At 50.2% G+C, this 114170-nt stretch carries 112 protein-coding genes and 1 tRNA gene (2 of these 113 cut by a window edge); 61 read left to right on the plus strand and 52 right to left on the minus strand.

Translation table 11 applies throughout. From position 1 onward, the window contains the following. A protein-coding gene (locus AC5FXQ_RS14250; protein WP_493603099.1) for a helix-turn-helix transcriptional regulator crosses the window boundary here: on the plus strand, positions 1-210 show its 3' end. The gene continues 945 nt to the left of window position 1, outside the view; only the last 210 of its 1155 coding nucleotides appear in the window; its start codon lies off the left edge, out of view; its stop codon occupies positions 208-210. A 90-nt stretch (positions 211-300) separates the two neighbouring features. Continuing rightward, positions 301-1476: an acyltransferase family protein gene (locus AC5FXQ_RS14255; protein ID WP_493603100.1), complete on the plus strand. Its 1176-nt coding sequence runs from the start codon at positions 301-303 to the stop codon at positions 1474-1476. 48 nt (positions 1477-1524) lie between these two features. On the opposite strand, the gene AC5FXQ_RS14260 is transcribed toward AC5FXQ_RS14255, so the two are convergent. After that, complete coding sequence (locus AC5FXQ_RS14260; protein WP_493603101.1) at positions 1525-1920, minus strand: VOC family protein; 396 nt, start codon at positions 1918-1920, stop codon at positions 1525-1527. Between the two features lie 125 nt (positions 1921-2045). On the opposite strand from AC5FXQ_RS14260, the gene AC5FXQ_RS14265 reads away from it, so the two are divergent. Further along, positions 2046-2885: a hypothetical protein gene (locus AC5FXQ_RS14265; protein ID WP_493603102.1), complete on the plus strand. Its 840-nt coding sequence runs from the start codon at positions 2046-2048 to the stop codon at positions 2883-2885. A gap of 61 nt (positions 2886-2946) precedes the next feature. Here the strand turns inward: AC5FXQ_RS14265 and lgt are convergent, their stop codons facing one another. The 5 genes from lgt to AC5FXQ_RS14290 form a co-directional block, all read right to left on the minus strand. Next, positions 2947-3789: a prolipoprotein diacylglyceryl transferase gene (gene lgt, locus AC5FXQ_RS14270; RefSeq protein ID WP_493603103.1), complete on the minus strand. Its 843-nt coding sequence runs from the start codon at positions 3787-3789 to the stop codon at positions 2947-2949. A gap of 172 nt (positions 3790-3961) precedes the next feature. Then, complete coding sequence (nadE, locus tag AC5FXQ_RS14275; RefSeq protein WP_493603104.1) at positions 3962-5842, minus strand: NAD(+) synthase; 1881 nt, start codon at positions 5840-5842, stop codon at positions 3962-3964. A 181-nt stretch (positions 5843-6023) separates the two neighbouring features. Then, positions 6024-6701, minus strand: coding sequence for a ribonuclease III (gene rnc, locus AC5FXQ_RS14280; protein WP_493603105.1), 678 nt, complete (start codon positions 6699-6701; stop codon positions 6024-6026). A gap of 66 nt (positions 6702-6767) precedes the next feature. After that, complete coding sequence (fabF, locus tag AC5FXQ_RS14285) at positions 6768-8021, minus strand: beta-ketoacyl-ACP synthase II (protein ID WP_493603106.1); 1254 nt, start codon at positions 8019-8021, stop codon at positions 6768-6770. Between the two features lie 62 nt (positions 8022-8083). Then, positions 8084-8320, minus strand: a complete 237-nt coding sequence (locus AC5FXQ_RS14290; protein ID WP_007659745.1) for an acyl carrier protein — start codon at positions 8318-8320, stop codon at positions 8084-8086. A gap of 159 nt (positions 8321-8479) precedes the next feature. Between AC5FXQ_RS14290 and AC5FXQ_RS14295 the strand changes: the two genes are divergently transcribed. Genes AC5FXQ_RS14295 through AC5FXQ_RS14305 form a run of 3 tightly spaced genes read left to right on the plus strand, consistent with a single transcriptional unit; the run spans position 8480 to position 10479 of the window. Continuing rightward, positions 8480-8911, plus strand: coding sequence for an IPExxxVDY family protein (locus AC5FXQ_RS14295; protein ID WP_196114498.1), 432 nt, complete (start codon positions 8480-8482; stop codon positions 8909-8911). Positions 8912-8914: 3 nt separating this feature from the next. Beyond that, the gene (pyk, locus tag AC5FXQ_RS14300) at positions 8915-10342 is read left to right on the plus strand and encodes a pyruvate kinase (RefSeq protein WP_493603107.1); all 1428 of its coding nucleotides are present in this window, start codon (positions 8915-8917) and stop codon (positions 10340-10342) included. Between the two features lie 8 nt (positions 10343-10350). Beyond that, positions 10351-10479 carry a hypothetical protein gene (locus AC5FXQ_RS14305; protein WP_493603108.1) on the plus strand — a complete coding sequence of 43 codons (129 nt, stop codon included), beginning with the start codon at positions 10351-10353 and terminating at the stop codon, positions 10477-10479. A gap of 226 nt (positions 10480-10705) precedes the next feature. On the opposite strand, the gene rpsT is transcribed toward AC5FXQ_RS14305, so the two are convergent. After that, positions 10706-10966, minus strand: a complete 261-nt coding sequence (gene rpsT / locus AC5FXQ_RS14310) for a 30S ribosomal protein S20 (RefSeq protein WP_007659742.1) — start codon at positions 10964-10966, stop codon at positions 10706-10708. Between the two features lie 194 nt (positions 10967-11160). On the opposite strand from rpsT, the gene AC5FXQ_RS14315 reads away from it, so the two are divergent. The 3 genes from AC5FXQ_RS14315 to AC5FXQ_RS14325 all read left to right on the plus strand — a co-directional run bounded on the left by AC5FXQ_RS14315 (position 11161) and on the right by AC5FXQ_RS14325 (position 14093). Continuing rightward, a complete protein-coding gene (locus tag AC5FXQ_RS14315; RefSeq protein WP_493603109.1) occupies positions 11161-12264 on the plus strand; it encodes a cytochrome-c peroxidase in 1104 nt (367 codons plus the stop codon). Positions 12265-12314: 50 nt separating this feature from the next. Beyond that, on the plus strand, positions 12315-13016 hold the full coding sequence (locus AC5FXQ_RS14320) for an MbnP family protein (protein ID WP_493603110.1): 702 nt from the start codon (positions 12315-12317) through the stop codon (positions 13014-13016). 87 nt (positions 13017-13103) lie between these two features. Next, the gene (locus AC5FXQ_RS14325) at positions 13104-14093 is read left to right on the plus strand and encodes a cytochrome-c peroxidase (protein ID WP_493603111.1); all 990 of its coding nucleotides are present in this window, start codon (positions 13104-13106) and stop codon (positions 14091-14093) included. Between the two features lie 66 nt (positions 14094-14159). Here the strand turns inward: AC5FXQ_RS14325 and AC5FXQ_RS14330 are convergent, their stop codons facing one another. Beyond that, positions 14160-14537 carry a hypothetical protein gene (locus tag AC5FXQ_RS14330; protein WP_493603112.1) on the minus strand — a complete coding sequence of 126 codons (378 nt, stop codon included), beginning with the start codon at positions 14535-14537 and terminating at the stop codon, positions 14160-14162. Positions 14538-14690: 153 nt separating this feature from the next. Further along, entirely contained in the window at positions 14691-15059 is a 369-nt protein-coding gene (locus AC5FXQ_RS14335) for a hypothetical protein (protein ID WP_493603113.1), read from the minus strand. Positions 15060-15184: 125 nt separating this feature from the next. Here AC5FXQ_RS14335 and AC5FXQ_RS14340 point away from each other — a divergent pair, with 125 nt between their 5' ends. After that, entirely contained in the window at positions 15185-16138 is a 954-nt protein-coding gene (locus AC5FXQ_RS14340; protein ID WP_493603114.1) for a YheT family hydrolase, read from the plus strand. Positions 16139-16150: 12 nt separating this feature from the next. Here AC5FXQ_RS14340 and AC5FXQ_RS14345 read toward each other — a convergent pair whose 3' ends face one another. The 5 genes from AC5FXQ_RS14345 to AC5FXQ_RS14365 all read right to left on the minus strand — a co-directional run bounded on the left by AC5FXQ_RS14345 (position 16151) and on the right by AC5FXQ_RS14365 (position 19580). Beyond that, positions 16151-16699 carry a DUF4269 domain-containing protein gene (locus AC5FXQ_RS14345; RefSeq protein WP_493603115.1) on the minus strand — a complete coding sequence of 183 codons (549 nt, stop codon included), beginning with the start codon at positions 16697-16699 and terminating at the stop codon, positions 16151-16153. Between the two features lie 8 nt (positions 16700-16707). Continuing rightward, positions 16708-17340: a 16S rRNA (guanine(527)-N(7))-methyltransferase RsmG gene (rsmG, locus tag AC5FXQ_RS14350; protein ID WP_493603116.1), complete on the minus strand. Its 633-nt coding sequence runs from the start codon at positions 17338-17340 to the stop codon at positions 16708-16710. A 78-nt stretch (positions 17341-17418) separates the two neighbouring features. Continuing rightward, complete coding sequence (locus AC5FXQ_RS14355; RefSeq protein WP_493603117.1) at positions 17419-17697, minus strand: hypothetical protein; 279 nt, start codon at positions 17695-17697, stop codon at positions 17419-17421. A gap of 180 nt (positions 17698-17877) precedes the next feature. Continuing rightward, complete coding sequence (locus AC5FXQ_RS14360) at positions 17878-18486, minus strand: RNA polymerase sigma factor (protein ID WP_007659731.1); 609 nt, start codon at positions 18484-18486, stop codon at positions 17878-17880. Continuing rightward, entirely contained in the window at positions 18477-19580 is a 1104-nt protein-coding gene (locus AC5FXQ_RS14365) for a glycosyltransferase (protein WP_493603118.1), read from the minus strand. The genes AC5FXQ_RS14360 and AC5FXQ_RS14365 overlap by 10 nt, the downstream gene beginning before the upstream one ends. Positions 19581-19855: 275 nt before the next feature. Here AC5FXQ_RS14365 and tgt point away from each other — a divergent pair, with 275 nt between their 5' ends. From tgt to AC5FXQ_RS14380, 3 genes are read left to right on the plus strand one after another with little or no spacing between them, the layout of a single operon-like run. After that, positions 19856-20986, plus strand: coding sequence for a tRNA guanosine(34) transglycosylase Tgt (gene tgt / locus AC5FXQ_RS14370; RefSeq protein ID WP_493603119.1), 1131 nt, complete (start codon positions 19856-19858; stop codon positions 20984-20986). Between the two features lie 13 nt (positions 20987-20999). Beyond that, positions 21000-22076, plus strand: coding sequence for an LptF/LptG family permease (locus AC5FXQ_RS14375; protein ID WP_493603120.1), 1077 nt, complete (start codon positions 21000-21002; stop codon positions 22074-22076). After that, positions 22076-23017, plus strand: a complete 942-nt coding sequence (locus AC5FXQ_RS14380; RefSeq protein WP_493603121.1) for a DMT family transporter — start codon at positions 22076-22078, stop codon at positions 23015-23017. Before AC5FXQ_RS14375 ends, AC5FXQ_RS14380 begins: the two co-directional genes overlap by 1 nt. Here the strand turns inward: AC5FXQ_RS14380 and ispE are convergent. Further along, complete coding sequence (gene ispE / locus AC5FXQ_RS14385; RefSeq protein ID WP_493603316.1) at positions 22973-23779, minus strand: 4-(cytidine 5'-diphospho)-2-C-methyl-D-erythritol kinase; 807 nt, start codon at positions 23777-23779, stop codon at positions 22973-22975. The genes AC5FXQ_RS14380 and ispE overlap by 45 nt on opposite strands. Before the next feature lie 119 nt (positions 23780-23898). Next, positions 23899-25032 (minus strand): trans-sulfuration enzyme family protein, encoded by a 1134-nt coding sequence (locus AC5FXQ_RS14390; RefSeq protein ID WP_493603122.1) that lies wholly within the window; start codon positions 25030-25032, stop codon positions 23899-23901. A 270-nt stretch (positions 25033-25302) separates the two neighbouring features. Here AC5FXQ_RS14390 and AC5FXQ_RS14395 point away from each other — a divergent pair, with 270 nt between their 5' ends. The 5 genes from AC5FXQ_RS14395 to AC5FXQ_RS14415 all read left to right on the plus strand — a co-directional run bounded on the left by AC5FXQ_RS14395 (position 25303) and on the right by AC5FXQ_RS14415 (position 31052). Continuing rightward, on the plus strand, positions 25303-27192 hold the full coding sequence (locus AC5FXQ_RS14395) for a glycoside hydrolase family 13 protein (protein WP_493603123.1): 1890 nt from the start codon (positions 25303-25305) through the stop codon (positions 27190-27192). Positions 27193-27222: 30 nt separating this feature from the next. Then, a complete protein-coding gene (locus tag AC5FXQ_RS14400; protein ID WP_493603124.1) occupies positions 27223-28290 on the plus strand; it encodes a 2Fe-2S iron-sulfur cluster-binding protein in 1068 nt (355 codons plus the stop codon). 208 nt (positions 28291-28498) lie between these two features. Further along, on the plus strand, positions 28499-28846 hold the full coding sequence (locus AC5FXQ_RS14405; RefSeq protein ID WP_493603125.1) for a hypothetical protein: 348 nt from the start codon (positions 28499-28501) through the stop codon (positions 28844-28846). Between the two features lie 25 nt (positions 28847-28871). Beyond that, positions 28872-30479: a serine hydrolase gene (locus AC5FXQ_RS14410; RefSeq protein WP_493603126.1), complete on the plus strand. Its 1608-nt coding sequence runs from the start codon at positions 28872-28874 to the stop codon at positions 30477-30479. Between the two features lie 30 nt (positions 30480-30509). Next, complete coding sequence (locus tag AC5FXQ_RS14415; protein WP_493603127.1) at positions 30510-31052, plus strand: hypothetical protein; 543 nt, start codon at positions 30510-30512, stop codon at positions 31050-31052. A 99-nt stretch (positions 31053-31151) separates the two neighbouring features. Here AC5FXQ_RS14415 and atpC read toward each other — a convergent pair whose 3' ends face one another. From atpC to AC5FXQ_RS14430, 3 genes are all read right to left on the minus strand, one after another. After that, entirely contained in the window at positions 31152-31397 is a 246-nt protein-coding gene (gene atpC, locus AC5FXQ_RS14420; RefSeq protein WP_493603128.1) for an ATP synthase F1 subunit epsilon, read from the minus strand. Positions 31398-31489: 92 nt separating this feature from the next. Beyond that, a complete protein-coding gene (atpD, locus tag AC5FXQ_RS14425) occupies positions 31490-32995 on the minus strand; it encodes a F0F1 ATP synthase subunit beta (RefSeq protein ID WP_493603129.1) in 1506 nt (501 codons plus the stop codon). A gap of 266 nt (positions 32996-33261) precedes the next feature. Continuing rightward, a complete protein-coding gene (locus AC5FXQ_RS14430) occupies positions 33262-33714 on the minus strand; it encodes a hypothetical protein (protein WP_493603130.1) in 453 nt (150 codons plus the stop codon). Positions 33715-33899: 185 nt separating this feature from the next. Between AC5FXQ_RS14430 and AC5FXQ_RS14435 the strand changes: the two genes are divergently transcribed. After that, positions 33900-36410, plus strand: coding sequence for a S9 family peptidase (locus tag AC5FXQ_RS14435; protein WP_493603131.1), 2511 nt, complete (start codon positions 33900-33902; stop codon positions 36408-36410). Between the two features lie 316 nt (positions 36411-36726). Here AC5FXQ_RS14435 and AC5FXQ_RS14440 read toward each other — a convergent pair whose 3' ends face one another. Continuing rightward, positions 36727-36963: a hypothetical protein gene (locus tag AC5FXQ_RS14440; protein WP_493603132.1), complete on the minus strand. Its 237-nt coding sequence runs from the start codon at positions 36961-36963 to the stop codon at positions 36727-36729. Positions 36964-37533: 570 nt separating this feature from the next. On the opposite strand from AC5FXQ_RS14440, the gene AC5FXQ_RS14445 reads away from it, so the two are divergent. The 5 genes from AC5FXQ_RS14445 (at position 37534) to AC5FXQ_RS14465 (ending at position 41691) form a co-directional block, all read left to right on the plus strand. Then, positions 37534-37606: transfer RNA gene (locus tag AC5FXQ_RS14445), tRNA-Gln, on the plus strand. Between the two features lie 161 nt (positions 37607-37767). Further along, on the plus strand, positions 37768-38697 hold the full coding sequence (locus tag AC5FXQ_RS14450; protein ID WP_493603133.1) for a ribose-phosphate pyrophosphokinase: 930 nt from the start codon (positions 37768-37770) through the stop codon (positions 38695-38697). Between the two features lie 208 nt (positions 38698-38905). Beyond that, a complete protein-coding gene (locus AC5FXQ_RS14455; protein WP_493603134.1) occupies positions 38906-39493 on the plus strand; it encodes a 50S ribosomal protein L25/general stress protein Ctc in 588 nt (195 codons plus the stop codon). 283 nt (positions 39494-39776) lie between these two features. Next, positions 39777-40340: an aminoacyl-tRNA hydrolase gene (gene pth / locus AC5FXQ_RS14460; RefSeq protein ID WP_493603317.1), complete on the plus strand. Its 564-nt coding sequence runs from the start codon at positions 39777-39779 to the stop codon at positions 40338-40340. 76 nt (positions 40341-40416) lie between these two features. Beyond that, positions 40417-41691: an MFS transporter gene (locus AC5FXQ_RS14465; RefSeq protein ID WP_493603135.1), complete on the plus strand. Its 1275-nt coding sequence runs from the start codon at positions 40417-40419 to the stop codon at positions 41689-41691. A 79-nt stretch (positions 41692-41770) separates the two neighbouring features. Here AC5FXQ_RS14465 and metG read toward each other — a convergent pair whose 3' ends face one another. Then, entirely contained in the window at positions 41771-43810 is a 2040-nt protein-coding gene (gene metG / locus AC5FXQ_RS14470) for a methionine--tRNA ligase (protein WP_493603136.1), read from the minus strand. Between the two features lie 162 nt (positions 43811-43972). Here metG and AC5FXQ_RS14475 point away from each other — a divergent pair, with 162 nt between their 5' ends. Then, positions 43973-44239 (plus strand): hypothetical protein, encoded by a 267-nt coding sequence (locus AC5FXQ_RS14475; protein ID WP_493603137.1) that lies wholly within the window; start codon positions 43973-43975, stop codon positions 44237-44239. A gap of 43 nt (positions 44240-44282) precedes the next feature. Here the strand turns inward: AC5FXQ_RS14475 and AC5FXQ_RS14480 are convergent, their stop codons facing one another. The 3 genes from AC5FXQ_RS14480 to msrB form a co-directional block, all read right to left on the minus strand. Further along, on the minus strand, positions 44283-44615 hold the full coding sequence (locus tag AC5FXQ_RS14480) for a hypothetical protein (protein WP_493603138.1): 333 nt from the start codon (positions 44613-44615) through the stop codon (positions 44283-44285). Between the two features lie 90 nt (positions 44616-44705). Continuing rightward, complete coding sequence (locus AC5FXQ_RS14485; protein WP_493603139.1) at positions 44706-44969, minus strand: hypothetical protein; 264 nt, start codon at positions 44967-44969, stop codon at positions 44706-44708. Positions 44970-45049: 80 nt separating this feature from the next. Continuing rightward, positions 45050-45598, minus strand: coding sequence for a peptide-methionine (R)-S-oxide reductase MsrB (msrB, locus tag AC5FXQ_RS14490; RefSeq protein WP_493603140.1), 549 nt, complete (start codon positions 45596-45598; stop codon positions 45050-45052). A gap of 213 nt (positions 45599-45811) precedes the next feature. Here msrB and typA point away from each other — a divergent pair, with 213 nt between their 5' ends. From typA to AC5FXQ_RS14515, 5 genes are all read left to right on the plus strand, one after another. Then, positions 45812-47623, plus strand: coding sequence for a translational GTPase TypA (typA, locus tag AC5FXQ_RS14495; protein WP_493603141.1), 1812 nt, complete (start codon positions 45812-45814; stop codon positions 47621-47623). A gap of 180 nt (positions 47624-47803) precedes the next feature. Then, complete coding sequence (locus AC5FXQ_RS14500; RefSeq protein WP_493603142.1) at positions 47804-48475, plus strand: hypothetical protein; 672 nt, start codon at positions 47804-47806, stop codon at positions 48473-48475. Positions 48476-48726: 251 nt separating this feature from the next. Beyond that, a complete protein-coding gene (locus AC5FXQ_RS14505) occupies positions 48727-49515 on the plus strand; it encodes a DUF4349 domain-containing protein (RefSeq protein WP_493603143.1) in 789 nt (262 codons plus the stop codon). Positions 49516-49628: 113 nt separating this feature from the next. Continuing rightward, on the plus strand, positions 49629-51230 hold the full coding sequence (locus AC5FXQ_RS14510) for a hypothetical protein (RefSeq protein ID WP_493603144.1): 1602 nt from the start codon (positions 49629-49631) through the stop codon (positions 51228-51230). A 39-nt stretch (positions 51231-51269) separates the two neighbouring features. Next, positions 51270-52898, plus strand: a complete 1629-nt coding sequence (locus AC5FXQ_RS14515) for a hypothetical protein (protein WP_493603145.1) — start codon at positions 51270-51272, stop codon at positions 52896-52898. 65 nt (positions 52899-52963) lie between these two features. Here AC5FXQ_RS14515 and AC5FXQ_RS14520 read toward each other — a convergent pair whose 3' ends face one another. The 5 genes from AC5FXQ_RS14520 to AC5FXQ_RS14540 form a co-directional block, all read right to left on the minus strand. Further along, the gene (locus AC5FXQ_RS14520) at positions 52964-53224 is read right to left on the minus strand and encodes a hypothetical protein (protein ID WP_493603146.1); all 261 of its coding nucleotides are present in this window, start codon (positions 53222-53224) and stop codon (positions 52964-52966) included. Between the two features lie 97 nt (positions 53225-53321). Next, entirely contained in the window at positions 53322-54074 is a 753-nt protein-coding gene (locus tag AC5FXQ_RS14525) for an SDR family NAD(P)-dependent oxidoreductase (RefSeq protein ID WP_493603147.1), read from the minus strand. 1 nt (position 54075) lies between these two features. Then, the gene (gene porT, locus AC5FXQ_RS14530; protein ID WP_493603148.1) at positions 54076-54831 is read right to left on the minus strand and encodes a type IX secretion/gliding motility protein PorT/SprT; all 756 of its coding nucleotides are present in this window, start codon (positions 54829-54831) and stop codon (positions 54076-54078) included. Next, positions 54780-55502: a bifunctional demethylmenaquinone methyltransferase/2-methoxy-6-polyprenyl-1,4-benzoquinol methylase UbiE gene (ubiE, locus tag AC5FXQ_RS14535; RefSeq protein WP_493603149.1), complete on the minus strand. Its 723-nt coding sequence runs from the start codon at positions 55500-55502 to the stop codon at positions 54780-54782. Before ubiE ends, porT begins: the two co-directional genes overlap by 52 nt. 139 nt (positions 55503-55641) lie before the next feature. Continuing rightward, the gene (locus AC5FXQ_RS14540; RefSeq protein WP_493603150.1) at positions 55642-57654 is read right to left on the minus strand and encodes an OmpA family protein; all 2013 of its coding nucleotides are present in this window, start codon (positions 57652-57654) and stop codon (positions 55642-55644) included. A gap of 511 nt (positions 57655-58165) precedes the next feature. Here AC5FXQ_RS14540 and yihA point away from each other — a divergent pair. The 4 genes from yihA (at position 58166) to AC5FXQ_RS14560 (ending at position 60123) form a co-directional block, all read left to right on the plus strand. Continuing rightward, positions 58166-58768, plus strand: a complete 603-nt coding sequence (gene yihA / locus AC5FXQ_RS14545; RefSeq protein ID WP_493603151.1) for a ribosome biogenesis GTP-binding protein YihA/YsxC — start codon at positions 58166-58168, stop codon at positions 58766-58768. Positions 58769-58841: 73 nt separating this feature from the next. After that, complete coding sequence (locus tag AC5FXQ_RS14550) at positions 58842-59240, plus strand: energy transducer TonB (protein ID WP_493603152.1); 399 nt, start codon at positions 58842-58844, stop codon at positions 59238-59240. Between the two features lie 22 nt (positions 59241-59262). Beyond that, positions 59263-59745, plus strand: a complete 483-nt coding sequence (locus AC5FXQ_RS14555; protein WP_493603153.1) for a DUF5606 family protein — start codon at positions 59263-59265, stop codon at positions 59743-59745. 69 nt (positions 59746-59814) lie between these two features. Further along, positions 59815-60123, plus strand: a complete 309-nt coding sequence (locus AC5FXQ_RS14560; protein WP_493603154.1) for a hypothetical protein — start codon at positions 59815-59817, stop codon at positions 60121-60123. Here the strand turns inward: AC5FXQ_RS14560 and fbp are convergent. Further along, positions 60120-61145 (minus strand): class 1 fructose-bisphosphatase, encoded by a 1026-nt coding sequence (fbp, locus tag AC5FXQ_RS14565; protein WP_493603155.1) that lies wholly within the window; start codon positions 61143-61145, stop codon positions 60120-60122. The genes AC5FXQ_RS14560 and fbp overlap by 4 nt on opposite strands. Before the next feature lie 92 nt (positions 61146-61237). Between fbp and AC5FXQ_RS14570 the strand changes: the two genes are divergently transcribed. The 4 genes from AC5FXQ_RS14570 (at position 61238) to AC5FXQ_RS14585 (ending at position 64875) form a co-directional block, all read left to right on the plus strand. Further along, positions 61238-62503: an aspartate kinase gene (locus tag AC5FXQ_RS14570; protein WP_493603156.1), complete on the plus strand. Its 1266-nt coding sequence runs from the start codon at positions 61238-61240 to the stop codon at positions 62501-62503. A 68-nt stretch (positions 62504-62571) separates the two neighbouring features. Further along, positions 62572-63345 (plus strand): enoyl-CoA hydratase-related protein, encoded by a 774-nt coding sequence (locus AC5FXQ_RS14575; protein WP_493603157.1) that lies wholly within the window; start codon positions 62572-62574, stop codon positions 63343-63345. A gap of 404 nt (positions 63346-63749) precedes the next feature. Next, on the plus strand, positions 63750-64214 hold the full coding sequence (locus tag AC5FXQ_RS14580; RefSeq protein ID WP_493603158.1) for a Fur family transcriptional regulator: 465 nt from the start codon (positions 63750-63752) through the stop codon (positions 64212-64214). Between the two features lie 31 nt (positions 64215-64245). After that, positions 64246-64875 carry a peroxiredoxin gene (locus AC5FXQ_RS14585; RefSeq protein ID WP_493603159.1) on the plus strand — a complete coding sequence of 210 codons (630 nt, stop codon included), beginning with the start codon at positions 64246-64248 and terminating at the stop codon, positions 64873-64875. 63 nt (positions 64876-64938) lie between these two features. On the opposite strand, the gene AC5FXQ_RS14590 is transcribed toward AC5FXQ_RS14585, so the two are convergent. Both AC5FXQ_RS14590 and AC5FXQ_RS14595 read right to left on the minus strand, forming a co-directional pair. Next, positions 64939-65562, minus strand: coding sequence for an HAD-IB family phosphatase (locus AC5FXQ_RS14590; protein WP_493603160.1), 624 nt, complete (start codon positions 65560-65562; stop codon positions 64939-64941). A gap of 166 nt (positions 65563-65728) precedes the next feature. Next, positions 65729-66637: a ClpXP adapter SpxH family protein gene (locus tag AC5FXQ_RS14595; RefSeq protein ID WP_493603161.1), complete on the minus strand. Its 909-nt coding sequence runs from the start codon at positions 66635-66637 to the stop codon at positions 65729-65731. Positions 66638-66759: 122 nt separating this feature from the next. On the opposite strand from AC5FXQ_RS14595, the gene AC5FXQ_RS14600 reads away from it, so the two are divergent. Further along, positions 66760-67074, plus strand: coding sequence for a winged helix-turn-helix transcriptional regulator (locus AC5FXQ_RS14600; protein WP_493603162.1), 315 nt, complete (start codon positions 66760-66762; stop codon positions 67072-67074). Positions 67075-67078: 4 nt separating this feature from the next. Here AC5FXQ_RS14600 and crcB read toward each other — a convergent pair whose 3' ends face one another. The 5 genes from crcB to AC5FXQ_RS14625 all read right to left on the minus strand — a co-directional run bounded on the left by crcB (position 67079) and on the right by AC5FXQ_RS14625 (position 69871). Then, positions 67079-67450 (minus strand): fluoride efflux transporter CrcB, encoded by a 372-nt coding sequence (gene crcB / locus AC5FXQ_RS14605; RefSeq protein WP_493603163.1) that lies wholly within the window; start codon positions 67448-67450, stop codon positions 67079-67081. A gap of 40 nt (positions 67451-67490) precedes the next feature. Then, on the minus strand, positions 67491-68117 hold the full coding sequence (locus AC5FXQ_RS14610) for a class I SAM-dependent methyltransferase (RefSeq protein WP_493603164.1): 627 nt from the start codon (positions 68115-68117) through the stop codon (positions 67491-67493). Beyond that, complete coding sequence (locus AC5FXQ_RS14615; RefSeq protein WP_493603165.1) at positions 68114-68596, minus strand: GNAT family N-acetyltransferase; 483 nt, start codon at positions 68594-68596, stop codon at positions 68114-68116. Before AC5FXQ_RS14615 ends, AC5FXQ_RS14610 begins: the two co-directional genes overlap by 4 nt. A 32-nt stretch (positions 68597-68628) precedes the next feature. Continuing rightward, a complete protein-coding gene (locus tag AC5FXQ_RS14620; RefSeq protein ID WP_493603166.1) occupies positions 68629-69267 on the minus strand; it encodes a trimeric intracellular cation channel family protein in 639 nt (212 codons plus the stop codon). Between the two features lie 127 nt (positions 69268-69394). Continuing rightward, positions 69395-69871, minus strand: coding sequence for a hypothetical protein (locus AC5FXQ_RS14625; protein WP_493603167.1), 477 nt, complete (start codon positions 69869-69871; stop codon positions 69395-69397). Between the two features lie 387 nt (positions 69872-70258). Between AC5FXQ_RS14625 and AC5FXQ_RS14630 the strand changes: the two genes are divergently transcribed. The 3 genes from AC5FXQ_RS14630 (at position 70259) to AC5FXQ_RS14640 (ending at position 73795) form a co-directional block, all read left to right on the plus strand. Then, complete coding sequence (locus tag AC5FXQ_RS14630) at positions 70259-71500, plus strand: 3-deoxy-D-manno-octulosonic acid transferase (RefSeq protein ID WP_493603168.1); 1242 nt, start codon at positions 70259-70261, stop codon at positions 71498-71500. A gap of 5 nt (positions 71501-71505) precedes the next feature. After that, entirely contained in the window at positions 71506-72429 is a 924-nt protein-coding gene (gene rsgA / locus AC5FXQ_RS14635) for a ribosome small subunit-dependent GTPase A (protein WP_493603169.1), read from the plus strand. A 664-nt stretch (positions 72430-73093) separates the two neighbouring features. After that, entirely contained in the window at positions 73094-73795 is a 702-nt protein-coding gene (locus AC5FXQ_RS14640) for an SDR family oxidoreductase (protein WP_493603170.1), read from the plus strand. Positions 73796-73797: 2 nt separating this feature from the next. Here the strand turns inward: AC5FXQ_RS14640 and AC5FXQ_RS14645 are convergent, their stop codons facing one another. Beyond that, entirely contained in the window at positions 73798-74427 is a 630-nt protein-coding gene (locus tag AC5FXQ_RS14645) for a fasciclin domain-containing protein (protein WP_493603171.1), read from the minus strand. Positions 74428-74621: 194 nt separating this feature from the next. On the opposite strand from AC5FXQ_RS14645, the gene AC5FXQ_RS14650 reads away from it, so the two are divergent. The 7 genes from AC5FXQ_RS14650 to AC5FXQ_RS14680 all read left to right on the plus strand — a co-directional run bounded on the left by AC5FXQ_RS14650 (position 74622) and on the right by AC5FXQ_RS14680 (position 81618). Next, complete coding sequence (locus tag AC5FXQ_RS14650) at positions 74622-75083, plus strand: peptidylprolyl isomerase (protein WP_493597738.1); 462 nt, start codon at positions 74622-74624, stop codon at positions 75081-75083. A 274-nt stretch (positions 75084-75357) separates the two neighbouring features. Further along, on the plus strand, positions 75358-76671 hold the full coding sequence (locus AC5FXQ_RS14655) for a dicarboxylate/amino acid:cation symporter (RefSeq protein ID WP_493603172.1): 1314 nt from the start codon (positions 75358-75360) through the stop codon (positions 76669-76671). A 66-nt stretch (positions 76672-76737) separates the two neighbouring features. Then, positions 76738-77529 (plus strand): 5-oxoprolinase subunit PxpB, encoded by a 792-nt coding sequence (gene pxpB, locus AC5FXQ_RS14660; protein WP_493603173.1) that lies wholly within the window; start codon positions 76738-76740, stop codon positions 77527-77529. Further along, positions 77519-78526, plus strand: a complete 1008-nt coding sequence (locus AC5FXQ_RS14665; protein WP_493603174.1) for a 5-oxoprolinase subunit C family protein — start codon at positions 77519-77521, stop codon at positions 78524-78526. Before pxpB ends, AC5FXQ_RS14665 begins: the two co-directional genes overlap by 11 nt. Next, positions 78523-79302: a 5-oxoprolinase subunit PxpA gene (gene pxpA / locus AC5FXQ_RS14670; protein WP_493603175.1), complete on the plus strand. Its 780-nt coding sequence runs from the start codon at positions 78523-78525 to the stop codon at positions 79300-79302. The genes AC5FXQ_RS14665 and pxpA overlap by 4 nt, the downstream gene beginning before the upstream one ends. Then, positions 79299-80489, plus strand: a complete 1191-nt coding sequence (locus AC5FXQ_RS14675) for an NRAMP family divalent metal transporter (protein WP_493603176.1) — start codon at positions 79299-79301, stop codon at positions 80487-80489. The genes pxpA and AC5FXQ_RS14675 overlap by 4 nt, the downstream gene beginning before the upstream one ends. A 37-nt stretch (positions 80490-80526) precedes the next feature. Then, the gene (locus tag AC5FXQ_RS14680; RefSeq protein WP_493603177.1) at positions 80527-81618 is read left to right on the plus strand and encodes a hypothetical protein; all 1092 of its coding nucleotides are present in this window, start codon (positions 80527-80529) and stop codon (positions 81616-81618) included. Between the two features lie 86 nt (positions 81619-81704). Here AC5FXQ_RS14680 and AC5FXQ_RS14685 read toward each other — a convergent pair whose 3' ends face one another. Then, positions 81705-83225 carry a sigma 54-interacting transcriptional regulator gene (locus tag AC5FXQ_RS14685; protein WP_493603178.1) on the minus strand — a complete coding sequence of 507 codons (1521 nt, stop codon included), beginning with the start codon at positions 83223-83225 and terminating at the stop codon, positions 81705-81707. Positions 83226-83361: 136 nt separating this feature from the next. After that, on the minus strand, positions 83362-84462 hold the full coding sequence (locus tag AC5FXQ_RS14690) for a vWA domain-containing protein (RefSeq protein WP_493603179.1): 1101 nt from the start codon (positions 84460-84462) through the stop codon (positions 83362-83364). A gap of 156 nt (positions 84463-84618) precedes the next feature. Here AC5FXQ_RS14690 and AC5FXQ_RS14695 point away from each other — a divergent pair, with 156 nt between their 5' ends. Beyond that, positions 84619-84900, plus strand: coding sequence for a DUF427 domain-containing protein (locus AC5FXQ_RS14695; RefSeq protein ID WP_493603180.1), 282 nt, complete (start codon positions 84619-84621; stop codon positions 84898-84900). A 76-nt stretch (positions 84901-84976) separates the two neighbouring features. On the opposite strand, the gene AC5FXQ_RS14700 is transcribed toward AC5FXQ_RS14695, so the two are convergent. The 4 genes from AC5FXQ_RS14700 to AC5FXQ_RS14715 all read right to left on the minus strand — a co-directional run bounded on the left by AC5FXQ_RS14700 (position 84977) and on the right by AC5FXQ_RS14715 (position 88713). Next, positions 84977-85954 (minus strand): acyl-ACP desaturase, encoded by a 978-nt coding sequence (locus AC5FXQ_RS14700; protein ID WP_493603181.1) that lies wholly within the window; start codon positions 85952-85954, stop codon positions 84977-84979. A gap of 250 nt (positions 85955-86204) precedes the next feature. Next, on the minus strand, positions 86205-87173 hold the full coding sequence (locus AC5FXQ_RS14705) for a glycosyltransferase family 2 protein (protein ID WP_493603182.1): 969 nt from the start codon (positions 87171-87173) through the stop codon (positions 86205-86207). Next, entirely contained in the window at positions 87166-88287 is a 1122-nt protein-coding gene (locus AC5FXQ_RS14710) for a DegT/DnrJ/EryC1/StrS family aminotransferase (protein ID WP_493603183.1), read from the minus strand. Before AC5FXQ_RS14710 ends, AC5FXQ_RS14705 begins: the two co-directional genes overlap by 8 nt. A 12-nt stretch (positions 88288-88299) precedes the next feature. Beyond that, complete coding sequence (locus AC5FXQ_RS14715) at positions 88300-88713, minus strand: sugar 3,4-ketoisomerase (RefSeq protein WP_493603184.1); 414 nt, start codon at positions 88711-88713, stop codon at positions 88300-88302. A 68-nt stretch (positions 88714-88781) separates the two neighbouring features. On the opposite strand from AC5FXQ_RS14715, the gene AC5FXQ_RS14720 reads away from it, so the two are divergent. Genes AC5FXQ_RS14720 through corA form a run of 3 tightly spaced genes read left to right on the plus strand, consistent with a single transcriptional unit; the run spans position 88782 to position 91551 of the window. Beyond that, complete coding sequence (locus tag AC5FXQ_RS14720; protein ID WP_493603185.1) at positions 88782-89759, plus strand: hypothetical protein; 978 nt, start codon at positions 88782-88784, stop codon at positions 89757-89759. A gap of 4 nt (positions 89760-89763) precedes the next feature. Then, a complete protein-coding gene (locus AC5FXQ_RS14725; RefSeq protein ID WP_493603186.1) occupies positions 89764-90366 on the plus strand; it encodes an IMPACT family protein in 603 nt (200 codons plus the stop codon). A gap of 57 nt (positions 90367-90423) precedes the next feature. Continuing rightward, positions 90424-91551, plus strand: a complete 1128-nt coding sequence (gene corA, locus AC5FXQ_RS14730; RefSeq protein WP_493603187.1) for a magnesium/cobalt transporter CorA — start codon at positions 90424-90426, stop codon at positions 91549-91551. On the opposite strand, the gene AC5FXQ_RS14735 is transcribed toward corA, so the two are convergent. Beyond that, positions 91548-94262, minus strand: coding sequence for a hypothetical protein (locus AC5FXQ_RS14735; protein WP_493603188.1), 2715 nt, complete (start codon positions 94260-94262; stop codon positions 91548-91550). The genes corA and AC5FXQ_RS14735 overlap by 4 nt on opposite strands. 174 nt (positions 94263-94436) lie before the next feature. Between AC5FXQ_RS14735 and AC5FXQ_RS14740 the strand changes: the two genes are divergently transcribed. Beyond that, a complete protein-coding gene (locus tag AC5FXQ_RS14740) occupies positions 94437-95309 on the plus strand; it encodes a universal stress protein (RefSeq protein WP_493603189.1) in 873 nt (290 codons plus the stop codon). A 1-nt stretch (position 95310) separates the two neighbouring features. Here the strand turns inward: AC5FXQ_RS14740 and AC5FXQ_RS14745 are convergent, their stop codons facing one another. Then, positions 95311-96210 carry an ATP-grasp domain-containing protein gene (locus AC5FXQ_RS14745; RefSeq protein WP_493603190.1) on the minus strand — a complete coding sequence of 300 codons (900 nt, stop codon included), beginning with the start codon at positions 96208-96210 and terminating at the stop codon, positions 95311-95313. Positions 96211-96347: 137 nt separating this feature from the next. Between AC5FXQ_RS14745 and AC5FXQ_RS14750 the strand changes: the two genes are divergently transcribed. From AC5FXQ_RS14750 to AC5FXQ_RS14760, 3 genes are all read left to right on the plus strand, one after another. Further along, positions 96348-96998 carry a hypothetical protein gene (locus AC5FXQ_RS14750; RefSeq protein ID WP_493603191.1) on the plus strand — a complete coding sequence of 217 codons (651 nt, stop codon included), beginning with the start codon at positions 96348-96350 and terminating at the stop codon, positions 96996-96998. 68 nt (positions 96999-97066) lie between these two features. Next, complete coding sequence (gene dtd, locus AC5FXQ_RS14755) at positions 97067-97519, plus strand: D-aminoacyl-tRNA deacylase (RefSeq protein WP_493603192.1); 453 nt, start codon at positions 97067-97069, stop codon at positions 97517-97519. 23 nt (positions 97520-97542) lie between these two features. Continuing rightward, complete coding sequence (locus tag AC5FXQ_RS14760; protein ID WP_007657023.1) at positions 97543-97869, plus strand: nucleotide pyrophosphohydrolase; 327 nt, start codon at positions 97543-97545, stop codon at positions 97867-97869. A 164-nt stretch (positions 97870-98033) separates the two neighbouring features. Here AC5FXQ_RS14760 and AC5FXQ_RS14765 read toward each other — a convergent pair whose 3' ends face one another. Continuing rightward, positions 98034-98762 carry a 2-phosphosulfolactate phosphatase gene (locus AC5FXQ_RS14765; protein WP_493603193.1) on the minus strand — a complete coding sequence of 243 codons (729 nt, stop codon included), beginning with the start codon at positions 98760-98762 and terminating at the stop codon, positions 98034-98036. 10 nt (positions 98763-98772) lie between these two features. Beyond that, entirely contained in the window at positions 98773-99861 is a 1089-nt protein-coding gene (gcvT, locus tag AC5FXQ_RS14770; protein ID WP_493603194.1) for a glycine cleavage system aminomethyltransferase GcvT, read from the minus strand. A gap of 406 nt (positions 99862-100267) precedes the next feature. On the opposite strand from gcvT, the gene AC5FXQ_RS14775 reads away from it, so the two are divergent. Both AC5FXQ_RS14775 and AC5FXQ_RS14780 read left to right on the plus strand, forming a co-directional pair. Next, positions 100268-101737: a sensor histidine kinase gene (locus tag AC5FXQ_RS14775; RefSeq protein WP_493603195.1), complete on the plus strand. Its 1470-nt coding sequence runs from the start codon at positions 100268-100270 to the stop codon at positions 101735-101737. Between the two features lie 46 nt (positions 101738-101783). Beyond that, positions 101784-102218, plus strand: coding sequence for a response regulator (locus tag AC5FXQ_RS14780; RefSeq protein ID WP_493603196.1), 435 nt, complete (start codon positions 101784-101786; stop codon positions 102216-102218). 6 nt (positions 102219-102224) lie between these two features. Here AC5FXQ_RS14780 and rnhB read toward each other — a convergent pair whose 3' ends face one another. The 3 genes from rnhB to AC5FXQ_RS14795 all read right to left on the minus strand — a co-directional run bounded on the left by rnhB (position 102225) and on the right by AC5FXQ_RS14795 (position 107667). After that, positions 102225-102839 (minus strand): ribonuclease HII, encoded by a 615-nt coding sequence (gene rnhB / locus AC5FXQ_RS14785; RefSeq protein ID WP_493603197.1) that lies wholly within the window; start codon positions 102837-102839, stop codon positions 102225-102227. 93 nt (positions 102840-102932) lie between these two features. Continuing rightward, positions 102933-104474, minus strand: coding sequence for a RagB/SusD family nutrient uptake outer membrane protein (locus AC5FXQ_RS14790; protein ID WP_493603198.1), 1542 nt, complete (start codon positions 104472-104474; stop codon positions 102933-102935). Between the two features lie 64 nt (positions 104475-104538). Then, the gene (locus tag AC5FXQ_RS14795; RefSeq protein ID WP_493603199.1) at positions 104539-107667 is read right to left on the minus strand and encodes a SusC/RagA family TonB-linked outer membrane protein; all 3129 of its coding nucleotides are present in this window, start codon (positions 107665-107667) and stop codon (positions 104539-104541) included. 1062 nt (positions 107668-108729) lie between these two features. Between AC5FXQ_RS14795 and AC5FXQ_RS14800 the strand changes: the two genes are divergently transcribed. After that, on the plus strand, positions 108730-111921 hold the full coding sequence (locus AC5FXQ_RS14800) for a SusC/RagA family TonB-linked outer membrane protein (RefSeq protein ID WP_493603200.1): 3192 nt from the start codon (positions 108730-108732) through the stop codon (positions 111919-111921). 20 nt (positions 111922-111941) lie between these two features. Beyond that, positions 111942-113384 carry a SusD/RagB family nutrient-binding outer membrane lipoprotein gene (locus AC5FXQ_RS14805; protein WP_493603201.1) on the plus strand — a complete coding sequence of 481 codons (1443 nt, stop codon included), beginning with the start codon at positions 111942-111944 and terminating at the stop codon, positions 113382-113384. Positions 113385-113475: 91 nt separating this feature from the next. Here AC5FXQ_RS14805 and prfB read toward each other — a convergent pair. After that, the gene (gene prfB / locus AC5FXQ_RS14810) for a peptide chain release factor 2 (RefSeq protein WP_493603202.1) occupies positions 113476-114170 on the minus strand (it continues 383 nt past the right edge of the window). Within the gene, positions 113476-114170 belong to an annotated coding region that runs on past the window's edge; the region does not span the whole gene.

The raw sequence follows: 114170 nt of genomic DNA on the forward strand, positions 1-114170 counted from the left end.
GGCAAGAGCTTTTTTGAGTACCTGGCTGAGCTACGCATACAGGAGGCCAAAACCATACTGGCTGACCCAACCCAACAGCACCTCAAGGTAGAGGAGGTGGCCGAGCAGGTGGGCTATATGTCGAAGTCAGCTTTTAGCAGCGTTTTCAAGAAATATACCGGCCAAACACCGGGGCAATACCGCAAAACGGCCGTTTCAGGCTCCGTTTGAGTACTTCCCTATAAGTTAGCACCTCGTACTTATCGGCAGATTCTTCAGGCCAGGTCTTCTTTGGCGATGTTTGTATCAAAACAAAACGCTATGGAAAATCAGATCAAAATCAGACGTTACGAGTTCGACTGGCTGCGGGTACTGGCCTTCTCGCTACTCATCTTTTACCACACCGGCATGTACTTTGTCAGTTGGGACTGGCACGTCAAAAACCCGGTGATCAGCAAGACGCTGGAAGTACCCATGCTCTTTATGAGCCAGTGGCGCATGTCGCTTATTTTTCTGGTGTCGGGAGTGGGCGTATACTTTGCCCTGGGATTCCGCAGTGCCGGTACTTTCGCCAAAGACAGGCTGAAGCGCATTCTGTTCCCTTTGGTCATCGGTATGCTGCTGGTAGTGCCGCCACAGGTATACTTTGAACGAGTGGTGCAGGGCACAGCTTCCAATTTCTTCAGCTTCTATCCCACTATCTTTGAATTTGAGCCCTACCCGGAGGGCAACTTCAGCTGGCACCATCTGTGGTACCTGACTTACATCTTCTGCTATAGCCTGCTGCTTTTGCCGCTACTCGTATACCTGCGCCGTGTCAACACACAGGTAGCCGGTATACAGAGCTGGGTGCTACTGGCAGTGCCGGCACTGTGGTTGAGTATAGGCGGTATCCTGCTAAACGAACGATTCCCGGCTACCAATGCCCTTGTGGATGATTGGGCCAATCATTTCCTCTATATCACGGTTTTCTTGATTGGCTTTGTGTTGATGAAGTTTCCCCAGTTGCAGGAAAAAGTAAGAAAACTGCGCTGGTTCAGCCTGGGCCTCGCCGCTTCAACTCTGTCAATCCTCTATACTTTTTACTGGTATAAAGATACCAATCTTGATGGTGTAGAATTGTCGCTATACTATGTGCTGAAGCAAAGCAACCGGTGGTTCTGGCTGATGGTCATACTGGGTTTTGCGATGCAGCACCTCAACGTGAAACATAAGTTTCTGGCACAAGCTAATGAGATGGTATACCCGTTCTATATACTGCACCAGACCGTCATTGTGGCATTAGGATATTACCTGCATCAAGCAGACTGGAGCATCGGCCTTAAGTTTGCCGTTATCAGCCTAAGCACCTTTATTATCTGCTTTCTGCTGATTAAGTACCTGATCATGCGGGTAAATTGGCTCCGGGTGCCCTTTGGTTTGAAGCCGGCTCGGAGACAGGAAAGGCATCCGTCTATCGAGAATATAAAGGAGAAGGAATCCCTTGTTAGCAATTAGAGTCCTGTAAGCAACATTCGGAGGACTATACAGTTGAGAAAGCAGTTGCTAATCTTTTCCCCACATCCCTTCCATCACCACTTCGAGCAGGTGTTGATCAGGGTCGCGGAAGTAGAATGAAAGGTAGCCGCGTCCCCAGTCGTACTCTTGCTCTATTGTTATACCTGCACCTTCAATCTTACTTTTCCAACTTTCATAATCTTCCCGGCTTACCTCGAAAGCCAGGTGCAACTGCCCTGAGCCAAAGTGTGGAGGCAATGTACCACCGAGCTTTGATGCCTTTGGCAGAAAGCAGAGCAATACCGACTCGCCAGCTCTGAAAAAGATATGTCGGTCTTTCACCTCTCCGATCACAGGTAATCCGAGCTTTCCGTTATAGAACTCTCGGCTACGATTCAGGTCGGCTACGTACAGACAGGTTTCTTTTATCTTTTTTATCTCCATTACTCCCCCCTTATCAACAATACTGTAGTGAAAAACGTGTATTTCCATCTTGTACGCAACCACAGAGCTTTTGCTTTCCGTTATACTAAAGCGCCTCTACTCTTTAAAAGAACCTGATGAAGCTCATGCTGAAAATACTTGCCTTTTTTATACCTATTATGGTAGCTCTGTTTTACTTTTTAGGGCGACCTGCCGACACAAATTCCACAGCTACTACCGGCAAACTGGTCAGGCTGGCTAAACTACCTTCTCCTATTAGTGAAAGCTCCGGTGTTGAATTTATACCTGAACGTAAGGCTTACATCACGCACAACGATGCAGGCAACAAACCGCACCTCTACGTGGTAGATCAGCAAGGCAAATTAGTGGAGACCATCAGACTGAAACTCCCCAATGTGGACTGGGAAGACCTGGCTCGTGACACCGAAGGAAATATCTACATAGCCGACACGGGTAATAACAATAACAAGCGAAAGGAACTGGCCATCTACAAGCTACAGCTCGACAAGCCTGACCAAATTGAGGCCATCCGCTTCACCTACGAGGACCAGAAAGATTTCCCGCCATCTAAAAAAGATATGAACTATGATGTGGAAGCCATCTTCTGGCAGGGTGGTAAGCTATACCTGGTGTCAAAAGACAGAGGTAGAAAACAGACAGCTAAGGTATACGAGCTCCCCGATAGCGGCGGGCAATACAAAGCCAGACTGCTGGGCAGTCACAAGCTTGGTGTACCTGTTACTGGTGCAGCCAGCAGCGCTGATGGCAGTATCGTGGCACTCGTGAGCGAAGGAGGACTGCATATTTTCCGCAACGTCAGCAATCCAGCGGATTTCTACAAAGGCGACTACCAGCGCGTGAGTATCAAGGAGGCTGGACAAACCGAAGCGGTGGCCTTTGAAAATGAAAATACCCTGGTCATTACCAGCGAAGATGGGGGCTTGTTCAGGTATAGCCTTAACTAAGAACTTACAAAAACGAAACGGCCAGCATCACTGCTGGCCGTTTCGGTATCGTGAATAAAACTTATTTCCGGGCTACTTCTCTTGCTGGCTTTCCGCCAGGCAAGGCAGGTTTCGGGTTACGCCATACTCTGAAAAGTATGAACAAGCCGATAATGATCAGTGGGATGCTCAACTGCTGTCCGATGTTTAGCGCCATCGTTGCCTCTTTTTCCACCTGCACTTCTTTCAGGAACTCTACCAGGAAGCGGAAAGTGAACAGGGCTGTTACGAAAATTCCGAACAGCAAACCTTTCGGCAGGGCCTCTTTGTATTTCTTCCAGAGCCAGTAGAGCAGCACAAACAGCAGGAACACGCTGAATGACTCGTAAAGCTGCGTAGGGTGGCGCGGTACATGCGAGTATTCGCTCTGACGCACAAAAATGAAGCCCCACGGCAGATCCGTCGGTCTGCCAAATATCTCAGAGTTCATCAAATTGCCGAGTCGAATAAGTGCGCCACCTAGCGCCACCACAATCACGATCCGGTCCAATACCCACATGTAATCGAAATTGTGCTTGCGGCTGAACAGCCACAGGGCCAGCAAAATGCCGATGGTTGCGCCATGACTGGCCAGTCCACCTTCCCAAATCTTAAGTATCTCGATCGGGTTGCTCAGGTAATACTCAGGTTGATAAAACAGGGTATGGCCCAGACGTGCGCCGACTACGGTACCAATGATCATATACAGGGTGATCACATCCACATCGCCTTCTGTGCGGCCCTCGGCTACATAGATTTTGGTCAGGATGCGTTGTCCGAACACAAAAGCCAGTGCGAACAAGAGTCCGTACCAGCGCACTTCAAAGGAGCCTATTGAAAAGATGGAAGGACTTACATCCCATGTGATATAGTTCAGAATGCTCATATACAAAGGTATGGTTCTGCCAAAGTTACAATAATTCGCAATGCTAAAAAACCAGCACCAGACAGGTACAGGGATATTTATCCACAGGTATAGCCCCAAAAGGAGAAGGCATCACCCCACCCCGGTTATCCAGGTATAAGATGATGCCTTGTATTGATATTGATGCCTGCCTCTATTTCAGGTTGCTAAGCTCTTCCCTGAAGCCACCGCTCAGGATCGGGTAACGCAGCCAGCTACGAGGATCCAGGTTATAGTCGTCGAGGTGGAAGCCTGGGGCGTAGCGTTCGCGCTTCCACTGGTTGCGTGACCACAAAGTATAGAACTTGTGCACATACTCCTTCAGTGATTTAACGGGAGCTACATTCTCCTTTTCCAGCTGATCGATTACCTGCTGTGGCGACAGACGGTCGTACCAGGCCAGGCGCTCGATCATGTTCAGGATCTCGTATGGCATCAGATCCTTCTCGTCCGTCTGGTTTTCAGAAGATGGGCGCAGTTCGGCTGTTGGCTGCAGGTTATTCACATAGTCCAGTCCGAGGTAGCCCAGCTCCTCCTGCATCCAGATCAGGAACTGGCGTATAAAGGCCTTGTCTATACCTGCGATCGGGGACAGGCCACCAGCTGTATCGCCATCCATTGTAGCGTAGCCCACGGCGGCTTCGCTTCTGTTAGAAGTGGCCAGCAGCAAGGCGTTCTTTACGTTGGTCAGCATCCAGATGGCAGGGGCGCGCACACGTGCCTGTATGTTCTGCAGGGTCACGTCATCCTTCTCCCAGGTCAGTTCCCGCTCCAGGGCTTTCTCTATTTTGGAGGTATAGCCGCGTACTTCATCATCAATGGTCCAGTCGTAAAACACTGCCCCGATCGACTCCGCCAGTTCCTTCGCAGAGGTATAGGTGGCATCAGAGGAATTGACGGTTCCCTGGTAGGCACAGGTAAGCATACGTCCTACCAGCTCTTTTACTACATGCTCCTGCGGCAGTGATTCAAAATACTCAGCATCCTCCAGCGAGAACATACGGGCTTTGGTTACAAACCCGGTCACCCCGAGGCTATCTACCCCACGGCGCACCATTTCGGCCACAGCCACAGCACAGCAAGACGAGTCAGCGCCCCCACTCAGCGACAGCACAAAACCCCGGCTGCGGCTCTTGCGCATGTAGTCGAACAGCGCCAGGCTCAAGGCGGCAATCAGTTCAGCATTTTCGTCGATGGGTGGCAGGTACTCGATCGTTTCAGTTATTTCCGGGTTAGGCCCAAAGCATACCTCTGCGCATTCCAGGTCCACGTCTTTGAAGCATAGCAGCTCGTTGCGGCGAATCAACTTACCGTTCTGAGCTATGAGCACTTCTCCGTCGAAAATCACGCGGCCCGACTCGTTACCAAGCAGGTTAGCGTACAAGTAAGCACACTGATATTTTTTGGAAGCCTCCACTACCAAGCGGTGGCGGAGGTCCGTTTTGCTCAAGGCAAAATGGCTCGCGCTTGGGTTCAGGATCAACTGCACCCCCTTTGGCATATGGCGCTCGGCAGGGCGGTTAGTTCGCCATGCATCTTCGCAGATTTCGAAGGCATATTTCACGCCTTTCTCTTCGTACACGATATCGCCAATCGGGTAGCGCTTTCCCTTCATTTCAAATTCTTCGACCACATTTGCCGGCCATGGCGTAAACCAGCGCGGCTCGTAGTGGATGCCATCTCGGGCCAGAAACTGCTTAGCCGTAAAGCCTATAATCTCTTTGTTTTTGATGACGCAGGCCGTGTTGAAAACATCCTGCCCGATGATCACATGCACACCCAGGCATACGGTCATGTCATCACACCACTCTTTTACCTGGAGCAGCTTGTCGAATGTTTCATCAGCAAACCAGGGATGCAGGAACATATCTTCACAGCCGTAGCCAGTAATGCAAAGCTCAGGCAGCAGCAGGATATCTACGTTTCGGGTGCTTGCTTCGATAATAGCTGATCGTATATTGAGGAGGTTGGCTTCCCAGTCGAGTGGGGTCTGATTAAGAGCAGCCCCAGCCAGTATCAGTCTAGTTTCTTCCATAGTGTGTTCTCTAACGCAACAATACGGAAGCAAGTTAAGCTTTGGCAGCCAAATAAAGAACCCTTATACCTCGAACAGGTACAGGCTGGCGCTTGCTGAAGCAAATCAGAAGTGGGAGTAGTTGAAAAAGGGGGAAATTGTACTGATTAGAAGCGCATACTCATGACTGCAGCAGATAGCCTCAGGTGATGTTGAGTACTTCCAGCGCCTTTTCGGCAGCGGCCTGGTCGGCCTTTTTCTTGGAAAGACCTACGCCAACAGCTACTGGTTTGTCATTCAGGTAGATCTCGCATGTAAACTCGGTTGTATTGCCCTGGTTTTTGCGATTGACGATCTCAAACCGGATATCGGCATTCTGGCTTTGCGCCCACTCGATGAGCTTACTCTTGAAGTTGGAAGTGGTGTTGACCAACTTGTGCAGGTCCACATGTGGCTTGATAAGTTTCCCCAGTATAAACTGACGGGTTGTGCTATACCCTTTGTCCAGGTATATGGCACCAACCAGGGCCTCCAGGGCATTTCCATGTACTGATTTATGTCGGGAGCTCTGTCCGCCCGTGGTATCTACCTTTACGAGCAGGTTCAGACCTATCTTAATGGCAATATGATTGAGTGACTCACGGTTAACGATCCGTGAGCGCATCTCTGTCATAAAGCCTTCATCTTCGTAAGGAAATTTCTTGAATAGCAGTTCTGCCACTACCGTTCCCAGTACCGCATCGCCCAAAAACTCCAGACGCTCATTCGTATCGTGCTTGCTGGCCAGGTTCTGGCGTGCAAAGGATGTGTGTGTGAGCGCCAGTTTGTACAGGCGTATATTATCCGGAGTGCTGCCAATAATCCCGGAGATGGCGCGCACTAACTCTCTATCCTTGGTAAATAGGCTGTGATAGAAGCGCCGTACCGGTTTTATAGGACCAAACACTTAGTCGATAAATTGACGGAATAAAACGGAAGTATTGTGTCCACCGAAGCCGAACGTATTGCTGAGCGCTACCCTCACTTCACGCTCCTGCGCTTTGTTAAAGGTAAAGTTCAGACGGTTGTCGAAGCTATCATCATCCGTAAAGTGGTTGATGGTAGGTGGCACCAGGCTGTTTTTGATCGACATGATAGCCGCAATTGCCTCAATAGCACCAGCCGCGCCCAACAGGTGGCCTGTCATGGACTTGGTAGAGCTGATATTGAGTTTGTAGGCGTGGTCACCAAACACAGTTTCAATGGCTTTCACCTCGCTGATGTCTCCAAGCGGGGTGGATGTACCATGCACGTTGATGTAGTCTACCTCCTCTGGTTTGATGTTGGCATCGCGCAGCACGTTCTTCATCACATTCAGTGCGCCCAATCCATCTGGGTGCGGAGCTGTAATGTGATACGCGTCTGCTGACATACCTCCACCGATCACCTCGGCATAGATCTTAGCGCCACGGGCTTTAGCGTGTTCATACTCTTCCAGTATAAGAGCGCCTGCACCTTCACCCAACACAAAGCCATCGCGGTCTTTGTCGAATGGACGGGAGGCGGTTTCCGGAGAGTCGTTGCGCTCTGAAAGGGCTTTCAGGGCGTTGAAGCCTCCTATACCTGCTTCGGTTACAGCAGCCTCTGAACCACCGGTTACCACCACATCTGCCATACCCAGACGGATATAGTTGAAAGAGTCAATGATAGCATTGGTAGCAGATGCACAGGCAGAAACCGTTACGAAGTTAGGTCCACGGAAGCCGTACTTAATGGAAATGTGGCCGGCACTGATGTCAGCGATCATCTTCGGGATGAAGAATGGGTTGAATCGCGGTGTACCGTCACCGTTGGCAAAGTTCACGCACTCCTCCTGGAAGGTACGCAGACCGCCAATACCAGATCCCCAGATCACACCTACGCGGTCGGGGTTGAAGTTCCCTTCCACCAGGTTCGCGTCCTGAACCGCCTCGTCAGCCACCACCATGGCGAACTGAGAGAACAGGTCCATTTTACGCGCTTCCTTACGGTCGAAGTAATTTTCAGGAACATATCCTTTTACTTCACAGGCAAACTGGGTCTTAAACTTACTCGCATCAAAGCGTGTAATAGGCGCAGCTCCACTCACACCATTGGCCAGTCCGTTCCAGTACTCTGCAACGTTGTTTCCAAGTGGGGTGAGTGCGCCAAGCCCTGTAACTACAACTCTCTTAAGCTCCATAAGCTGTTAGTAGAGGATAGATAGTAAAAATTACTTAATAGGATAAGGTAATCGGGGTTATATTACTTTGCGTGCTCTTCCAGGTAGCTGATAGCCTGACCTACAGTGGCGATGTTTTCAGCCTGGTCATCTGGAATAGATACGTTGAATTCTTTTTCGAATTCCATGATAAGCTCTACTGTATCCAATGAATCAGCGCCAAGGTCGTTTGTGAAGCTAGCCTCTGGAGTAACTTCTGACTCTTCAACACCAAGCTTATCGATGATGATAGCCTTTACTTTTTCTGCGATTTCTGACATTTTTTCTTATAGTTTATTAAAACACTGTGCAAAGAAATGTAATTAGGCAGACAATGTCAAAAAAAATTGTGGTATTCATAATGTGATAAAAGTTTTTGCCTTAAAGGTCGTTTTAGACTTTCATGTTTATAAATTTGCAATTACGCTGATTGTTAGCCCATGAAAACATTGCACCTGGACATCGAGTATGATTTCAGCTTCGCCCTTTTCGGCGTGGTGGCCTCATGCCGTGACTACAAGATGGCCTGGTCGCTTAATCGCCTTTTGGGCCTTAATCTCACCCGCCAGCCGGACTTATGCTACGAAATGCCGGACAGACACAAAATGTACATCTCTCATTTTGAGCATAATGACACCCACAGCACCGTGCGCCTTTTCCGTAACAAAGCACTGGGCACCCTTACCATTAAAAAGCCTTTTATGCTACCCGATGTGAAAGAGTACGACTATATTCTGCAAATATCGGGGGCGCTGCAGCACTACCTTCACCCCCAGGAGCTGCTAAGGAGGCTTCACAACCTCCCCATTATTCAGTACACGAAACAATTTGATCCACTTACACTTAAGTACAAGGAACACTTATTATTCTGATTTATGAAGATACTCTTCAACAAGACAAAAGTACTGGCCACTGTTGGCCCTGCCAGCAATACCTTTGAGCGCCTGTTGGCACTCGTGCAGGAAGGCGTAGATGCTTTCCGCCTTAACTTCTCGCACGGTGAGCATGAAGAACATTTACAGGTAATACAGCACATTCGCGAAATCAACCGCCGCTTCAACACCAACATCTGCATCGTACAGGACCTACAGGGCCCTAAGATCCGCATTGGCGAAGTGGAGAACGGTGGCGTAGAAATAAAGGAAGGGCAGCGCATCGTGCTACGCTGTGACGGCTCCATCAGTAACCATGAGCACCTTGGCACCAGCTACACCGCTCTGGCCAAAGACGTAAACCCTGGCGACACCATTCTGCTCGACGATGGTAAACTCGAGTTGAAAGTGATCACCACCGATAAAGACTGCCTGGTAGAAGCGGATGTAAAATACGGTGGCGTGGTAAAACCTCGCAAAGGCATTAACCTGCCGGACTCTTCTGTTTCAGCCCCTTCGCTGACCGAAAAAGACCTGCGCGACCTGCACTTCGGCCTCGACCACGATGTAGAGTGGGTTGCCCTATCGTTTGTGCGCCGCGTAGAAGATGTGCTGGAGATCAAGCGCATCATCAAGGAGCGTGGAAAGGATACCCGCGTGATTGCCAAAATCGAGAAGCCTGAAGCTATCAAGAACATTGACGAGATCATTGCCGAATCTGACGCCCTCATGGTAGCCCGTGGTGACCTTGGCGTGGAGACAGGCATGGAGCGTGTGCCCATGCTGCAGAAGATGATCGTGGAGAAGTGTAACAAGTCTGCCAAGCCGGTGATCATCGCCACCCAGATGATGGAAAGTATGATCGTGAACCCGAAGCCGACCCGTGCAGAGACCAACGACGTGGCCAATGCCGTGATTGACGGTGCCGACACCCTCATGCTGAGTGCTGAAACTGCCGTTGGTGCTTACCCGGTTGAGACGATCCGCTCCATGAACTTAACGATCAGTGAGGTGGAGCGTCAGGCTGAGATTTTCAACAAGTCCTACATCCTGAACCCACACTCTGAGACTTTTTACAATGACAGCCTGGTAGCCAATGCCTGCAACCTTGCCCGCGACACTAATGCCCGAGCCGTCATCGGTATGACCAAATCTGGTTACACAGCCTTCCAACTGGCCAAGTACCGCACCAGAGCCGACATTTTCATTTTCACAGAGAATGAGCGCCTGCTGAATACGCTTAACCTGGTATGGGGCGTTCGCGGCTTCTACTACGACAAGTTTGAGTCTACTGACGCTACTATTGAAGATATCAAGCAGATGCTCCTGAAGGCCGGTTACCTGAACAAAGGGGACGTGTTCATCAACACAGCAAGTATGCCGATATACGAGCAGAAGCGCACGAATATGATTAAGCTGAGTATTGCTTAATCTTCATAATGACTTGTTACAAAATCCTGGGATTGATCTATCAGTCTCAGGATTTTTTGTTTCTGGATGGGTGTATACCTGAAGCTGCTGTGGTTGCGGCAGGTATAGCGGGCCTGGAAATCTCGTTTGACTGGTAGGGCACACGGCTTCAATCATAGCAAAGCCCCTGACACAGCTACAGGTATAGCTTATTTTCCTATACCTTTGCCAAAGAAATGGACTTACCGATATACCCCTCGCTTATGAAGCTTATCAAAAAAGGTGTTTAGAAGCATGCTATTACCCCCAAACACCTTTTAATAGAAAACACAAAAAGCCTTACACGGAGGTGTAAGGCTTTGGAATTGGTATTCCAGTAAAAACCTAGGCTGCAGCCAGGCCGTTAACGAACTTAGCCAGTTTTGACTTGTTGTTAGCAGCTTTGTTTTTGTGGATAATGTTTTTCTTTGCCAGACGGTCAAGCATTGAAGAAACTGTCTTGTACAGTTCTTGCGCCTCGGCCTGGTCAGTAGTGCCTTTCAGCCTTTTGATGAAAGTACGAGTAGTTTTCGCCTGATATCTGTTACGAAGACGTTTCGCGTCGTTAGATCTGATTCTCTTTAATGCCGACTTGTGATTAGCCATGTTATTTTATACTAATTAAAATTTCGTTGCGTATCCTAAATGAGTTTGCAAAGATATAATCTTAGAAATTAAATTCCAAAACCTCCCTGCTATAAAAAAAGCCTGACCAGGTATTTATTGCAGGATCGGGAATATCTCAGCGCAAATACTTAAATTATGCTGTCGCAAAATTACACTTAATTCGCCTGAAAACCATGGCATCCCTGCGTTTCTTTCTGTTAATCGCCTTTCTGCCCCTCTTCTGTGCCTGCTCCAGCGACAAAGAAGAGGGGCAGACAGTGCCAACGCCCAACAAACCCAGCCCCTACGAACTGGCTATACCTGCTACACTGCCGAAAAATTTTGTTATACCTACCGATAACCCGATGACGGTGGAGGGCGTGGAGCTCGGGCGACATCTCTTCTACGAAGCCAAGCTGTCGCGCAACAACACGATCTCCTGTGGTAGCTGTCACCAGCAACAGTTGGCTTTTACAGATGGCAGAGCGCTTAGCATCGGAGTGAATGGGGCACAGGCAAAGCGGAGTTCTATGTCACTGGCCAATATGCTCTGGTTTAGCCAATTCAACTGGGATGGCAGCGCCACAACGCTGGAACAACAGGCCGTAAAACCGCTCGAAGATCCGCTGGAGATGCACCAGCCGCTGCCAGAGGCAGTCGCCAAGCTGCAGCAGACAGACCTATACCCTCCTCTGTTTGAGAAAGCTTTTGGTTCTTCTACCATTACGAAAGAGAACATTCTTAAAGCCCTGGCCCAATTCCAGCGTACGCTTATCTCGGGTAACTCCCGCTACGACCGCTACCTGCAGAACCAGGAGGTGTTCACACCTGACGAAGTAGAAGGGATGGCACTATTCATGACGCACCCTGACCCTAGCACTAACACACGGGGTGGTAACTGTGGCGACTGCCACGGCGGTGTGCTGCTGACAACCCGTACTTTCCATAACAACGGCCTGGATGCCCAGCCACTGGACAATGGTCTAGGAGACATCACAGGTAGAGCAAGTGACAAGGGCAGATTCAAGTCTCCATCGCTGCGCAACATTGCCCTGACGGCGCCATACATGCACGATGGCCGCTTCAAAACGCTGGAAGAAGTACTGGACCACTACAATGAGCATATTCGCTTTGACACACCAAACCTCGATCCGCTGATTCTGGAGGCATCCAACACTCCCAACGGCACCAGTCTGGGCCTGACGACTGAAGAAAAGCGAAAGATCCTCCTCTTCCTCCATACCTTGACTGATACCACCTTCATCAAGGACAAACGATTCTCGAACCCATTTAAATAAGTGCTATGACCATCCGCCTCAGATCTGCTTTCTTGTTTTTTATAACGCTATTGCTCCCTTTAGCCTTTAGCGCCTGCTCCGAGGATAAGGACAAAGAGCCTACCGCAGCCACTGTACAGGTTTATGTCCAACCCTTGGTGGATGGACGAACACTACAGCGCGACCAGACTTATCAAAGCCCTGCGGGTGACACCTATACTGTAGAAAAGTTTCGCTTCTACATCAGCAATGTGAAGCTGATCAATGAAAATGGGCAAATTGTCTACGTTGAACCTGACAGTTACCACCTGATCAGCATGGATGGCAAGCAGAGCTTTGCGCTCGAAAATGTGCCCCCCGTCACATGTTCCCGCATTGAGTTTTCCATTGGAGTAAACGAATCACGTAACCACTCCATCGACCAGTTCGGTGACCTGGACCCGAGCAACGACATGGTGTGGGACTGGAACACGGGGTATAAATTCCTGCTATTGGAAGGCTTGTATACGGGTGATACCAAGGAAGGCGGCCTGGTCTTTCATATTGGGGAAGACAAAAATTATACAGTCTTTGGCATGAATCTGGCGCAGCCCATGGACTTTACACAGGCGTCTGAAGGCAGCATTGTATTGCAGGCTGAAATAAACGAGCTATTCAGCAATCCGCACCTGATCGATTTTGATGAACTGAATACAGCCATGGGTGGTGAGAACGCCCTTAAAATAGTAGAGAACTACCGAAATGGCTTCATGAAAATAGCTTCCGGTGAATAGATGAAAAAGGTGGGATGGCTGTTATTGGCTTGCTTTATCACCGTGCTAACACTCTCAGGATGCAACTCCAATGAGACTGCCGAAGCTATGCCTCACTCATTAATACCTGAAGTGCCCACCAACCTGGCTACAGCTATACCTACGCCCTCCCACAATCCACTCACACCGGAAGGTATAGCACTTGGTCGCATGCTTTTTTACGACCCCGGCCTGTCTGCGAACGGGCAGGTATCCTGCGCCAGCTGCCACCAACAGGACAAAGCATTTACAGACGGTCAAACCCTTTCTGAGGCAGGGGTTACAGGTAAGCCGTTGCTCCGCCATGCCCCATCACTGGTCAACCTGGCCTGGATGGAGGGGCTGTTCTGGGACGGTGGTGCTAAGAACCTGGAAGCGGTCAGCATCGGGCCTCTCACCCACCCCGACGAAATGGGACAGGACCTGAAAGCGCTCCTGCTATACCTGCGCCAGCACAGCAAGTATCCCTTGCAATTCAAGAAAGCCTTCGGCACTGATTCTATTACCAGTCCGCTGATGCTGCGGGCACTGGCGCAGTTTCAGCGCACACTTATCTCTGCAAACTCCCGCTACGACAGGTATGTGCGCAAAGAACCTGGCGGCAAGCTTAATTCACTGGAGTTGCAGGGCATGGCCTTGTTCCGAGCACATTGCGGCAGTTGCCACGCCACCGACTTCTTTACTGACAACAGCTACCACAACAACGGACTTGACGGCGATTTTTCGGAAGATCATGAGCAACTGGCTTTTGGCAGAGGGCGCATCACGGGCTCTCCGCAAGACATAGGCAGGTATAAGACTCCAACACTCCGCAACGTTGCACTCACAGCTCCTTATATGCATGACGGGCGCTTTAATACGCTGCAGGAAGTGTTACAGCACTACAATTCAGGTGTTAAACCTTCCCCTACACTAGCTCCCCAACTGCAACAAAACAGCACCCCAGGTATAGCCCTTAGCCCCAAGGAACAGCAGCAGATCATTGCTTTCCTGCACACACTCACCGACTCAACTTTCATCAGCAGCAATACACATGGTAACCCCTGGAGCCAACAGTAAATGAAAAAAGCCTGAGTCCACAGCTCACGCTGCAGCCCCAGGCTTGCTCTTTAACCAAAAATCCGTTTAGTTATTTCTTCTTTCTACGTCTACATCCACTTCCACGTCACCAAGACGCTTCTGAACTTTGTCTTCGGTACGCTTCCAGCTGGCTTTTACTTCTTCCCACTCCCTCTTGGCTTCATCGTCCCAAGTTTCGCTTTTGGCGTCAAGCTCTGTTTCGCGTCTGTTATACTCTGTCTTCATCTCACGCCATTCTTCTTCTGAAGCTGTTTCTGCACGAGAAGACTGCTCATCTACCCACATTGCAAAATCGTTGTATTCGCGCTCGGCTTCTACTCCTGTCTCGTTCGCTTCCACCTGTGCTTCATCAATCTCGCTGTTCGTTTCTGTGTGGGTTTCAGTGTTACAGGCAAAGGTAAATGCACTAACTGTTAGTGCCATACCTAGTATTTTAAGATTCGACTTTATATTCATTTGATGATTATCGCTGTCTATAATGCTTTATACGCACTATACTGCGCACAGAATGGTAATATTCAAAGCAAAGCATATAAAGATATAGCAATCCTATATATAGCATGAGCAGAGCGTGAATTACTGCCCTTCATTTTCCTGCTGAGTATCAAATTCTGGCTCTACCTCTGAGGCTCTGAAACGCGTTTCGGATCGGCCAACTGTTTCCTGCCATTGGGTTTGTACCTTTTCCCATTCTGCCTTGGTTTGGTCATCCCAGTCGGCGCTACGCTTTTCTATCTCGGTGGCTCTGCGGTTGTACTCTGCTTCCATTTCGTTCCACTCTTCTTCAGTGGCCGTTTCGGCACGTCGGCTGTTCTCATCAACCCAAGCAGAAAATTCCTCTACCTCCCGATTGGCACTATGCCGTGTTTCGGAAGTACAAGCCATCATAAAGCCTGTTAGCAGGCAGGCCAGGAGCCATGTTTTTATAGCAGTATTAAACTTCATTGTCTTATGTTCTGTTGGTTTTATATAAAAGAGTACGTCAAAAGCAGACTGTCGATATAGCGCTAAATATAGAAAGGCTGTAATTTTAGCTTTTTCGTATATATTACAAAACACCCTTATACCTAATGCCAATTTTACCGTCACAGCACAAGCCTCCTTTTTACCTCTTCAACGGGCACATCCAGACAATTGTACCCAGTTTGTTCAGACAAGTAGAAGGCGTGTCTTACCACCGCGAACGGCTTATTACCCCCGATGATGATTTTATAGACGCAGACTGGTCGCGAGTAAAGTCCCGGTCGCTGGCCATACTTTCGCATGGCCTGGAGGGCGATTCCCACCGGCCTTATATCATGGGTATGGTGAAGGCCTTGAACGAACGTGGGGTAGATGCGCTGGCCTGGAACTACCGCAGCTGTAGTGGTGAGCCCAACAAACTCCTCCGCTCCTACCACCTGGGCGCCTCCGACGACCTTGACTTTGTGGTACGTCATGCTTTGGATAGAGGAAACTATGAAACTGTATACCTGATCGGCTTCAGCGCGGGCGGCAATATCAGCCTGAAGTACTTGGGTGAAGCCCCGGCACAGGTACCCTCTGAAGTGAAGCGGGCGTCGGTTTTCTCAGTGCCCATCGACCTCAAGAGCTCTGCGAAGCGCATTTCGAAGATCTATACCCAGCGCTTTTTAAAATCTCTGGGGCAGAAACTGGAGCAGAAAAAGGAAATGTACCCGGATGCCCTGGACCTCAGCAACTACAGCCTGTTCTGGTCTTTTCCGGAATTTGACGATAAGTACACGGCTCCGCTGCACGGCTTCGAAAGTGCGGAAGATTACTACAAGCGCTCCAGCAGCAAGCAGTTTCTGAAGAGCATACAGGTGCCGACACTCCTGGTAAATGCCCAAAACGATCCGTTCTTAACCAAATCCTGCTTTCCATTCGAGGAGGCGGACGAAAACCCATACCTATACCTGGAGACACCTGAAGGAGGGGGCCACGTAGGTTTCGCCGAGGATTTCAGGAATGATGTTTACTACTCAGAGGCCAGAGCTGTGAAATTCCTGTTGGATGGAGAATAACTGTCAGAATCTTTAAGGCCTGAAGTTTTCCTGCTCCAGTAACAGTAGCGCCTCATACGGGTCCCCTTCTAAGCCGAGCAATTTTGCAAAAGCAGGCTCTGTTTTATACCCTTGCCTCTTTAGCTGCACCACCTGCTGACGAAATGCCTCCCCATGCTGCAGCAGGAGCCTGTGCTCTATGAGCATGTGGCGATAAGCTGCCTGCTTCTGAGAAGGAACCTCCTGCCCGAAGAGCTCAATCTCAAAACGCTCCAATCTGAAATTTGCCACCACAGAGAGGAGTTTGCCTACTACTTTTTCTTTGATCGCAAAGGTAGGGAGAGTGCCAAACTGACGATTAATCGTTTCTATGAAGGCAGACTTGTCAGCCCAGCAACATACAATATCAAGGTCACTTTGCGTTGTGTCTATCCCGAGCGGGATGGTACCTGCCAATAGCGGATGAAAAGGCGCTAGCTTCTCCATCACTCTATACCTGCTTAATAGCCGGTAAGCCGCTTGCTGCCGCCTGTTACCATGCTGCAGGTAATTTAGGTTCGTAAAGTCTTTTACCTCTCTCAAATTTCAACCTACGGCATCGGCACAACCACCACTTTCTTCGTCTCAAAAAACTCTTCTGTGAAGTAATCTTTCAGGTCGTATACCTTCGTGATCAGGCCTGACTCAGCTATTTCTTCCTCCAGGTCGCCGCCCTTCAGGTAATAGATGCCTTTATCAGGTATAGCCTCTCTCTTAAAGCTGTTCATCACCCAGGGGTAAAAGTTTGCCAGGCGGGTAACGGCGCGACTCACTACAAAATCAAACTTCTCACGCACCTGCTCAGCGCGTGTATGGGTGGCGGTGACGTTGTGCAAGTGCAGTTCGCGGGCTATTTCCTGCACCACGTGTATCTTTTTCCCGATCGAGTCCACCAGGTGAAACTTCACCTCCGGGAACATCACAGCCAGTGGTAAGCCAGGCAGTCCGCCACCGGTACCTACATCCAGCACATGTGCGTGCGCCGGAAACTGAATTACCTTGGCTATACCCAGCGAGTGCAGGATGTGGTGCTCCCCAATATGCTCCATGTCTTTGCGCGAGATCACGTTGATCTTTTCATTCCACTCCCGGTACAGCTCCGCCATACGCTCATATTTCTCGAGCTGGTCTTCGGTAAGCTCCGGAAAATAACCTGACAAAAGTGTGCGGATGGAAATGGACATGGTTGAGTTTAAGAGTTTAGGAATTTGAGATTTTAAGAGTTTGAAAGCGGAGCGTTAGTAACATATCTCGTTCTCTTTCTAACTTGTCACAAAGTAAAGTAAACCTGCCACAACAGCTACTACTACCACTACGGTAAGGGCCATGAAGAGGTCGAAGAGCAAGACCAGGCCAGCGTTGCGGTACTGACCTTCGTACTTGCGGTGCAGCTCCTGCTCCGCCTCTCCCCGCCCCCTGTATCGCAGGTATAGATGAAGACGGCCCATTCGTTCCAGGATGGCTTCGCTCAGGTTGCGCATGGATGGTGTGTGTAAGGTATGGCTGTTATTACTGTAATGCCCTATTATAGCCAGAGGCATCACAAAAGTATGAAATAAGTCCGGAAAACAGCTAAAAATAGAGCCCCCGCCGCACAAAGCGACAGGGGCTCTAAAAACGTAATCAATATTTTATGATTGTTGATTGTCAATTGCTAATTGTTGGTTCACAGAACGATTTCTCGTTTTAAACAAACAATTTAACCATCAACAATTTAACAATTAAATCAAATGCTTCTTATTCTTTACCATGTCATACAGCAGTTCGCGGGCGCGGTGAAGCTGGGCTTTTACGGTGCCGAGCGGAGCGTTTAGTTCGGTGGCGATCTCTTCGTATGACAGTTCGTTGAAGTAGCGCAGTGTCACCAGGCGCTGGTATTTCTCTGGCAGCTTGGCTACCACGTACTGCATGATCTCGATTTTCTGGTTTTTGATCGCCTCTTCCTGTGGGTTGAGGTTCTTGTCTTTGAAGTCGATCGTGATCTCGTCGCCGTTGTCGATCTTGATGGCCGAGTCGATGCTCATCGTCTTGATGCGGTTCTTCCGGATAAAGTCGATGCAGTTGTTGGTGGCGATGCGGAATAGCCAGGTACTAAAGGCGTATTCCGGGTTAAACTTATGCAGGTTGCGAAAAGCTTTGGCAAAAGCCTCTATGGTCAGGTCCTCAGCATCGTCGGCGTTGCGAACCATTTTGAGTACCACGTGATATACCGGCTTCTTATAGATGCTCATCAACTCAGCATAAGCTTTCTCATCGTTTTCTTCAACAGCCGCCTGTATCAGTTTGAAATCGTGCTTCGCTTTTGCGGAGAATTGTTTGTTTACTTCCATCTGATTCGTTTGTTCAATACTACAGATACCCCAAGGAGCAGGTAACTAAAAAAATAGGCAATATCGAGCAGCGGCAACAACGGCAAAGACACATCTTCGTCTAATCTGCGAGCCACGCTTACATAGATCGGGAACACTATCAGATAGCGAGTCCCAACGAGCGCAGCCAATATAGTCAAATGGCTATTTAGAACAAGAAGAATAATTACTAGCGTGTAAAAAAGAATATTGGATGAAATAAAAGTTCCTATCCTTCCTTTGTCTGCCGCATTGTACTGCCTGCCGGCGGCCATGTGCCTTCTCTTTTGTATCAACCATTCCCGAAACGTCTTTTTGGGATAGCTGACTGTTTGCCCTTCCTTGCTGATAACAATGCTTGCTTTACTATTGTTGACGGCATCTCTGACAAAAAGATCATCGTCGCCGCCAGTAGTCTTGATATGAGATGCAAACCCCTTGTTCCTAAAGAAACATGTCTTAGTATACGATAAGTTTCGGCCGACGCCCATGTAAGCGTGTCCTTTGTTTGCATGAGACAGATACTGAATTGCGGTCAGTAAGGTTTCATATCGGATAAGATGATTGAGAAAACCGCCTATTTTTTTGTAGGGAGAGTAGCCGATCACCAGGTCAGCGCCTGTGCTGTAGCCGCTTTGCATTTTCTCGATCCAGTGCTCGCTGCAAGGGCGGCAGTCGGCGTCCGTGAACAGCATGTGTTCAAATTTGGCAGCACGTATACCCAGCGCCAGTGCGTATTTCTTCGGATTGAGGTACTCGGGTGTTTTTTTGATCGTGACCACTCTGAAGTTTGGGAATTGGCGCTCGAGTTCATACACGTAGAACTCCGTGTCGTCGTCGGAGCGGTCGTTTACCAGGATGATCTCAAACTCGGGGTACTGCTGGTCGAGCAGCATGGGCAGCAGTTCAAACAGATTGTCCTGCTCATTGTGAGCCGCCACGATCACCGACACGGGCCGCAGGGTGTCCGGCTCCGGGTCGCTGTACCTGCTCAGGGGCAGGAAGTAGAACAAAGCATAGTATAGCTGCACCAGCACGCAAAAAGCCAGCACTGCCAGGAGTATAAGTGTAATCAAATCGTATGAAATGTTGATTGTTGGATTGTTAAATTGTTGTGGGGCTCTACACCTCGAATCTTAAATGATGCCACACCACCTTTAACAATCAAAAATAGGTATAATTAAGCCATTTAGGAACATCTGTGCGATTTAATAATTGTTTATGTTTGTGGCCCTGCACTTCGTATCTTTGCAGATTATTTCGATAACCATTTAGCAAAAATCAGCAGCTCTTTGGCTGCTGCAACAGTTGGCTTGCTTCTTGTAGCATAGAGCGCTGACAATCACAGACCATGCAGTTTTCATTAGTAGCAAAAGATATACAGTCGAAAGCCCGTGCCGGGGTGGTGCAGACAGCACACGGCGCTATCGAAACCCCGATCTTCATGCCCGTAGGTACGGCAGGCACCGTGAAAGCGGTTCACCAGCGCGAACTGAAAGACGATATAAAGGCCGAGATTATTCTGGGTAACACCTACCACCTATACCTGCGTCCGGGCCTCAACATACTCGAACAGGCCGGTGGCCTGCACAAATTCAACGGCTGGGACCGCCCCATACTTACCGACAGCGGCGGCTACCAGGTATTCTCGCTGGCCGGCACACGCAAGATCAAGGAAGAGGGAGTTAAGTTCAAGTCACACATTGACGGTTCTGCGCTGGATTTCACACCAGAGAACGTGATGGACACGCAGCGCACTATCGGGGCCGACATCATCATGGCTTTTGACGAGTGTACGCCCTACCCTTGCGACTATACCTACGCCAAAAACTCGATGGAGCGCACGCACCGCTGGCTGCAACGCTGCGTCGACCGTTTCGACAGTACGGAACCGAAGTATGGTTATGACCAGACACTCTTCCCGATCGTGCAGGGCAGCACTTATAAGGACCTGCGGGTGCAGTCAGCCGAGACTATTGCCAGCTTTGGACGCGAAGGCAACGCCATTGGGGGCCTTTCGGTGGGCGAACCTGCTGAGATGATGTACGAGATGACCGAGATCGTGTGCGACATACTGCCAGCCGACAAGCCCCGTTACCTCATGGGTGTGGGCACGCCAGCTAATATCCTCGAAAACATTGCCCTGGGTGTAGATATGTTCGATTGCGTGCTGCCGACCCGCAACGCACGAAACGGCATGCTGTTCACGACACAGGGCATTATCAACATACGCAACCAGAAGTGGGCCACCGACCACAGCCCGATTGATGCGGAACTAGGCGGCTATGTAAGCACGTTCTACAGCAAGGCCTATCTTCGCCACCTGGTACACAGCGGCGAATACCTGGCCGGTCAGATCGCCAGCGTGCATAACCTGACGTTCTACCTCTGGCTGGTCAAGCAGGCCCGCCAGCACATCATCGCAGGCACTTTCCGCGACTGGAAAGATGTGATGGTGAAGAAACTAATGACAAGATTGTAACTGAAGCGCAGCATTGAAGCTAATTGACAAATACATCCTGAAGAAGTTCCTGACCACGTATGTGTTCACGGTGCTGATCATGGTCGCGGTGATTCTGGTGATTGACTTCACGGAGAAGAACGACGACTTCATCAAGCACAATGTGCCCATTTCAGAGATTATCTTCGACTACTACATTCACCTGATCCCGTTCTATGCGAACATGCTGAGCCCGATTACGGTGTTCATCGCGACGGTGTTTGTGACCTCCAAGATGGCGTCTCATACCGAGATTGTGGCCATTCTGAGCGGCGGTGTGAGCTTCAAGCGCTTCCTGGTGCCATACCTGATCGGTGCGACTATAATTGGAGCCTTGATTTTTGGTCTGATCGGCTGGGTGATTCCGAATTCGAACAAGGAGAGTGTAGCCTTTCAGGTGAAGTATGTGAAGAGTCCCTTTACTTATGACAGCCGCAACATTCACCTCAAAATAGCACCTGATACCTATGTGTACATGGAGAGCTACAACAACACAGCGCACGTGGGCTACAACTTTGCCATTGAGGAGATAAAAGGCACCAACCTGAGCAAGAAGCTGACGGCTAGCAGCGTACAGTGGAATCCAGAGAGTCAGAAGTGGCGCGTGGACCGCTATACCTTGCGCACCTTCGACGGCGAGAACGAGAGCATCTACCATGGCGGTGCCTTGGACACAACGCTCAATATGCTCCCTAAAGACTTTGAGAGTACCTATAAGCTGGAGCAAACTATGACGCTGCCGGAGCTGAATCGCTTCATAAATGAAAAGATCAACCGGGGTGCTGACGATATTGAAACCTACCTGATCGAGAAATACGAACGTTACAGCTATCCTTTTGCGATCATAATCCTGACTGTGATCGGGGTGATCGTGAGTGCCCGCAAGGCACGGGGAGGCGTAGGTATGCAGATCGCGCTTGGCTTTTTCCTGGCCTTTGTGTTCATTATTTTTGTGATCACGAGTCGCAGCCTGGCGCAGGTCGGCGACCTCGACCCAATGTATGCGGCCTGGGTGCCGAGTATCATATTCACAGGTATAGGGTTTCTTCTTTATCGTTATATTCCACGCTAATGCCGCGTCTCAAGGATTTTATCGAGCTCCATTTCATTGTATTGTTATGGGGCTTCACAGCCATACTAGGCAAACTGATCACGATCCCGGCAGTGGAGCTGGTGTTTCTCCGCACCCTGATCGCAGCACTGGCACTCGGCGCTATTATCTACCGGCGCAAGACCCAATTCTGGCTTGGTCGCAGCAATCTGTTCATCATCATGGGAGTCGGGCTGATGATCTCGGCGCACTGGATCCTGTTTTTCGCCTCTGCCCGCATCTCGTCGGTTTCGCTCTGCCTGGTAGGTATGGCCACCTGTAGCCTGTGGACTGCCCTGCTGGAACCTGCCTTTACGAGCAAAAAGCTCAAAGTTCACGAAATCCTGCTGGGACTCATCATCCTGATGGGCCTCTACATCATCTTCCAGGCCGAAACAGAATTTGACAACATGCTGGGAATAGGTATGGCGGTGGGCTCTGCGCTGCTGGGAGCGATCTTTACGATCATCAATGCCAGATTAGCCAAGAAGCACCCTTCCACGACCATCACAGCCTATGAAATGGCAGGTGCCTGTATCGGTACGGCGCTGTTCTTTCCTGTTTATGCTGACCTGTTCACGGAGACGGATACACTGAGTTTTGCCATGAACGGCATGGACTGGGTATACCTGTTGCTGTTGGCAGTGGTTTGTACGGTGTATGCCTATACCGCCTCAGTAAGGCTGATGCAGAAAATATCGGCCTATACCGTAAACCTGACTGTGAACATGGAGCCGATTTATGGCATTCTACTGGCGTGGATCATATTCAACGAGAATGAGCAGATGACATCCAACTTCTACATTGGAGCGGTCATCATCTTGCTGAGCGTCTTCATTCACCCGGTATTGGATACCTACAGCGAGCGTCGCAAAAAATTAAAGCAAGCCTTTCCAGAGAAGGTAGTGGCCGGGAAAGACTAGGTTGGCTGGCTCCTTTTTGAACAAGCCATACACTGCTGATCCGGAACCGGTCATGGAGGCATAGTCGGCGCCTGCACTGTAGAGCTGCTCTTTTATACCTGCCAGCTCCGGATAAAGAGGGAACAGCGCCACTTCAAAGTCGTTATGGAGCATTTCTTTCCATACCTGCACATCCTGCTTCAGGTACATCTCTATGCCGCAGCTCGGCTTTTTAGGTATAATGTTGCCATAGGCTTCGGCCGTCGTGATATGAATACCCGGGTATACCACCACGCAGGTATAGCCGTTCAGATCCAGCTCCACAGGCCTGAATACATCTCCCTTTTCGTAGGCAATAACGGGTTTGTTCCGGATAAAGAAAGCACAGTCGCTGCCGAGCTGACGGGCGTAATTTTCGAGCTGCTCTTCGCTCAGGTTGAGTTCGAACAGGGTGTTAAGTTGCTTCAGGGCAAAAGCCGCATCGGCTGAGCCGCCTCCCAGCCCCGCTCCCATCGGTATGACCTTGTGCAGGTGCATGTGCACAGGTGGCAGCTGGAAGTCCAGCTGCAACAGCTTGTAGGCCTTCAGACACAAGTTACTGTCCGGATTACCGGGCACGGGCAGGCCACTCATGGTAAAGGCCTCCGCATCAGAAGGCACAATCTCCAGGGCATCGCACCACCGCACCGGGTAAAAGCACGACTCCAGGTTATGAAATCCGTCTGGACGCTTCTCCGTCACCAGCAGTCCCAGGTTTATCTTTGCATTCGGAAAATCCAGCATAGGTATGGTCTTGATCATGTAAGGAGCCCGTCCCAGGATATACTTGTTCTTTCAGGCTCAGGTATACTTCCTCCCAGACTTTCTGACTCTTAAACTCCTAAATTCTTAAACTCCCAAACTCATTTCGTTTTCTCCAGCGCCTGCGCCAGATCGGCCAGCAGTTCTACTGTTTCTTCTATGCCTACCGACAGGCGGATCACTCCCAGCGTGATACCCAGTTTCTGTTGCTGATCCGGGCTTAGGCTGCGGTGAGAGGTGCGGAGCGGGTGTGAAATGGAGCTGCTTACACCTGCCAGCGATGGGGCAAACGGAATGTGCTGCAGCGCCTTCATAAAGCTATTAACCGTTTCCAGGTCATCTTCGAGGCGGAAAGAAAGCATACCTCCAAACATGCCGCACCCTTGCCCCTTAGACAGTTTGTGTTGCGGGTGCTGCGGCAGTCCTGGGTACCATACCTGCTTCACCTTAGGGTGGCGGCATAAGAACTCGGCTACTGCCATCGCATTAAAGCAGTGCTGCTTCATGCGTACATGCAACGTTTTCAGGCCACGGGCAGCCAACCAGCTCTCAAATGGGCTCAGGTTGAGGCCATACACCCGCATGATCTGCTTGCTGCGCTCCATGTCTTCTGCTTTGCCCGCCACTACTACACCCGCCGTCACGTCACTGTGTCCAGACAAGTATTTGGTCACACTGTGGATCACCATGTCAGCACCCAGGTGGAGCGGCTTGGTAATAACGGGTGTGGCAAAAGTATTGTCGATGAGCAGCTTTATACCTTTCCGCTTGGTTTCGGCTGAGAGGCGCTGTAGATCCACCACCTGTAGCAGTGGATTGCTCATGGTCTCTGCCAACAATAGCTTTGTATTCTCCTTTACATACCCGTCCAAGGTATAGAGCTCCTCACTCGGCACATAGCTCACCGCTATACCCATACGGGTAAGTTCCTGCGATAGCAAGGCTGCTGAACCACCGTAGATCTCCTCTGCACACAGTAGGTGGTCGCCTGACTGGCAATAGGTAAGCACCGCCGTCAGGATGGCCGACATACCCGAAGAGGTGGCCACAGCCCCTGCTCCTTCCTCCAGTTTGTTCACCTCCTCGGCAAGCTCGTCGGAGTTGGGGTTGCCGTAGCGGGTGTACATGTACTTCTGGTCCGGCTGCTCAAAGTATAGCTCCAGGTCGTTCAGGTCTTCAAACGTGAACACCGAAGTCTGGTAGATGGGTGTGGTTTTCGGGTGGATCTGTGCCATGGTCAGGTATAAATAAAACCGGCCTTTAAGTTAAGAAGTTAATTTCTATATATTGTGCAGGTATAGCATAAGTGCCCGTCAGAAAGCCCAAATACAAGCAATGTTGTACCTAAAACTTAAAACAACAGGTATAACCCTCCATGCAGCAAGGGGCCAGGCAAAAGTTAAAAGAATGGAAAACCATCTCCCTTCACCAACAATCGAGTTATATATAATTTAGTAACCCAATACTGGTTTATCCAAACCGATACAATTACAAAAACCATCGTCATGAAATCACGACTTTCAGGCAAGAGCAAACTTCTAAAACTGGGGCTGCTGCTTTTACTCCTAAGTCCGGCTTGTAAGCAGCCCGCTCAACAATCTACACCGACTGCTACTGCTCCAGCAACAGAAGGAACTGCTGAATTTGTACCGCAGTGGGCGAAAACAGTCGTTTGGTATCAGATTTTCCCGGAGCGCTTCCGGGACGGCGACAAAAGCAACAACCCAACCGTAGCCACTATCCTGGGGGCAGACCCCAAGGAACCGCCAAAAGCATGGCAGGTACACCCCTGGGGAAGCGATTGGTACCAGTTGCAGGCCTATGAGAAGCAGAACGGCGAACCTGAAATGTGGAAGCACCTGCTCCGGCGGCGCTACGGCGGCGACCTGCAAGGTATCATCGACAAACTGGATTACCTGCAGGACCTAGGCATCACGGCCATCTACCTGAATCCTGTTTTTCAGGCTCCCTCCCTGCACAAATACGATGGAGAGAGCTACCACCACATCGACCCAAACTTTGGTCCTGACCCTGAAGGTGACCGAAAACTGATTGCAACCGAAAACCCCTTGGATCCATCTACCTGGGTATGGACCAGCGCTGATGAACTGGCCCTAAAGCTGATCAAAGAGGCGCATAAGCGTGACATGAGAATCATCTTCGACGGGGTGTTTAACCACCTGGGCTACAATAGCTTTGCTTTTCAGGACGTGGTCAAGAATCAGCAGAACTCCCCTTACAAGGATTGGTTCATCATCAAATCCTGGGACGATCCTCAGAAAGGCACCACCTTCGACTACGAAGGCTGGTTTGGGGTGAAATCACTACCCGAGTTGCGGGAAGACAGTACAGGTATAGTAGAAGGCCCTCGGCAGTACATTTTTAACGCCACAGAACGCTGGATGAACCCCAAAGGAGAAGGTATAGAAAATGGCATTGATGGCTGGAGATTGGATGTAGCTTTTTGCGTGGGGCACCCTTTCTGGAAGAAGTGGCGAAAGCATGTCCGCTCCATTAATCCGAAAGCCTACATGACCGCTGAGATCGTGGATACGCCGGACAAAGTGAAGCCCTATATGCAGGGAGATGAGTTTGACGGAGAGATGAACTACAACTTTGCTTTTGCCTCGGCTGAGTTCTTCTTCAACCCGGACACCATGCGCATCTCGGCCACTGAATTTGACAATAAATTAAAGGCGCTGCGAGAGCTATACCCGCCCGGGGTAGCCTATGTTTCCCAAAACCTGTTCGGAAGTCATGACTCCAACAGAATCGGTTCCCATATCGTGAATCGCGGAGTTGGCAATTTCAGAGACTGGGGCAAGTACTTTAACACCTCTGTTGCACTGAACAACCCCAACTACTCCACCCGCAAGCCCAAGCCAGAGGACATTGAGCTGCAAAAGCTTTTTGTAATCATGCAGATGACCTATGTGGGCGCTCCCATGGTATATTACGGCGACGAGGTAGGCATGTGGGGTGGCAACGACCCCGACTCTCGAAAGCCCATGATCTGGCCAGATATACAGTATGAAGATGAAGTCTACAACGCCGATGGATCTACCCATGCCCCAGACAAAGTGGAGATTAATCAGTCTTTATTTGAACATTATAAAAAGCTGATCCATATAAGAAGGGACAACCCTGCGCTGCAGTCCGGTACTTACAAGACTTTGCTGTCCGATGATGAAAAAGATCTGTTGGTATTTGAGCGTACTCACGAAGGCGAAAATATCATCGTAGTTATCAATAATAGCTCCCAAAAAGCAGAGATCGCATTGCCGGAACTGACGGAAAAATGTTTTAAGGACCTGCTGAGTTCAAAGGAATTTAAACAAGGAGATAAAATAACGGTTGCTGGTAAATGGGGACTTATACTAGCAAACTGCCCTTAGAAGATTCCTCATTAACAGATACCACATCACATGCACAAACTGGTAACAGACATGACAACGCCCTACCATACCCTTACCATCACCGACATCAGGGAAGAAGTGCCCGGCGTGAAGATCTTTACCCTACAGTCAGCGGATAACCGGCCCCTGCCCTACAAAGCCGGCCAGTACCTGACGCTGGTGCACCACGGCCCACATGGTGAAGTGCGTCGGTCTTATTCCATCACCTCCTCCCCTGTGTTGCAGGAGCCGCTCCAGATTGGGGTGAAACGCATCGAGAATGGCTTGTTCTCGCGCATGCTGGTGGACAATGCCCGGGTTGGAGATAAGCTAATCACAACAGGAGCGGCAGGGCTGTTTACCTTACCGGATGAAGGCACAGACAATAAGCAGCTTTTCTTTCTGGCAGCCGGCAGTGGCATTACGCCCGTCTACTCGCTGCTCAAAACGCTGCTGCATGCTCGTCCGGATTTATCGGCCGTGCTGCTTTACAGCAATAGCTTTCCAGAGAGAGCTATGTTCTTAAAACCCCTGCAGCAGTTGACTACTGACTTCCCGGACAGGTTTCATGCGGAGTTTATCTTTAGCAATTCCCCTGATCTAAGCCGGGCACGACTGCATAAAGACCTGCTCCAGCGTTTCATAAGCTCACTTTCGAGGGCGCCTCATGATGAGCTGCTTTTCTACATCTGCGGACCTGACAACTACATGCGTCTGATGTCTTTTGCGCTGCGACAGTTCGGTATTCCGGAGAGCAACATCCGCAAAGAGATCTTCAACACCGACATCCGCAGACCCGCTAAACTGATGCCACCTGACACTGCTGCCCATAATGTCACGTTGCATATCGGCGGCGGCACGCACCAGATCATTTCACGCTACCCCAACAACATTATCCAGAGTGCCCGCCAGGCAGGTATAGCCATGCCCTACAGCTGCGAAACAGGAAAGTGCGGCAGTTGCCTGGCCAGGGTGCTGAAGGGCAAGGTATGGATGTCATACAACGAGGTGCTCACTGACCGAGATATCGAGAAAGGTATGACCCTCACTTGTGTAGGCTTTCCGGTAGGCGGAGATGTGGAGTTGGAGGTGTTGTAGCTCAACATTCCCTAGTCCTACAATATCTTCTAAAAAGTGTAGTTTGTTTTATAAATCGAATAAAGATTTAGCTATATTTAGACAGGCTTAGTCTGCTAGCCTCTCACCGCTTTTGATTCCGGGCTTGAAGCATCTTCAGGTATAGAAACCTGGCAAATAGGCATCACAGGCCAGTTTATTCTTAAAACAGTAACACTCAACTGCACAAATGATGAAAACAATCACCGCTATTGCCGGTCTGGTGCTCTTATCCTTATCAGCACAGGCACAGGATTTATACCGCCCACAGCTGCGCCTTAAACCGCTCAACAACAAACTGGAGCTAGATTACTTTGGTAAAGACTCCTCCACGAGCAAGCTTAATCCATTTGAAAAGCCAGGCAGCAGGTATAGCCTGTTTCCAAAGTCTCCTTCAAAAAACGCTGACACAGCAAAAGGCAATGAGCCAAAGTTCACCATGCCTATCCTGGTGCCTGACTCTACTATCCAGTTTCATATACTGGCCCTGAAACCCGACTCCACGGTAGCCTTCCCGATGCCTGTCAGAAAACCATAACCTCTTCAGCCGACTCTTGATGATCATGAAAAAATCTACTCCTATACTTCTTGTCTTTGCTCTCCTTTGGCTGAGCTCAGTGCTTCCCCTCCAAGCACAGTCCATCTCTTCGCAGGAAATCGACCAGGTGGTGGAGCGGGCGATGAACGCCTTTCAGGTGCCCGGTATAGCCGTGGCCGTGGTAAAGGATGGCAAAGTAGTGCACATGAAAGGCTACGGCGTAAACTCGATCAGCACCGGCGAAAAAACAAACGAGCATACCCTATTCGGTGTAGCATCCAACACCAAGGCCTTCACGGCGGCATCGCTGGGTTTGCTGGTTGAGGAAGGCAAGATCAAGTGGGACGACAAGGTGGTGAAGTACATACCTGAGTTCCGACTTTACAACGACTACGTAACGGAGGAGTTCACCATCCGGGACCTCCTCACCCACCGCAGTGGCTTGGGCCTGGGGGCCGGAGACCTGATGATGTTCCCCGATGGCAACGACTTCACGGTGAACGACCTGATCCGCAACATACAATACCTGAGACCGGTATCCGATTTCAGGTCAAAATATGACTATGACAACCTGCTTTACATCATAGCCGGTGAAGTAGTGGCTCGTGTAACAGGCAACAGTTGGTCAGAATTCACCGAAAAGCGCATATTGCAGCCGCTGGGTATGGCCCGCAGCGCAGCCAGCTACGACCGACTCCGCGACCTGAGCAATACTATCGAAGCCCACGCTGTGGTGGAGGGTAAACTGAAAATAATCGACCGCTACAACCTGCCCTTTGGTGCCGCAGCCGGAGGTATGTACACCAGCGTGCACGACCTGAGCAAGTGGCTAATCATGCTGATGAACGATGGCAGGTATGGCGACGACCTCAAGCAGCGACTGCTCACACAGAAGGTAATCCGGGAGCAGTGGACGCCGCAAACCATTATACCTTACCATGGCAAAAGTCCTTTTAACACCCACTTCCGCTCTTACGGCCTTGGCTGGTTCCTGAGTGATGTAAAAGGACACAAAGAAGTGAGCCACACAGGTGGCCTGCCAGGTATGGTAAGCCAGGTAACCATGCTGCCAGAGCTAAACTTGGGCATTATTGTACTCACTAACCAGCAAAATGGACAGGCCTTCCGCTCCATCACCAATACCATTAAGCAGGCTTACCTGGGCATGGAAGCACATGACTGGGTAGCGGAGCTGAAGCAGGAAGAGGACGTGTATATGGCAGAGGCCACGGCATACACCGACAAGATCTGGGGCGATGTGAATAAAGTGCTGAAAGAGAAGAAATCAAAAGTAACTTTTGACAACCATGTGGGCACTTTTGAAGATAAGTGGTTCGGCCATGTGGAAATCTACAAGCAGAAGAACAGGCTATACTTCAAATCACTCCGGTCGCCGAGGCTGCAGGGTGAAATGCTCTACTACAAAGACAATACTTTTGTCGTGAAATGGACCGACCGCAGCTTCGAGGCCGATGCCTTTTTGGTGTATGTGCCTGACAAGGAAGGCAGGCTCTCAGGCATTAACATGAAAGCCGTCTCTCCGCTCACCGACTTCAGCTATGACTTCCACGACCTGGACCTCAAAAGAGTACAGGTTGTGCCGCAAAGCTCGGCAGCTCCAATCAGAAAATAGGCTCAGCTATACCTCATACCTGCTATCATCATGACCGGAAGAAGCGTTTACCTGACCATCGGAGCTGCTTTCCTGCTTTGCTCCCATACCTATGCACAAGGGCAGGCTATCACTGAAGCCCCGGAAAGCTACCGGAAGAATGCCATACTTGCGACTGTTGGTACTGTTGGGCTGATGGGTGCTTACAACCTGCACTACGAGCGGATGCTCCTGTCCGGCAAGGAGGGTTCGCTTCAGGGTTTTTGGGCAAAAGTTGGTGTTGGAGGCTGGGGTGTCTGGTCATCAGGGGGACCGTACCAGTCGCTGATGCTTGGCACCATGACAGGTAAGAAAAATAGCCATTTTGAGCTTAATTTTGGGCTGGCCCGCATGGTCGACGTAAGCGCCTATGACAATGCAAAAGACATAAACGAATACCTTGGCGAGCCGCAGCCACCAAAATCAAACTACATCCATATCAGGGCTGTTGGCACAGCGGGTTACAGGTTCCAAAAGCCTACCAGCCGCTTCCTGTTCCGGTGTGGCGCCGGCTATCCAGAAACCTTATACCTTGGAATAGGTGCAGCTTTTTAATTAAGCAGACAGGATCTCTACTGCGCCACGAAGAAACTAAAAGCCCCTTCTGCTCTTGCCGAACAGAAGGGGCTTTTTAATGTTTTAGCGGGTGCTGTACTACTCGGTAGCTGACTCAGCCAACACGATGATCTTGTTGTTCAGCACTTCTACCACACCACCATCCACGGTATAGAACGTTTGTCCTTGTGCGGTAGTGATACGGATTCTGCCATTTTCGAGGGTGCTGATAAGGGGAGCGTGCGAGTCCAGTACTTCAAACGAACCGTTTGTGCCTGGAAACTGAGCAGCCTCTACCTCACCGGCAAAAACCTTCTTATCTGGTGTGATTATCTCTAAATACATCTTTATTAGTTGAGAGTTTAGAGTTAAGAGTTAAAAGTCACCGCTGGAAAACCAACTCTTAACTTTCAACTCTTAACTTTTAACTAAGAAGTCTATTTTGCTTCGGCCATCATCTTCTCACCTTTCGCTACGGCGTCTTCAATGGTACCAACCAGGTTGAAGGCCGCCTCAGGCAGGTGATCGTACTTACCGTCCATGATCTCGTTGAAGCCACGGATGGTGTCTTTGATGTCTACAAGCACACCAGCAAGACCAGTGAACTGCTCTGCTACGTGGAACGGCTGAGACAGGAAACGCTGCACACGGCGCGCTCTGTGTACAACCTGCTTATCTTCTTCAGAAAGTTCGTCCATACCCAAGATGGCGATGATGTCCTGAAGTTCTTTGTAGCGCTGCAGGATCTCTTTCACACGCTGCGCTGTACCGTAGTGGTCTTCGCCCAATACGTCGGCAGAAAGGATGCGTGAAGTAGAGTCCAGTGGATCCACCGCAGGGTAGATACCAAGCTCGGCAATCTTACGAGAAAGTACTGTAGTAGCGTCCAAGTGAGCAAACGTTGTTGCTGGAGCCGGGTCAGTCAAGTCATCCGCAGGTACGTAAACGGCCTGTACAGATGTAATGGAACCACGCTTAGTTGACGTGATACGCTCTTGCATGGCACCCATCTCCGTTGCCAGCGTTGGCTGGTAACCTACCGCTGACGGCATACGACCAAGAAGTGCCGATACCTCAGAACCCGCCTGCGTGAAGCGGAAGATGTTGTCGATAAAGAACAGGATGTCACGACCAGCGCCGGTACCGTCACCGTCACGGAAGTTTTCAGCGATAGTTAGACCAGACAGGGCCACACGTGCACGTGCCCCAGGAGGCTCGTTCATCTGACCGAACACCAGCGTTGCCTGCGATTTCTCCAGCTCGGCCATGTCCACTTTCGTCAGGTCCCATCCGCCAGCTTCCATCGAGTGCTTAAACTCTGCACCGTAACGGATAATGTCGGATTCCAGGAATTCACGAAGCAAGTCATTTCCTTCGCGGGTACGCTCACCTACACCGGCAAACACAGACAGGCCTGAGTAGGCCTTGGCAATGTTGTTTACCAGCTCCATGATCAATACCGTTTTACCTACACCGGCACCACCAAAAAGACCAATTTTACCACCTTTTACATAAGGGGCCAGCAGGTCGATTACTTTGATACCAGTATAAAGGATTTCAGAAGACGTTGCCAGTTCTTCGAAACGCGGCGCAGCGCGGTGAATTGGCAGACGCGTAGTAGTAGCAGGCTGAGGAATACCATCGATCGCTTCGCCAATTACGTTGAAAAGACGACCATTGATAGCATTGCCAGTAGGCATCGTGATTGGGCCGCCCAGGTCAGTTACCTGTGCACCACGGGTAAGGCCTTCGCTGGAGTCCATCGCAATGGTACGTACACGATCTTCGCCAAGGTGCTGCTGCACCTCTAGCACGATGCGTTGGCCGTTTTCTTTAATTACCTCAAGCGCATCGAGGATGTTTGGTAATTTTGCGTTTTCACCCGCAAAGCTAACGTCCACAACCGGACCGATAACCTGGGTAATTCTGCCAATATTCGCCATTTGACTTTTTATATTGATTAACTGTATAACGGAGTTATTTCAAGGCGCAAAACTAATGTATAAAAGGGACAATTCCACACAACACCCCAAAAAGTTTTAACTTACTCAAAATCAAAGTATAGCCCTCTTCTCTCGATCTTCCACAGGAAGGCACGGCTCTTGTATACAAAAAGGCACAGCCCTGCGCCAATCGCAGCACTATGCCTTCCGGGAACCATCGTATTAGTTACCTCTTCTTTACTCCAACAAAGCTCTTAATTAAAATTTCAATTGCGCTCTAACACCAGCTGTACCTCCTTTACCTGACCTAATTTGTCCTTTGTATTTGGCAGTGGGCTCACTCCCAGCAGCCTTACTTTATAAAGTGCAGCCCCCAGCCTGACTACTGCCTCATCTTCAGGTTGGCTTCCACCAGCACAGTTCCCCTGGCACAACGTGAGAGTTTCGCCTCTGTCATTTCCTATACCTATTATCAAGTTTACTTTCACGCTGCCATAAGTAATACAAACCACATCGCTCGGGCACCGGCTGTCACGCACGTCTTCTACTTTCAGCTTAACAATGGGTGCAGCATCAAATCCACTGTTGTTATACAGGGCCGACTGCCCCTCCCTGAGCCTGACCTCCTGCCCCAGGTATGCATTAATTGCACCTAGATCTTCTTTCGCACAGGAAAAAAGAAGATTAAGCAGCACAACGAAAATCAGGAAGCGTTTCATAACATGGTCCTATGGTTTAATTGGTTGATCCCAAAAAAAGCCAAAAGGTTGCATTCCAAATGCATTCAATCAGATACGATATTTTTCTGATAACATGATTTAAACCATCTTGCTTTCTGAATGTCTATACCTACCGAGCGGCTTATACCTGTTCACCTGATCTATTCAACCAAACTAACCTTTTCATGAAGAAAATTTACCTTCTCGCTATGCTGCTGATAGCGGGCATCAGTGTACAGGCACAGCCGTCTGGTACGCCGACCAAGGGGAATTACCAGCTTGCTTCCCGCTTCTCACCCAAAAAGCTGGAGAAACTTATTTTCACCACCAACCTCGACCCGCACTGGCTCAAAAACTCCGACCGCTTCTGGTACGAGTACGAAACCAGCAATGGCAAGAACTGGTACATCGTGGATCCGGCTACCAAATCTAAAAAGCAGCTCTTTGACAATGCCAAAGTAGCCTCTGCCGTGACCATGATCGTGCAGGACCCTTTTGATGCGCAGCACCTGCCTATCAAAAACCTGAAGTTCACTGAAGACGAGAAAAGCGTGCAGTTCGAGATCAAGAGCTCGATCGATCAGGTGAAGAAAGACCGCCTGGACAAAAAAGCCGCTGATTCACTCGAGAAAAAGACATTTTACTTCCGCTATAACCTGGCTACCGGTCAGGTAGTGGAGCTGAAAGACTTTGAAAAACCGAAGTCCAAGCCACGCTGGGCCTCTATCTCACCTGACCAGCAGGTAGTGATATTCGCCAAAGAGCACAACCTCTACTGGATGGACCGCGCCAACTACGAGAAGGCACTGAAGAACGAGAAAGACTCCACCATTGTAGAGCACCAGCTCACAAAGGATGGTGTAGAGTACTATACCTACGGCGACTCCCGTGGCGAAACGAACGTAGAGCGCGAGAAGAACAAGAAGAACCGCAAGCCAGCCTTCATCCTCTGGTCACCGGACTCCAGGCAATTTGCCATGATCCGCACCGACGAACGCAAGGTAAAGGACCTGTGGGTGCTGCACCACACCGCCAATGGTCGCCCAGCACTGGAAACTTACAAGTATCAGATGCCAGGCGAGAAAGAGGCTCCAAAAAGAGAGCTGCTGGTCTTTGACTTTGCCAACAAAACGCAGAAACGCATCAACACGGCAGCCTTCAAAGACCAGGAGCTGTCGCTGTGGTCGGCACCAGCCTTGCAGAAGCAGCGTGACGATGAGCACCGCCCTAACCTGTGGCACGGCACCAAAGACAAGCTATACTTCACCCGCACCAGCCGCGACCTGAAAAAGATCGACGTGTGTGAGCTGGACATCGCTTCGGGCAAAGTAACTCCTGTTATCGAAGAGCGCTTCAACACCTACATCGACATGAACCGCATTGGCCTGGTAAAGGGTGGCAACGAGATCATCCACTGGTCTGAGCGCGATGGCTGGGGCCACTTCTACCTGTACGACGGCAAAGGCAACCTGAAAAACCGTATCACAAGCGGCTCTTTCCATGCCGAGGATCTGGTAGGTATAGACGAGAAAAACCGCGTGCTTTACTTCACAGCCAATGGTCGTGAAGACGGCGAAGACCCATACCTGATGCACCTTTACCGCATCAACTTCGACGGCAGCGGCATGACGCTCCTAAACAAAGGCAATTTCGACAACAACATCAGCCTGAACGACAACAATACCTACTTTGTGAATACGGCATCGCGCGTGAACACCGTACCGGTATCAGCGCTGTATGACACAAAAGGCCGCAAGGTGATGGACCTGGAGAAAGCTGACCTGAGCCGCCTGATGACGACCGGCTATAAATTCCCGGAGCCGTTCATGGTGAAGGCTGACGATGGCATTACCGACATCTATGGTGTGATGTACAAGCCTTTCGACTTCGACTCTACCAAGACTTACCCGATCATCGCCTATGTATACCCGGGTCCGCAGACAGAGGCTGTAAACAAGTCATTCGGCCGCAGCATGGACCGCATTGATCGCCTGGCGCAACTCGGCTTTGTGGTAGTCACAGTAGGTAACCGTGGTGGTCACCCGGCCCGCTCTAAGTGGTACCACACCTTCGGCTACGGCAACCTGCGCGACTACGGCCTGGCCGACAAGAAAGCCGCCATTGAGCAGCTGGCAGACCGTCACCGCTTCATCGACATCGACCGTGTAGGTATAACAGGACACTCCGGTGGTGGCTTTATGTCTACTGCAGCTATGCTCGTATACCCTGACTTCTTCAAGGTAGCGGTATCGGGAGCCGGTAACCACGAAAACAACATCTACAACCGCTGGTGGAGTGAAAAACACCATGGCGTGAAAGAAGTGGTGACGCCAAAAGGTGACACTACCTTCGTGTATGCCATCGAGAAAAACCCGGACCTGGCTCAAAACCTGAAGGGACACCTGATGCTGGCAACCGGCGACGTAGACAATAACGTGCACCCGGCCGGCACCATCCGCATGGCCAATGCGCTGATCAAAGCCAACAAGCGTTTTGACTTTGTACTGCTACCAGGCCAGCGCCACGGCTTCGGCGATATGACCGAATATTTCTTCTGGATGATGGGCGATTACTTCACCAAGCACCTGCTCGGCGACTTTTCGCAGCCAGTGGACATCAAGGAGATTAACCGCGAGATTGAAAACGTGGGCAACAAGCGGCGAAATGGATTTGTCGCAGCCCCTGATGAAGAATAGCGTATAAAACCTCTAAACACAGAACAGCCGCAGTGAGATGATGCTCACTGCGGCTGTTTTGTTACCAGGCTATACCTGCGACAGGCATAGAGCTATACCTAATGCAAATGCAATTAAAAAGCCATCTCCGCTATGCGCGGCTTGCTGACAAACGGTGCATGGCGGAGATGGCCTGGTATTTTTAGAGTGTTTCTTAAATTTAAAGAATCTGAGCCCAGATGGCCCGGAATAAGCGGAAGGCTAAAAATTTAAACATAATTGTAAGCGTAATCTTATTTAATTGTTCTAAAGACAAACTCCTTATTCGTCAAAAGCACTACAAATGTTTCAGCATCTCGATCTGCTCGTCATTGAGCAGGATGTAGCGGTTGTTAAAAGGGTTGGCAAAGAACTTCTCAGCTATCACATATTCGCCCGTATCCAGTTTATGAATATTGTAACTAAAAAGGCTATTGGAACGCTCAATGATCAGTTCGGTACGGCTGAGGTCGAGTTCACGTCCGCAGGTAGTGGTAATGATGTCAGAATTGACCGTCATGGTAGATGAATACATAATTGGAAGATTTAGCAAGGTTCTTTACGCAGGACTTACCAGTTGGTGACACGCAAGGGCCATAAAATCAGTTATATTTATCCACATTGGCACCCGCCGATTTTAAGCTACACCTTAATTAGCTGCTTCAAATCACCGGAACACTTGCCGCATCTTCTGGACACTGCTTTATTTGCATCGCCCTGCATCTGCTATACCTAAAGGCCTAAGCTCCGGCAACGGGGCAGAAAAAAAATTCAGCCCCTGAAATTTTTTTCCTCTTGTGCGCAGGCTCTGCCTTGCAGCTCAGGTCCGGCCAAAGAAGCAGGTCAAACCTGGCAAAGGACCACAGAATAAGACTGTGAATTTCACTCAATTAAGCATGAAAACATCTCCTGATTGCTCCTGCTAAAGCGAACTTTCGGGTGGCAATAGCGTAGCCGAAAAGCACTAGAACAAGGCGCTAAAGCAGATTTTGGACTATAATTTTCAAAAAAATTTGAGGCAAATGTTTGCAGTTTAAAATAGCCTGCCTATCTTTGCATCACTGAACGACGAAGGGGCTTCCACCCTGAAATCTAGTAGGTAGCTTGTCCGATGGTGTAACTGGCAACACGTCTGATTTTGGTTCAGAAGAGTCCAGGTTCGAAACCTGGTCGGACAACTTAAAAAGGCAACCCACAGCGATGCGGGTTGCCTTTTTTGCTTTACGCCCTCCTCCCTAACTAATTAAAAATCAGAAATATCAGGTAGCATATTTGCGGAATTTCGTAGCTTTGCAGGCATAATAACCTAAACCAAACCCTTCAAACATTTAGCATTATTATGCCACAGGTAAAAATTTTTGCTGGCTCCGCCTCCAAGTACTTAGCTGAAAAAATCGCAGCCGCTTACGGTACGCAACTCGGCGACCTTGAGCTTTTACGTTTTAGTGACGGGGAGATGGCACCACACTTCAATGAATCCGTTCGCGGTGCAGAAGTATTTCTGGTGCAGTCCACGTTTCCGCCAGCCGACAACCTGATGGAGCTTATGCTGATGGTAGATGCCGCCAAGCGTGCCTCAGCCCACAAAGTGATCGTGGTGATGCCTTACTACGGGTATGCCCGCCAGGATCGCAAAGACAAGCCCCGTGTTTCTATCGGCTCAAAAGTACTGGCCAACGCCATCCAGTCAGTAGGTGCTGACCGCCTGATGACCTGCGACCTGCACGCCGGCCAGATCCAGGGCTTCTTCGATATTCCGGTAGATCATCTGGATGGTTCAGCCATCTTTGTGCCCTACCTGCGCAGCCTCAACCTGGGCAACGACCTGATCTTCGCTTCTCCTGACGTGGGGGGTGTGGTAAGAACAAGAGCCTTTGCCAAAAACTTCGGCGCTGAAATGGTTGTCTGCGACAAACACCGCAAACGCGCTAACGAGATCGCCTCGATGCAGGTGATCGGTGACGTGGAAGGTATGGACGTGGTACTCGTAGACGATATGGTAGACACTGCCGGCACAATCACACAGGCAGCCAAACTCCTGAAAGACAAAGGTGCCAAGACAGTTCGCGCTATCGCCACGCACCCGGTACTGTCAGGCCCGGCTTACGAGCGTATCGAGAACTCTGTACTGGAAGAACTGGTTGTTTCTGACACCATTCCATTGCGCCAGGAATGCTCTAAGATCAAGGTGCTTTCTTTCTCTGAGCTGTTCGCACGCGCCATCAACAACGTAGTGACACACGAGTCCATCAGCTCGCTGTTTATATAAGTTGAATTTTTAATTGCTGGTTGTTGATTGTTGTTTCTCAGCAATTGATAACCAGCGTTGATCATAACAGTAAAGCGGTCAGCAAAGGTGACTGAATGTCTGGTTGTTAGATTGTTTGTACAATTCAAGAAAAAAACAATTAACAATTTAACAATCAACAATTAAATCCCTACCTTTGCTGCCTGAAAATTTTAACAAATTCATTTTTATGAAAACTTTAGAGATTATAGGGTTTAAAAGAGCAAATCTCGGTAAAGCACAGACGAAAGAGCTGCGCAATGAGTCTTATGTACCAGGTGTATTGTATGGCGGCACTGAGCAAGTTCACTTCTACGCCCCAGCTATCCTGTTCAGAGACTTAGTTTATTCTCCAGAAGTATACGAAGTTGATCTGAATATCGAAGGCACGCACTACAGAGCGATCCTTCAGGACGCACAGTTCCACCCAGTAAACGAAATGCTGCTTCACGTTGACTTCCTGCAGCTGCAAGAAGACAAAGAAGTAAAAATCGACGTTCCTGTTAAGTTCGTTGGTAACTCTCCTGGTGTAATGGTAGGTGGTAAACTTGTGACTAAGCTGCGTAAGCTGAAAATCAAGGCGCTTCCAGCTAACCTTCCGGATTACATCGAGGTGAACATCTCTGACCTGGAGCTTGGCAAGTCTATCAAAGTAAGCAAGATTGCGAAAGGTGACTACGAGATCCTGACCAACCCACTTGCTCCGGTAGCAACCGTTACGATTCCACGTGCTCTTAAGAGCGCACAGGCTGAAGAAGCTCGCGGCGGTAAGAAATAATTACTGTTGCTTCAAAAGCATTCAAGATCCTGTCCTGCTCCGAGCAGGGCAGGATTTTTTGTTTCTCCTAAATGGCTAAATGGTTTAATTGCTAAATTGTTGCCTGCTACACCAGATATGCGGTTCATATCCTATCACCTTGGTGCACAGGAGTAAATTGGGTTTCCAGAATTTAAAACTGTAGCATTTAACAATTTAACCATTGAGCAATTCACCTATTACAAAGCTAAAACAATGGCTGGGCCTTGGACAAGAGGCGGCAGCGAGCATTGAAGACACAAGTATGAAATACCTGATCGTGGGCCTTGGCAATATTGGCCCGGAATACGCGGAGACGCGTCACAACATCGGTTTTATGGTGCTGGACTACCTGGCGCAGAAATTCGATGCAAAGTTTGACACAGGTCGCCACTCCTTCGTGACCGAGATCAAGAGCAAGGGCCGCACCTATGTGCTGGTGAAACCCACCACTTACATGAACCTGAGCGGCAAAGCCGTGAGTCACTGGCTCAGTAACCTGAAGCTGACACCGGATCAGATGATGGTGATCACCGACGATATTGCCCTGCCCTTTGGGAAACTGCGCATCCGCGCCAAAGGCAGTGCCGGTGGGCACAACGGCTTGAAGCACATTGAGCAGATCTTAGGTCACAACAACTACCCGCGCCTGCGCTTCGGTGTTGGCGACGCCTTCCATAAAGGCAAGCAGGTAGACTATGTGCTCAGCAACTTCAGCGAAGACGAAAAGATCGACCTGCCGGGCATTATTGAAAAAGCGGCTGAGTCCGTGATCGCTTTCGGCAGCATCGGACTGGAGCGCACCATGAACCAGTACAATACAAAGTAAAAAACACGCTCCTGACCGAAGCCATCCTATACCTGAACTAGAAATACTTAGCAACCCGCGCTCTGCGGCCATCACTATGAAACGCCTGTTCCTTTTATACCGCAATGCCTTCGGGGGCCTCTCCCGCCCTGCCTGGATGATGTCGCTGGTGATGTTCATCAACCGGAGCGGGGCCATGGTAACGCCATTCCTGGCTGTATACCTGACCGAGGTGCTGGACTATTCGCTCAAAGAGGCAGGTATGATTCTGAGTATCTACGGGCTTGGTTCGGTTTGCGGATCCTTTCTGGGCGGCTGGCTGACAGACCGGGTAGGCCACTTCAAGGTACAGTTTCTGAGCCTGACCGTGGGTGGCAGTTTATACTTCCTGTTGCTCAACCTGCGGGAGTTCGAGTACATGGCGGCCGGAGTGTTCATCCTCAGCCTGGTGAATGACACGCTACGCCCGGCTAACTCGGTTTCTATCTCCTATTACGCCCGACCTGAGAACGTAACAAGAGCATTCTCGCTCAACCGCATGGCGCTCAACCTGGGCTTTTCTATTGGGCCGGCCCTGGGAGGTTTCCTGGCGGCAATCTCCTACCGTTGGCTGTTTATAGCGGATGGCATCACCTGTATCTCGGCGGGCATTTTCTTCTTTTTCTACTTCCAGAACCAGCAGGGGCACCGTCCGCAGCCGAAGCAGAAGAAGGCTGAACAAACTGAACAGGCTATACCTGCCGAACGCTCCCCTTACCGGGACGTACCTTTTCTGTTGTTCACAGTTTTGTGCTGTAGCTTCGCCGCCATCTTCTTTCAGTTTATTACTACCCTGCCGCTTTACTACCGGCAGGTATACCAATTATCTGAAACAGGTATAGGTAGTTTGTTGGCGTTCAACGGCTTTATCGTATTCATGCTGGAGATGATCGCAGTATACCTGATCGGTGACAAAGTGCGCAAATCAGTGCTGATCGTGACAGGTATGCTGATGCTGGGTTTCTCGTTTATACTGCTGAACCTGAACATGGAAGTAAGCACCCTGTATGTGGCCATGTTCTTGTTGAGCCTGTCAGAGATTCTGGCGATGCCTTTTATGGCCACTATTACGGTGGAGCGCTCTACGGAGAATAATCGGGGCTCCTATATGGGACTGTATACCATCTCGTACGCTGCTGCACATGTGGTAGCGCCTTATCTGGGTACCACCATCGCCTCCAGGTATGGCTTTGATACCCTGTGGTGGAGTGTGGGCGGATTTGCTGTGATCACGGCAGTGGGTTTTTACTTCGTTGTGCAGTACATGGAGCGGGAGCGGCTGCGCAAACAACCGATTGTGGCTTCTGGAGAAGCGGGTGTGATGGTAGGGTAAAACCCAAGTTCAGGTATAAAGCAAAAGCCCTTGCCTATCAAAACAGGCAAGGGCTTTTTATGTGTTGGACAGGTATAGCTTAGCTCACCGTACCGCCATTTTTTACTTCTTTGCTTGGCTGCACAAAAGCAAGCGAACCATCTGCATTTTCGGCCATCAGGATCATGCCCTGGCTGGTAATGCCTTTGATCTCGCGCGGCGCCAGGTTCACCAAAATGCTCACCTGCTGCCCGATGATCTCCTCCGGGTTGAAGAACTCGGCAATGCCGCTCACCACGGTACGCTGGTCTATACCTGTGTCGATCTTCAGCTTGAGTAGCTTCTTGGTCTTCGCCACTTTCTCCGCCTCTATAATCGTACCGATGCGGATGTCGATCTTAGTGAAGTCCTCAAAGGTGATGTTCTCCTTGGCTGGCTCCACTACAGCATTGGCTGCTTCGTTGGCTTTCTTGGTGTCGAGCAGTTTCTGCACCTGCGCATCCACGGCAGCGTCTTCTATTTTCTCGAACATCAGCTCCGGCGTGCCGATCACATGACCAGCCGGCAGCAGATCAGCGGCACCCGCATCAGCCCATTTGCCTGGATTCATACTCAGCATAGAGCGCAGTTTAGCAGCTGACTCTGGCAAGAAAGGTTCCATCAGGATGCTCAGGCTACCTGAAATCTGAAGTGCAATGTTCATGATCGTCTTCACGCGCTCCTCGTCTGTCTTGATCAGCTTCCAGGGCTCGGTATCGGCCAAATACTTATTACCCAAACGGGCCAAGTTCATGAGTTCGCTCAGGGCATCGCGGAAACGATAGCGTTCAAGGTAGGTGGCAATCACCATCGGCATACCTTCCAGCACACCCAGCACCTCTTTGTCGTAGTCCTGCAGCTCGTTACGGGCCGGCACCTCGCCGTTGTAGTACTTTTGGGTAAGCACCACAGCGCGGTTGATAAAGTTGCCCAGAATGGCTAATAACTCGTTGTTGTTGCGGGCCTGGTAGTCTTTCCACGTGAAATCGTTGTCCTTGCTCTCCGGCGCGTTGGCGCACAAGGTATAGCGCAGCACATCGCCCTTGCCCGGGAACTCCTCCAGGTACTCGTGCAGCCACACCGCCCAATTGCGGGAAGTGGAGATTTTATCGCCTTCCAGGTTCAGGAACTCGTTGGCCGGCACGTTGTCTGGCAGCACATAGTCGCCGTGCGCCTTGAGCATACTCGGGAATATGATACAGTGGAACACGATGTTGTCTTTGCCGATGAAATGCACCAGCTTCGACTCCGGGTCTTTCCAGTAGGTTTCCCAGTCTGGCGTCAGGTCTTTGGTAGCGGAAATATAACCAATAGGTGCATCGAACCACACGTAGAGCACTTTGCCTTCTGCGCCTTCTACCGGCACTGGCACGCCCCAGTCGAGGTCGCGGGTAACGGCACGCGGCTGCAGCCCCTGGTCGATCCAGCTCTTGCACTGGCCGTATACGTTCGGCTTCCAGTCACCTTTGTGGCCTTCCACGATCCATTCGCGCAGCCAGGGCTCGTACTCGTTCAGCGGCAGGTACCAGTGCTTGGTCTCACGCATCACCGGTACAGCACCGCTCAGCGTGCTTTTCGGGTTGATCAGGTCAGTCGCATTCAGGGAAGTACCGCAGCTCTCGCACTGATCACCGTAGGCGTTCTCGTTGCCGCACTTCGGGCAGGTACCCACAATGTAGCGGTCAGCGAGGAACTGCTGTGCCTTCTCGTCATAGTACTGCTGCGTGGTCTGCTCGATGAACTTGCCATCCTGGTACAGCTTCAGGAAAAAGTCAGAAGCCGTTTCGTGGTGCGTTTGGGAAGAGGTGCGGGAGTAGATGTCGAAGGACACGTTAAAGTCCTCGAAGGACTTCTTGATCAGTTCGTGGTACTTGTCCACGGCCTGCTGCGGTGTGATGTCTTCTTTCTTGGCGCGGATCGTGATCGGCACCCCGTGCTCGTCGGAGCCACAGATGAATTTCACGTCTCTGCCCTGCGAGCGCAGGTAGCGCACATAAATATCGGCAGGCAGGTATACGCCCGCCAGGTGCCCGATGTGCACCGGACCGTTGGCGTAAGGCAACGCTGCCGTTACAGTATATCGTTTGTAGTTTTCAGCCATAGTCTTTGTAAAAACGCAAATATACAAATACCCGTTGGATTGATAGGCTACACTGTCCCTATTCCAAAAAAATGGCAGGTATAAACTGACCAGCCCGTCACTTTTCCGTAAACGGTAAACCGGCTATACCTGTATCATCAAGAACCCAATCACCTGAAGTATATGAAGAACAAAGATAATTTTCACGAAAAGAAAAATGACAGCGGCCATTTGGGCGAGGACAAGGACAGAAATAAAGTAAGTAAGAATCCTGCTCCCAAAGGCACAAACCCTGACCGTGAGTCAGAGACCACACCACCCGGCAATGAAGTTTATGTAGACCTGGAGCCGGACGAACTGCACCTGGCTGACGAGGTAGATGAAGTGGAGGACGTGAGCGACCTGCGCAACAAAGACAAAGGCAAGGACAAAGACAAAAAGAAAAAATAAACAAGAAGCGCTGCCCTCGAGGGCAGCGCTTCTTGTTTATACCTTAGTTATTGCCAACTGGCGGCCTGGTAGGAAGTATGCGCAGGATACGGTGCCGCGTGGAATCCACCGGGGCATGGGGCAGTTGCTGCGGCCGCACCTCAGGCGGCAGGTTAACCGGCGCATTCCGGTCGTACTCTTCAATGTTGCGCTTACGATTGATATCGCTTGCCTGCTCGTACATCTGTCTGCGTACCGGATCACCTTCGCTAATCCTGACCCGCTGCGTATGACCAGGATCAGGCGGTAAAGTACCTCCCCCTCCTTCCGAGAGAGACGTGCAGCCCATGGCCCCCAGCAGCACGATCCCCCCTATCCAGCTTCTATACCTTTTCATCTTGTTTCATCTTAAAATAGTAAAATAGAGATGTCGGTTAAAACACCCTATACTATGTATACGGATGAAAAAGTATAAAAGAACGTGCTCTTAATTATTATCCTTCAGGTTCTGCTGCCCGACCTGAGTGAGCATCAGCCCCTCAGGTGCCGGCGTCACCCAGGCAAGCTTGGCCAGATGGTGCTCAGCTTCTTTCTGCACATCTTTGTATTTAGGGTAGCGTTCCTGCAGGTATGGGTATAGCTCCTGGTAAGACAGCACGCTGCCAGCCTCTATGTTATGCTCTCTGAAGGCACCCATGATGCACTGCGCCACATTTTCTATATTATCCGCTTCGGAGTGTAGTTCGTTCATGTCTGTTTTCTCGTTAGTGTTGGATAGAAAATACGGGGTATGCGAGTCAAGAGTTGAAAAGTTAAGGGGTAAGAGTAAACCTACTCCCCTTTCTTAAACCCTAACGCTACCGAGTTGAGGCAGTAGCGCAGGCCGGTGGGCTTGGGTCCGTCGTCGAATACATGGCCCAGGTGTCCGCCGCAGCGACCACAGACTACTTCGGTGCGCACCATGCCCATGCTGCGGTCAGATATTTCCCGCACGTTCTTAGACGAAATCGGTTTAAAGAAACTCGGCCAGCCAGTGCCGGAGTCGAACTTGGTGTCGGAGGTGAAAACTTCATTCCCGCAGGCAGCACAGGTATAGACGCCCTTTTCCTTGTGGTCATTGTACTTGCCACTAAAGGCCCGCTCGGTTCCTTTCTTCCGCAGCACATAATACTGTGCGGACGTGAGCTGCTTTTTCCATTCCGCATCGGTTTTATTGACCTCGTACGATTGCTTTGATTTTTTTGAATTGCCATTTTGTGTGGCATTTACATCAACCGATGAAGCAGCAACAGCTTCAGAATCGGTGATGGGCTGGTCCTGTTGTCCGCAAGAGGGCAGACTCAGCAGCAGCAGCAAGGTATAGATATAAAACATTTTCATACAGTTGTTTACGAAGTACAGGAGCAAAAAACAGGCCTCTTTTGATTATTTTATACCTAATTGAACAAAGCCAGCACACATAATGTTTGCTCCATAACCTTAGTCATCGTGCTGAGAGAGAAGATTTAATAATTACCTAACCTGTTTATTTCGAGCGGACTACTGTAAATGCGAAGGCTTTTTTATACCTTTGCACCTCGAAAAATCAATTCAATGCAAAATATTCGAAATATCGCGATTATCGCACACGTAGACCACGGCAAGACAACGCTCGTGGACAAAATCATCCACGCTTCAAAGCTATTTGCTGACCACCAGCACTTTGACGACCTCATTCTGGACAACAATGACCTGGAGCGCGAGCGCGGTATCACGATCGTTTCCAAGAACGTATCGGTTCGTTACAAGGATGTTAAGATCAACATCATCGACACACCTGGTCACGCCGACTTCGGCGGTGAGGTAGAGCGTGTACTCAAAATGGCTGATGGCGTGCTTCTGCTCGTGGATGCCTTCGAAGGTGCCATGCCACAGACTCGTTTCGTACTGGGCAAAGCGATTCAGCTGGGCCTGAAGCCGATCGTAGTAGTTAACAAAGTAGACAAAGAAAACTGCCGTCCTGATGAAGTGCACGAGCAGGTATTCGACCTGATGTTCAACCTGGAGGCTACAGAAGACCAGCTGGACTTCACTACGCTGTACGGTTCTTCGAAGCAAGGTTGGATGAGCACTGACTGGACACAGCCAACTGATAACATCACGCCACTGCTGGATGCTATCATCGATGTGATCCCTCCTGCTCCTTACCGTGAAGGTACGCCGCAAATGCAGATCACTTCACTTGACTACTCTTCTTTCGTAGGTCGTATCGCTATTGGTCGTGTGCACCGTGGTACGTTGAAAGAAGGTATGCCGATCAGCTTGATGAAAGCCGACGGTTCGATTAAGAAAGGTCGTATCAAGGAACTTCAGGTTTTTGAAGGTCTTGGCAGAAAGTCTGTACAGGAAGTAACTGCCGGCGAAATTTGCGCCATTACAGGTATAGAAGGCTTCGACATTGGCGACACGGTTGCTGATGCTGAGAACCCTGAAGCTTTGGCCCGTATCTCGATTGACGAGCCAACCATGAACATGCTCTTCACGATCAACAACTCTCCTTTCTTCGGTAAAGAGGGTAAGTTTGTGACATCGCGCCACCTGCGTGACCGCCTGTTCAAAGAAACTGAGAAAAACCTGGCCCTGCGCGTACAGGAAACCGACCGTGAAGATACCTTCCTGGTATTTGGTCGCGGTATCCTTCACTTGTCAGTACTGATCGAAACGATGCGTCGTGAAGGTTACGAACTGCAGGTTGGTCAGCCACAGGTAATCTATAAAGAAATTGACGGCCAGCGCCACGAGCCAATTGAGCACCTGGTAGTAGACGTTCCGGAAGAGACTGCCGGTAAGGTAATCGAGTTGGTTTCGATGCGCAAAGGTGAACTGACGATCATGGAGCCGAAAGGCGACCTGCAGCACCTGGAGTTCAACATCCCGGCGCGCGGCCTGATCGGTCTTCGTAACAACGTACTGACTGCCACTGCTGGTGAGGCGATCATGAACCACCGCTTCCTGGCATACGAGCCTTACAAAGGCGCTATACCTGGCCGTAACAACGGTTCTATCATATCGATGGAAACGGGCCCGGGCACAGCTTACTCTATTGACAAGTTGCAGGACCGCGGTGTGTTCTTCGTTGATCCGGGTGTAGACGTTTACATGGGTCAGGTAATTGGTGAGCACAACCGCCAGAACGATATCACAGTGAACATCCAGAAGGGCAAGAAGCTGACAAACATGCGTGCTTCCGGTTCCGATGACAACACCAAGATCGCTCCGGCCAAGAACTTCTCACTGGAAGAAGCCATGGAATACATCCAGAAGGATGAGTACCTGGAAGTGACGCCAAAGAGCCTGCGTATGCGTAAGATCTACCTCGACGAGAACGAGCGTAACCGCATGGGCAAGAAAGAAGAAGTAGCGTAGGTATAGCCTGCTCTCAATTAAAAGCCCCGGCTGATTAAGTTCAGTCGGGGCTTTTTGTATGGGTAATTTGTAAAGTACTATGGTTGAGGTATATTGATCATGGTAAAGCAATCTAAAAGCTACACATGGAGTATAACTTCTACTAAACAAGTACCACTACATCTGCTACCAGTTCTCCCCATGGTAAATCAATTAAAGATCACCACTACCTTTTTACTGCTAGCGCTGTTGGTTGTGGCCTGGCAATGTGATGATGACTACCCGCTGGAAGAATTCAAATACAACTTTGAGGAGACTGTGGATATCCTGCCTGTGAAAAAGAGCTACAAGCCAGGTGATACCATCTGGATAAGGTATCAGAATAATGACAAGCGTCTTTTTAACGCCATTACGAAGCAAGACATCCTCACCGATTCAGTATCTTTAGGATTCAATGTGTCGTTTGAAGGCACTTATTATTCCCTGTTATACCCACCGGGAGGGCATTGTGCATTCATAACCTCCGACCGAAACATAGACCAGGCTTCGAGCAGATCAGGCGAGTCCACAGCGGCCTTAAGATTGACCTATGGATGCGCTAACATCCAAAGTTTTGAAGCAGGAGTAGTCTTAAAGCAGAAGGGAATTTATAAGCTAAGTCTTTACCAGTACAGCCCTGTCAGTAGGGTAGTAAGCTGCACCGGTCAACCGGCTGCCTTCCCCTTATCAACCATAGCCTATAGATTCAATGTAGCAGATGGCAACAAGGATGTATACCTTAGCATTCCGTCTATTTCGAGGGGAGAAAGCCCTAAAGGGACAACAGAAAGTAAAATTGACAACAAACAAATGTTTATTGTGAAGGTCGAATAAAATCTGTGTCAGCTAACATCATACCTTCCTGTTCTCCAGCACCCATTTACCGGCTGCCAAGGATCAAAACATCAAATTCTTAAAATTACATAGAAGTCCGTGTGGAATTTCAGGGTCACCTGTATCTATAAGTCGGTATATGGTTATCACCTTACAAATTCATCATGCTCCTAAGACACTTTTATATAGTTGGATTGCATTCTATCACCTGCGCCTTTCAAAGGAGTGCAATCAATCCTCCTAAATCCGCCTTGCTTTTAATCAAGAGGCTGATCCTGCTCACGCTGCTATTGGCTGTCATCGGTTGCCAGTCACAGGAAGAAAGCCCTGAGTACGAATCTGTCGAGATGATGATGGCACCTCCCCCTCCTGAAGCACCTATAATGGAGCTGCAAAGAAAGCTGATAAAAGAGGGAAGGGTGGAATATGAAACTAATGATATCAACGCAGCACACCAGCAAGTATTTGCCGCGATTAAGCGGTACAGGGGCTATGTTTCTACTGACGAGGAACACAAATCTCCGGGAAGGACCAGCAACACCCTTGTAATCAGAGTACCAGCCGACAACTTTGACAATCTACTGCGGGAAGCCACTATAGGTGTAAATAGGTTTGACATCAGGGAAATAAACGTGAAGGATGTCACAGAAGAATTCCTCGATATTCAGGCGCGTCTCAGAACTAAAAAGGAGCTCGAAGCCAGGTTTTTGGAGCTATTAAAACAGGCTAACACAGTAACCGAAGTGTTGGAAATCGAAAAGCAAATAGCCGCCCTTCGCTCCGACATCGAGTCGATAGAAGGACGGCTCAAGTATCTGGAGAATCAGGTTTCCCTCTCCACCCTCACCATGACATTTTACGAGAGCACTTCTGTTCATACCGAATTTTCAGAAGAGTTTAAAGTAGGCTTCCGGAATGGCTGGGACAACCTGATCTGGTTCCTTGTGTTTCTCACCAATATCTGGCCCTTTATCCTGCTCGGACTCCTGCTGCTGATCGGACTGAATGCTCTTAGAAAGCGACAGAGAAATGTCACCTGAATGGAGTGCTTTTGTGCTGTAAATTTGGTTTGTGCACTATATCAATCCTCTGCCTGTAAACATTAACGCTGAATTACGTTAGATAGGCAGATAAATTCGATAACATACTCTGCATGAAAAGCTACTACCTGCACGTTTTATCACTCACGTGCATAATTCTATTTTCTTCGGGTTGTGCCCGCAAGAATTTCTTCGCTAAAACACCCGTTGTTGACCAGGATCGCTATCAGCAGCTGAAGGCTGCTTCCCCTGCTGATGTAGACAGTGTAACCGTGATGGCTGGCCAGCACTACAAGCGCACTGGATTTCACAATTTCTTCTGGGGCAAGCATTATCGCGACGTATGGGCCACTCCCGTTACTGTCAAGGTGTTTGATATGAAAACAGCCAAGGGCGGGCTCTCCATCGAAAAGCTAGGGGGTGGTATGCAGACCACCAGCCTCACCCTGATAGATGACAAGGGCTTTACCTACGCCCTGCGTTCCCTGGACAAAGACCCGGCCGGTATACTGCCCAAGTTCTGGCGCAACACCTTTGTCGCTGACGTGCTCCGCGATCAGACCTCAGCCATTAACCCTTATGCCGCTATCGTGCTGCCCAACATGGCAGAGGCGGCAGGTATACCACACTCCAAACCCGAATTGGTTTATGTGCTCCCCAACGACGCTACTTTCGGCCAGTACAGTGACCGGTTTCAGGATGGCGTGTTTATGATCGAGGAGAAATATGACAGTGACCGCACAATTACGCCCATGCTTGGCGATGCGACTGATATAGCTGGCTCCAAAAAGATGCTGAGAAAGCGGTTCGGAGACGATGATCACTTTATCGATCAGCGAGCTTTTGCCCGTGCCCGCCTCTTCGACTTGTTCATCAACGACTGGGACCGCCACGCAGGCCAGTGGGAATGGGCAGTGTATGACGACGGCAATAACAAGCACTACCGGGCTATTCCGAAAGACCGTGACAATGCCTTCTTTAAGTTTGATGACGGTGTCATCACCTGGTTGTTTAGCCGCAAGTGGGCCATACGTAAGTTCGAGTCCTTCGACCCAAAGTACAAGGATGTGTATGCCCTGATGATGAATGCCACCTTCATCGACAGCCGCGGACTGAACGAACTCACCCTACAGGACTACCAGGACCTGGCTGCTGAGCTGCAGGCTGCATTAACGGATGAGGTAATCGAAAGCGCTATCAGGCAATTCCCGCCTCAGGTATACGCACAGATCGGGGAGCAAACCATTCGCACCCTGAAGAGTCGTCGCGACCTGCTACCCCAGGCTGCGCGGGAGTTTTACATGCACCTGGCCAAAGATCCGCTTGTGGTAGGCACTGATAAGGAGGAGCGCTTCGAAGTAGAGCGCCTGAACGACGAAGAAACATCTGTAAAAGTGACACGCTTGTCAGACGACAAGCAGGTATACCACCGAATATTCAAGCGCAGTGAAACAAAGCAAATCACCCTGTACGGTCTGGCTGAGGATGATGAGTTTGAGGTGAGTGGCGAAGTCAAAAAGGGTATCCGTGTAGTGATCGTGGGTGGCCGCGGTGAGGACGAAATAAAGGACAAATCGCGGGTGAACAGTTGGCGTCGGAAGACGATTGTATATGACACCAAGCGTGGCAATGAAATAGAATTTGGACCTGAGACAGTAGACAAAACCACCCGCGATGTAAGAGTACACGCTTTTGACAGGGAAGGGAATAAATAAGTAAACCCGCACCACCAACCAACGAACCTACCAACACCCATGCGCCCCTCCTACTACCGATTGCCATTCCTGATCAGCCTATTACCGGCGATGCTTGTGAGTAGCTGCATCGGCAACAAGTATACCCATAGCCTGCAGCAGGTTCCACCCCCAGTTCAATCAACAGCAGGAATACCTGACTACAGTGATAGCACCGTGACAATTGCTGTGGGCGAACACTACGGTCGCTGCCGACTGCACACATTCTTCTATGGCAAGCATTACCGCCCCGCCTGGACTACTCCTGTCTCTTTCCGGGTGCTCGACCTGGGCACTGAAAAGGGTGGCCTGACACCAACACAGCAAGGCGGTAGCCGACAGACGATGAACCTTCGCCTCGAGAACCCGGAGGGCAAAGAGTACGTGCTCCGCTCTGTTGACAAAGACCCCGCCACTGCCCTGCCCGAAAGGTGGCAGCAAAGCTATGCTGCCAACATCATACGCGATGCCACCTCGGCTACACATCCTTATGCTGCTCTCGTGCTGCCACCTATGGCCGAAGCCATCGGCATACACCACACGAAGCCAGAACTGGTCTACATACCACACGACCCCAGGTTAGGTGAGTATCAGGAAAACTTCGGCGGCATGGTGGCCCTGCTTGAGATCAGGCCTGATGATGACCTGTCAGATGAACCAGGTATGGGAAACTCTGAAAACATCAAAAGCACCAGGGCCATGCTCAAGGACCGCTTTTTTGAAAACAACAGCGACATCGACGCACGTTACTACCTGCGGGCCCGCCTCTTCGACATGCTGATCGGTGACTGGAGCCGACATGAAGACAACTGGCGCTGGGCACAGTATAAGCAGGACGGTGTAAAGGTATACCAGGCCGTGCCCCGTGATCGTGACAATGTGTTTTACAAGCTCAATGATGCGATCATCCCCTGGCTCTTTATGCGCACCGGCCTTAAGAAGCACTTTCAGACCTACAGCAATAACCTTTCAAACCTGGATGACCTGAACAGAAGCGGACGCAACCTGGATGAAACCATACTCGCCGGCCTCACTTACCAGGACTGGACAGAAGTAGCCGACAGCGTCAGTAGTGCACTAACAAATGAGGTGATCGAGAAGTCTTTCCGGCAAATGCCCGATACCATTTACCAACTCACAGCGTCTCCCATTATGAACCAACTAAAGTCCCGCCGGGACAAGCTGGGTAAATCTGTCCAAAAGTATTACAAGAGTTTAATGCGGGAGGCAATTGTTGTAGGTTCAGACAAGCATGAGCGATTTGAAGTAGAGGTGCTGTCTGCAAACGAGGTGCGGGTACAGGTTTACAAGATTAAGAAGGATGGCGAAGAAAGAAGGCAGCTCTTTGACCGGGTATTTCAGGCCAACGACACAAAAGAGATACACCTGTACGGCCTCAACGGCGATGACGAATTTGTAGTGAAGGGTGACGTCCGGCCGAAGATAAAAATCAGAATATGGGGCGGTGCAGGCGAGGACAGCTATACCGTAAAAGGAAGCAAACCCATGGCCCGTCGTATCTGGATAGAAGACACGGAATACCGCAATACTTATGACCTGAGCAAAGGTACCCGCCAAAAAACAGAGCAAAGCCCTGCCGCCAATCAGTTTGACGCAGACGGCTGGTTGCTGCGATACTACCTGGATTAGGATACAACCGGGCACAAAAAAAGGAGCCGGCTAGGTATAGCCGGCTCCTTTTTTTGTACTTTAGATTAGTCTTCTTTACCTGTTTTGTTTTTGGCTCCCTGGCCTCCGCCGCCGCTGCCGCTTCGGCTGCCTGTACGGTTATCTTTGTCTTTGGCTCCCCAGGCTCCCTGGCCCTGCTGCTGGCTGGCCGTGGCCTTTGTGCCATCCGTGCCCAGGTCTACTGCCCCTTTGTGGTTTGCCTCATTTGAATACTCGTCTGGCATTGGCTGTGAGTTCGCGTTGCTGTCAGGTTTCTGCCTGTTCTGGTTATCTTTGTTATTAGCCATATCTCTTCTGTTTTTCTTCAACTCAGGTCCGCAACTCTTACGGACGTTTCCCTTGTAGGTACGGTCGCCCGCAAGGGTGGGTTGTCGAAGAAGAGGGCTACAGCTGCTTGTTCAGCACGGTGGCAGATGCCTGTGCCGCTGGGAGAATCAGCACCTCCGCTATGTTCACATGGGCAGGGCGCGTCACCATAAAAGTGATCAGGTCAGCGATATCGTCCGCACGAAGCGGCTCGTAGCCCTGGTATACACTGGCGGCACGTTCTCTGTCGCCTTTGAAACGGACTTCCGAGAACTCCGTCTCTACCAGACCCGGGTTCACTTCCGACACTTTTATACCTTCCTGTATCAGGTCAATACGCATCCCTTTAGAGATCGCGTCCACTGCAAATTTAGAGGCACAGTACACATTGCCATTGGCGTATACCTCCTTGCCGGCAATAGAGCCAATGTTGATGATGTGGCCCTTTTTTCGGTTGAGCATCAGTGGTAGTACTGCGTGTGTGACATAGAGCAGCCCTTTCACATTAATATCGAGCATGGCGTCCCAGTCGGATACGTTGCCGCTCTGCACCGGCGCCAGGCCGTGGGCATTGCCGGCATTGTTCACCAGCACGTCTATACCTTTCCAGTCGGCAGGCAGGCTACTGATAGCCTCTTGCACGGCCTCACGATCGCGCACGTCAAAAGCTAGGGTATAAACGGGTACTTCCGTTATCTGCTGCTGTAGCTCTTGCAGGCGCTCTGCTCTGCGACCGGTTGCGATAATGTGATAGCCTGCTTTGGCCAAAGCAAATGCCGTAGCGCGGCCTATACCTGATGTAGCTCCTGTTACAAGTGCGATGCGTGCCATGTTATTCGAAGTGGAAGATTAGCGATACGTTTCGGGTAGTCATTCTGTCAATCAGCGGACTGTACTCTCCTCCAGCACTACTTTTCTGGTCCATCAGTCCGTGAGAGAAGCGCAGCTCAGGTGCAAACTTGAAATATGGGTAAAAGATATCCAGACCCACGCCATACTCTACAGATAAGTCGTTGCGGTTAACCTGCAGCAGATTGCCATTCTGCGTATGGGTTGTATTGCCCAGCATACGGCTGGCTTTTACACCACCCACCATGTACATCCTGAAGTTGCCGCGGCGTTTCGCTCTGTACTTGAGCAGCAAGGGTAGCTCGATCACCGGCGAGGCAAAAGTCGTGTTATCGAAGTTTCCGCCTTCTTCACCTTCCACGTTTCTTTCGAAGTCGATGCTGCGGCCATAAAAGCCCACACCTGGCACAAAACGGGCATCCAGGTACTCAAACAGGCGCACGTTCAACACCAGTCCAGGATAAAAGCCCAGGTTGTTCATGGTGTTTACCTTCGTGCCGTTAGCGACCTGATCCACATAAGCCTGCGAGTGCTCAATGTAATATTTCGAATAAGACATACCGAGGTAGAAACCATAGTGGATGCGCTTTTCGTCGTAGCCAGGTTTATTTTCGCCTTTTACTTTCTGGTTCTGGGCCTGTACCTGCGAGGCACCGGTCAGTAATATTAATAAAAGTACCGCAAAACTTACTTTTTGCCGGTGTAGATGGAGCTGATGCCAAATGTGAGTGAATGCCATTTTGTTTGTTTAAAGCCAACTTCTTCAAAGATACTCAGGAAGTCCCTGCCGTCCGGGAAAGCCTGCACCGACTCGGGCAGGTAGGTATAGGCGGCACGGTCCTTAGAAACGAATTTACCTACCATCGGTAGTATATTCTTAAAATAAAATTGATACAGCTGTTTCATTGGGAATCTCTGCGGCTTGGAGAACTCCAGCACCACGGCTGTACCGCCCGGCTTGAGTACACGTCGCATCTCTGACAGGCCCTGCTTCAGGTTTTCGAAGTTACGCACCCCAAATGCTACCGTGATCGCATCGAAGCTGTTGTCCTCAAACGGCAGGTTCTCGGAGTCGCCATAACGCAGCTCGATCTTATTTGTCAGCCCCTTGCGCTTCAGCTTTTCGCGTCCCACGGCCAGCATCCCTTCCGAAATGTCAACTCCTGTTATTTTATCAGGATTGAGGCTCAGCGCTTCGATCGCAAAGTCAGCTGTGCCAGTGGCAATGTCCAGCATTTGCTTCGGCTTCTCGGCTTTGAGCAGGCTCACGGCCTTTTTGCGCCATACGATGTCGATGCCAGCACTCAGGAAGTGGTTCAGAAAATCGTATTTGCCCGCAATGTTGTCAAACATCTGCGCAACCTGCGATTTCTTGTCGTTATTCTGGTCTTTGTAGGGTACTACCGCCATGGGTTATGCTTATGTAATAAAAGAACAAAAATACTGTACCTGTAACTATTATGCACAGTATATGTTCCATTATTATAAAAAAACAGGCTGAGCGTGTGCCCAGCCTGTTTTTTTTAATTATTCAGCATGATCGCTCAGGTTAGTTTACAGGCACTTCCTGCTGTGTATCCTGGCGCTGGATGATTCTGAACTCAGTTCTTCTGTTCAGCTGCATGTTAGCAGAAGAGTTGTTTGGCGCTGTAGGACGGCGCTCACCGTAGCTTACAGTTACCAGTCTGCGTGGAGAGATGCCCTGCTGCACCAGGTAATCGAAGGCAGCGTTAGCACGGTTCTCACCAAGTGTCATGTTGTACTGCTCGCTGGCGCGTGAGTCGGTATGACCTTCGATGCTTACGTTCACGTTAGGGTTGGCTTTCATGAAGGCTGCCACGGCATCCAGCTCACGAATAGACTCAGCACGTAGTTCGTACTTGTCTGTGTCGTAGTAGATGTTTTTGAACTCCATTGTAGCTGCCTTGTCTGTAGGCGTAGTGCCTCTGTCTACCAACGTAGGTGCAGTCGTTACACGCGTAGTATCATCACCAAAGTCGATGTAGAAGTTCTGCTCGATAGTAGTCGTATCGTTCAGCACCATCGGCATTTCGAAAGACTCAGTCGTCAGTACCTGACCGTCTTTAGTGATCTCTACCTGGTAGGTACGGCCAGAAAGAACTCGCAGGTCATACAGACCGTCTTCCTGCTTCGTCACATCGCGGTAAGAGATCGGACGCTTGTCAGCCTGCTGACCGTTGAAAACAAGCTCCAGGCCAGGTATAGCCAGGCTGTCGTTAGAGGCGTACACACGGCCTGTCACACGGGCGGCACGAATGTAGTTGATCGTGTAGATATCTTTTTCACCGTAGCCTCCGATGCGGTAAGAAGACAGGTAAGCATAGCTTCCGTCCGGGCTCAGGCGATAGTACGTGTCGTCGTCTGGTGTGTTAACCGGGTAACCCAGGTTCTCAGGACGGGCGAATCGCTTCGCAACTGAGTCATAACGGGCCACGAAGATGTCGTAGCCACCCATGGTGTTGTGACCTCGTGAAGCGAAGTAAAGCGAGCCGTCAGCAGCCATGTACGGGCTGTCATCGTCGAACTTCGTGTTGATGGCGGCACCTACGCTGCGTGGCTTGCCCCACTCACCGTTGCGCTGACGCTGTGATACGTAGATGTCCAGATCACCGTCTTCAGAGTAGTGGCTGGTTGAGAAGTACAGGCGCTGGTTGTCTGGCGTGATAAAGGCATCAGACTCGAAGTCGGCTGTGTTGATGTTAGATCCAATGCTCTTAGCTTCACCCCACGAACCGTCAGCCTGACGCTCAGAGTACATGATGTCACCGTTGTTTACAGAACGGTACAGCAGCATTTTGGTGTCGTTGTCAAACAGCTGGATAGAAGCATCGTGGCCTGAGCTCTTCAGGTTACCGGCGATAGAGCGTGGCTGCTCCCACTCGTCACCCTGGATACGGCGTGTTTCGTAGATATCTTCGAAGTACTCACCGTCAGCAGCTCTGGAGCCATTCTGGTTGTTACCGGCACTACGCGAAGTGAACAACAGGTAGTTGTCATCAGAAGAAATTACCGGGCTGTGCTCTGAGTATTCAGAGTTTACCACACCACCCAGGTTTTTCACGAAGATGTCCTTCGGGTTAGCTACTTCCTTCTGCGCATTGCGGCTCTGCTGGATCAGCATGGCTACCTCTTCACGGCGCCAGTCATCACGCTTACGGATGTTCGGGATATACGCCTGGTAATGCTTGATGGCATCGTCGAAACGGTAGTTGATGTGGTTGATACGGCCCAGCCAGTACTCAATATCACGATCAACGTTAGGCTTTACAGACTGTGCTTTGTTGATGTATTCTGCTGCTTTCTCCTTGTCGAAAGTCATGTAGCTGATACCCGCAAAGTAGAGGGCTTCAGCATTGTTAGGGTCGTTGGCCAGCACCTGTTCATAATAAGGCAGGGCAGCGCGGTAATTTTCACGGTCAAAAAATTTGTTTCCAGTCCGTACCAGCTTTCTGTTGCTCTGGGCATCTACTGTGTAAGCACTCACACAGGTAACCGCCAGCGCTAATGAAAGCCGTGAAAATAATTTGGCTAAATTATTCATGCTGTAAAGGGTTTGTTATACTTATTGATTGTATGGAAATATGTGTTAATCTTTTCTTGAAGGACGCTATAAAGGTCTTTCCGCCCATTTGATCAGGTATACCGGCGGTTCATTACCCCTATTCTATTGTGTTATTTCTTTCCTTCCCCCACATTCCAACAACATCCCCCTTACGCTACTATCGCTACAATAGATACACTAATATCTATTTTTATATACTGATACAGTAACCCAACTCAAGAACAGAGAGCAAATATATTAAAATATACATATAAACTATATAGCTTTCTTGATTATTTAGTAAAATGAATTTAAAAATCTTCTAACTCATATGCCCTCCTCTACCTGCATAGCTTGCGCTGCAGCCTGAATCAAAAGCATGTTTGTCAAAATAATAGTAATTTTGACAAATAAGCTATGTGCTCCTATCCCGGGCACTGTGCACATCGTAAATTATAATTGTCACATCAACAAGTCAACTACAGGCTTGGTGGCTTAAGCTAGCAACAGCATGGTTATCAAAGAAGCAAAGTTTCTAATAAGTAATACCCGGGTCGACTTATGCCCGGAACCCAACAAACCGGAGTATGCTTTTATCGGCCGCTCCAATGTGGGCAAGTCCTCGCTCATCAACATGCTTACCGAGCAGAAAGGGCTAGCCAAGACCTCCCAGTCCCCGGGCAAAACACAGCTCATCAACCATTTCCTGATCAATGATCAGTGGTACCTGGTCGATTTGCCTGGCTATGGCTATGCCAAAGTGAGCAAGGAGTCACGGGAGCAGTGGCGCAAGATGATCAACTATTACATGCAGAAGCGGGAAAACCTTACCTGCGTGTTTGTGCTCATCGACTCACGGCACGAGCCCATGCAGGTTGACCTCGACTTTATGCAACATCTGGGCGAGCTCGGCGTTCCTTTTGTGATCGTGTTCACCAAAACCGACAAGCAGTCAGCCGCCAAGACCGACTCAACCATAGCCGCGTATGCCCGTAAGATGCAGGAAACCTGGGACGAACTTCCCCGCATGTTCAAAACCTCTGCTGAAAAAAGAACTGGTCGCGAAGAGATCCTTCAATTTATAGAAGAGGTAAACGCACAGGTGCAATACTAATTGCCACAGGGTATGCGGTTTGGGGAAAGATCTGCCAGGTGTGCACCAACTCAAACTTAAATTCTTTACCCTTATGAAAAGTAGAATCTCAATTTTGTTTCTTTTATTTGCCTTTATGACCTTTGCCGCTTCTGCTCAATCAGCCGACACGGCAACGGAAAAGGAAGTATGGATGCCGTCCAAGTCTATACCTGTGGCGGAGTACTACAAAGGTGGCCAGGAGGCCATGTATAAGTTCATCGACAAGCAGATACAGTACCCGGCTTTGGCCCGACGCAACCGAGTGCAGGGCGAGTGCATCGTTAGCTTTACGCTCAATGAAGACGGCTCCACCTCAGGCTTCAGAGTCCTGAAAAACGCTGGCGCAGGCACCGGAGAGGAGGCCATGCGCATTGCCAAGATGCTGAAATTCAAGGCACCCGGGCCCGGCTTCGGCATGGTGGCCAGCGTGCCCATAATGTTCAAACTATAACCAACAGTTTTTATACCTGATTATGCCTATTGATTTAAGACAAGTTGCAGCCATTGCCGGCATGAGCGGACTTTACCGCATCGTAAAGCCAACACGCAATGGCGTAATCGTAGAGAGCCTTTCTGACAAGCCTACCCGCATGGTAGCCCAGGCGCGCCACCGCATGTCGCTGCTGGACGAGATCTCGATCTACACCAACGACGAGGAAGCAACCGTGCCTCTGGCCGATGTGATGGATCGCATCCACCAGAAATACAACGGGGAGCTGCCTTTCGGCGACAAGCCTTCTGACGAGGAGTTGAAGAGCTTTATGTCTGACGTACTGCCTGACTATGACGAAGACCGCGTGTATGTGTCTGACATGAAGAAGCTCACGACCTGGTACAGCATTGTGAACCAACACATTGGCTTTACAGCAGACGAGGAAGCTGCCTCAGAGGAAAGCACCGAAGAAACTGCAACAGAAGAAAAGGCTGAATCAAAGGCAAAGAAAACCAAGAAGTAAAATTCTACCCATAGAAAAGCCCTCCGGACAGGAGGGCTTTTTTTATCGCTATACCTTACGCTTACAGCTATGACTTACTCTCCTGCCCTTCTTGCAACTGCCGCACGACAGCTGCAGCGGGTGTTTGAATCAGAGCACCGGCTGCCTTCCCAGGAAAACGACTTAATACAGGAAGTATCCCGCATGGTGCTATACCTGCTCCGCCATAACCTGAACCAACTCCTGCATATACTTTACCGCATCGATGTAGAGGAGCGCAAAGTAAAACAGGCTATGCTCGCGGCCTCCGAAGAAGAAGTAGCCGAAAACATAGCCCATTTGATTGTGGAGCGCGAACTGCTTAAAGCACAGATCCGCTTCCGGTATAGCCAGAATTAGTTCGCGGCTACAGCTTCATTCTTCTTCACTTCTGCTTTCATAAACTCCTCCACCTTGTCTACCATGTCGGCAGATCCGATGATCAACGGTGAGCGCTGGTGCAGTTCTGTTGGTTCTATTTCCATGATGCGGCTTTTGCCGTTGGAAGCCTTGCCTCCTGCCTGCTCAGCGATAAAGGCCAGGGCGTTGCACTCGTACAACAGGCGCAGTTTGCCGTTAGGCGCTTTTGCTGTAGACGGGTAGATGTACACTCCGCCTTTGATCAGGTTGCGGTGGAAATCAGATACCAGCGACCCGATGTAGCGGCCCGAGTAACCGTTTTCTTTGCAATAGCTCAGGTAATTTTTGATGCCCTCCGGGAAGCTGTTGTAGCCGCCCTCGTTGCAAGAGTAGATCGTGCCTGTTTTTGGGGTGCACATGTTTGGGTGCGACAGGAAAAATTCACCCAGCGATGGCTCATACGTAAAGCCGTTTACGCCATGACCTGTGGTGTACACCATCATGGTTGAGGAGCCATACACTACATAGCCAGCCGCGATCTGGTGCGTGCCGTTCTGCATGCAGTCTTCCATGGTCCCTTCCTTCCCTGGATCAGAAAGACGACGGTATATAGAGAAAATAGTCCCGATCGACACGTTCACGTCGATATTGGATGAGCCGTCCAGCGGGTCGATAGCGACAATGTACTTGCCTTTGAGGTTGCCGGTATGAATGATCTCGTCTTCCTCCTCCGAGATGATCGTGCACACCTCGCCTCCGTTACGAAGGGCGCGTATGAAGCGAATGTTGGCGATCACATCGAGTTTCTGTTGTTCCTCTCCCTGCACGTTCTGCTGACCATAGGCACCTGTTACATCGATCAGGCCGGCACGGTTAATTTCACGGTTCACGATTTTGGCTGCCAGGGCTATGTCGCGCAGCAACTGCGATAGTTCTCCGGTCGCAAAAGGGAAGTCCTCCTGCTTTCTCATGATAAACCTGTCAAGCGTGGTGCCGACAGGAAGCGCTAGTTTGTCATTCATTATGGTGAAATTTAAATATATAGCTACAAAAATATGATATTTTGAAACATAACCGAAGGATACTTACATTTACGCAGCAATAGTCTCAATTGATGAAAGTATTTAAGTTTGGTGGCGCTTCTGTAAAAGATGCCCTTGCACTGCAAAATCTGGCTCACATTGTATCCGCACAGGGCGGCGAAAAAGAACTGCTTCTGGTCGTGTCCGCTATGGGCAAAACGACCAACGCCCTGGAACAGGTATACGGCCTGGCCGCTGCGGGGCAGGACTTCCATGACGCGCTGCATCAGAGCCGCCAATACCATCTATCTATTGTTAATGAGCTTTTTCCGAACCGGGAACACCCTGTATACGAACGACTCGAACATCTGTTCGCTCAATTGCAGCAGGTGCTGCAGTCTGCCAAAGGCCAGTCAGCCTCTAATTACGACAAAGGCTATGACCAGGTCGTGAGCTTTGGCGAGCTAATATCTTCTGTTATAGTGCATTATTTTTTACAGGAACAAGGTATAGCCAATGCCTGGATAGACAGCCGAAAATATATTCAGACAGATAATACCTGGCGCGAAGCCCGCATTGACTGGGCCTGGACCGAACGGGTGATCAAGCGCGATCTACCCGATATACTGGCGCAACAGCTTATCGTGACGCAGGGCTTCCTGGGTGGCACCAACAATGGCCTTACCACCACCCTCGGCCGCGAGGGCTCCGACTTCAGCGGTGCCATCTTCGCTTACTGCCTCGATGCTGAGGGGCTGTACATTTGGAAAGACGTAGCCGGTCTGCTCAACGCTGACCCCAAGCGCTTTGCCAATACCGTACGCTACCGCGAGTTGGACTACCAGGAGACGGTGGAAATGGCTTATTACGGTGCTTCTGTTATCCACCCCAAGACAATCAAGCCACTGGCAAACAAGTCGATCCCGCTCTATGTAAAGTCGTTTCTGGACCCAACTGCGGAAGGCACCAAGATCTGCGACTGCCGTTTCGAGAAACTGGCACCGGCCTTTATTGTGAAAGACAACCAGTGCCTCGTGTCATTCAGTGCCAAGGATTTTACTTTCATCAGCGAGAAAAACCTCGGCACCATCTTCAACGCCCTGTCGGAGTTGAGGCTGAAGATCAACCTGATGCAGAACTCGGCTATTTCGTTTTCGATTTGTACAGACTACCATGAAGAACGGCTCAAACAGTTGATCGAGACCTTACAGGACCAGTTCAGCATCCATTACAATACTGGCCTGCAGCTGTTCACAATCAAGAATTATGACAACGCCAGTATACAGGAGATCATCAAAGGCAAAGAAGTTCTGCTGGAACAACGGACCAGAACGACCTTCCAGGTGGTGTGTAGGTAACCCCGCCTCCCCTTTTCCCGATTTCCCTAAAAGCCGTAACTTAGTCCGGAACTAACATCGACAGAACTATGGAATTTATACTTGTTACCCCACAGGCCCGTCCGCACGTGGCCTTAATCCAACTTAACCGCCCCAAAGAACTTAATGCCCTGAATCTGCAACTGATGGGTGAGCTGCGTGATTCTCTGAAAGAGCTGGATGATAACGACGATGTGCGTGCCATCATCATTACGGGCAACGAACGTGCCTTCGCCGCCGGTGCCGACATCAAGCAGATGGCTGGCAAAACAGCTATCGACATGCTCAACATCGATCAGTTCTCTACCTGGGATCAGATCCGCAAAACGAAGAAGCCGATCATCGCGGCCGTATCAGGGTTTGCGCTGGGCGGCGGCTGCGAACTGGCCATGACCTGCGACATGATCGTGGCATCAGAAACGGCACAGTTTGGTCAGCCGGAGATCAAGATCGGGGTAATGCCGGGCGCAGGCGGTACACAGCGCCTGACCAAAGCTATTGGCAAGGCCAAAGCCATGGAGATGGTACTGACGGGTAAGTTCATGAGTGCCGACGAAGCGGAAAAGCACGGCCTGATCAACCGCGTGGTGCCGGTGGAGCTATACCTGGAAGAAGCCTTTAAACTAGCCGGAGAAGTAGCCCAGATGTCACCGGTAGCCGCTAAGCTGGCCAAAGAATCCGTGAACCGCTCTTTCGAAACCAACCTCGACGAAGGCCTGCACTTCGAGCGCAAGAACTTCTACCTCTGCTTCGCCTCCGAAGACCAAACCGAAGGGATGAACGCCTTTGTGGAGAAGCGCAGGCCGGAGTTTAAGGGAAGGTAAGAGAGTTTAGGAGTTAAACTCTGCTTATCATTTCGAATGCAATGAGAAATCTGGATAAAGATTCGCTCGACTTCAGATTTCTCATTGCATTCGAAATGACAGCTATTATTAACGTCTCTCACTCACGTCACGCGAGGGCGGAACAGGTATAGCCTGTGAACGATTCGGACAGGTCACGACCTGTCCCTACAACGGGACGACAATTCCACCTATCACCACGACGTTACGGCGAAACGTCTCTATATTTTCAACTTCTTACCTCCTCAATCCCTAAACTCCCAAACTCTTTCCCTCCCAAAGTTCCCCCATTCACGGACAACTTTTAGCGCTTCACTTTTAATTCTTAAAGAGAAGCCATACCTTTGCGGAACTATTCCTAGTTAAGAATCATTCTTATCTGCAGTATGCAACACCTGACCCGAGACGAAATACGACAAAGCCTGATTGAGTGCGGCCTGAAGGCCACGCACCAGCGCATTGTTGTGCTCGAAGCGGTGGCGGAATTGCACGGATCGCACCCGACGGCAGAGGATATCTTTCAGCGATTAAGACCGGCTAACCCCACGATTTCGCTGGGCACGGTCTACAAAACGCTGGACACCTTTACTGAAACAGGTATGCTGCGACGGGTGGTGTCAGAACAGGGCAGCAAGCGTTACGATTCAAATACGATGACGCATAGCCACATCTACTGCAGCAAGACCAAGGAGATCGTTGATTTTGAGGACGAAGAGTTGGAGCAGTTGCTGCTCAAGTTCTTTAGTGAGCGAAAGCTGGAGAACTTCGAGATCAAAGGCTTTTCGGTGCAGCTGACAGGCTGCAAAGTAGAGCCCGACAAAAAGATTAGTATTACACGAGTACCTAAATAGATTTTTTCAAAACCCAATAAAACAAAACAAAATGGCAGTATTAGTAGGTAAAAAAGCACCCTCTTTCAAAGCTACAGCTGTAGTAAACGGCGAATTCGTAGAGAACTTTTCACTTGACCAGTACATCGGCAAGAAGCACGTGATTTTCTATTTTTACCCAATGGACTTCACGTTTGTTTGCCCTACTGAGATCATCGCATTCCAGGACAGAATGGAAGAGTTCGATCGTAAGAACGTAGCCGTAGTTGGTTGCTCTACCGACACGCATTTTTCTCACTTCGCATGGTTGAACACACCACGCAACCAAGGTGGTATCGAGGGTGTTGAGTACCCGCTGGTAGCTGACGCTGCTAAGACGATCGCTCAGAACTTCGACGTGCTGGCTGGTCACTACGACTACAACGAAGAAGGCGAAGCTATCTTCGTAGGCGAGCCGGTTGCTTACCGCGGTCTGTTCCTGATCGACAAAGAAGGTGTTGTTCGTCACCAGGTTGTAAACGACCTTCCACTTGGCCGTTCTATCGACGAGGCGCTGCGTATGGTAGATGCCCTGCAGTATTTCGAAGAGAAAGGCGAAGTTTGCCCAGCCAACTGGTCTGAAGGCAAAGAAGGTATGCAGGCTACAAAAGAAGGCGTATCTAACTACCTTTCTAATCACTAAGCCTAAACAGCTTTAAGCATAGAAAAGCCTCGACAATAGTCGGGGCTTTTTGTTTTTGGGGAGCTAAAGGCGCACCATGCTCCCATCATCCTTCACCAGCCAGGCCCGATCGGCTTTGTCCAGTATGTTTTCTTTGCTGTCGGAGTAGGCTTCGACTATTCGGTAAGGCCTGCCGTTGAAGTGTTTGTCGAGCCGCTTCAGCTTCTCTTCGGCCTTGCAGGCTTTGCCCTCTACGAGGTAGGTATCGTCTGTATACCTGGTCTGGGTTCCGAAGTAGGCGTCTATAGGGTATAGTTCATCAAACAAAGGCTTCACGTATACCTCCAGTGCACCTGTGGCGCATACTACCTGCACGCCATCTTTCTTCAACCTGTCCAGCCGGTTTTTTATCTCCTGATTGAACTGCTCCGGATACTCCTGCCGCCAGTATTCCCGGGCATATTGCTCCAGCTGCCTGGGTGGGATGCCGTCGAGGTAGTTGAAGAAGTTCTCCTTGAACTCAGTCTGCCGGATCTGGTTCAGCTTCAGGAGTAGTTTGTAGTAGATCATCTGGAAGTAATAGGCCAGCCGGCGCGGCCGCTTCTTGCCGACAAACTTGAAGAACTCATCTTTGGAGCTCTTGTTATAGAAAGTGCCGTTCAGATCAAAAACGGCGACCTTTATTTCTTTCTGTTCTTTTTCCGTCATGCTAAGCTAAGTTTATACCTGCAGTAGCAGGTATGGGGTTTACGGAAAACAGCAAGACAGGGCTATGCCTTCTGCAGGCGCAGTAGTTAAGGTATACCTGCCAACATAAAGCGCAGAGCCCCGACAATTGCCGGGGCTCTGCGCTTTTACACTTCACCCAAACTGCTTAAAGTTTCATCCATAAGGCGCCATTCTTAGAAGCATACTTCCCGAGCTTGCCTTCTGCATGCAACTTATGCAGGAGTGTCTCAGCCTCGGTGGTTTCCTCCCCGGAGATCAGAGCATATTCCCTGGTTGTAAGGGTGCTGTACTTGTCAAAGAGCGAGGTATAGGCTTTATTGTAGCCCTGCTTTTTCGCCTCCGGATGTAGCTGGAGCAGCGCCTGTTCGTACTGTTCATAAGGGCGGGAGCCGTATACCAGGATGCGGCTGTCCTGTGCGTCAGTCACAAAGATGGTCGGAAAGCCCCGTACTCCCAGCTGACGCGCCAGCGCCAGATCCTCCTGAAACAGCGTGATTGCTTTTCCTTCGTTATCTGACCTGAACTGTACTACATCCAAACCGGTTTGCTCGGCTGCAAGCGCCAGGTTTTCCCAACGGGCAATATTCTTCTTTTCCAGAAAAACCATTTCCTTGATTCTCCTTAAAAACTTCACGGCTTTTTCTTCGCTCTGCAACTGGGCCGCTTTAAAGGCGATGGAAGGTGGATAAGAGGATGCCAGCGGGTCTTCCAGCCAAAGGTCGCCGTCTATGGGCATTTCGTAGTGAGCACCGGCTTCTTCCCAGTGCCTGGCTACGCTGACAGGCCCGTTCACGTCGCGACCGCCGTAGGTTTCCCAGCTCTGCAACAACCCGCCCATGCGGTACTCCACTTCAAAGTATGGCCCGTATTCCAGTGTCAGTTTCTTCAGTTGCGGATCGATACCCCAGCACGAGGAACAGATCGGGTCGGTGAAGTACAGCAGTTTGATCGGCTTCTTGGCCGCTGCAATGGTTGTATCTTCTGAGCTTTCCTGTGTCACCGGAATTTCACAAATGCCGGTCTCTATATCGCAATGCATCGGTTTTGTCTCCATGGTCTATTAATTTTCGTTAAACTTTGTAATTGCAGGCCTGTTAGCCTTATCTATCAGTTCTGATTTAACTACCTTTACAAAGGTCGGCCTATATTTCAGGAGAGTCAATTGGTCAAGAAAACATGACTACCAACAATTTACATCAGGAGGAGGCGAGCTGCCCTGCGGAGGAAATCTTAAAACAGTTATCCGGAAAATGGAAGCCGCAGATTTTCAGACTGGCTTTGGATGGGCCGGTGCGCTTTAACAGTCTGCTGCGCCAGCTGCCGGGCTCCAATAAGCAGTCGGTGGCAACAGCGCTGAAAGAAATGGAGGAGGCGGATATTCTGGTGAAAACTGTGGTACAGGAAAAGCCACTGCACATTGAGTATACCTTATCGGAAAGAGGCCTGGCAATGGTATCCGTTTTCAGGAGTATAGAAGACTTGCCAGGCTGATCGGCTACGCCAGCCTGACCAGCCAGATACCGGCAAAAGTAGCCAGCAGCCCCAGCAGCACGCTTGCCAAAATATAAACTATCGCCTGCCCATACTGTGCTGTCTGCAGCATGTGAACCGACTCCAGTGAGAAAGCGGAGAAAGTAGTAAAACCACCCAACACACCAGTCACCAGGAAAAGGCGCCACTCAGGACCCACCGAGCTTTTGGAAAGCAGCGCAAAGAGTAAGCCCATCAGAAAGCAACCAATCAGGTTAACGCCCAAGGTGCCGAAAGGGAAAGCAATAGTAGCACGGGTTTGGATAAAAAGGGTGAGCAGATAGCGCAGCATGCCGCCTATAAAACTCCCTACTCCTATAGCTAAAAGTATTTTCATCGGGTTGAGCTTGGTTCTGAAAGCATAAAAGTAGGGCTTTCTATACCTTCTGCAAAAGGATGGTCAGAATGCGTGGTACACCGGTGCGGTCGTTGTCATCAAAATATTCGTTTAAGTCGACCAGTTTCAAGCCGTACTGTCTGGCAGTCTGCACAAACTCCGATATGTGGTGGGTATAGCATGACACCTCCTGCCGTCCTTCTTCTGTGTCGAAGCGGGCCTTGGTGCCGGTGTATTGCTTGAAAGGATGTAGTTCGCCGATGTAGACGTAGCCTCCGGTTTTCAGTGCAGTTGCCGTTTGCTTAAAAATAGAATCCAAGATTTGAATGTGTTCCAGCACCAGGCTGAAAGTAACGAGATCGTATACCTGCGTAGCGAATTTCCAGGGCTGTATGATGTCGGCTTGTTGGAACGTAACTTTGTTAGAGCTCACTTTCTTTCGGGCCCGCCCGAGCATAGCGGCAGATAAATCCACCGCCGTGACGTGCATAGCCCTTCGCACCAGCCATTCAGTGTTTTTGCCCGTGCCGCAGCCTATCTCCAGGCATGTCTCGAAAGGCACATCGGCCAGCGTCTTGCGCAAAGCCACGGCTTCCAGATCGCGGGTTCGGTTCTTGTTGGTGTCGTACTGCGCAGCCCAACTGTTATAAGCCTGTTCTACGGTCATAGGTCTTTCAGCATCCAGATGTTGCAGGCGTAGTGGCCCGAGTTCCCCATCGCGTGTGGTATGGGCCTGAAGCCTGCTTTCTCATACATCGATACGGCTTTGGCCAGTTCGGGGAACGACTCAAGGTATAGCTGCATGTAGCCTAGCTCCCGGGCGGCTGCTATACTTTGCTGCATCAGCTGGTGCCCTATCCCCTTTCCCCTGGCCTCTGCGGCAAGATAAAATTTCACCAGCTCGGCACAGCCTTTTGGCAGGCCTTCGGTGGGATATACGCCGCAGCCACCTATGATGGTGCCGTTTTCCTCGGCCACAAAGTAAGTGCTGGCAGGTTGTTGGAAGAGCTCATACAAAGCGTCGGTGGTCGGGTCGGTATACACCGTACCTGGCATGTCTATCTTAAACTCGCGAAAAACGTTTCGGATCAAAGTGGCCAATGGCTCGTTGTCGGATGATTGTATGGGACGGATGATAGTAGGCATGCAATATGTTATTGGGTTATTGGGTTATTGGGTTATTTGGTTATTTCCTCCTCATCCTGATTCACAGGATTCAGCACAGGCAAATGGATGTTAAACTTCTCGGCCACTACCCGAACCAGTATCACGACTGAAGCTGCAAGCATTTCCGTCACGCTCGTTGGAAGGTTAAGCTGTGTGCACAAAAAGTAAACGAGTCCGCCGGCAACACAGGCGAGCGCATAAATATTGCGGCGCAGGAGGAGCGGCACTTCGTTTAAGAGCACATCCCGGATAAGTCCTCCGACGGAACCTGTAATGGTACCCATGACAATCGCCACCCAGAATGGCAGTTGCGCCTCCAGGCTTTTGCTGATACCCACCACTGTAAACAACCCAAGCCCGATGGCGTCGAATAGAAACAGGGTGCTCCCCAGCCGAAAGATTCTTTCTTTGAATAGCAGAGCCGCTAGAAGCGCCACACCGGTGGTGAGGAAGTAGGTACCGTTCAGCATCCAGAAAGGCGTTACACCGAGTAACAAGTCCCGGGTGGTGCCACCGCCGATGGCCGTGACCAAGCCAATGATATAAGCCCCGAACCAGTCGATGTTCTTACCCGAAGCCAGCCTGATACCGCTTATGGCAAAGACGAAGGTTCCGGTGAGGTCGATGGCGGTGATGAAGAGTCCTTCCAAGGGGGGTGAGGTATATAAAGTTTGATGGTGGTTTTTGCTATTTTCTTTGTATTGGCCCTTGCCAATATATTCAGATTCTTCCTATTTATTCTTTCATTGAATAAGGCAGATACTTTCTTACCTCATTCTAATACTCTGCCTCAAACTTCCCATCTGTTACTTCCAGTGAACCATAGCCAGACCTTGAATCAATCACAGTTCCTGAGAAGGTTCCTTTTATTAATTTAGCATCAGTGTCATGATAGGTAACCTGTATTACGGACGAAGCATTAACCCCATGACCTGTGCCATTCTTACCCTTAAAAAGAACAACATGTGGCTCTGTAGTCTCCGAACCTGCCTGTAGAGGCAATGGCACATAAAGAGTTAATATTTCTCCTCTAGAATCTGTATAGTTTAGGGCAATCAAAGGCTCGGAAGACACTAGTAGAGGAGCCTCAAGAATACGAGCAATACATTTTATAGAGATGAAGCTTTGACCGCCGATGGTAGCAGTTGCCCATGAAGAGGAAGGAGTAACCTCTTCCTTTTGACTACAACTAGTGAACATAATGACGCAGATCAGCGTGATTAATAGTAATGAAACTTTCTTTATACCTGGCATACTTGCTATATTCTAATGCATTACATCAATTTGATCCTTCTTATTCAAATAGAAGTTTGCTAACTTATTTGAAAGGGTAAACATACACTTTTGTCTTATATCTATTGGCCAAAATACTGCCCTTTTTTCATCTCCAAATACACTTTATCACATCCAATCACTAAGCAAATCCTCTTCGCTAATTACAAAGTAAAGCCTCCTTACCACTATCGCTCTAGAATACCCTATATTTGCACCGTGAAGCCTCTAAACCTAACAGCGTTTATCAAACCTATTAGTGTCTGGAAAGAGGCCTTTGCTACAATGCAACAAGCCACTCACAGGTCTGGAAGTCGAAGATCCATAATGCTTTCGGGGACACTGTGAGGTCATTACCAGAAATTATACTTGAAACTACTATACGACATCGGACTGAAAGCTTACCAGGCGGCTATTGCCTTGGCGGCACCTTTTCACCAGAAGGCAAAGCTGATGCAGACGGGTCGTGAAAGCCAGTTTGAGCGGATGGCACAACAGCTGCAGGGCAACACGGCGCCGGTAGTGTGGTTCCACTGCGCGTCGCTGGGGGAGTTTGAGCAAGGGCGGCCTGTTATTGAGGCTTTCAAAGAGGCGTTTCCAAGGTATAAAGTGGTGCTCACCTTCTTCTCCCCTTCCGGCTATGAGGTGCGCAAAAACTACGCGGGCGCCGACTACATCTTCTACCTGCCACTCGACAGCTACAGCAACGCCAACCGCTTTCTGGACATCGTGCAGCCGAAGCTGGCGGTGTTTGTGAAGTACGAGTTCTGGCACTACTACCTGCAAGCGCTGCAGGAGCGGGCTATACCTGTGCTTTCTATCTCGGCGATTTTCCGTCCAGACCAAGTGTTCTTCAAACCCTACGGCGGCTTCAACCGCAGCATACTGCAGCGCTTCACGCACATCTATACCCAGAACGAAGCTTCCCTGAAGCTCCTGCAAGGTATAGGTATAAGCAAAGCCAGCATTGCCGGCGACACTCGCTTCGACCGGGTGCTGCAGACGGCCGCCAGCGTGAAAACTATACCTGTGGTGGAGGCTTTTGCGCAGGGCAAAGCGGTGTTTATGATAGGCAGTAGCTGGCCTGCAGATATTGAGGTGCTCTTGCCGTTGATTCAGAAGTACCGCCAAGGTATACAGTTCATCATCGCTCCGCACGAAATTAACGAGAGCGGTATCAGTCAGATGATGCAACAGTTCGGCGAGGATGCTGTGCGCTTTTCGCAGGCCATGGAGGCGGATGCAGGTCGGTATAACGTGCTGGTGATTGATAACATCGGCATGCTCTCATCGCTTTACAGCTATGGCACTTATGCTTACATTGGCGGGGCTTTCGGCAAGGGGCTGCACAACACACTGGAGGCTGCTGTTTTTGGCTTGCCGCTGTTCTTCGGTCCGAAATTCGACAAGTTTCAGGAGGCGAAGGATTTGGTGGCGCTGGGCTGTGCCTTCCCGATAAATAACGCAGAGGAACTGTTGCAGGCTTTTGAGCGGGTGCATACCACGCCCGGACTACGCCAAGGTATAACCGACAAAGAAAAAACTTACGTACACGAACAGGCGGGTGCCACGGCAAAGATCATGACCGACGTGCGCCAGCTGTTGACATAAAACGAATGAAAGGAGTTGTAGTAAAATCGACGGGGTCGTGGTATTTAGTGCGTGATGCGGATGGCAAACTACACCGGGCCCGTCTGCGCGGCAAGTTCAAGCTCAAGGGCATGAAGGTGAGCAATCCGCTGGCCGTGGGCGACCGTGTGGAGTTCGACGTAGAAACTACCGGCGAAGACACGGCCGTAATTCACAAAATTGAAGACCGCGAAAACTACATCATCCGCAAATCCACACACAAGGCAGAGCACGCCCACATCATCGCCGCCAACCTCGACCAAGCCCTGTTGATCGCGACGCTGGTTTCTCCACGGACCTCCTTCGGCTTCATCGACCGCTTTCTGGTAACGGCCGAGGCTTACGGTATACCTACTGTGATCGTTTACAACAAAACTGACCTTTACGACGAAGACATGCAGGAGTACCAGCGACAGATCGCCTACCTGTATGAGCGAGTTGGCTACAAGGTAATGGCTGTGTCGGCACATACTAACGAAGGTATAAATGAGCTGAAGGAGCTGTTGCATGGTAAGACTACGCTCTTCTCGGGTCACTCGGGTGTGGGCAAGTCCACCCTTATTAACCTGATCGTACCTGACCTTGACCTGAAAACCTCCGAAATCTCCGGCTTCTCCGACAAAGGCGTGCACACGACTACCTTCGCCGAGATGTTCGAAATTGACCCGGAAACTTTCATCATCGACACACCAGGCATCAAAGAGCTCGGCATCGTCGACATTCCCAAACAAGAACTCGGTCACTTCTTTCCCGAAATGCGCGAGCGCCTCAACCAGTGCCGCTTCAACAACTGCACCCACTTCAACGAGCCCGGCTGCGCCGTGGTAGAGGCTGTGCGTAAAAATGAAATCGCCCTGACCAGGTATGAGAGCTACCTCAGCATGATGCATGGGGAAGATAATCGGAAGTAGTTTAAGAGTTGGGGACTTTTCTGTAGCTGCCATTCAGCAGGTATAGCTTCGTATGTTCTGTCATTCATTATTCCTGCTAATTGTACCTACCCCTCCCGAGAGGGGAATTCAGTCACTACATTCTCAAAGGTATAAGCGCTGTAGTTACAGTAACTGTCTTGAGAACGCTGTCATCCCCCTGCCCCCTTCAAAGGGGGACTCTCTGTAAAAATTGACTAACAGGAATAGCTCTGTAGTAAATGACCACTGGCAGGAATCGAAAGACATTCTTGCCCCTCCAGCTATGCAACAAATCACCTGAGCCAGGTGCACCAACTGACTACCCACTGTTTGAGTGTTCAGCGAGTGGGGGTAGGGGCCCTCGATTTGGGGAGTCTTGACTTTTTTGCCTACTTTGGGGGTAGGGGCCCTCGATTTGTGTCAAGACAAAAAGTAGGGCCTGCCCGGCCAGGGCAAGCTACAAAGCAATACTGGTTGCTATACCTGGGCCAGAGGCCCCTCTATAGTAGTCACGAGCGAGGACGTCCCGAAACAAGTTCGGGATATGCGACTCGCGCCATAACAAAGAGCCCCGCCGGCAAGGCGAAAATCCCGCTGCAGGCACAACCTCAACTACAACCACCCCTCCCACGTTATTACAAAATCAAACCTCACCTCTATCACTATGAAAATCGAAAACGCGAATATCCTGATCACAGGCGGCACACTCGGTATCGGCTATGCCACGGCCAGACTACTCATCGAGCACGGTGCGAACGTAGCTATTACAGGTCGTGACGAGAAACGGACGCACAAGGCGGCACGGGAACTTGGTGCTATGCCCATTACAGCTGATGTAGCAAACCCTGATGACGTGAAGCTGACTTACAAGGCATTTATGAACGAATACGGCAGGTTAGACGCACTGATCAACAATGCCGGGATTGGCTACTCTAAGAGAATCGAGGATGTGTCGCTGGAAGACTTTCAGCGGATCTATAGTGTGAATGTGTTCGGAGCAGCCATGATGGGGAAACGAGCTGCTGAGATCTTCAAAAAACAGAACTACGGCAACATCATCAACATCGGCTCTACAGCTGCTACCAAAGGATACGAGGGCGGTACAGTGTACGCTTCTTCTAAGTTTGCCTTGCGCGGCATGACCCAGTGCTGGCAGATGGAACTGCGTCCCTACAATGTGCGCGTCATGCTGCTGAACCCCAGCGAGGTCACCACGGCATTTGGTCGTGAAGAGCGGGAGGAGCGTGACAACCAGCCTAATAAACTACGTGGCCGTGAGATTGCACGGGCGATCAAAGGAGCGCTGGAACTCGATGACAGAGGCTTTATACCAGAGATGGCCGTCTGGGCAACGAACCCGTTCTAGGTTTATAGAATAGTTTCCTCTACTGGCACAAGTACTTTGTCTATCGTATGCAGCACGCCATTGCTGCTCATCCCATCAGGATCCTCTATCAAGGCACTGTCAATGCGCACATTGCTATTGCGCTTTGTGACTTTCAGTTGCCGTCCTGCCGCTGTTTTCAGGATAGCACCATCCTGCAGGTCATTCGTAGTCAACTTTCCTGCTATGATATGGTTATTGAGCACTTGCTGTAGCATCTCCCGGTATTCCGGGCTATTCAGGTTGTTGCGCAAACTATCAGGCAAGGCCTGAAAGGCTGCCTCGGTGGGGGCAAAAACGGTATAAGGACCCGTCCCTCTTAGATTTTTAGAAACGCCAGCCGTGCGTAAAAGTGAGCTGAAAGTACTCAAGTCACTGTTAGCTGCTACATTATCCAGTAAACTGCGATCAGATACACGGGCAGCCTCTGTGCCACCTGGAATCTGGCGTGCGGTACTGGCTTGCGGCTCAACAGGTCCATTCGTCTGCAGGGCATTGGGGCCTTCCTGCAGGTCGGCTTCTTTTCCGGTTTGGGTATCCTTGGGCTGATCACAGGCAGTAAGCAGCAGCATGGCGAGCCCAAACAGGGTTAATATGTAGGAAATTGCTTTCATAGTAGGCTCAGGTTTTAGTCAGATTCAGGGGTCGCGCTATAGTACAATTACTGTTTTAAGGCGCTTCAAGTTTTAGCAAATACCAAGCCAGCAGCCTCTTCAGCCAAATCTGGTGGCTGGCCGACTGGCTGCCAACAGATATTTTGCGTACTTTTGTACTTATTCGTATTACATTATTTCAAACAGATAGAATTATGAGAACCGCAGAAATCCATACCGCTAAAGGCGTCATGAAAGTAGAATTTTATGAAAAAGACGCTCCAAAGACGGTAGAAAACTTTATAAAGCTTGCCAAAGATGGCTTTTACGATGGTCTTACTTTTCACCGCGTTATTCCTGACTTTGTGATACAGGGTGGGTGCCCGAACTCACGCGAAGGCGCTAAAGGCGTACCTGGAACCGGTGGCCCTGGCTACAAGATCGATTGCGAACTGACTGGCGAGAACCAGTACCATGACCGTGGCGTGCTGAGCATGGCCCATGCCGGCCGTAACACCGGTGGCTCGCAGTTCTTTATTGTGCACAGCCGCAAAAACACGGCGCACCTCGACCGTAACCATACCTGCTTCGGCAAGGTGGTAGAAGGCGTAGACGTGATCGACCAGATCAGAGCCAACGACAGAATTGAGAAGATAGTAGTGAACGAGGAAGCATAGGCTTACCGACACTGGTTTACCAACTCAAAAAGACCGCACCTGTTGCGGTCTTTTTGTTTTATAAAACTGCTATACCTGGCTCCGCTGCCCATTAAATTTCGGAATTGAGATATTCCGGCCTTTTCTGAAGGATTTTGCTTAATTTTACCTGACGCGGGCATACTTAGCAGGCTTTCTGGCAGCGCCACACCTGATAATTTACCTGCACGCATTAGTCTGAACCTTACACCAAACACGGGTGGGCCCATTTACATCGCCTGCCACCAACCTGTTTATGAAGAAGTTAGCCCTGCACTGGCAGATTCTTATCGGTATGACCCTGGGGGTAGCGTGGGGAATCTCCGCCAGCACCTTCGGCCTTATCGAGTTCACTGCCGACTTTATCAAACCATTTGGCACCATCTTTATCAACCTGCTCAAACTGATTGCAGTGCCGCTGGTACTCGTATCGCTGATAACAGGTGTGGCCAGTCTGAGTGATGTGAGCAAGCTCTCGCGCATCGGTACCAAAACCATTGGCATGTACATGATGACGACCGTGGTGGCGGTAGTGCTTGGCCTGGTCATTGTAAACCTTGTGGAGCCTGGCAAGGCTTTCTCTCCTGAAAAGCGGGAAGAGTTTAAAGCTCAGTTTGCAGCTACCACCGAGCAGCGCTCCTCCGACGCAGCCGCTGTAGAGCAACAGGGGCCCTTGCAGGCACTGGTAGATATTGTGCCGGATAATGTTTTCGGGGCCATGACCAACAACAGCAGCATGCTGCAGGTGATCTTCTTTGCACTCCTCTTCGGCATCGCCCTGATCATGATCCCGAAAGACAAGTCTGCCCCTGTCAACGCTTTTTTTGACGGCGTCAACATGGTCATACTCAAAATGGTGGACATCATTATGATGGCGGCTCCTTACGGTGTGTTCGCCCTGCTGGCCGGACTGGTAGTAGAGTTTGCGGGCGACGATCCGGGTGCAGCCGTGGAACTGCTGCTGGTGCTGGGCTACTACGGCCTGGTGGTGATAGCAGGTCTCGCCATCATGATGCTACTGGTATACCCAACGCTGGTTGTCACCATCGGTAAAACAAAATACACCGACTTTTTCAAAGGTATCTTTCCGGCGCAGATGCTGGCGCTTTCTACTTCTTCCAGCGCGGCTACGCTTCCTGTTACCATGGAGCGTTGCGAGGAGCGACTGGGCATTAATCGGGAAATCACCAGCTTTGTACTGCCACTGGGCGCAACCATCAACATGGACGGCACCAGTCTGTACCAGTCGGTGGCTGCTGTGTTTATAGCACAGGCCTATGGCATGGACCTGGACCTGATGACGCAGCTCGGCATTGTGATGACAGCAACGCTGGCCTCCATTGGGGCAGCAGCCGTGCCGGGTGCCGGTGTGGTGATGCTCGTGATCGTACTGCAGCAGGCAGGTATCCCGATCGAAGGTATTGCCTTGATCCTGGCCCCTGACCGTATCCTGGACATGCTCCGCACAGTAGTGAACGTAACCGGCGACGCTACCGTGGCCATGGTTGTGGCGCAGACAGAAGGACAGTTGCACCCACCTGTGCTCGAAGACGTCGGCTTAAACGACTAAGCTTTTCCGGACATCCACTTAAAACACAAGACTGCTTATCAGTAGTCTTGTGTTTTTTTATGTACCTTGATTAACTATACCTCACTTCAACAGGTATACAGAGGCACACTATTGAGCGCAGGTATGAAGCAAAAAGACATGCAGCTGTTCCGGCTATACCCTCTCGGCGACAGCGCCATTACGGTGCAGTTCGGTGATAGCATCGACGAAGCCACCCACACAAAGGTGCGTGCCTTCAGCACCTACCTGGATCGTCATCCTTTCACTGGTTTCAGAGAACAGGTGCCTGCTTTCAACACGGTAACGGTGTACTATGACCCCTGGCAGGCAAGTGAGCGAGGTTTTTACAACCCTTACACCCGCGTGACGGAACAACTGCAGCACATGCTCAAAGTAGCCCGCGAAAATGGCAAAGGTACCCAACCCCGTATAATGGAGATTCCGGTGTGCTATAACGGCTCCTTCGGCCCAGACCTGGAGTATGTGGCCCGGCATACCAAACTCACACCACAGGAAGTCATCGCCAGCCACATACGCGGCAAGTACCAGGTATACATGATCGGCTTTGCGCCTGGCTTTCCCTACCTGGGCGGCATGGCCAAAAAGCTGGCCACTCCCCGCAAGCAAAACCCCAGGCCGCGCATACCTGCTGGCTCCGTAGGTATAGCGGGCGGTCAGACAGGCATCTATCCCATCGAAACGCCTGGTGGCTGGCAACTGATCGGCCGTACGCCGCTTCGGCTTTTTGATCCCAACCGGGAGCAGCCCAGTCTGCTGCAGGCCGGTGATCAGGTAAAGTTTGTGGCTATTTCTGAAAAAGAGTACTGGCAGCGAAAGGAGAAATCGCATGGGGCTTGAGATCATAAAGCCAGGCTTGCTCACCACACTGCAGGATAAGGGCAGGTATGGACACCAGAAAGAGGGCATCATCACAAGCGGCGCCATGGATACCTTCGCCTCCCGGGTAGCCAACATGCTGGCTGGAAACCCGGAGCACGAAGCCGTGCTGGAGATAACACTGATCGGGCCTACGATACGCTTTACCGAGGATCAACTGATCGCCCTGACCGGCGCTGATCTGTCAGCTGAGCTTAACGGAGAAAAAGTACGTCTGTGGCGTCCATTTCTTGTGAAGAGCGGCAGCATCTTAACTTTTGGAGCTCCCCAGTCCGGCTGCAGGGCTTACCTGGCTGTGTCTGGTGGTTTTGACCTTCCATTGGTGATGGGCAGCTACGCGACCTACCTGCAGGCAGGTATAGGCGGGTTCCAGGGACGGGCGCTGCAGGCCGGTGACATTATACCGTGCCACAGCCCTACTGCTACAGGTATAGCGCTGTTCTCACAGGCAACAGGCACCACAGATGGCCACAATTACATAGCCGCCAGCTGGACGCCCGACCCGCAGTTCTACCCCGACTATAAGCCCAACCCGACCCTGCGGGCGATCAAAGGCCCCGAGTTTGAGCTCTTCTCTGGTACCAGCCAGGAGCAGATCTGGTCTGAGCGATTCCAGGTATCAGCGCAGTCCGACCGGATGGGCTACCGGCTACAGGGCGTATCGCTATACCTGAACGAGGAAACCGAACTTATCTCCACGGCTGTGACCTTTGGCACGGTGCAGGTGCCGCCTGAGGGCAAGCCAATTGTGCTGATGGCCGATCACCAGACTACAGGCGGCTACCCGCGCATATTGCAGGTAGTTAGCGTCGATTTGCCTATATTAGCCCAGGTCGTGCCGGGTCAGACCATTGCGTTTGAGAAAGTATCGCTGGAAGAAGCCCAGCAGCTTTACATCCGCCAGGAGCAGAATCTGACACAGCTGGCACACGCCATCCACCTAAAACACAATAAATGAACACACCCCTCTCCGTTGACCTGAACTGCGACCTGGGCGAGAGTTTTGGCGCCTATCGAATAGGGAATGACGAGCAGATACTCCCCTATGTCACTTCAGCCAATATTGCCTGTGGCTTCCATGCCGGCGACCCTGGCGTGATGCGCAAAACCGTGCAGCTTTGTCTGCAGCATAACGTGGCCATAGGCGCTCATCCCGGCTTGCCCGATCTGGCGGGCTTTGGGCGGCGCAACATGGCGGTTTCGGCGGAGGAGGTATACGACATGGTCATTTACCAAATCGGCGCATTGCAGGCTTTTGTGCAGGCCGAGGGCGGCACGCTGCACCACGTGAAACCGCACGGTGCTCTTTACAATATGGCCGCCACCGATGTTAAACTGGCCGAAGCCATTGCCGAAGCCGTGTATAAGGTAAAGCCTGAGGCACTGCTTTACGGTCTGGCCGGAAGTGAGCTGATAAAAGCTGCCAAGCGACTCAATCTGGGTGCTGCCAACGAAGTGTTTGCAGACCGTACGTATCAGAAGGACGGCACCCTCACCTCCCGTCGTCAGCCTGATGCCTTGATCACCGACTCTGACAAAGCCGCCAGCCAGGTGCTACGTATGGTGCAGGAGGGCAAAGTTCAGTCGCAGCAGGGTACTGACATAGGTATACAGGCCGACACGGTGTGCATACATGGCGACGGCCCGCAGGCCCTGTCTTTTGCGCGCCAGATACATAAAACTTTGCAGCGCGAAGGTATAGCGCTAGCTACACCAAAAGTGCAGCGCCCATGAAGCAGAAACGCAACTGGAGCGTCCTGCTCGGAGCCGCCTTCCTGATGGCCACATCTGCCGTCGGTCCAGGCTTCCTCACCCAGACCACCGTTTTCACACAATCGCTCGCAGCCAGTTTTGGCTTTGTGATACTAGCTTCTATTGTACTTGATATTGGGGTGCAGCTCAACGTATGGCGGGTGATTGCCGTGTCCGAGAAGCGGGCGCAGGACATTGCCAACCTCGTGCTGCCGGGCCTGGGCCTGTTTGTAGCGGTTCTTATTGTGCTCGGTGGCTTTGCCTTCAACATTGGCAACGTGGGTGGTGCCGGATTGGGCTTTAACGTGCTGTTCGGCATTTCTCCGGAGTTGGGGGCCATCATTGCGGCAGGTATAGCCATCGGCATCTTCCTGGTGCGGGAAGCAAAAAAAGTGATGGACCGCTTTGCCCAGTTTATGGGCTTGTTGATGATCCTGCTGATCGTCTATGTAGCCATTACCTCTGCCCCACCTGTGGCCGAAGCTGTGACCAAAACTTTCATCCCGGACCAGATCGATTTTATCTCGATCATCACGCTCGTAGGTGGCACAGTAGGCGGCTACATTACCTTTGCAGGCGGTCACCGTCTGCTCGATGCCGGCGTGAAAGGCGAGGCCGCTCTGCCTGAGGTAAACACCAGTGCTGTGTCAGGTATAACAGTAGCTTCCATCATTCGCATTTTCCTGTTTCTGGCGGCGCTTGGAGTGGTAAGCAAGGGTTTGGTGCTCGACGAAAGTAACCCGCCTGCCTCTGTGTTTCAGTTGGCTGCCGGCAATGTTGGTTATAAGTTATTCGGCATCGTAATGGTATCGGCGGCTATTACCTCGGTGATCGGCTCGGCCTATACTTCGGTGTCTTTCATCAAGTCTTTCCATCGGAGCATAGAGCGCAACGAGAACTGGTTTATTATCGGCTTCATCGCTATTTCCACTGCTATCTTCGTCACTATTGGCCGTCCGGTGCACCTGCTTATCCTGGCTGGTGCTCTCAACGGACTCATCCTACCCCTTACGCTCGGTACTATTTTAATCGCTGCTCACAAAGTGAAGGTAATCGGCAGTTATAAGCACCCACTGTGGCTGACCATTTTTGGGATTTTAGTTGTGCTGGTAATGGCCTGGATGGGCGGCTATACCTTGGTGAAGCAGCTGCCGGCATTGTTTGAGTAAGTTTTCTGCATTGCTCTTCAACAACATTCTTTCAAGTATGGCACACGAAACGATCTCTATTCCCAACCCTTTTGAAATATCCATTCAACCGATGGAGCGCCTGCTTCTGATTAATTCCGAAAAAGATCCGGACTCTATCTACATTGGTTTTGAGCCGCAGGTATTTGATGACACTGTTCATGGAAAGGGACACCTCATTATCGGTTGGCGGGCAGATGGTAAAGTTGACATTTATCACGAATCAACTCTGACCTTAGACCCATCCAAGTATGATATTGCTGGAAAGGGGCTGGCAAATATGGTTGAAAGGGAGATGCACGGAGCTTTTTATGAGATCAACACATATGGTGTACAGGCAAGCTATGCATTTCAGGATATTCGCAACAGGGATATACGAATCAGGATAAACGAAAAGAACCCGAAGGAACGGGAACCTTTCGGATTACTTGCTCCTATGGGAGAGGCAGCAGAAAAGCCGTCAGCCATGCCATTGGTCTATTTGCATGATTTCTACTTTGTGAGGAAGAAACTTACTGAGTTTGAGGTATTCATTGATGGTAGATACCACCAGCTAGATGAGCTTCCTTTGCCCATGGATTTGACTAAAATGTACTTCACCAGGTATAGCCCCGAGCCCTTGATTGCAACACTTAATCCTGCGTTTAATGGTGTGCTCTCTGCTATTGAAGTCGAATTAGGGGCAGAAAAAATTAGTAGAGGAGACTATGATTTTGAGCTGAGCTGGAGGAATGACAACGTATCCATAAGACGGATCACACGAAACAATGCAGTACATCCTGTGCATTTGGTGTTTGAAGATCCATTTCCCAACATCCAGTCCCTGGATGGAAAGGTCAGCAAAAAAGGAGGTTTCACCATTGAAGCGCATCCTTCTACTGGTAGCATTGTCGGGGAATATTCTGTTGAGAAAATAGATGATCAGATCAGTATTGTGATGATTCCTACACAAGGATGGAAGCCCCGCCCGAACAAACTGTCTCTTCGTTTTCTCTACACTGTGGCCAAAATCTTTAAAAAATGGCCAACCACTTATGTTTGGTCAGCCAAGGTGCAACAGCAGGATGATGGATGCTACACGATGGTGTCGAACTGGAAGCGGGTTAAATAAGGGAATAGAAAAAAAGGCAGAAGCAGTACTGATACCGCTTCTGCCTTTCAACTCTTTAACTCTTAAATTCCCCAACTCTCAAACTCCTAAAAGTCATCCTCGTCTTCCTCTTCACCGAAACTCGGCATGGTAAACATACCGCTGAGCAGGTCCTTGAACTGCAGGCCGGTGCTGAGGCGGTTTTTGCTGAGTTGGCTGTGCTCCGCCAAACCGTGCAGGGCAAATTCCATCATAAAAAGCTTCTCGTCCCCTTTTGCATCGGAGCGATACTTCTCTACCAGTTCGCTTAAGCCAGGTATAGCCTGCAAAGCTTTCTTGTAGTCCGAGGCAGAGGCATCATGCAGGATATCCACTGTGTTGCCGTCGCCAAACCAATCCGTTATTTTCTTGTAAGGATTCCCCTCTTTTGACTTCTTGGCCTTGTCAGGATCTGGGAAGTATTGGAGGAACTGGGTGCGGATAGCTTTGCCCATCAGCACCTGCGCCACATGTCCGGCTCCCTCCTGCTCGCCTTCGTATACCAGTTCTACTTTACCCGTCACAGCAGGTATGGTGTTTAGGAAATCAGACAGCCGCACATAGGTTTTGCTTTCGCCGTTCAGCAAGGCCCGGCGCTCAGCAGCACTCAGCAAATTTTCAAAAGCCGAGATGGTCAGACGTGCCGACACACCGCTCTTGGCATCGACATATTCACTCTCCCTTGCCTCAAAGGCTACCTGCTCTATCAGGTCACTGATGATGTCGTTGGTGGTCACCAGCTGTTCCTGCTCCTCTTTGATATGCGCTTCCTGCCGCGTGATCTTCTTACCGATCTCAATGGTCTTCGGATAGTGCGTGATGATCTGGGAGTCGATGCGGTCTTTGAGCGGCGTTACGATGGAGCCACGGTTGGTGTAGTCCTCAGGGTTGGCCGTGAACACAAACTGGATATCAAGCGGCAGACGGACTTTGAATCCACGTATCTGGATGTCGCCTTCCTGCAGGATGTTGAACAAGGCCACCTGTATGCGGGCCTGCAGATCGGGTAGTTCGTTGATGACGAAGATGCCCCGGTGCGAACGTGGAATCAACCCGAAGTGGATCACCCGCTCGTCAGAATAAGGTAGTTTGAGGGTAGCCGCTTTGATAGGGTCCGCATCACCGATCAAGTCAGCTACCGACACGTCGGGAGTAGCCAGTTTCTCAGTATACCTGTCAGAGCGGTGCATCCAACTAATGGGTGTGTCGTCGCCGTGCTCGTGCACCAAGTCCTTGGCAAAACGCGAGAGCGGCTGCAGCGGGTCATCGTTCAACTCGGCGCCTTGCACAACAGGTATGTATTCGTCCAGCAAATCCACCATCAGGCGGGCAATCCGGGTCTTGGCCTGCCCACGCAAACCGAGCAGGTTGATGTGGTGCATCGACAGAATGGCCCTTTGTAAATCTGGCAATACAGTCTCTTCGTAGCCCCAGATACCCGGAAACACTTCTTCTTTGCGCTGCAGCTTGCTGATCAGGTTACGACGCAGTTCCTGCTTCACAGTTTGCGGTTTGTACCCGGCAGCACGCAATTGCCCGAGCGTTTTTATCTTCAGTAAGTTCTCTGCTGGTATGTCTTTGTAGTTCATTCTTTTTATTGTTGAATGCTAAATTGCTTAATGGTTGATTTACCTCGTATGTGTAGACCCACCCCTAACCCCTCCGAGGAGGGGAATTTCTTGAGTAGTAAGATCTTTAATTCTTAAACTCCTAAACTCTCAAACTTTAAAAGCTCTTCTTTCGGTTGCGGCCATAGTCGCGAAACACCAGGTGTCCTAAGCCTTTCAGTGAACTGTAGTAGGCCTGGCCGTTATTTACTTTCGTAAACTCGTCTACGAATTGCTGCAGGTATGGGTCCGATGCGATCATAAAAGTGGTGATCGGGATTTTGAGGCGACGGCACTGAGCAGCCAGGTTCAGTGTCTTGTTCACCACTTTGCGGTCCAGGCCGAAGCTGTTTTTGTAGTAATGCACTCCCTCTTTCAGGCAGGTAGGTTTACCGTCCGTGATCATGAAGATCTGCTTGTTCGGCGTCTTCCGTTTGCGCAGTATATCCATGGCCAGTTCGAGCCCGGCTACGGTGTTGGTATGGTATGGCCCCACTTCCAGGTATGGCAGGTCTTTGATTTCGATCTGCCAGGCGTCGTTGCCGAACACGATCACATCCAGCGTATCTTTCGGGTACTTCTGCTTCACGAGTTCGGCCAGGGCCATGGCCACCTTCTTGGCGGGTGTGATACGGTCCTCGCCGTACAGGATCATGGAGTGCGAAATATCGATCATCAGCACCGTAGACGATTGTGTTTTGTGCTCCGTCTCGGTAATCTCCAGGTCCTGCTCCGTCAGTCGGAAGTCTGACAGGCCGTGGTTAATCTGGGCGTTGCGGATCGAGTCAGTCATGGAAATCTGCTCGATTGCATCTCCGAAGCGGTACTCGCGGCGGTCTGTGCTGGCCTCGTCGCCTATACCTGTCTGGGGCGTCGCGTGGCTGCCTTTGCCGCCTTTCTTCAGCTTGCCAAAAATCTCCTCCAGCGCACTTTTCCGGATGTTCTGCTCACTCTTGGCCGTTAATTTCAGCACACCCTCCTCCTGCGGATTCTCGTCGATGTAACCCTTCTTCTTGAGGTCTTCGATGAAGTCGCCGATGCCATAATCATCGCCTGTCAGGCCGTACTGCTTGTCCAGCGAACTAAGCCACGACAGCGCCTCGGCCACATCGCCGGAAGTGATCATCACCAGCTGCAAAAAGATCTTGAGCAGCGACTCGAAGCCCTGCTTATCATCCTGCGGTGGTATGTACTCTGCAAATCTATACCCTATACTCATATGCTCTCTCCTGATTTATACTCTAACAACGCTACACAGCCGAATGTTCTTGCACACCGGTTCTTATACGTACAATACCGCACAAGCACAGGTATGGAAACAATAAGCCTTAAGCTGCAGTACCTTATATACAGAAACTAACCAAACTCTATCACTATGAAAGCAATATTCAACGATATCGTAATAGCAGAAAGCGAACGGACGGTTCAGGTGGGAGGCACGCATTATTTTCCCCGGAATGAGGTGAACCACCAGTACCTGGAAGAAAGCCGGACACACACCACACACGAAGGTATGGGCGAAGCTTCCTTCTACCATGTAAAAGTAAATGGGGAAGTGAAGCTGGACGCGGCCTGGACTTACCCGAACCCCGATAAAAAGGCAGAAGAAGTAAGAAGCTACATTGCCTTTACAGATGCGGTAGAACTGAAAGACTAACAATTGCCCATAAAAAGAGCGGGGCCTGTCAGCTATCTGACAGGCCCCGCTCTTTTTATGATTTTATCACACCGGATTAATCGATCCAGCGGAACTTGTACTCCAGTTGTGGTGACTTCATACGCTCAGCTACTCTACGCAGACGATCTGGCAGGGCAGTAAGGTAATCACGAGCACGCTCGCCGGCGTCATTCAGGCCAGAAACTGTTTCAAGCTTCCACTCTTTCACGAGGTCTTTCAGAATATCAGTATAGTCAAGCGCTGTGTATACGTTGATACGCTGTGCGGCATCGGTAAAGTGTCCGAAGGTCTTGCCCATGTCCACACCCAGCTCACGCATGTAGTGCGCAGGCATTACTATTTTCTTGCGCATCATGTCTTCGAAGGCCAGCATCATCTCGTTCGGATCAGCCTCAAATATCTTACCCACAAAAGCCTTGTACGCTTTGGCGTGACGGGCCTCGTCAGAGGCTACATAGCCGCAAAGCTTTGCCAGCATGCCATCGCCCTGTTTCTTGGCAATCTGGGCTACGCGGCGGTGCGACAGGTTGGTAGCTGTTTCCTGGAATGAGGTATAGACAAAAGCACGGTAAGGATCATTATCTGTCTGAAGGTCAAAACCATCGGCGATCAGGTACTGCGTGGAGGCCTCCATTTCACGCATGTTGATGCGACCGGTCAGGTACAGGTACTTATTCAGCAGGTCACCGTGACGGTTTTCTTCGGCAGTCCAGGCGCGGTTCCACTTCATCCAGGGACTCTCCTCACTGCTTGGCATATCCTTGATAGACATTAGCCAGCTTTCGTAAGTCGGGAGTGCTTCCTCCGTAATGGTATCTCCTACCAGCACGGCCAGCAGGTCATAACTCAGGTCACGGGCACGCTCCTGCAGGTTTTTAATTTCTTCAAAGAAATTTTCCATACGGGCGTCAGGCAGCAAATCAGCGGGCTGCCAGCTGTCTTCAACAGACTTCAGAAACTCTGTCATCTTTTCCTGGACAAAGTCTTCCATCCATTTCATGACTTCTACACGGGAGGCAATGGCTGTAATCATGGTGTTGTTTTAGGCGATTGAATTTCAAATATAGGCATTTATACTAAAATAGTAATCCGCAGCGTCATATTAAGTTCATGCACTGCTAAAAAGGAATTCGGGCTCGGAAGCATGTTTAGACTTCAACCTACCAGTTCTTTGATCGCAAAAACCACAAAACACGCTTGGGATAATTAGTACTTACGTAGAAATGCAAAACGGTTTTCATTTTCACCCCCAATATGTAGTAAGTCCCTGACAGGGTGCAATTTTAGCGGTTTAAAAGTTTCTGATACAGCGCTCTGATGAAGCGAAGGTCTACTTTAAGTTTGCTAAGGAAATGAATGGTACGGTAAACCGGTCCTAGTCCGGCGTGCTGCCGCAGCAGATCCAAAAACTGTTCCGTCTGCCGGTAGTGACCGGTCAGGTAAGCATGGCGTGCCTCGTACTGCAGGCGGCGGCTCAGGGCCTGACGCTCTTCAGGACTTTGCACCAGTTTGGCCGCTTTCTCGCAGACAAGCACTGTGGAGTTCAGCTGCCTGTCACCCGGCTTATACAATTGCTTCGAAAGCGAATGGGCATGCACGCGGCGCCTGGTTGTGATGGCACCCAGAAAGAAGTACTTGTACCTGCGGGAAGAGCGCACCCAGAAGTCAAAGTCCTCATAGGCCAGCGCTTCGTCATAGCCCTGCAGGTCCTCAAACACCTGCCGCTTCATCATCATGGTTGGCGGACAGATAAAGTAGCGGCTCAGCAGGTGCTGAAAGATGTCGCCGGACGGAGCAAAGGAAATTACCTCACCAGCCTTGTTGCGCTGGCAGTGAAACTTAACATGCCGGCCATCATCATCAATATATTCCGCATCGGAGTACACCACACCGTAAGTATTATCCAGCTTTTCGAATGCCGCTACCTGCTGTGCTACCCGGTCAGGCAGTAGCACATCGTCGGTGGCAAAGTCGATGATGTAGTCGCCTTTGGAGGCCTGCCAGGCCATGTTGAAGGCTCTCGTGTTGCCCTGATTTGTGCCGGTGCTCATGAAGGTGAGCTGCGGATATTTCCGGACGTATTCCTGAATGATGGCCACACTGTTGTCGGTGCTGCAATCATCCATGATGATGATCTCCAGGTTGTGGTAGGTCTGGGCCAGCACCGAATCCAGCGCCTCGGCAATGAAGCGCTCGTGGTTGTAGCACAGGCAAATGACCGATACCAGCGGAAGTGCAGTAGCATCAGCCATGGCGCTCAAAGAAAGTTTGGATGCAAGTAATCACCGCCTCCTGCTCGTCTTCCGTCATACCCGGAAAAAGCGGCAGACTCAGGCTTGTTTCCGCCAGTTCTTCAGCTACCGGAAAGCTTCCTTTGCTATACCTCAGCCAGGTATAGGCCTCCTGCAAATGTACGGGGACAGGGTAATGTATGGCCGTCTGTATACCTTCCTCAGACAGGTATAGCTGCAAAGCATCGCGCTGCCTGGTGTGAATGTTGAAGATGTGGTAAACGTGCGTACAGCCCGGCGCTGTGACAGGCAGCACCAGGTCGCCTATACCTTGCAAGGCCGTCAGGTATACCTGCGCCAGTCGTTGGCGCTCGTTGTTCAGTGCACCGAGGTGTTGCAGCTTGGTGCGCAGCACGGCCGCCTGCATTGTGTCGAGGCGGGAATTGATGCCTACGATTTGGTTGTGGTATTTCTGTTGCTGTCCGTAGTTGCGGTACATGCGGGCATAGGCTGCCAGCTCAGGATCGGAAGTAACTACTGCTCCCCCGTCACCCAGCGCTCCCAGGTTTTTGGTGGGGTAAAAGCTGGTGGCGCTGACACGGCCGAAGCTACCGACCGGACGGTCTTTGTAGCTGGCGCCCTGTGCCTGGGCAAAGTCTTCGATCAGGACCAGGTGGTGGTGTTGAGCTAACTCCACAAACCCCGTCATCTCACAGGCTTGCCCATACAGGTGCACAGGTATAATGGCTTTGGTGCGGGGCGTTATGTGAGTAGCGGCTTCTGCGGCAGTCAGGTTGCAGGTATAGCGATTTGGGTCGGCCAGCACAGGTATAGCCCCGGCTTGCACCACGGCATTCACAGTCGCGATAAAGGTGTTAGCCGGCACGATCACCTCGTCGCCTGCGCCTATACCTGCCGCTTTCAGGGCCACTACCAAGGCATCATAGCCATTGCCTACTCCAATCGCCACCCCTGCCTGCACATAAGTCGCAAGTTCTCTTTCAAAATGCTCCACCGCTTCGCCCAAAATGTACTGCTGACTGCGCAAGGCACCCAGCAGCGCCTCCTCCACCTGCTGGTTTATACCTGCGGGGTAGTCACGGAAAGCGAAGTATGGGACCTGGATTGCAGACATAGGTATAGACTTTTACAGGGCCAGGTGTGAAGCCAGTCGCTTAAACGTAGTGTAATCGCGGATGTAATCGGAATCCTCGAAATCGGTGGAGGTCAGGCAGACCGCTATAGTGCCTGGGCTGAAGTGCAGGTCGGTCCAGCACATGGCCGGCAGGTATAGCCCCATAGCCGGATTGTCCAGCACGAAGGTCTGCTTGTTGCGACCATTGTCCGTTTCCACGGTAATACTTCCTGTCACGGCTACCAGCACCTCTTCGGTGGCTTTGTTGGCATGCTGCCCGCGCAGCACACCTGCCGGGGTACCGTAAGTCCAGAACACCCGCTTGATCTCAAAAGGGATGTTTTGCGCCAGCTGTGTAGAGGCGATAAAGCCTATTTCTTGGCTACCGGTTTCGGTAAAGTGGATCAGGTATGGCGTGGCAGACAAATGGAAAAATTTAGTACAGCCACAAATTAAAACATTTTCGGTTAATGTGCCTATAAAAGGGGCGCGGCTTGGCGCTTGCTGACGCTTCTGTTACTTTTGCAAATCAGGTCCTGTTGCTGGCCCTTGATACTATACCTATGCTATACCTGATCCTGAGTGTGCTGTCGGGCGTGTCGCTCGTGTTTATATTCAAGCTTTACCAGCGCTTCAATGTACATACTTTTCAGGCCATCGTTGTCAATTACGTCGTCTGTATCCTGGTTGGGCTCGCCTTTCCGGGAGGCACTGATGTGTTGCAGGCAGGTGTATTTCAGAAGCCCTGGGCGCTGCATGCGCTGGTGCTTGGTGCTGTCTTTATCGGAGCCTTCTACCTGATTGCGCTCTCCACCCAAAAAGTAGGCGTAACCGCGACCTCCGTGGCAGCTAAGATCTCGCTGGTCATTCCGGTGCTGTTTAGCCTGCTGGTGCTGCAAAATAGCGTGAAGGAATATTCGGTGATCAACTATGTGGGCATGGGGCTGGCGCTGGTGGCTATTGTGCTTTCCTCGGTGCGCCCCGGCTCCGAGGGCGGGAAACCCACTGCTCGATTGCTCAGCTTCGCGCTGCCGTTCATCATTTTTCTGAGCAGTGGCTTTGCAGATTCGCTGATCAACTACGTGAACGAGTATCACCTTCAGGCCCACGAAGCCAGCCAGTTTACGATGCTGACCTTCACGGCCTCCGCTGTACTCGGTTTGGTGGTACTGCTCTACCAGCTCGTCACTGGCAGCACTACTTTTAGGGCGAAGAGCATCTGGGCAGGTATAGCCCTGGGTGTACCCAACTATTTCTCTATCTTTTTCCTGATTATGGCTCTCTCGGCCTTTGGCAACGACGGCGCTTTCCTCTACCCTGTCAATAACATGGGTATCATCATGGCGGGGGCACTAGGAGCCGTGCTGATATTCGGGGAGCGGCTCAGCGCCATCAACCTCGTCGGTCTGGCACTGGCTGTACTGGCCCTGGTGCTGCTTTCGTATCAGGAGATAGCCGCCAATCTGTTTTAACACTATGGAAGATACCTACCGCACCATCGAAGCCCCCTCAGAGGGCCTCTATAAAGAGAAAGGCAGCAAGTTTATCGCCTTGGCTTACCCCGTATACTCTGAGGAGGAAGTAAAAGAGATTCTAACCGACCTGCGCAAACAATACTACGACGCCCGCCACCACTGTTACGCCTACAGCCTGGGCGCCGACAAAAGCCGTTACCGCGCCAACGACGACGGCGAGCCCAATCACTCTGCCGGCGACCCCATCCTGGGCCAGATCCGCTCCTTCGACCTGAGCAATGTGCTGGTGGTGGTAGTGCGCTACTTCGGAGGCACCAAGCTTGGCGTTAGCGGCCTGATCAACGCCTACAAAACCTCCACCGCCGAAGCCCTTAGCAACGCCACGATCATCGAAAAACACGAGACGACCCTGCTGCAGGTACACTTCGCCTACCCCCAGATGAACGACGTGATGAGCCTGGTAAAGGAGTACGAGCTCGGCGTAAAAGACCAGCAGTTCGAACTCGACTGCCGCATGACGCTGGAGGTACGCAGGAAGCTGCAGGAAGAGGTGAGCGGAAAGTTGGAAGGTATAGACGGGGTTACTGTAGAGGTAGTGGAGTAGCAGAGCAAAACCTAATTTTTATTACCTTGTACAGCTGCAGCACACCCTAACAACCCTATGGCTAAGAAAAAACGTCACCGTTCCCGACACAAAATCCTTGACCGTAAGCTCGGTATCAGCCCAGGCTCCCTCTTTATACCTTTTGAAGCGCATGCCCCGCGCTATTTCCTGATGTCGTTTAACGAGCAAATGTTCAAGGAGCAGGAGCTGGTTTCGTACGCCGAACTGGTGCAGCAGGTGAAGTCGCAACCTGAGGCTACACACTGGATCGACATCCGGGGCTATGCCGACCTGACTATGCTTGAACTGCTTAAGCAGGATTTCGGCATCCACTCGCTGCAGATGGAGGACGTGATCAATGACTACCAGCGCCCGAAGGTAGACGAGCTCGACGACCGCCTTTTCATCATCACCCGCATGCTGCGCTGGAAGGAGGAGCACCATACCCTGGAAGACGTGCAGCTTTCTGTTTTCTCGGGACCTAACTATGTGCTCACCCTGCAGAGCGACTACGAAGACTGCCTGGACCCGCTCCGCGAACGCATCCGGGTTGGCAAAGGTATCATCCGGCAACGACCACCGATGTATGTGGTGTATGCTATCCTGGACGTGGTGCTTGATTACTACTTCCCGGTGATGGGAGCTATCGGCGCTTACATTGAGGAACTGGAGCAGAAGATCCTGGACAAGCCTTCGAAGCAAACCCTACGGGAGATCCTCGATCTGAAAAACGAGCTGATCAAGCTGCGCCGTATCGCCTGGCCGGAGCGCGACAAAATGAACGAACTACTGCGAATGGACGAGGATATTATACCTGACAACCTGAAGGTATACTTCCGCGACGCCTACGACCACACCATCCAGCTGATCGACCTGATCGACAGCCATAAGGAAATGTCGACGAGCTTGGTAGAGCTGTACATGTCTACCGTGAGCAACCGCATGAATGAGATCATGAAAGTGCTCACCATCATCTCAAGTATCTTTATCCCGCTGAGCTTTATTGCCGGAGTATATGGTATGAATTTCTCGCGCGAAGACCCTGAAACCGGCGAGGTGTTCCAGTTGAGCATGCCCGAGCTATACCAGCCCTACAGCTACCCGATCCTGGTGGTGCTGATGACCACGCTAGTGCTGGTACAGCTATACCTGTTTTATAAGAAAGGCTGGTTTAAAAGCTTCTAGTTAGGCAATTTAAAATTGAGTTTCTGCAATTCGTTGCGGAACACTTTGTACACAGAATAGTTATTGCCCACCTCGTTATAGTGGATGCTTACGCCCTGGTTGCTTTCCAGCGATCTTCCCCCTATCAGGCGGGCATCCGGGCCGTACAGGTAGGTCTTCTGCGGGCCGCTTTCGGTGATGGCGTATACCTGATTGCCGCCCCCGAAGTTGAAGTACTGCACAATTTTGGGGGTTGAGGTCACATAGCGTTTCTCGAACAGCTCCTCCAGGTCCTGATCAAAAGCTGCTACTTTTCCCTGGTCCTGGCGCACGATAATGTAGGAACGGCCACTGGCATCGGGCACGAGGTCAAACATGGCACTCTTGCTTGGGCGCGGCAGTTGTTCCCGTTTCACCACCTGACCCTGCAGGTTGAATTCCACCACTTCTCCGTAACGTGTAACCACCGTCACCAAGGAGCGGCGCAGGTCGGCACCTGCCCGTATCACGCCTTCCGAAGTGATCGGCACCCGCAAACTGAAGGGGAAGCCCGGGTAGGTTTCACCATTGGTGTTGAGGGCGTACACGTAGCCGTTTTCGAGCAGGACCAGGATAACGTCGCGACCTCCTACCCGCACGTGCTGCGGGGTGGCGGCCAGGCGGTAGTCCATGCGGCGGGGCTGCCAGCCAGGTATAGCGTTACCACGTGTGTCGAACATGTACAGGTTGCCCAGGGCATCATCCACCAAAAAGCGGTAGTCACGGTTTTTCTCGAAATCGAACACGGCCAGGCGCTGCAGGCGCAAGGTATCGCCTACGTTAAAAGGGAAGTGCTCCAGGTTACGTCCCAGGTTGTCGATGGCTTGTATGCGGTTGGCAGTCGCGAACACGTAGCGCAGTCGCTTGTCGTTGCCGAGCTCGACTTGTTGCAGGCTGCCTCGCACCTGGGTTTGTAATGAATCGGTCCAGCCGCGACTGCCGGTGGAGGTAATGTTGTGCAACACATGCAGGGAGTCCTGCACCACTACTTCGCGGCTGCGGTCTACTGCATTCTGGATGGGGTATGGCGGTGATATGAGGCGACTTGCAAATGGGATGGTCAGTTCTTCTTCAAAGCCTTCCTGTCCGCCATCGGTATTACGCTCCTGCCTCCTGAACAGCACACTGGTATAGTACTGGTTTTCGGCGCGGGCAAACTGCACACTCACCTGGTTGAAGCGCCTGATCAGGCTGGAGTTCTGCAGCAGATCCTCGCGGTTCTCCTCCTGCACATAGCGGTTCAGGATATACCAGGCATTCACGGTGTTCAGGTATAGGCTGAAATTACCCTCCTGCAGCGTTTCCTCCAGAAAAGACTTTTGCGCCACCGAGCGTCCCCATACCTCTCCCGCATTGATATCGTCTATGAGCGCACGGAGGCTGGCGATATCCGGTGAGAAGATCATGTAATTGTCGAGCTGCAGCACGTAGCTCTGTTCAAAGCCGGAGAACAGGCTGCCAAAGAGGCGGGCAGGCAGTTCTTCCAGGTCCAGCAATTGCAAGGTATGGTTGCCGTATTGCTCGGTATAGATCCTCTCATTTTGGGCTTTGCTTAGCTGTTCTGCCAAGGCCTGAAGGCGCCCCCCGGTTTTACCACTGCTTTCCATGCGGGCAATGACCATCTTGTCGGGGCTCGTGTTCATGTTGTATGACTCCATGTAGGCCAGGGCAATCTCCTGATTAAAGGACCGGGCCAGGCTGTCGATGGCGGGGCTGTACGCATCCTTGGGGGCTTTGCCATCGCGCAGACGCGCCACCTCCCCTACCCCGAAGTGCATCAGCATGGCCGTTCGCGTCGGCAACAGCAGCTTGATCTCGAGCGGACGTGGCTTGGAGGGATGCAGCTGCGCCTGAAAAGAGCCTTCGAGTGTTTCGGGGTTTGAGAAACCGTTCAGGAAAAGCTTGTTCCGGTCGAGCTTGAGCTCCAGCATGGCATTGCGGCAAAAGCTGCTCAGGTAGCGCACCTGCGGCATCAGGTCTTCCTGCACAAAGAGCCCCAGCAGGTCAGGCAGGGCGCGGTAGTTTACAAATACGTTGGCATACACGTCGGCCTGGCTCAGGTAGTTTACCTTCTTGTAGTCCGTGGCGATGGAAGTCAGCTTTCCCCGGTTGATACGGCGCACGATCTCCTCCACCAGCACAGGCGAGGCACTCAGAATGATGTTGTTGTGATAAGAAAAGTAGGTGAAGCTGGTGCCCAACTGCGTGTTGGTCACGTCGGTCAGGAGCATGCCCTGGTATTCGCGGCTCTGCTCCGTAAATGTCGGGCTTTTGACAATGTTTTCGGTGAGTGTGCGCAGAAAGCGGTGCTCCCCCACCGACACTACCGGTATGTAGTACACAAACTCCACTTCCGTTTTACCCAGCACATGGATAGAGGTCAGGATGCTCTTCTTGTCCAGGAAGCGGCCAAGGCGCTGGTTGCCGGGGGCCACACTGTCGAGCATGGCCATGTTCTCCTGAAAGCGCTGGGCTACCGGGAGCACCGAGAAACTTTCCCAGAGTGCGGTCTCCTCCAGGTGCTCTCTCAGTTCGCTGTGATTGTTTGTCTCCACCACAAATGCCGCTGTCTCAGGCACCAGCGTCCAGAGGTCCACCTTCAGTCGGGAGTCCTGCCACCTGCTAAAGCCATAATAGACCAGAGAGGCCAGCACTACAAATGAGATGAAGTAAAAGACAATGCGTTGCGGCATAGCGAAGGTGTATGAGGCTACAAATTAACCGAAAAAATTAGAAATCACCCGAGTCAAACTGCTACAGTGCTATTCCTTACATAAAACATCCAGATTTATCCAACTTTGGGCCACGGCAGGTATACCCGGTCAGCAGCGCATGCGTATATATGGGCCAACACATCACAGCCATCTATGTATCGCATTCTTATACCTGTTGATTTTTCGGAGGGCTCTACCAAAGCCTGCCACTATGCACTGCAGCTTGCCGCCGGCGTGCCTGGGGCTAAGCTCCTGCTGCTGCACTGCTTCCAGGATTACCTGGCTGATGGTGATCCCGTAACTGCAAGCGCCGCTGGTCTCAGCCCATCTGATCAAATTGCAGAACGCGTATTGCACCGCAATGAACTGGAGGCACAGGATCAGCTTGACGAACTGTACCGGGAGCTGCTCCCGAAAGCACGCAGCCTGGGCAACAACCTGCACATGGAGCGGGCTTTTATACACGGCCTTCCGGAGGAAGAAATACTGGAACAGGCAGAGCGTTTCCGGCCTGCACTGGTTGTGATGAGCACGAAAGGGGAGTCCAGCATAGGCCGTGCTGTATTCGGCACGGTGTCCACCAAGGTAATGGAGGAAACCAACGTACCCATCCTGACAGTGCCCAGCCACTATGAGGGCGCTATACCTAGTCGCATCCTCTACGCCACGAACTTCGGCAAGACAGATGTTACCGACATAGACCGCATCCGGCAGTTGTTCAGCCACCTGCAGCCCATGATTTACTGCGTGCACATTTCAGACGATCCGGAAGAAGACCGCGAAAAGCTGTTGCAACTGCAGCAAAACCTGCAACAAGCCCCTGAAAGCGACATCCGCTATGCCCTGCTCGAAGGCGACGACGTAGCACAATCCCTGCAGGACTTTGCCCGTAGCGAAAGCATCGACCTGCTTGCCCTCACCACACAGGAGCGCAGTACCTTTGAGTCGCTGTTTAACCCCAGTCTGGCCAAAAAGATGGTGCTGCATGCGCCCATGCCTGTGCTGGTATTCCACAGCAGGGTTTAGACTATACCCTGGTCACGGGTTGCGCAAGCAATTGCTGCAAGGCCTGGTAGTAGCGATCCAAAGCGCCTTCGCTGGTGCTAAGGAAGAGGAAAGGCTCGATCAGCTCAAGTTCCATCAGCACGAGTTCGCCGTTCAGCTCCACTCCGTCAACGCGGGCGTACAGGCAGTCTTGTGCAAACTGCTCCACGATGGTGGTGGCAGTTTGCAGCATACCTGGCGGGGGCGTTGGCGTATGTACGCTGCCACCGAAGAAGTGCTGTACCCGGAAGTCGCCTGATTTTGCTGTTTTGAGCACGGCATGGCTATACCTGCCGTTAAAGAAAAGGAAGGACCACTCACCCTTTGTTCTGATCTCCTCGAGGAAGGGCTGTGCCAGGAATGGCTCATGCTGCAACAGGACATTGATACGCTCTGTGTACGCGCCAACCTCTTCTCTGCTAATGGCCAGGGTGTTTTTGGCGGCACCGCTCACCCGCGGCTTCACAATGATTTTTTCACGCCCGATCGCAGTGAAGACGCTGTCTGCATCGAAGGTACTACCCTGCTCCAACCACACGGTAGGCACAATCTTAACACCTTGCGCCTGCATATCTTTAATGTACTGTTTGTCTGCGTTCCATCGCAGTGTCCTCACAGGGTTGAGTACCGGGCAGCCCATTGCTTCGAGCTTGTCAAGCCAGGTATAGAAGGCGTTTATTTTATCGAAGTAATCCCAGGGTGATTTGATGATAATGGCGTCGAAAGCGGCCCAGTCCACCTGCTCATCATCCCATACCTGAAAAGAAATTTCATGGCCTTTTTCGGCTAAAAAACGGTACAGACGCTCATCTTCGCTATCGGCATTAGTTGTATAATCGCCCAAGCTCTGACAAGTGACCAAAGCTATTTGTTGTAATGACATAAATAATGATATTTGCGCAAAATTATACTTTCTAGCCCGCAGAAGCTACAGAATAAATTTCCTTTTAGTGAAAACTTTAAGAACGTCAGTTCTCGTATGTAAAGTATAATTTGCTTGCCCGCTTTTTAATCTACACCATGTTACATCTTATCAGCCTCAGCCTACGACACAGGTACAGCCTCTCTGTACGCCTGCTGGTCCTGCTGTTGCTGATCACCACCACGGCCGGCGCCTGCAGCACGGAAGGCACGCACGACGAGCACACAGACGATCCGCAGGAGCGTAACCGGCAGCACATGGAGCCCGACACCATGCTGGCCAAACGCTCAACAGGCGGACCTCCGGCTACGATAGATTTTTTGGGCAACCCTTTTCTGTCGGACTACCGCCAGAGCAAGAAACTGGACGCTTACTTTGCCCGCATCAGCACTGACTTCACACTCGATGCCGACCCGGTGGAGAACATACACCGCCCGGCCATTACGGACACGATCTATACCATCCGCTTTGGCGAATCGGTGATCGAACTCTACGCCCCTACTCAAACCGGTGACCTGCTGCTGCAGGTAGCCGACATCCGCAATGCGGGTATTTCCCTGCGCAACAACATGAAGATAGGTATGAGCCAGCCGGAGCTGATGACCAAGCTCAAAAACTTCGACGTGCGCATTCTGCAGACCAATTCCGAAATTGTGGCTACTTCGGTAGAGGGCGCTCCTATCTCGCTGCGCTTCTTCCTGAAAAACGGCAAAGTGAACCGGATCAGGTATGAGGGCTATGTTGATTAACATCAAACCAGCCAAGGTATAAGTAATTCAGAAATCCTACCTTTGCAGCTGAACCAAAGGTATACCTCATGCGCATCGTCATCCAACGCGTTACCCAAGCTTCCGTAACCATCGACAATCAGGTAAAAGGCGAAATTGGCCTTGGTCTGCTGCTGCTGGCCGGTTTCACCAACGACGATACCGAAGAAGATCTGAAATGGATTGCCAACAAGGTGGTGCAGCTTCGCATCTTCAGCGACGCTGATGACAAAATGAATCTGAGTGTGCAGGATGTGCAGGGCGATTTGCTCGTGATCAGCCAGTTTACGCTCTATGCGCTCACCAAAAAAGGCAACCGCCCCTCTTACATCCAGGCAGCTCCTCCTGCCGTAGCTATACCTCTGTACGAGCGATTTGTAGCGCTGCTTGAAGAAGCCATGGGCAAAAAGGTACAGACCGGTGAGTTTGGTGCTGACATGAAAGTGGCCCTGCTCAACGACGGCCCTGTTACGATCACCATCGACTCTAAAAACCGGGAATAATTTAAATCTACAGAGAACGCATTATGACCATCGCAGAAGCCCAAACCATCGTTGATAACTGGATCAAGGAAAACGGTGTTCGCTATTTTAACGAATTGACGAATATGGCCATCCTCACCGAGGAAGTAGGCGAAGTGGCCCGCATCATGTCACGGCAATACGGCGAGCAGTCGTTCAAGAAAAGCGATGAAGGCAAGCAGCTCTCCGATGAATTGGCTGACGTGCTTTTTGTGCTCATCTGCATTGCCAACCAGACAGGCATCGACCTCACCGAAGCCCTCCGCAAAAACCTGGAAAAGAAAACCTCCCGCGACAGCGAAAGGCACAAGCAGAACGAGAAACTGAAGTAAGTTTAGGAGTTTAAGAAGGAAGAGTTAAGAGTGATGCTTAAAATAGAACAGGGCCGGTCTTGAAAGACCGGCCCTGTTCTATTCAGTGGTTATTATTAATACTAGGCCTGCCTGTTAAAAGCGAATAAACCCTTTCTTCTGAGATTTCCTAGACTCTCAAACTCCTAAACTCTCAAACTCTTAAACTCCTTTAGGTTTACCAACCTGTCCCCTTTCCAGACAGGCAGCACGTTGTAAGTGTCGTGCTGGAGGCAGAACTCGATGTCTTTGTGGATCTCGAGGTTTTCGAGGCGGCGCACATGGGAGGACTGACGCAGGAACGTGACCATATCATCTTTGGCGGCATGGTACAGGTATAGCGAAGCCAGTGTGGCGTCGTTCTCAAACTCAAACTCACCCTGTAGGCGCTCAGCCAGTGCGCCGGCGTACAGCGTGTCTTCGAGGTTGAACTTGCCTTTCCAGCCAGCGCAAACCACGAGCACATCCAGTTGCAGTTCGCGCAGGTGCTGCGCCACAGCCTCCAGGTTCAGGAAAGCCCCAACAATGATTTCCTGCGCTGCTTCTGACATGCGGATGGCACGGGTGCCGTTCGTAGTCGTAATGGCCACGGTTCGGTCCTTTACCTGCCCGTTCATGTAGGCAAAAGGTGAGTTACCCAGGTCGAAGCCTTCCGCCTTGATGCCATTCCGCTCAGCTGCCGTCAAGCAGCCTTGTTCAGCGTAGGTACGGCACTCCTCGAGTTGCATCACAGGTATAATATCAGTGGCGCCATGTGCAAATGCTGTCACCATCGTAGAGGTAGCACGCAGAATATCCACGGCCACCACTGCCTTTCCCTCCAGTTCGTACAAGTGCAACAGCTCCGGGCTGTAGCACACATCTATACTCGGCATTGTTGAATTGTTATTTCTTTACAAACGGCAGCTTCACGATCTGGCCTTTCATGTCTTTGTTGCGCACACGAACAAATACCTCTGTGCCTGGCTTGCTGTACTCGGTCTGCACGTAACCCATGCCAATGCCTTTGCCCAATGATGGGGACATGGTGCCAGAGGTTACCTCACCGATCTGCTCGCCCTCTGCGTTCACGATCTCGTAATGTGCTCTAGGTATAGCTTTTTCCAGCATCTCAAAGCCTACCAGCTTTTTGCTTACGCCAGCAGCTTTCTGCTCTTTCAGGTTTTCTGAATTTACAAATTCCTTATCGAACTTGGTGATCCAGCCCAGACCAGCCTCCAATGGCGAAGTGCTGTCGTTGATGTCATTGCCGTAGAGGCAGAAGCCCATCTCCAGGCGCAACGTATCGCGGGCACCCAGACCAATCGGCTTGATGCCCTGCTCCTTACCCGCTTCCATGATCGCATGGAACACCTTCTCGGCATCCTCATTCTTCACGTAAATCTCAAATCCGCCGGAGCCAGTATAGCCTGTGGCGGAGAGTATAACATCGGGCACACCGGCAAACTCCCCCTTCTCAAAGGTATAGTATACCATGCTGCCCAGGTCCACTGAAGTAAGCGATTGCAGTGCGTCTACTGTCTTGGGTCCCTGCACGGCAAACAGCGACATCTCATCTGAAATGTTCTGCAGCTCCGCGCCTTTGGTGTTGTACTTGTTCACCCAGGCCCAGTCCTTTTCGATGTTAGAGGCGTTCACCACCAGCATGTACTCGTTCTCGGCCATGCAGTACACCAGCAGGTCGTCCACGATGCCACCATCTTCGTTCGGGAAGCAGGAGTACTGGATCTTGCCAGGCGTCAGTTTAGAAGCGTCGTTTGAAGTGATGCGCTGGATCAGATCTAGGGCCTCAGGGCCTTTTACCAGGAATTCGCCCATGTGCGACACGTCGAATATACCTACGGCATTGCGCACGGTGTTGTGCTCTTCCAGATCAGACGAGTAGCGCACCGGCATGTTATACCCTGCAAAAGGCACCATCTTCGCACCAAGCGACTCGTGCACATCATTCAAAGCTATTTTCTTCAGTTCCATATCAGGTTTGTTTGCTAATAAAGTGGATGCTCAAAATTAAGTAAAATAAAACCGCTTCCGAAATTTTATGTAGGAACAGGATTTATATAGCCTAAAAGCTATTTTTTGGAAAACCCGTATGTCACTAATTGCCTGCAATCGTTTTTCCACGCCCTTATGTGCATAACCTTGTCCGATCCGGCACGTAAACCAAGCCGTCACTTTTTTAGCCAAAAGGAACATGCCATTTACTTCTTATTTCACCTTTGCACACAGAACAAGTGTGCCTGAACTTTATCTGCCTGCACCAAGCCTGACCACCCGTTTTGCCTGGCGCTCTATTATGCTTCGCTCCATTTTTACTAATTTAGCAGGATATCATCTGTCAAACCAAAAGCTCATTCTGGCGCTAATCAGATAATATTCCATGAAGCTATCAACCAAGCTGTTTATCGGGTTTGTCCTGATATCACTGCTTTTCACCACTGTTGCCATCGTAAACTTCAGGTTGTCCGAGGATGTGATCGAAAACATGCGCTGGGTAACACGCTCTCAGATCGTGGTCCGAAACTCTGCTTCGCTGCAGCGCAACATCATCGACATGGAATCGGGTTTGCGCGGCTACCTGCTCAACGGAAACGAAGTATTCCTGGAGCCTTATCACGAAGCCAAAAGGCTGCTGACCAGGCTTCGGGAAGATGTCCGGAATTATACCGCCTCTGAGAGCCAGAAGCAGAAATTAGATAAAATCATCAGGACGCATGATGACTGGATAACACAATATGCGGAGCCGCTTATCGAGATGAAGAGAAGCGATACGCTGGAGGTCTCTACAAGGGCCTTCGACATGAAACTCGATACGCTGGTGCTGGGTGAAAAAGTACTGATGGACACCATCCGGAGTGACTTCCGCGTGTTCAACTCCCATGAGTATACTTTACGTGGGGAAAGAAATGACCGGCTGAACGCAAGTATCAATACTACAAGGCAAGTATCCACCGTTCTTACCATATTATCGGTGTTACTGGGTCTCGGTTGGGCGTGGTACATTACCCGGATCATCTCTAACCGTATCATGAAAATGGTAACACTGGCCGAGAAGATATCAAGAGGAGATTACCAGACCCAGATCATAGATACTTCCAAGGACGAACTTAGCCAACTGTCTCACTCCCTGAACAGGATGTCAACCACGATTGACGAGACCTTTTCGGAGCTTGATCGCAAGAACAAAGAGCTGGACCAGTTTGCTTATGTGGTATCGCATGACCTGAAGGCGCCATTGCGAGGCATAGAGGTAGCCTCGCGGTGGGTGGAAGAAGACATGGGGCAGAACCTGCCAGATAACATTAAAGAGTACCTGCTGATGATGCGTGTGCGGGTACACCGCATGGAAAACCTGATCAACGGCATATTGGCACTTGCCCGCGTTGACCGGAATAGCTATGTACAGGAAGTGGTGGATGTCCGGCAGCTCTTAACGGAGGTTACAGATATGGCTTCAGCACCCAATGGGTTCACCATTAACATAGGTCCCGAAATGCCGGAAATATATACAGAGCGGGTGCATTTGCATCAGGTTTTTCTTAACCTGATCTCCAATGCGATCAAGTACCATGACCGGGAGGACGGACGTATCGACATTACTTGTCAGGAGTCGGAAAATTTTTATACCTTCTCGGTTTCAGACGACGGCCCGGGTATAGCCCCAGAGTATCACGAGCGCATTTTTGTGATCTTCCAGACACTGCAGGAGCGTGACGCGGTTGAAAGTACAGGTGTGGGACTGGCTATTGTAAAGAAGATCGTTGAGCGCCACGGGGGGAACATCTGGGTGGCCTCCAGCCCCGGCCAAGGGGCTACCTTCAGTTTTACCTGGCCTAAAAACCAGGTATAATTGAAAGATTTATATTAATTTTGATCATTGAATTTCGACAAGCGCTATGATAAATAAAGAAGTTAATATCCTTTTAGTAGAAGATGACTACCTGGATATTATGAATGTGGAACGTGAACTTAAAAAAATAGGCATTACGCACCCGATCCATGTGGCTCGCAATGGCCGTGAGGCGCTTGATATGCTGCGTGGAAGTGGTGTGCCCAAAATATCGCCCGCCCCTAGCGTGATTCTGCTCGATATCAACATGCCCCGCATGAATGGTCTGGAGTTCTTGACCGAGCTGCGCCGTGAGCCGGAATTCAGCCACATCCCAGTGTTCATCATGACCACTTCGAACGAAGAAACGGATCGTATGGCAGCCCAGAAACTGAATGTATCAGGCTACATCGTTAAACCTATGAGCTTTGACAACTTTGAAACCAGCCCGTCATCGCTCGATAACTTCACCTTGTTCCTCGACCTGATCAGGCTTAAATAGGCCCTATTACTCTTCTTTCGGAAACAGCAGCAATTGCTCTTCTGACAGCAACCTAAAGGATAGCCGATGGTACTGCGTAGCTCCAAACTGCGCAATACTGTTACGGTGCTCCTTCGTCGGGTAGCCTGCATTGCGCTCCCAGCCATACTGGCTGTGCTCCTTTGCCAGTGCGCACATCAGCTCGTCGCGGTGTGTTTTGGCCAGCACTGAGGCTGCTGCTATAGACAGATATTTCCCATCCCCCTTTACCACACAGGTATGGTGCAGTGCACCGTATGCCTTAAACCTGTTACCGTCCACAATAAGGTACTCCGGCTCCGGCACCAGCCCTTCGATAGCACGGTGCATGGCCAGGTATGTGGCTTGTAGAATGTTGATCTGGTCAATCTCAATAGGACTTGCCTCACCAATGGCCCAGGCTACCGCATCACGCACGATGTCGACTCGCAGCTGCAGCCTCTGCTTGTGGCTGAGCTGCTTTGAATCGTTCAGCAGGGTATGGCTATAGTCTGGTGGCAGTATAACAGCAGCGGCCACCACAGGGCCTGCCAAACAGCCGCGGCCGGCCTCGTCTATACCGGCCTCCAAGGTATAGCCACTGTAATTAGGTAAAAGCGCCATAGCATCAAGAGAAATCTGAATGACAAAAATAAAACAAAAAGCCCTGCCAGCTTGCGCTGACAGGGCTTTTTAAATCTATACTATCCGTAAGGCTTAGTATCCAGGGTTTTGCTGACCAGCTAACACAGGGTTAGCATTGATCTCAGTAATTGGAATAGGCCAGATGAAGCGGTAGTCATCATAAGGAATAGCAGCTATAGTTCTAGCACCTTCTCTAACTGAACCACTTGCAGCATTATAATCTGTACGCTGCAAGTTAGCAGAAGCTACTTTAGCAGGAATTCCTTGTGGTCCAAACTTACCTTCCACAGCCAGACGGTGAATATCTTTCCAGCGTATACCTTCACCCAGGAACTCTATTCTACGCTCATTAACGATAGCCTGAATCAAAGCATCACCAGACAGACCAGAGTAAAGCTGATCTGTAGAACGGCCACGCACGGCATTCAGAAGTGTTAGAGCGGCAGCTTCGTTACCGGTTCTAGCCAAACCTTCTGCTGTGTTAAGCATAACTTCAGCATAGCGGTGGATAGGAGACCAGTCAGATTGTGTAGCTGCATCTCTATACTTGTTAGTATAAATAGCTCTTGTAGTGCTAACCGTGATATCACGACGGTCGTCACCTGCTGGCCAGAACTCCGCATTCCAAATGATTGGGCTGATTGCAACCAGTGCTCTACCACCAGTACCAGCGTTATACATCTGACCAAGAGAGCCGTTCACACTAGCGTTGTCAATCGCTGAGTTTTCGAAAGAGAAGATAGACTCAGTGTTGTTACCATTAGATGCCCAAGGGCCATCAGCATTCTCAGTAAGTCTGTAGCCACCAATTGGACTTACAAATGGAGCCGTCTCAGGCACCATTTTACGTCCTTCTGTAACCACTCCTGCAAAGTCCTGCTTGTGAAGCAATACTCTCGTTTTAAGCGCAACCGCTGCACCTTTAGTAGCTCTGGAAATTTTCAATGCAGCACCTCTTGTTTCAGGGAGGAATTCTTCTGCAAAGTTTAGATCCTGAAGCAATAGGTCGTATCCTTCTCTTACAGTATTCCTGCCCTGTGCTCTGGCTTCTTCCACACGAGCAGGAGTATTTACAGCTATTGTTCTGTAAGGCACACCCAAGTGCGATGCGTCTGGCGTATGATTATACGGACGCGCAAAGTGTACTAAAAGCTCATGATGTGACAAGGCACGCAGGAAGCGGGCTTCCGCTTCATACTGCTGGGCAACATCAGCGGTAATGATGTTACTGGCTAGCGCATTCTGCAAGCCCTCGATTACCACGTTTGCTTGGTTGATTACAGCATAAAGGGTTTCGAAATGATACTGGTTGTTAGCAGAAGCTGCATTATAGTTGCTTTCATACGTGATCGCATAGAAAGCCTCCAGGTTCAGCATGTCTTCGCCTCGGTTGTCACCTTGCTCCACGTGAGCAGCACCAAACGGATAGCCACGAACCGCTCCACCAGCATAGAAACCACTTTGAGCAGCATCATAGATACCCACTACAGCCAGGTTAATTCGCTCAGGAGTAGTAAAAGCTGTTTCTTCTGTCAAGGCGTTGAAAGGCATCAACTCCATAACTTCCTTCTCGCAGGAAGTCAGCATCAGCGATAAGCATACCGCAGGAGCCATTACAGCCAGCTTTAATCTATTTTTATAATAAAATAAGTTCTTCATTTTGAAAGTAATTTAAAAATTAGAAACCAAGATTCAAACCAACAGTAATCACACGCTGCTGTGGCTGGCCATTGAAATCAACACCCATCATGCTGTTGTTACCGTCAATCGCAGTAAATGTCTCAGGGTCCAAACCTTTATACTCTGTGAATACAAAAGCATTCTGAACCTGAGCATAGATTCTTAGACGATCAACGTTAACACGCTCAGTCAGAGTTTTTGGCAAAGTATAACCAAGTGACATATTGCTTACTTTCAGGAAGTTGCCGTTTTCTACAAAGCGAGAAGAAGCTTCGTTGTCACGGTTGATGAAAGTGCTGTAACCTGTTCTGATTTTTGGAGTCTGGCCATCACCTGGGTTCTCCGGGCTCTGCCATCTGCCAAGGATCTCAGTACCGTTGTTCTCAAACAGCATCGTTAATAGGTCCTGACGAGTACGGTTCATGATCTTGTTGCCACCTGAGAAACGCACGAAGATGTTGGCATCGAAGTTACCCAACTTAAAGTTGTTGTCGAAACCACCAAACCACTTAGGAAGCGTATTGCCAAGGATCACTTTATCCGCTGCGCTTAGAGAAGAAGAAGCTCCCAACTCGCTTGGATTAGCAGGATCGTACACATAGAAAGCACCGGCAGACTTACCAGGAGCAGCAGTGACGTTACCTTGGATGAGTGTGCCATCAGCTTTACGGAAGATCGGGTTACCATTTGACATGTTAACCCCTTCGTACTGGTAGCCATAGATAGAGTTGATAGACTCTCCTTCACGGTGAATTGTGTAAGGAAATACAATGTCAGCACCGTTTACAAGCTCTCTTATCTCATTGTTTTGAGTAGAGAAGTTCAGGTTAGAGTTCCAGCTGAAGTTTGACTTGTCTATAACTGTACCAGAGATTGCGAACTCCAGACCATCGTTCACAATACGGCCAATGTTGCTGTTGATGTAGTTGTTAGGAACACCCAAAGAAGGTGCTGTTGGCGCTTGAAGTACGATATCAGAGTTATCTTTTCTCCAATAAGCCATTTCCAAGTTCAATCTTCCGTCGAATAAGCCTACATCAAGACCAACGTCAGATATTCTCTGAGATTCCCACTTCAGGAATGGGTTAGCAGTCTGACCGTAAGAGATACCATTCTGACCACCATACAAGGCAGCACCGAACGTACCCAGGTATGGATAGTTACCAGCGATATCTACGTTACCAACCTGAGCGTAGCTACCTCTAATTCTTAGGTCAGAAATAACGCTAAGAGCAGAAGAGTTCTTGAAGAAATCTTCTTCAGAGATTCTATAGGCAGCAGAAACACCTGGGAAGTAGCCCCAACGATTGTCTTCTGGTAGCTTAGACAAACCGTCCACACGCATTGACACGCCAAAGTAGTACTTGCTGGCAAAGTTGTAGTTAGCACGAGCCAGGTAAGACACCAGACCGTTTTCACCGATGTTACCACCAGAGAACTGGTTAGAGTAAGAACCGCTTACCAGGTTTTCACGGAAGAAAGCATCTGCCAAGCCAGTACCCTGTGCCTGGAACCAACGGTTTCTGGTTTTAGTGTATTCCTGTACTAATGTCGCGTCAATATTGTGAACATCGTTGAATGACTTGTTGTAAGACAAGATGTTCTGCCAGTTCCAACGGTTAATTGGTGTAAATACTTGTGAAACAAGACCTGATGAACCTATACCGTCACCATGAACCGGGTTGTTGTAAAGGAAGTCATCTGTCAAGCTGATGTCAGCACCTATCAAAGTCTTGAAGCGAAGGTTGTCCACCAGTTTGAAGTCCAAGAAGGCATTACCCAATCCACGGTAAGAAGTTGACTTACGTAGGTTGTTGTCAAGTACGTAACGGATGTTTGGGATACCGTTTGCGATGATCAGGGTGTTCGGACCACGTCCAAGCGCTCTAGGCTCATTAAAGTCAATATTATAACCAGTTGGGTGCTCTGGGTTCATTACTGGCACGTTAGGGTGCATACGAATTACACCAAACATGTTACCAGAAAGGTTATTAGAACCAGTTAGAGGGCCTTGGTTAGTTTGATTTGACAAACCTGCAGAAAGCCCAAAGTCTAACCAGTTTGTAACCTTAGTAGTCAAGTTAGTACGAACAGTATAACGCTCCAAGCTGTTAGCACGACCAATACCTTCTTGGTTTGAATAACCTAGTGAGAAGAAGTATGTGCTTCTTTCAGTACCACCACTGGCAGAAAAAGCGTGGCTCTGCTGGAAAGCTGTGCGGAATACTTCTTTGTTCCAGTCAGTGTCATGCTCACCTAATTTGGCAGGCTCAGCCTGTCCTGCATTTCTGTACTTCTCGTTCTGAATTTCAACAAATTCGCTTGCATTCAGAAGGTCATGCAGTTGGATTGCCTTGGCAGCACCTGCCCAGCCATCATAAGAGAACTTAGCCTGACCTGACTTACCACGCTTAGTAGTAATGAGGATTACACCGTTAGAAGCACGCGAACCGTAGACCGCTGTAGCAGCACCATCCTTCAGAATCTCGAATGACTCGATATCGTTCGGGTTGATGTCAGCAAGTGCATTATTAGGTGTAAATGAGCCTAAGTTACCAGTAACTGCTGGCACACCATCAATAATGATAAGTGGCTGTGTGCTGGATGAGATCGTGTTTACACCACGAATGTTAATTCTAGGAGGTGCACCCAGGATACCCGATGGCTGCGTGATCTGTACACCAGAAGCACGGCCAGCAAGCTGCTGGTCAAAAGATGGCGTAGCAAGGTTTGCTAGCGTCTCACCCTTTACAGTAGCAATAGAGCTGGTAACGTCTTTTTTCTGCTGTGTACCATAACCAACCACTACAACTTCATCAAGTTGTCTCTGGTCGATTTCAAGGGCCACGTTAATAGTAGCGGCTGTTCCAACCGGACGCTCTACCGTTCTGTAACCGAGGAAGCGGAACACAAGTGTGTTGCCGTCTGCCGGCACATTAATAGAATAAGTACCGTCAGCACCGGTAGCCGTACCGGAACTAGTGCCCTTTACAAGCACTGCAACACCAGGAAGGCCTTGGCCAGTCGACTGGTCTGTCACAGTACCCGTAACAGTTCTGCCCTGCGCCAATGCCTGTTGAAGCACGACGAATACCAGCGCAAAACTCAATAGTAGTAGTTTTTTCATTGGTCTGTTAATTGAGGTGAAAGATAAATAGTAGTTAAGATTTAAGGTTTAAGATTTACGATAAGCATATGCAATATGCTGGCCTGTACACGTAGAGTATCGGTAACTAACTGGTAAAAAAGCTGCATAAAAGTATGTCGGTATTTAGCTTCTTAACAGAAATAAATCAAGCTTGTTTAGTACTTAATCAAACTTCAAAGACTATTTGGATGCTCCAAACTAAGAATATTTTTTCAATATATACAAAACTGCTATTTAAAATTCTCCAACCTTATCTACGTCTTTTTCAACCATTTAACCCTTTATCTTGTGTTATTACAAATTACCACCATCTCAAAATAGATGTATTTATATATAATACATTGACTTTCAAACCGCTACCAACCACATCATTGAGACACGACCTCAACATATCACCAAAACAATTAATACACAGCAAATCGCAAAACTCATAAGTTATTCTTATTCAGTGTTATAACACACACCGTTTTATCAGCACCCTAAATCATCTTTAGCCTGAATCCTTCAACCTTGAACCCCAACTGGGACCACAATAAGTATCCTTCACTATATACAGCCAGATTCCTGTCAGCATAACTTCAGACCTTGTAGTTCCACACCTACCTAGAAGCATTTGACACATACCTTATGATGCGGAGCATAACTGCAAATTTGAAAAGCACTTTACAGCTCGCTCTACTCTCCTGTTTCCTGATTATCCTCTCTCTGATTATGGTCAAACAGCTGCATTACAGCATTAAAAATATGAATATATAAATAACAAAAACCCAATATTACAACATTGTTTTTTAGTTAAAATGCTATAAATCAAGCGCCAATTAAAATTTAACACGTATAATGTTATGATTAGTAAATTGAATTTTAACATTAAAAAATCAATACACTACTATATTTAATGTTCAAACTTTCGATTTAGCGTTACAGAGTCCCTTTCTGCAGAAAAGACTCTTCTAATCCTTCCTCACCACTAAGTGCCTCAGCTTCTGGCACTTTTGCCGAATTGATTTTATACATCGTCTGAATCCAAAACTTTTTGGGAACATGAACAAACTACTACTAGTGAGTTTTATTCTGGTGCTTGCTCTTTTTCAGCAAGGCATGGCCCAGACTAGAACGGTTACGGGTACCGTGACAGATCAGGAAACAGGGCAAGGGCTGCCCGGGGTCGCAGTGCTGGTACAAGGTACCAGCGTCGGCACCGCTACCGGAGCCAACGGCGAATACTCCATCAATGTGCCTGAAGGCTCCAACACACTTACCTACCGCTTTATTGGCTATGCCACCGTTACACGCAATATCGATAATCAGAGCACGATCAATGTAGCCTTAAGCGTAGACACCAGGCAGCTGAGCGAAGTTGTTGTAACAGCTTTTGGTATTGAAAGGGAAGAAAGAGCTCTGAGTTATTCAGTACAGCAGGTAGAGGGAGAAGCTGTCTCCCGCGCCAACCACCCCAATGTCACGAACGCGCTACAAGGTAAAGTAGCGGGCGTAATTGTGAGACAGTCTAGCGGCTTGCCGGGCTCATCCTCACAGATCACCATTCGGGGAGCCCGTTCTCTTGTAGGCAACAACCAGCCACTCTATGTAGTGGACGGTATGCCAATCGAAAGTGATGCCATCCAGCAAGCAGGTGGTGCAGGTATAGGTGTTGGCGGTGTGAGCGGCACTGATGCCTCAGCACGTGCACTAGATATCAACCCAAATGACATCGAATCAATATCTGTGCTAAAAGGCGGTGCCGCAGCAGCCTTGTACGGGGTTCGTGCTGCAAACGGGGTGGTTATCATTACCACTAAAAGAGGTAGAGGCCTGGAGGAAAGAAAAGCTGCTACAGTAACATTCTCCTCTGACTATCAGATTGACCGTGCCTCACGGCTTCCAGACTTACAAAGCACCTACTCCCAGGGCTCTGGAGGACAATATTCAAACAACTCCTCTCTATCCTGGGGTCCAAGAATAAGTGAGCTCGGCGATGTAACCAACGCTATAGGGGAAACTGCGCCAGGAAACAGGGTCTTTGACAACGTGGAACCATTCTTTCAGACCGGTCATACAGCAACAAACAGTATCACTGTTGCCAACAGCGGCCAGATAGGTAACTATGCTGTAACTTTAGGCTATACAGATCAGGAAGGCATTATTCCGACAACGGGTATGGAACGCTTTACTGGCAAGGTTGCCGGTGAATTTAATATTCACCCCAAAGTAACGCTTGGTGCTTCTGCAAACTATTCGGATGTACACATTGATAAGGTTCCAGGAGGTTCTAACCTTTCAAATCCACTTTTCACATTGTATGCAGCACCTAGAAACTTTGACCTGTGGGGACTCCCTTTTGCCGATCCACTCAACCCATACAGACAGTTCAACTACCGTGGCGCGATAGATAACCCACGATGGGCACTGGCCAATAACCAGTTCTACGAAGATACCCGCCGCGTTATCAGCACAGCAAACATTTCCTACAGACCACTCGATTGGATAACTCTAAACTATAGGCTTGGTGGAGACTTCTTTATTACAGATGGTAAAGAGGTATACGAGCTTGGGTCAGGCTTCACGGGCGGTAGAACGGCCCAACCTAGCGGTGGTCAGATCAACGACTATGCTTTCAATCAAAATCAGATTAACTCTAACCTCTCTCTGAGCTTCAACCGTGATCTGTCAGAGGATATTAGCGCTAACCTGCTGATAGGAAACGAGGTATACGATATCAGAAACCGTTTGATCTCAACTGTAGGTCGTGGTATTGCACAAGGTGGCTTCCGTAACATAGGCAACACTGTTGTGCAGAACGCCAGTGAAACCATTACCCGCAGACGGGTAGCCGGTTTCTACGCTAACGCCGAGGTTGGCTTTAGAGATTATCTGTTCTTAAACGCATCTGCCCGTCAGGATTATGTGTCTAACCTGGCTCGCGGTAACCGTACCTTCTTTTATCCTTCAGTAGGTGTTGGCTTTGCCTTTACAGATGCTTTTGAACTGCAAAACGACATCCTTACCTTCGGTAAATTAAGAGCTTCTTATGCGGAGGCTGGTCAGGCCCCAGACCAGGCCTACATAACCAGAAACATTTTCGTGCCTGGTGGTGCCCTGAACGTGGGTGGTTTTCTGAATGACGGTATCCAATTCCCATTCAACAACACCATTGGTTATACCCGTAGTGCCGTATTCAGAACAGAGGAATTAAGGCCTCAGAATACCAGAACAATTGAGTTTGGTGGTGATTTCAGATTCCTGGATAACCGGATCACCTTAGACTACACCTATTATGTACAGACAACCGAAGACCAAATATTTAGCGTTCCGGTTGCCGCGTCATCTGGTTTTACATCTGAGTTTAGAAATGCCGGTAGATTGGAAACAAAGGGCCATGAGTTGATCGTCAACCTTATTCCTATAAGGAACGACAATTTTGAATGGACCTTCACCACAAACTTCACCCGATACAGAAACAAGGTAGTTGAACTGGCCGAGGGTGTTGAGAGTATCTTCCTGGGAGGTTTCGTTACACCTAACGTGAGAGCCGAAGCAGGAGCTTTATACCCTATCATATTTGGCTCTTCATTCGTGAGGGACGATAATGGCAACGTTGTAGTAGATAGCCGTGAAACCATAGGGGGCAACCCGAACCCATTTTACGGCATGCCGTTGGCCGGTGAGGCTAAAAACATTGGCAATGTGCAGCCAGACTTCGAAGTATCCTTTACGAACGGCATAACCTTCGGCGGCATTAATTTGACTGCACAGATAGACTGGAGGAAGGGCGGAAATATGTATGCTGGTAATACAAGGCTTCTGAAGCTGTACGGTATGGCTGAAATTACAGAAGACCGTGAAAGTCCTTATATCTATCCTGGTGTGAAAGGTTTCCTGGATACTGACGGAAACCTTGTCGTTGAAGGAAACAACGACATTGAAATCGTCAGAGGACAGAACTTCTGGTCCAGCGCCATGGACGCAATTGACGAGTCAAACGTCTACTCTACTTCTTTTGTAAGGCTCAGGGAAGTGGCATTAAGCTACTCTTTGCCTCCAAGCTTGTTAGAACGCACTTTCATCAGGAATGCCTCTATCGTTTTGACAGGCCGCAATCTCTTTCTCATAACAGACTACCCGAACTTTGACCCAGAGACAAGTGTAGGTGGCGGTACTAACTTCCAGGGACTTGAGTATGTAACGCTTCCTCAGGCAAGAAGCTTTGGTGCTGGTTTAAGGTTAACATTTTAATGGACAGAAATCACACAATCATGAAGAAGTATAGATTTTATAGCTTTCTCTTAGCAGCGGCTCTTATTATAGGAGGCACTGCCTGCGACGAGGATACATTAGACGAAATTGACACCAACCCCAATAGTCCGGAACAAGTCTCGGTCAATCTGTTGCTCCCACAGGTAACAGTGAACGTACCTACAGCTGTTACGGGCGCTGACTTGGCATGGTATTCATCTGTTTTTGTACAGCATACCGCGGGTGTGCACGCACAGTTGCAGGAAGCAGACCGCCGGTCTGGCCTTCAGAATAACACATTGGTGAATAACATGTGGAACAACATTTATGCGGGTGTTCTGCCTGACCTTAACATTATTATTGAAAGAGGTTCTGCAGGCGGTGAGGAGGAAGGAAACTTCAGGCACGTAGGTATAGCAAAAGTTTTGAAGGCCTATACCTTATCTGTAGCGACCGATGCCTGGGGACCTGTACCTTCTGCAGAGGCCGGACAGGGAGTCGAGAACCGAACTCCTTCTTACGATTCTCAGGAACAAGTTTATACACAGATACAAAGCCTGCTAGACGAGGCAATCGCTGACTTAGCAACAACGGCTCCCTCGCCCGGCAACCAGGATTTGATTTATGGGGGCAGTGCTGAATTATGGACGAGGGCTGCTTATTCCCTGAAGGCACGTTATTACAACCGGCTGAGCAATATTGACCCACAGGGATCTGCGACGGCTGCCCTGGAAGCGGCTGCACAGGGTTTTCAGAGCGCTGCAGACAATTTATCCTTCCAGCGATATACTGCCGCAGCGATTGGTGAACACCCATGGTACCAGGAGTCGAATGACCGCAGCCACCACGCTGTAAGCGAATCCTTCGTGACTACGCTTCAAAACCTGAACGACCCACGCCTGGAGGCCATGGTAGCACCTGCCCGTGATCCGGGAGTTATCACAGGAGCTCCAAATGGCACTCAGATAAACGACCAGGCAAACAGAGCTTTCTCTGACCCAACAGCGGCTGTGCTTAACGCGACCGCGTCTATGCCAATGATGACTTATGATGAATTGCTTTTCATACAGGCAGAGGCACATCTGAGATTAGGTAATACAGGAGAAGCGCTTACTGCATATCAAAATGGTATCAGGGCTGCCATGCAAAGACAAATAAATGCACCGGCCGAAGCAATTGAAGCTTATATAGCAGCAAATGCTAACACTGTTTCACTAGAGGCTATTATTCTTCAGAAGTGGATCGCCTTTTGGCTGTTCCAGCCCTTCGAGGCTTATAACGACTGGAGGAGAACAGGCTTCCCTGGCTTTGTTGCTCAACACCAGATTTCGCCACCACCAGTTCGTTTCCCATATGCACAAAATGAATTGGACACCAATGAAGCAAATGTACCAAACATCAGGGGTACTCAGATATTTTCCGACCCTGTATGGTGGATGGATGGACAGCCAGACACCCAGTAAAGACGGATAATACTTGGATATTCTGCATAAAAAAGAGGCTCCTGTAGAGGAGCCTCTTTTTATGTCAGTCAGGTATAACTTCAACCTTTCCTTATGCCTGCATCAGGAATGCTTTGATGTATTCATCCAGGTCACCGTCCAGCACATTCTGCACATCGGACCGCTCTACGCCTGTGCGAATATCCTTCACGAGTTTGTAAGGATGTAGCACATAGTTGCGTATCTGGGAGCCAAAGTCGATGCGCTTTTTGGTGCTCTCGATGCGGTCGCGCTCTTCATTGCGCTTCTCTATCTCGATCTGGTAAAGTCTTGACCTAAGCATTCGCAAGGCGTGCTCTTTGTTCATCAGCTGTGAGCGCTCGATCTGGCACTCGATCACGATACCGGTTGGCTTGTGCTTCAATCGTACAGCCGTTTCTACCTTATTCACGTTCTGACCACCGGCGCCTCCTGAGCGGAAGGTATCCCACTCAATGTCGCTCGGGTTTACCTCGATGTTGATCGTATCGTCCACTACCGGGTAGGCAAACACGGAGGCAAAGGAAGTATGGCGTCGTCCGCCTGAGTCAAATGGGGAAATACGCACCAGACGATGTACCCCTATCTCAGATTTTAGATAACCATAGGCAAAGTCGCCGGTAATCTCCAAGGTAGCTGACTTTATACCTGCTCCCTCACCCGGATTGTAGTTGACCTGCTTCACGCCGAAATTATGTGACTCGGCCCACATGATGTACATGCGCATCAGCATTTCGGCCCAGTCCTGACTTTCAGTGCCGCCAGCGC

It is taken from the genome of Pontibacter sp. LHS1, from assembly GCF_058932855.1.

Bases quoted from the DNA above. Each gene is read 5' to 3' on its own strand.
- AC5FXQ_RS14525 (WP_493603147.1), bottom strand. From the start codon at position 54,074: ATGGCACGCATCGCACTTGTAACAGGAGCTACATCAGGTATAGGCCGC.
- AC5FXQ_RS14550 (WP_493603152.1), top strand. From the start codon at position 58,842: ATGAAAAGTAGAATCTCAATTTTGTTTCTTTTATTTGCCTTTATGACC.
- AC5FXQ_RS14335 (WP_493603113.1), bottom strand. From the start codon at position 15,059: ATGAAGTTTAATACTGCTATAAAAACATGGCTCCTGGCCTGCCTGCTA.
- AC5FXQ_RS14580 (WP_493603158.1), top strand. From the start codon at position 63,750: ATGCAACACCTGACCCGAGACGAAATACGACAAAGCCTGATTGAGTGC.
- fbp (WP_493603155.1), bottom strand. From the start codon at position 61,145: ATGAATGACAAACTAGCGCTTCCTGTCGGCACCACGCTTGACAGGTTT.
- AC5FXQ_RS14555 (WP_493603153.1), top strand. From the start codon at position 59,263: ATGCCTATTGATTTAAGACAAGTTGCAGCCATTGCCGGCATGAGCGGA.
- fabF (WP_493603106.1), bottom strand. From the start codon at position 8,021: ATGGAGCTTAAGAGAGTTGTAGTTACAGGGCTTGGCGCACTCACCCCA.
- AC5FXQ_RS14745 (WP_493603190.1), bottom strand. From the start codon at position 96,210: ATGTCATTACAACAAATAGCTTTGGTCACTTGTCAGAGCTTGGGCGAT.
- AC5FXQ_RS14560 (WP_493603154.1), top strand. From the start codon at position 59,815: ATGACTTACTCTCCTGCCCTTCTTGCAACTGCCGCACGACAGCTGCAG.
- AC5FXQ_RS14435 (WP_493603131.1), top strand. From the start codon at position 33,900: ATGAAGAAAATTTACCTTCTCGCTATGCTGCTGATAGCGGGCATCAGT.
- yihA (WP_493603151.1), top strand. From the start codon at position 58,166: ATGGTTATCAAAGAAGCAAAGTTTCTAATAAGTAATACCCGGGTCGAC.
- AC5FXQ_RS14510 (WP_493603144.1), top strand. From the start codon at position 49,629: ATGAAAAGCTACTACCTGCACGTTTTATCACTCACGTGCATAATTCTA.
- rsgA (WP_493603169.1), top strand. From the start codon at position 71,506: ATGAAAGGAGTTGTAGTAAAATCGACGGGGTCGTGGTATTTAGTGCGT.
- AC5FXQ_RS14360 (WP_007659731.1), bottom strand. From the start codon at position 18,486: ATGGAAGTAAACAAACAATTCTCCGCAAAAGCGAAGCACGATTTCAAA.
- AC5FXQ_RS14475 (WP_493603137.1), top strand. From the start codon at position 43,973: ATGAAGAACAAAGATAATTTTCACGAAAAGAAAAATGACAGCGGCCAT.
- AC5FXQ_RS14610 (WP_493603164.1), bottom strand. From the start codon at position 68,117: ATGACCGTAGAACAGGCTTATAACAGTTGGGCTGCGCAGTACGACACC.
- AC5FXQ_RS14415 (WP_493603127.1), top strand. From the start codon at position 30,510: ATGACCGGAAGAAGCGTTTACCTGACCATCGGAGCTGCTTTCCTGCTT.
- pyk (WP_493603107.1), top strand. From the start codon at position 8,915: ATGAAGATACTCTTCAACAAGACAAAAGTACTGGCCACTGTTGGCCCT.
- AC5FXQ_RS14405 (WP_493603125.1), top strand. From the start codon at position 28,499: ATGATGAAAACAATCACCGCTATTGCCGGTCTGGTGCTCTTATCCTTA.
- AC5FXQ_RS14680 (WP_493603177.1), top strand. From the start codon at position 80,527: ATGGCACACGAAACGATCTCTATTCCCAACCCTTTTGAAATATCCATT.
- AC5FXQ_RS14315 (WP_493603109.1), top strand. From the start codon at position 11,161: ATGGCATCCCTGCGTTTCTTTCTGTTAATCGCCTTTCTGCCCCTCTTC.
- AC5FXQ_RS14640 (WP_493603170.1), top strand. From the start codon at position 73,094: ATGAAAATCGAAAACGCGAATATCCTGATCACAGGCGGCACACTCGGT.
- AC5FXQ_RS14750 (WP_493603191.1), top strand. From the start codon at position 96,348: ATGTTACATCTTATCAGCCTCAGCCTACGACACAGGTACAGCCTCTCT.
- AC5FXQ_RS14650 (WP_493597738.1), top strand. From the start codon at position 74,622: ATGAGAACCGCAGAAATCCATACCGCTAAAGGCGTCATGAAAGTAGAA.
- AC5FXQ_RS14595 (WP_493603161.1), bottom strand. From the start codon at position 66,637: ATGGAGACAAAACCGATGCATTGCGATATAGAGACCGGCATTTGTGAA.
- porT (WP_493603148.1), bottom strand. From the start codon at position 54,831: ATGGCATTCACTCACATTTGGCATCAGCTCCATCTACACCGGCAAAAA.
- rpsT (WP_007659742.1), bottom strand. From the start codon at position 10,966: ATGGCTAATCACAAGTCGGCATTAAAGAGAATCAGATCTAACGACGCG.
- AC5FXQ_RS14515 (WP_493603145.1), top strand. From the start codon at position 51,270: ATGCGCCCCTCCTACTACCGATTGCCATTCCTGATCAGCCTATTACCG.
- AC5FXQ_RS14600 (WP_493603162.1), top strand. From the start codon at position 66,760: ATGACTACCAACAATTTACATCAGGAGGAGGCGAGCTGCCCTGCGGAG.
- AC5FXQ_RS14735 (WP_493603188.1), bottom strand. From the start codon at position 94,262: ATGCCGCAACGCATTGTCTTTTACTTCATCTCATTTGTAGTGCTGGCC.
- AC5FXQ_RS14665 (WP_493603174.1), top strand. From the start codon at position 77,519: ATGGGGCTTGAGATCATAAAGCCAGGCTTGCTCACCACACTGCAGGAT.
- AC5FXQ_RS14645 (WP_493603171.1), bottom strand. From the start codon at position 74,427: ATGAAAGCAATTTCCTACATATTAACCCTGTTTGGGCTCGCCATGCTG.
- rsmG (WP_493603116.1), bottom strand. From the start codon at position 17,340: ATGTCCATTTCCATCCGCACACTTTTGTCAGGTTATTTTCCGGAGCTT.
- atpC (WP_493603128.1), bottom strand. From the start codon at position 31,397: ATGTATTTAGAGATAATCACACCAGATAAGAAGGTTTTTGCCGGTGAG.
- msrB (WP_493603140.1), bottom strand. From the start codon at position 45,598: ATGAAAATGTTTTATATCTATACCTTGCTGCTGCTGCTGAGTCTGCCC.
- corA (WP_493603187.1), top strand. From the start codon at position 90,424: ATGGCTAAGAAAAAACGTCACCGTTCCCGACACAAAATCCTTGACCGT.
- tgt (WP_493603119.1), top strand. From the start codon at position 19,856: ATGCAGTTTTCATTAGTAGCAAAAGATATACAGTCGAAAGCCCGTGCC.
- AC5FXQ_RS14625 (WP_493603167.1), bottom strand. From the start codon at position 69,871: ATGCCAGGTATAAAGAAAGTTTCATTACTATTAATCACGCTGATCTGC.
- AC5FXQ_RS14740 (WP_493603189.1), top strand. From the start codon at position 94,437: ATGTATCGCATTCTTATACCTGTTGATTTTTCGGAGGGCTCTACCAAA.
- gcvT (WP_493603194.1), bottom strand. From the start codon at position 99,861: ATGGAACTGAAGAAAATAGCTTTGAATGATGTGCACGAGTCGCTTGGT.
- AC5FXQ_RS14380 (WP_493603121.1), top strand. From the start codon at position 22,076: ATGCCGCGTCTCAAGGATTTTATCGAGCTCCATTTCATTGTATTGTTA.
- AC5FXQ_RS14440 (WP_493603132.1), bottom strand. From the start codon at position 36,963: ATGTATTCATCTACCATGACGGTCAATTCTGACATCATTACCACTACC.
- AC5FXQ_RS14570 (WP_493603156.1), top strand. From the start codon at position 61,238: ATGAAAGTATTTAAGTTTGGTGGCGCTTCTGTAAAAGATGCCCTTGCA.
- AC5FXQ_RS14710 (WP_493603183.1), bottom strand. From the start codon at position 88,287: ATGTCTGCAATCCAGGTCCCATACTTCGCTTTCCGTGACTACCCCGCA.
- AC5FXQ_RS14340 (WP_493603114.1), top strand. From the start codon at position 15,185: ATGCCAATTTTACCGTCACAGCACAAGCCTCCTTTTTACCTCTTCAAC.
- AC5FXQ_RS14330 (WP_493603112.1), bottom strand. From the start codon at position 14,537: ATGGCACTAACAGTTAGTGCATTTACCTTTGCCTGTAACACTGAAACC.
- pth (WP_493603317.1), top strand. From the start codon at position 39,777: ATGAAATACCTGATCGTGGGCCTTGGCAATATTGGCCCGGAATACGCG.
- AC5FXQ_RS14410 (WP_493603126.1), top strand. From the start codon at position 28,872: ATGAAAAAATCTACTCCTATACTTCTTGTCTTTGCTCTCCTTTGGCTG.
- atpD (WP_493603129.1), bottom strand. From the start codon at position 32,995: ATGGCGAATATTGGCAGAATTACCCAGGTTATCGGTCCGGTTGTGGAC.
- AC5FXQ_RS14725 (WP_493603186.1), top strand. From the start codon at position 89,764: ATGGAAGATACCTACCGCACCATCGAAGCCCCCTCAGAGGGCCTCTAT.
- AC5FXQ_RS14520 (WP_493603146.1), bottom strand. From the start codon at position 53,224: ATGGCTAATAACAAAGATAACCAGAACAGGCAGAAACCTGACAGCAAC.
- lgt (WP_493603103.1), bottom strand. From the start codon at position 3,789: ATGAGCATTCTGAACTATATCACATGGGATGTAAGTCCTTCCATCTTT.
- AC5FXQ_RS14575 (WP_493603157.1), top strand. From the start codon at position 62,572: ATGGAATTTATACTTGTTACCCCACAGGCCCGTCCGCACGTGGCCTTA.
- dtd (WP_493603192.1), top strand. From the start codon at position 97,067: ATGCGCATCGTCATCCAACGCGTTACCCAAGCTTCCGTAACCATCGAC.
- ubiE (WP_493603149.1), bottom strand. From the start codon at position 55,502: ATGGCGGTAGTACCCTACAAAGACCAGAATAACGACAAGAAATCGCAG.
- AC5FXQ_RS14790 (WP_493603198.1), bottom strand. From the start codon at position 104,474: ATGGCTCCTGCGGTATGCTTATCGCTGATGCTGACTTCCTGCGAGAAG.
- pxpA (WP_493603175.1), top strand. From the start codon at position 78,523: ATGAACACACCCCTCTCCGTTGACCTGAACTGCGACCTGGGCGAGAGT.
- AC5FXQ_RS14265 (WP_493603102.1), top strand. From the start codon at position 2,046: ATGCTGAAAATACTTGCCTTTTTTATACCTATTATGGTAGCTCTGTTT.
- AC5FXQ_RS14290 (WP_007659745.1), bottom strand. From the start codon at position 8,320: ATGTCAGAAATCGCAGAAAAAGTAAAGGCTATCATCATCGATAAGCTT.
- AC5FXQ_RS14325 (WP_493603111.1), top strand. From the start codon at position 13,104: ATGCCTCACTCATTAATACCTGAAGTGCCCACCAACCTGGCTACAGCT.
- AC5FXQ_RS14480 (WP_493603138.1), bottom strand. From the start codon at position 44,615: ATGAAAAGGTATAGAAGCTGGATAGGGGGGATCGTGCTGCTGGGGGCC.
- AC5FXQ_RS14685 (WP_493603178.1), bottom strand. From the start codon at position 83,225: ATGAACTACAAAGACATACCAGCAGAGAACTTACTGAAGATAAAAACG.
- ispE (WP_493603316.1), bottom strand. From the start codon at position 23,779: ATGCTGGATTTTCCGAATGCAAAGATAAACCTGGGACTGCTGGTGACG.
- rnhB (WP_493603197.1), bottom strand. From the start codon at position 102,839: ATGGCGCTTTTACCTAATTACAGTGGCTATACCTTGGAGGCCGGTATA.
- metG (WP_493603136.1), bottom strand. From the start codon at position 43,810: ATGGCTGAAAACTACAAACGATATACTGTAACGGCAGCGTTGCCTTAC.
- AC5FXQ_RS14800 (WP_493603200.1), top strand. From the start codon at position 108,730: ATGAACAAACTACTACTAGTGAGTTTTATTCTGGTGCTTGCTCTTTTT.
- AC5FXQ_RS14690 (WP_493603179.1), bottom strand. From the start codon at position 84,462: ATGAGTATAGGGTATAGATTTGCAGAGTACATACCACCGCAGGATGAT.
- AC5FXQ_RS14585 (WP_493603159.1), top strand. From the start codon at position 64,246: ATGGCAGTATTAGTAGGTAAAAAAGCACCCTCTTTCAAAGCTACAGCT.
- AC5FXQ_RS14655 (WP_493603172.1), top strand. From the start codon at position 75,358: ATGAAGAAGTTAGCCCTGCACTGGCAGATTCTTATCGGTATGACCCTG.
- AC5FXQ_RS14780 (WP_493603196.1), top strand. From the start codon at position 101,784: ATGATAAATAAAGAAGTTAATATCCTTTTAGTAGAAGATGACTACCTG.
- AC5FXQ_RS14500 (WP_493603142.1), top strand. From the start codon at position 47,804: ATGGTAAATCAATTAAAGATCACCACTACCTTTTTACTGCTAGCGCTG.
- AC5FXQ_RS14260 (WP_493603101.1), bottom strand. From the start codon at position 1,920: ATGGAGATAAAAAAGATAAAAGAAACCTGTCTGTACGTAGCCGACCTG.
- AC5FXQ_RS14455 (WP_493603134.1), top strand. From the start codon at position 38,906: ATGAAAACTTTAGAGATTATAGGGTTTAAAAGAGCAAATCTCGGTAAA.
- AC5FXQ_RS14400 (WP_493603124.1), top strand. From the start codon at position 27,223: ATGCACAAACTGGTAACAGACATGACAACGCCCTACCATACCCTTACC.
- AC5FXQ_RS14805 (WP_493603201.1), top strand. From the start codon at position 111,942: ATGAAGAAGTATAGATTTTATAGCTTTCTCTTAGCAGCGGCTCTTATT.
- AC5FXQ_RS14395 (WP_493603123.1), top strand. From the start codon at position 25,303: ATGAAATCACGACTTTCAGGCAAGAGCAAACTTCTAAAACTGGGGCTG.
- AC5FXQ_RS14615 (WP_493603165.1), bottom strand. From the start codon at position 68,596: ATGCCTACTATCATCCGTCCCATACAATCATCCGACAACGAGCCATTG.
- typA (WP_493603141.1), top strand. From the start codon at position 45,812: ATGCAAAATATTCGAAATATCGCGATTATCGCACACGTAGACCACGGC.
- AC5FXQ_RS14795 (WP_493603199.1), bottom strand. From the start codon at position 107,667: ATGAAAAAACTACTACTATTGAGTTTTGCGCTGGTATTCGTCGTGCTT.
- AC5FXQ_RS14540 (WP_493603150.1), bottom strand. From the start codon at position 57,654: ATGAATAATTTAGCCAAATTATTTTCACGGCTTTCATTAGCGCTGGCG.
- AC5FXQ_RS14390 (WP_493603122.1), bottom strand. From the start codon at position 25,032: ATGGCACAGATCCACCCGAAAACCACACCCATCTACCAGACTTCGGTG.
- crcB (WP_493603163.1), bottom strand. From the start codon at position 67,450: ATGAAAATACTTTTAGCTATAGGAGTAGGGAGTTTTATAGGCGGCATG.
- AC5FXQ_RS14485 (WP_493603139.1), bottom strand. From the start codon at position 44,969: ATGAACGAACTACACTCCGAAGCGGATAATATAGAAAATGTGGCGCAG.
- AC5FXQ_RS14775 (WP_493603195.1), top strand. From the start codon at position 100,268: ATGAAGCTATCAACCAAGCTGTTTATCGGGTTTGTCCTGATATCACTG.
- AC5FXQ_RS14700 (WP_493603181.1), bottom strand. From the start codon at position 85,954: ATGATTACAGCCATTGCCTCCCGTGTAGAAGTCATGAAATGGATGGAA.
- AC5FXQ_RS14675 (WP_493603176.1), top strand. From the start codon at position 79,299: ATGAAGCAGAAACGCAACTGGAGCGTCCTGCTCGGAGCCGCCTTCCTG.
- AC5FXQ_RS14590 (WP_493603160.1), bottom strand. From the start codon at position 65,562: ATGACGGAAAAAGAACAGAAAGAAATAAAGGTCGCCGTTTTTGATCTG.
- AC5FXQ_RS14295 (WP_196114498.1), top strand. From the start codon at position 8,480: ATGAAAACATTGCACCTGGACATCGAGTATGATTTCAGCTTCGCCCTT.
- AC5FXQ_RS14450 (WP_493603133.1), top strand. From the start codon at position 37,768: ATGCCACAGGTAAAAATTTTTGCTGGCTCCGCCTCCAAGTACTTAGCT.
- nadE (WP_493603104.1), bottom strand. From the start codon at position 5,842: ATGGAAGAAACTAGACTGATACTGGCTGGGGCTGCTCTTAATCAGACC.
- AC5FXQ_RS14305 (WP_493603108.1), top strand. From the start codon at position 10,351: ATGACTTGTTACAAAATCCTGGGATTGATCTATCAGTCTCAGGATTTT.
- AC5FXQ_RS14760 (WP_007657023.1), top strand. From the start codon at position 97,543: ATGACCATCGCAGAAGCCCAAACCATCGTTGATAACTGGATCAAGGAA.
- AC5FXQ_RS14695 (WP_493603180.1), top strand. From the start codon at position 84,619: ATGAAAGCAATATTCAACGATATCGTAATAGCAGAAAGCGAACGGACG.
- AC5FXQ_RS14255 (WP_493603100.1), top strand. From the start codon at position 301: ATGGAAAATCAGATCAAAATCAGACGTTACGAGTTCGACTGGCTGCGG.
- AC5FXQ_RS14705 (WP_493603182.1), bottom strand. From the start codon at position 87,173: ATGGCTGATGCTACTGCACTTCCGCTGGTATCGGTCATTTGCCTGTGC.
- AC5FXQ_RS14465 (WP_493603135.1), top strand. From the start codon at position 40,417: ATGAAACGCCTGTTCCTTTTATACCGCAATGCCTTCGGGGGCCTCTCC.
- AC5FXQ_RS14430 (WP_493603130.1), bottom strand. From the start codon at position 33,714: ATGAAACGCTTCCTGATTTTCGTTGTGCTGCTTAATCTTCTTTTTTCC.
- AC5FXQ_RS14355 (WP_493603117.1), bottom strand. From the start codon at position 17,697: ATGCCTCTGGCTATAATAGGGCATTACAGTAATAACAGCCATACCTTA.
- AC5FXQ_RS14765 (WP_493603193.1), bottom strand. From the start codon at position 98,762: ATGCCGAGTATAGATGTGTGCTACAGCCCGGAGCTGTTGCACTTGTAC.